The organism is Streptomyces sp. WAC 06738 (genome assembly GCF_003945505.1).
Classification (GTDB): domain Bacteria; phylum Actinomycetota; class Actinomycetes; order Streptomycetales; family Streptomycetaceae; genus Streptomyces.
In genome coordinates this window covers 860,868-974,282 of the sequence record NZ_CP029618.1, presented here as the reverse complement: position 1 = coordinate 974,282, position 113,415 = coordinate 860,868, and the positions used below count along the sequence as shown (strand labels likewise).

The window sequence follows — 113,415 nt, the reverse complement described above, 5'->3', positions numbered from 1 at the left end:
CCATGAAGAACGAGGGCAAGACGGACGAGGCTGCTCCGGCGGACCCGCCGCAGCCCGCGCCCAAGACCATCCAGGCCGCCCCCGGCGACGTGACCAGCTCCCGTCCGGTGAGCGAGCCGCAGGTGAACGATCAGCAGCCGCAGGCTCAGACGCAGCAGCAGTCGCAGCGCTGACCGATCCGCAGGGGCACACCGCGGCCGGAGACGGCCTCGCGGCACGAGATGAGGACGTGGGTTGCTAAGCGTTGCCCGCCGTAAGGAGCGCAAGGAGCGCCAGGAGAGGGACCCCGAGGGGCGCATGCCGCTCGCGGAGCACCTGAGGGAGCTTCGCGACCGGCTCGTCAAGGCCGTCGGGGCCATCCTCGTCGTCACGATCGTCTCGCTCTTCTTCTACCGGGACATCATCGACTTCCTGATGGCGCCGGTACTCGACTCCGTGGGCTGTCCCAACACGACGCTCTCCGAGCTGAGCAAGGGCGCGGAAGACGAGAAGGAGATCTGCGGCGAGTTCGTCGTGAGCGGCCTCATCTCGCCGTTCACCATCATGCTCAAGGTCTCCTTCATGACCGGGCTGGTGGTCTCCACGCCGATCTGGCTCTACCAGTTGTGGGCCTTCCTGGCGCCCGGGCTGCACCGGAACGAGAAGAAGTACTCGCTGGGCTTCGTCGCCGCCGGCGTGCCGCTCTTCGTCGGCGGTGCGTTCTTCGCGTACAGCATCCTGCCGGTGACCGCCGAGGTGCTGCTGGAGTTCACACCCGAGAACACCAGGAACCTCCTGCCGATCCCCGACTACATCGACCTGCTGACCCGCATGGTCGTGGTCTTCGGGCTCTCCTTCGAGCTGCCGCTCATCCTCGTCATGCTGAACATGGGCGGTGCCGTCACCGGGCGCCGGATGCTGAGCTGGTGGCGCTGGATGATCATGGGCATCGTCGCCTTCGGCGCGATCGCCACGCCGAGCACCGACCCGATCGGCATGTTCGCCCTCGCGGGACCGGTCATCACCCTGTATTTCCTGGCCACCGGGTTCTCCCTGCTCAACGACCGCCGCCGGGCCCGTATCGCGGCCCGTGGCCCGGCGGACGACGAGGCGTCCGACCTCGACCTCACCCCGGAGGACGTGGGCGACGTGGAGCCCGTGAGCGCCTCGGCGACGCTGCCCGAGCAGTCCACCGGCGAGGCCGACAGCGCCGGCGGGACCGGGAGCGGGGACGGTACGCCCCGCAGAAATGGTTACGACGACGCCACCTGACCGCTAGGGTCACGCGGGTGACCAGCGATATCACCGTGTTCGTCAACCCCACCGCGGGCCGCGGCCGGGGTGCCAAGGCCGCCCCCGTCGTCACCGAGGCGCTGCGCGATGCCGGCTACGAGGTGGCCACCGTCCAGGGCAGCGACGCCGCCACCGCGCTCGCGGGCGCCCGCGAGGCGGTGGCCGCGGGCACCGGGGCGCTCATATCGGTCGGCGGTGACGGGATGGCCGCCCTCGCGCTGCAGGCCGTGGCGGGCACCGAGGTGCCCGTCGGTATCGTGGCCGTGGGCACCGGCAACGACTTCGCCCGCGCCACCGGGCTGCCCGTACGGGACCCGGCCGCCGCGGCGGAGGTCGTCGTGGGGGCGCTGGAGTCCGGCAGCACCCGGGCGATCGACCTGGGCAAAGCCGGGGACACGTACTTCGGGACCGTGCTGGCCTCCGGCTTCGACTCGCGCGTCAACGACCGCGGCAACCGGATGGCCTGGCCGCCCGGCCGGTTCAAGTACGACGTGGCGATGGTCGCCGAGCTGGCGTCCTTCCGCCCGATCCCGTACAGGATGCGGCTCGACGACGGCCCCGAGACCGAGATCGAGGCGACCCTCGTCGCCGTCGGCAACGGCCCGTCGTACGGCGGCGGCATGCGGATCTGCCACGAGGCGCGGATGGACGACGGGCTCTTCGACATCACCGTCGTCGGCCGGTGCAGCCGGCGCACGCTGCTGCGGGTCTTCCCGCGGGTCTACAAGGGCACGCACCTGACCCATCCGGCGGTCACCGTGCACCGGGCCGCGCGGGTGTCACTGAGTGCCGCCGATGTCACCGGGTACGCGGACGGGGAGCCGCTGGGGCCGCTGCCGCTGACCGCGGAGGTCGTGCCGGGCGCGGCCCGGGTGCTGGTGCGCTGAGCCGCCCGGCCGGCGTGGACGCCGCAGGTCGCGGCCGTCGCCGTCCGGCTGACCTGGGGCGGTCCGCAAAGATCGGGTGCGCTGTCGGTGCTGCCCGGTAGGCTCGTACTCACGATGACCGACGAGCACATCCCTCCCGCCGAGGCGTACGCGGCGCACCGCCGCCGGGCAGCCGAGGAAGCCACCGCACTCGGCTCGTTCCGCGGGCTCTACGACTTCGCGCTCGACCCCTTCCAGCTCGACGCCTGCCGGGCCCTGGAGGACGGCCGCGGCGTGCTGGTCGCGGCGCCGACCGGCTCCGGCAAGACGGTCGTCGGCGAGTTCGCCGTCCACCTGGCGCTGGAGCAGGGCCGCAAGTGCTTCTACACCACGCCGATCAAGGCGCTGTCGAACCAGAAGTACGGCGACCTCGTCCGGCGCTACGGCGCCGCGAACGTCGGCCTGCTGACCGGCGACAACACCATCAACTCCGACGCCCCGGTGATCGTCATGACCACCGAGGTCCTGCGGAACATGCTGTACGCGGGCTCCCAGACCCTCCTCGGCCTCGGTTACGTGGTGATGGACGAGGTGCACTACCTCTCCGACCGCTTCCGCGGCGCCGTCTGGGAAGAGGTGATCATCCACCTCCCGGAGTCCGTCACCCTGGTCTCCCTGTCGGCGACGGTCTCCAACGCCGAGGAGTTCGGCTCCTGGCTCGACACCGTGCGCGGCGACACCGCCGTCATCGTCTCCGAGCACCGCCCCGTGCCGCTCTGGCAGCACGTGATGGCCGGCCGCCGGATGTACGACCTGTTCGAGGAGCGCACCGCCGCCGGCGGCCGGCAGGAGCCCGCCAAGGCGGTCAACCCCGACCTGCTCCGGCTGGCCCGGCAGGAGTACTCGCGCCCCTCGGGACCGCGCGACCGCCGCCGCGGCCGGGGCCGCGAGGCCGACCGCGAGCGCGAGCGCCGCTCCCGCTCCCGGGTCTGGACGCCCAGCCGCGTCGAGGTCATCGAGCGGCTGGACGCCGAGGCGCTGCTGCCGGCGATCACGTTCATCTTCAGCCGCGCCGGCTGCGAGGGCGCCGTACAGCAGTGCCTCTACGCGGGCCTCCGGCTCAACGACGAGGAGGAACGCGCCGCGGTCCGCGAGATCGCCGAGCTGCGCACGGCCGCGATCCCCCGCGAAGACCTGCACGTGCTGGGCTACTTCGACTGGCTGGAGGCCCTGGAGCGGGGCATCGCCGCGCACCACGCGGGGATGCTGCCGACGTTCAAGGAGGTCGTCGAGGAGCTGTTCGCCAAGGGCCTGGTCAAGGCGGTGTTCGCGACCGAGACGCTGGCCCTGGGCATCAACATGCCGGCTCGCTCCGTGGTGCTGGAGAAGCTGGTGAAGTGGAACGGCGAGACCCACGCCGACGTCACCCCGGGCGAGTTCACGCAGTTGACGGGACGCGCGGGGCGCCGGGGCATCGACATCGAGGGCCACGCGGTGGTGCTGTGGCAGCGCGGCATGAGCCCGGAGTACGTCGCGGGCCTGGCCGGCACCCGGACGTATCCGCTGCGCTCCTCCTTCCGCCCGTCGTACAACATGGCGGTCAACCTCGTCGCCCAGTTCGGCCGGCACCGCACGCGCGAGCTGCTGGAGATGTCCTTCGCGCAGTTCCAGGCGGACAAATCGGTCGTCGGCATCTCCCGCCAGGTGCAGAAGAACGAGGAGGGTCTCTCCGGCTACCGCGAGGCGATGACCTGCCACCTCGGCGACTTCGAGGAGTACGCGCGGCTGCGCCGCGACCTCAAGGACCGCGAGACGGAGCTGGCCCGCCAGGGCGCCGCGCAGCGCCGGGCCGCCGCCGCGGGCTCGCTGGAGAAGCTGCGCCCCGGGGACGTGATCCACGTGCCCACCGGCAAGTTCGCCGGCCTCGCCCTCGTCCTCGACCCCGGCACGCCCGCGGGCCGCACCAACGGCCACCGCGGGTTCGAGCAGCACGACGGCCCGCGCCCGCTGGTGCTCACCGCCGCCCGGCAGGTCAAGCGGCTGGCCGCGATGGACTTCCCGGTGCCGGTGGAGGCGCTGGAGCGGATGCGCATCCCCAAGTCGTTCAACCCCAAGAGCCCGCAGTCGCGCCGCGATCTGGCCTCCGCGCTGCGTACCAAGGCCGGTCACCTGGAGCCGCGGCGGCACCGCAAGGAGCGCGCCCCCGCAGCCGACGACGCCGAGATCGCCCGGCTGCGCAAGGCGATCCGCGCCCACCCCTGCCACGGCTGCGACGAGCGCGAGGACCACGCCCGCTGGGCCGAGCGGTACCACCGGCTGCTCCGCGACACCCACCAGTTGGAGCGCCGCATCGAAGGCCGGACGAACACCATCGCCCGCACCTTCGACCGGGTGTACGCGCTCCTCACCGAGCTGGGCTACATCGCCGAGCAGCACGGCGGCGAGAAGGTCACCGAGGACGGCCGCCGGCTCGCCCGGCTCTACGGCGAGCTGGACCTGCTGGCCTCCGAGTGCCTGCGCGAGGGCGTCTGGGAGGGCCTGGGCCCCGCCGAGCTGGCCGCCTGCGCCTCCGCGCTGGTCTACGAGGCCCGCCAGTCCGACGACGCGATGGCGCCGAAGCTCCCGGGCGGCGGCGCCAAGCGGGCCCTGGGCGACATGGTGCGCATCTGGGGCCGGCTCGACGCCCTGGAGGAGGACCACGGCATCCGCCAGACCGAGGGCGTCGGCCAGCGCGAGCCGGACCTCGGCTTCGCCTGGGCCGCGTACCAGTGGGCGTCCGGGCGGAGCCTCGACGAGGTGCTGCGCGAGGCGGACATGCCGCCGGGCGACTTCGTGCGCTGGTGCAAGCAGTTGATCGACGTGCTGGGGCAGTTGTCCGCCGCCGCCGACCCGGAGAGCACGGTCGCGGGCAGCGCCCGCAAGGCGGTCGACAAGGTGCTGCGCGGCGTCGTGGCGTACAGCTCCGTGGGCTGAGGCCGCCCGCGGCACTACCCTTCCCGGGTGATCACCTACGACGATCTGACGCCCCCGGAGCGGGAGTTGTGGGCCGCGTTCCCCGAAGGCCGCCCGGTGGACCTGCGCGTCGGCGACGCGGCCCTGGACGACCCCGCAGGCGGCGCGGCCTGGGGCCCGGAGCGTACGGTACGGGCCGCCGTCCTCGCCGCGCTGCTGCTCGGCGCGCACCCGGCAGAGCCCGGCGCCATTCCGGCGCTGCGGCTGGCCGGGGCGCGGATCACCGGAGGGCTGGACCTGACCGGGGCCGAGACCACCCACCGGCTGCGGCTGGAGCACTGCTACCTGCACGAGGAGGTCGTGCTCACCTCGGCGACCACCGCGAGCGTGCACCTCGACGACAGCGTGCTGCCGCGCATCGACGCCCGGCTCGCCCGGATCGAGGGCGTGCTGTCGGTGCGGCGCAGCCGGGTCGCCGGTGCCCTGCTCGCCACCAACGCCCGGATCAGCGGCGAACTCCTCCTGCACGGCGCCCGGTTGACCGGCGAGAACGGCTGGTCGCTCTTCGCCGGCGGGCTGGAGGTCGACGGGGCGGTCTTCTGCACCCACGGCTTCACCGGCGGCGGGGGGATACGGCTCATCGGCGCCCGGCTGTCCGGCGGGCTCTTCCTCGACGGCGCCCGGATCGGCGCCGCGGACGGCCTCGCGCTCGTCCTCGACCACGCCGAGATCACCACCGTCCGGCTCGCCGACGGCTTCGGTGCCGCGGGCCGTCTGGAGCTGCGCGGCACGCACATAGCCGACCTGCTCAGCCTCGACGGGGCGCGGCTCGGCGACTGCACCGGCATCGACTGCGCCCGGATGCAGGCCACCGACTTCCGCTTCACGCCCGCCGTCCGCCCCGCCGGGCCGGTCTCGCTCGACGGCACGCAGGTGACCACGCTCCACGACGACCTGGAGAGCTGGCCCGCGACCGTCCTCCTCGACGGCTTCGCGTACGGCTCCATCCAGTCGGCGGGCGCCGCGGGGAAGGACTCCGTGCCCCGCCGGCTCGACTGGATCCGCCGCGGCACCGGCTACGCCCCGCAGCCGTACGAGCGGCTCGCGGCCTGGTACCGGCAGATCGGCCACGTCGACGACGCCCGCCGCGTCCTGCTCGCCAAGCAGCGTGCCCGCCGCCGCACGCTGCGCCCCGCGGGGCGCGCCTGGAGCCTGCTGCTCGACGGCACCGTCGGCTTCGGCTACCGGCCGTGGCTGGCCGGGCTGTGGCTGGCGGCGCTCACGCTGCTCGGCAGCCTGGTCTTCGCCGCGGGCGACGGCCGGCCCGTGCGCGAGGGCGAGGGGCCGGACTTCCACCCCGTCGTCTACGCCCTCGACCTGCTGATCCCGGTCGGGGGTCTCGGCCAGCGCGACTTCTGGTACATGTCAGGCGGGGCGGCGCAGATCCTCTCGTACGTGCTGGTCGCCACCGGCTGGCTGCTGACCACGGCACTGGTGGCCGGGATGACGCGGACCCTGGAGCGCACCTAGGACCCGGCCGCGGCGGTCTCCGCCGCGGCCCTGTCCGTCCTCGTGGCCGCGCCGGCCTGCGCCGGCCGGCCCCGCTTCTGTATTCGCGATACATCTCGTCTTGACGGGCTCGCGATACTCGCGATATGTTCGGCCACGAGTATACGGTGCCGGGCAAAGGGGGGAGAGGTCGTGCCCGCGAAGCGGCGGAAGCTGAGCAACCCACTGGCCCTGGCCGTGCTGGCCCTCCTCGCCGAGCGGTCGATGCACCCGTACGAGATCGCCCAACTGCTGCGGCAGCGCGGCAAAGAGGAGAGCATCAAGATCAACTTCGGCTCCCTCTACACCGTGGTGCAGAACCTGGAGAAGCACGGCTTCGTCACCGCCGCGGGGGTGCAGAAGCAGGGGAACCGGCCGGAGCGCACGGTCTACGCCATCACCGACGCAGGCCGCACGGAGATGCACGACTGGCTCACCGAGATCGTCGCCGCCCCCCGCCGGGAGTTCACGCACTTCGAGGCCGCCCTCTCCCTGATCGGCGTGCTGCCGCCGGACGAGGCGGTCGAGGCGCTGCAGACGCGGCTGGCCCGGCAGGAGGTCCTGGCGGCGGGACTGCGCGGCGCGCTGGCGAAGCTGTACGAGACGCTGCCGCGCGTCTTCGTCGTCGAGACCGAGTACCAGGCGCACATGCTGGAGGCCGAGGCCGCCTGGCTGCGCGGCCTGCTGGCGGAGCTGGCCGACGGCTCCCTCAGCGGCGTGGCCGAGTGGCACGCCTGGCACGAGACCGGCGAGATGCCGGCCGAATGGCGGGATCTGGAGGAGGAGTTGCCCGGCGGCGCGGGCGGGACGCCCGGCGCCGCACAGGAGACGCAGGACGCGAGGAAGGGCCCGTAGCGGCCCGGAAGAATGCGTCCCGGCGGGCTGCGCCAACAGCCCGCCGGGACGGACCCCGAACATCCGGACCCGTACGGAAGCAGGCGCCGGGCGCCGAGGTGCGGCACACCCCAGGATAGCCAGGCTCCGCTTTCGCCGATCGTCCGGCAGCACCCACGCACACCGTGCGAGAGCGGAGTTCACCATGCCCGGAAGAGGGACGCTCGCCGTCGAGGCGCGCGAGCTGACCAAGAGCTATCCCCACGGCATCACGGCCCTGGACGGCATGTCCCTGGCCGTCGCGGCCGGTACGGTCTGCGGGCTGCTCGGCCCGAACGGCGCCGGCAAGTCCACCACCGTCAAGATCCTCACCACCCTGGCCAGGCCGGACGGCGGCACCGCCGCCGTCGCGGGACACGACGTGCTGCGCCGCCCGGAACGGGTCCGGCGCGCGATCGGCGTCGTGGCGCAGAAGTCGGGCGCCGACCCGATGGCCACCGGACGCGAGAACCTGCTGCTGCAGGGCCGGTTGTACGGGCTGCGCGGTGCCCCGCTCGGCCGCCGCGCCGACGAACTGCTGGCGCGCTTCGACCTGGCCGGTGCCGCGGACCGCCTCGTGCGCGGCTATTCCGGCGGCATGCAGCGGCGCCTCGACGTGGCGCTGGGCCTGGTGCACCGGCCCGAGGTGCTGTTCCTGGACGAGCCCACGACGGGCCTGGACCCCGAGGCCCGTACCGCACTATGGGAGGAGATCGCCCGGCTCGCCGGCGGCGAGGGGCTGACCATCGTGCTGACCACGCACTACCTGGAGGAGGCCGACCGGCTCGCCGAGCGCGTCGCCATCGTCGACCGCGGGCGCGTGGTCGCCGAGGGGACGCCCGACGGGCTGAAGGGCGAGCTGCGCGGCGACGCCGTGCACGTCGAACTCGTCCGCGCGCCGGGGGAGAGGGAGGCGGAGCCGCTGCGGGCGGCGCTCACCGGGTTCGCGGGGGTACGCGACGTGGTGCTCGACGGGCGCCGGCTGAGCGCGCGGGCGGCCGACGGCGCGGCCGCCGTGCCGCTGGTGCTGGCCGCGCTGGAGCGCGAGGGCGCCGAGGCGGCCGCGGTCACCGTCGCCCGGCCCTCGCTGGACGACGTGTATCTGCGGTACGCGGGCCGCCGGTTCGCCGACGCGGACAGCGCGGGACCGGCGGGCGACGCGCCGGCCGCGGCCGCCGCGGCCGCCGCGGGAGGTGCGCGATGAGCGCGCTCGCCGCCCACACCTGGTACATGACGCAGCGTCAACTGACCGCGTTCCTGCGGCAGCCGGCGTATCTGCTGATCACCCTCGTCCAGCCGGTGATCTGGCTCTTCCTCTTCGGCAACCTGTTCCGCGAGATCACCGAACTGCCGGGCTTCGGCACCGGCTCGTACCTGGACTACCTGGTTCCCGGCGTGGTGGTGATGACCGCGCTCAGCTCCAGCATGTGGGCGGGCATGGGCACGCTGGAGGAGATCGAACGCGGCACGCTCAACCGGTTCCTCACCACCCCGGTCAGCCGTGGGGCGCTGATGAACGCCAACGTGGTCAACAACGGCCTCAGCGTCTTCGTCCAGTCGGTCGTGATCGTCCTGCTCGGGCTGCTCGCCGGCGCGGACTACGCGGGCGGGGCCGCCGGGCTGCTGGTGCTGGTGGCCGCGGCGATCCTCCTGGGCACCGTGTTCGGCGCGATGTCCAACGCGATCGGCATGGTGGTGCGGCAGCGTGAGTCGATCATCGGGATCAACACGTTCCTGCTGCTGCCGCTGACGTTCCTCTCCTCGGCGTTCATGGCGCCGGCGCTGATGCCCGCGTGGATGCGGCACATCGCCGACGCCAACCCCGTCGACTGGGCGGTGGTGGCCGGCCGGGGCGCGCTGTCGGCGGACCCCGACTGGGGCGAGGTGCTGCTGCGCTGCGGCGGGCTGCTGGCGGTGGCGGTGGCGGCGGTGTGGCTGTCGACCCGCACGTTCCGCACGTACCAGCGGTCGGTCTGAGCCGTCCGCCCCGCGGGCCTCAGGGTGCGGAGCCGGCGGCCGGCTCCGCACCCTCCTGCTCGCGTTCGACGGCCTCGTTCCACTGCTTCTTCGAGGACTGCCAGCCGTCCTCGTCGTGGCCGAGCCGCCAGTAGCCGGAGATCGACAACTGCTCGCGCGGCACCCCCCGTTCCAGCCGCAGGTGCCGGCGCAGCTCCTTGACCATCCCCGCCTCGCCGTGCACGAAGACCTGTGCCCGGCCCGGCGGGAACTCCAGCGCCCGGACGGCCTCGACGAGGGCCCGGCCCACCGGCCTGCCGTCGCGGCAGAGCCAGGTGACCGCGCCCTCGGGGGCCGCGAGCGGCTGCCGCTCGGCGGCGTCGGCGACCTCGATCAGCACGTGCGCGACGGCCCCGTCGGGTACGCGCTCCAGCGAGGCGGCGATGGCCGGCAGCGCGCTCTCGTCGCCCGCCAGCAGATGCCAGTCGGCGGCCGGGCTGGGCGCGTACGCGCCGCCGGGGCCGAGGAAGCGCACCACCTCGCCCGGCCGGGCGCGCAGCGCCCAGGGGCCGGCCACGCCGGCCGCGCCGTGCACGACGAAGTCCAGCGTCAGCTCCCGGGCCTTGGCGTCCCAGTCGCGCACGGTGTACGTGCGCATCAGGGGCCAGCGGTCGCGGGGCAGGTCGCGGCGGATGGCGTCCAGGTCGTACGGCTCGGGGTACTCCGCGCCCGGCGCGGGGAAGAGGAGCTTGACGTAGTGGTCGGTCCACTCGCCCGCGGTGAAGCCGGCCAGTTCGTCGCCGCCGAGGACCACGCGCACCATGTGCGGGGTGAGTTGCTCGGTGCGCACCACGCGGGCGGTGTGGACCTGGCGCTTCCGGCCGGCGGGGCGGTCTGCCACGTGAACCTCCGGGACGAGGGGAAGTTAGGGTTACCTAACCTAACACCCCGGCGGCCGGACCGCGGCCGGGAACAGCGGCGCCCGGCCCGTGCCGCGGCCCCCATCAGCCGCGCAGCGTCGTCAGCAGCCGCTCCAGCGAGCCGCCGAGCCCCCACTGCTTCCCGAGCGCCGCCAGCCGCTCCGGGTCCCGCGGCGCCCGCGGCAGCTCCGGGTCGTACGCGGGCAGCGGCACGTCGGCCGCGACCCGTACCACCTTCGGCGCCACCTCGACGTACGGCCGCGCCTCGGCCAGCCGGCGCCGCTGCGCCGGGGTGAGGCGCGAGGAGGGGTCGTCGACGGCGGCCATGATGCCGGCGAGGTCACCGTACGCGTCGAGGAGCTTGGCCGCGGTCTTCTCGCCGATGCCCGGCACGCCCGGCAGGCCGTCGCTGGGGTCGCCGCGCAGCAGGGCGAGGTCGGCGTAGCCGGAGCCGTCGACGCCGTACTTCTCGCGCAGGGCCGTGCCGTCCATGACGGTGGCGTTGCCGACGCCCTTGACCGGGTACACCACCCGCACCCCCCGGGCGTCGTCGACGAGTTGGAAGAGATCGCGGTCGCCGGTGACGATGTCCACGGGCCCGGCCGCCCGCGCGGCCAGGGTGCCGATCACGTCGTCCGCCTCGTACGGGGCCACGCCCACCCGCGCGATGCCGAGGGCGTCCAGCACCTCTTCGATGACCGGCACCTGCGGCGACAGCGTGTCCGGCACCACCTCCTCGTCGGCCTCCTCCCCGGGGTGCTCCTCGGCGACCCGGTGCGCCTTGTACGACGGAATGAGATCCACTCGCCACTGCGGCCGCCAGTCGGCGTCCATGCAGGCCACGAGGTCGTCGGGGCGGTAGTCGGCGACGAGCCGGGAGACGAAGTCGAGCAGCCCCCGCACGGCGTTCACGGGGGTGCCGTCGGGGGCCGTGACCGATTCCGGTACGCCGAAGTACGCGCGGAAGTAGAGGCTGGCCGAGTCGAGCAGCATCAGGCGTCGGGTCATCCCCTGATGATGCCGTATGCACCGCGACCAAACGCGATCGAGATGTGAACTGGATCACGCAATGGTTTGGACATCGTGATCCTGGGCAGCGGCCGAAGTGGAGTGAACCGATGGTCTATACACGGACAATTCGGGAAGCAACCGGGCAGAACCCGCGTCACTCCACGACCTGCCGACGGGGGAGGCAGGTCGATTTTTCCGTTCGAAGCGTGAGGTGTATGTGAGCAGGCTCCAGGCGGAGCACCTGTACAAGGTGTTCGGCAAACGGCCAGAAGACGCGGTCGCCCGGCTAGAGGCAGGGGAAGACCGCGAGAAACTTCGCAAGAAGGGTACGACCGCGGCGGTGGTGGACGCCTCCTTCACCGTCGAGTCGGGCGAGATATTCGTGGTCATGGGCCTCTCCGGGTCCGGCAAGTCCACGTTGCTGCGCATGCTCAACGGGCTGCTCGACGCGACATCGGGCCGGGTGCTCTTCGACGGCCAGGACCTGACGTCGCTGACCGACCGCGAGTTGCGCGAGGTGCGTTCCACGAAGATCAGCATGGTCTTCCAGCACTTCGCGCTCTTCCCGCACCGCAGCGTCCTGGAGAACGCCGCGTACGGCCTCGAAGTCCAGGGGATACCCCGGGAGGAGCGCGAGAAGCGCGCCACCGAGGCGCTGGAGCTGACCGGCCTGAAGGGCTGGGAGCACCACTGGCCCGACGAGCTGTCCGGCGGGATGAAGCAGCGCGTGGGCCTGGCCCGCGCCCTGGCCACCGACGCCGACCTGCTGCTCATGGACGAGTCCTTCAGCGCGCTCGACCCGCTGATCCGGCGGGACATGCAGGACCAGCTCATCGAGCTGCAGGCCAAGCTGAAGAAGACCATCGTCTTCATCACCCACGACCTCAACGAGGCCATGCGCCTGGGCGACCGCATCGCCGTCATGCGCGACGGCCGCATCGTCCAGATAGGCACCCCCGAGGACATCCTCGTCCGGCCCGCGGACGACTACGTACGCCGTTTCGTCGAGGACGTCGACCGCACCCGGGTGCTCACCGCCGGATCCATCATGGAGGAGCCGCAGGACGGCCTCTCCCCGAAGGAACTGCGCGCCGCGGCGCCCGTCAGCGTCACCGAGGACACGCCCGTCGCCGAGCTCTTCGGCCCGTTCGCGACCGGCGACGACGCCGTGGGCGTCACCGACGCCGACGGCGACCTCGTCGGCCTGGTGGAGCGCGGCCGGCTGCTGTCCATCCTGGGCGACCAGGCAGGCGACGACGAGGGCGAGAAGGTGACCGCGGGTGCCTGAGATCGACTTCGGGTCCCGGGTCGAGTCGGTCGTCGACTGGCTCAAGGATCACCTCGGCTGGCTCTTCGACTTCATCGACACGGTCCTCTCCGGCATGTACGACGGCGTCAACGCCGTCCTCGACGCGCCGGAACCGCTCGTCATGGCGGGCATCTTCGCCGTGATCGCCTTCTGGCTGCGCGGCCCGCTGCCCGCGGTGCTCACGTTCGCCGGATTCGCCGTCGTGGACTCGGTGCAACTGTGGCCCGAGGCCATGGAAACCCTGTCGATGGTGCTGGTCGCCACGGCGATCACCGTGGTGATCGCCGTGCCGCTGGGCATCTGGGCGGCCCGTAACAAGGTCGTCAGCACCGCCGTCAGGCCGATGCTCGACTTCATGCAGACGATGCCCGCCTTCGTCTACCTGATCCCGGGCGTCATCTTCTTCTCCATCGGCATCACCCCGGGCATCATCGCGACCATCGTGTTCGCCATGCCGCCCGGCGTGCGCATGACCGAGCTGGGCATCCGGCAGGTCGACGCCGAACTGGTCGAGGCCGCCGAGGCGTTCGGCACCAAGCCCGCCGACACGCTGCGCCGTGTGCAACTGCCGCTGGCGCTGCCGACGATCATGGCGGGCGTCAACCAGGTCATCATGCTCGCGCTGTCCATGGTCGTCATCGCCGGCATGGTCGGCGGCGGCGGCCTCGGCGAGGTCGTCTACAACGCCGTCACCCGCGTCGCCATCGGCACCGGCTTCGAGAGCGGTCTCGTCGTCGTCATCCTCGCCATGTACCTGGACCGGATGACCAGCGCGCTCAACCAGCGCGTCTCGCCGCTCGGCCGGCGCGCGCTCGCCAAGACCGCCGCCGCCGTCGACCGGTGGAAGTTCCTGCACTACAAGCCCACCACCGCGATCGCCACCGTCGGCATCGTCGTGCTGGCGCTGCTCGCCGGCGGCCTGAACCTGGCCGAGTCCGACGACGAGGGCACCCAGCAGGCCGCCGCCGCGTCCACCGACGTCGGCGAGGGCCGGAAGATCGACATCGGCTACATCCCCTGGGACGAGGGCATCGCCTCCACCTTCCTCTGGAAGGAGGTGCTGGAGCAGCGCGGCTTCGAGGCCGAGGCCAAGCAGCTCGACCCCGGCCCGCTCTTCACCGCCGTCTCCGAGGGCCAGGTCGACTTCCAGACCGACGCCTGGCTGCCCGTGACCCACGAGCAGTACTGGGAGAAGTTCGGCGACAAGATGGAGGACATGGGCTCCTGGTACGGGCCCACGACGCTGGAGCTGTCCGTCCCGTCGTACATGAAGGACGTCAAGTCCCTGGAGGATCTGAAGGATCACAAGGGCGAGTTCGACGGGAAGATCATCGGCATCGAGGCCAGCGCCGGCATGATGGGGATCCTGAAGGACAAGGTCGTCAATGAGTACGGGCTGGAGGACTGGGAGGTCGTCTCCTCGTCCACCTCCTCGATGCTCGCGGAGCTGGAGCGCGCGTACCAGGCCGAGGAGCCGGTGGTCGTCACGCTCTGGTCGCCGCACTGGGCGTACAGCAAGTACGACATGACCAAGCTGGAGGACCCGAAGAAGGCCTGGGGCTCCGGTGATGACGTGCACACCACCGCGCGCAAGGGCTTCGCGAAGGACGAGCCCGTCGTCGCCGAGTGGCTGCGCGACTTCACCATGAAGGAGAAGGAGCTCACCAGCCTGGAGGAGATGATCGTCGACGCCGGGGAGGGCAACGAGCAGCAGGCCGTCCGCGACTGGCTGGAGCAGAACGAGGGTTACGTCGACAAGATGGCCCCGCTCCCCGACGGCGGCAACGGCGGCGGCACCCAGGGCAAGGACGCGGGCAAGACCGTGAACCTCGGCTACTTCCCGTGGGACGAGGCCATCGCGTCCACGTACCTGTGGCAGAACGTGCTGGAGGACCGCGGCTACAAGACCAACGTCAAGCAGCTCGACCCCGGCCCGCTCTACACCGCGCTCGCCGAGGGCCAGATGGACGTGCAGTTCGACGCCTGGCTGCCGGTGACGCACGAGCAGTACTGGGAGAGATTCGGCGACAACCTCACCGACGTCGGCTCCTGGTACGGGCCGACCACCCTGGAGCTGTCCGTCCCGTCGTACATGAAGGACATCAAGTCCCTGGAGGATCTGAAGGATCACAAGGGCGAGTTCGACGGGAAGATCATCGGCATCGAGGCCAGCGCCGGCATGATGGGCATCCTCCAGGACAAGGTCGTCAACGAATACGGGCTGGAGGACTGGGAGGTCGTCTCCTCGTCCACCTCCTCGATGCTGGCCGAGCTGGAGCGGGCGTACGACAAGAAGGAGCCCATCGTCGTCACCCTCTGGTCGCCGCACTGGGCCTACGGCAAGTGGGACCTGACCAAGCTGGACGACCCGAGGAAGGCCTGGGGCGAGGGCGACGACATCCACACCGTGGCCAAGAAGGACTTCGCCGAGGACTTCCCGGAGTTCCACGAGTGGCTGAAGGACTTCACGCTCTCCGAGGAGGAGCTGTCCTCGCTGGAGGTCGAGATCCAGAACGGCGGTGACGGCAAGGAGAAGGAGTCCGCCCGCAAGTGGATGGACGACAACCCCGAGGTCATCGACAGGATCGCCCCGGTCTCCTGACCGGCGGTCACGCTCCGGGCGCCTCGTCGTCCCCCCTGCGCGGGGGCGGCGGGGCGCCCGCCTTCTGCGCCTGCCGTCGCCGTCCTACACCGCGCGCAGCGCCGCGCCCAGCACCCCGGGCGCTTCCGCCAGCGACGGCCCGTACCACGTCAGATGCCGCCCGCTCACCGGCGCCGCCGCCAGCGCGGGGAACGCCTCCGGGCCGTCGTCCGCCCCGAACGCGTACGGCTCGTCGGGGAACACCACCAGCTCCGCGCCGCTCCCGTGCAGCTCCGCGAGCGGCACCCGCGGATACCGCTCCGCGTGTCCCGCGTACACGTTCGCCACTCCCAGCCGCGCCAGCAGGTCCCCGGCGAAGGTCTCCCGGCCCAGCACCATCCATGGCCGCCGCCACACGGGCACCACCGCCCGCCGCGTCCGCCCCGGCGGCCGTACGTCCCGCCAGGCCGCCTCCGCGGCGATCAGCCACGCCGGCCGCGACGCGGCCCCGCACGCCGTCAGCACCCGCGCCAGCTCCGCGAACGCCTGCTCCAGCGTGCGGACTTCGGTGACCAGCACCTGAAGGCCCGCCGCCCGCAGCGCGGCGAGGTCCGGCTCGCGGTTCTCCTCCTCGTTCGCGACGACCAGGTCGGGCGCCAGCGCGACGATCCGCTCGACGTCCGGGTTCTTCGTCCCCCGCACCCGTACGACGTCGAGCCCCGCCGGGTGGGTGCACCAGTCGGTGGCGCCGACGAGGGCGCCGGGCGCCGAGACGGCGACCGCCTCGGTGAGCGACGGGACGAGGGACACCACACGCCTGCCTGCCATGCACTCAGGCTACGGCGGCGGTCGTCAGCGGGCCGGGGCCGCGAGGAGGCCGCCGCGGGCCACCGCCGCCGCCGTACGGACCGCGGCCGTCAGCCAGGCCGCGACCAGCAGCCCGTACAGCAGCACCGCAAGCCCGCGGAACGCCGCGAGCCCGGTGTGCTCCGCCAGGCTCGCCGCGCCCGTCACGCACGTGCCCACCGGGAAGGTGAACGCCCACCACGTCAGCGCGAACGGCATGCCGTGCCGCACGGCCCGTACGACCAGCGCCCCCGCCACCGCCAGCCACAGCAGCGCGAAGCCCAGCACCGGCACCCCGTACAGCGCGGCGAACGCCCCCGGCACCGCCGCCGAGCCGTCCGCCAGCGCCCCCGCGGCCGTCGTCGACTGCCCGAGCGGGCCCAGCACCAGGAACAGCGCCGGGGTGAGCGCGAGCGGCAGCGGGCCCCGCTCCACCAGCCGGGCGAAGACCAGCGGCAGCATCAGCAGCGTCGCCAGCAGGCTCATCCCGAACATCCCGAAGCAGCCCATCACCAGCGACTCCCGCCACTGCCCCGCGGGCAGCCGCGGCGCCAGCGCCGGGCCGGTCGCGGCCGACACCATCGGGGCCACCACCGGCAGCAGCCACACGGGCGAGGCGTCGCCGGGCCGCACCCGGTGGCGTACGACCATCAGGTACGGCACGGCCACGGCCGCCGCCAGCCCCACCGCGGTACCCGCCACCCACAGCGCGGCGTGCACGGCGAACGCCGCGTCGCCGCCCGTCACGCGCGCCCCCACGGCGGTCGTCGCGGCGCCGACCGCGAGCAGGGCCATCGACAGGCACCCGTAGAACGGCGCGACCGCCGGATCGGCGAGGTGCTCGCGGGCGCGGTCTGCGTGCCGTGTCCAGTGAACGGCGCGGGCGGCGAGCAGCGCGGCGAGGAGGACGGTGCCCAGGGCCCAGACGGGGACCAGCGCGGCGGACGGCAGGCCGACCGCCGCGCCGGCGGTGGCGACGATGGCGGTCCCCATGACGCCGGCGTACCAGTGGGGGCCGAGCTCGCGGACGGAGAGCCGGTGGCGTGCGCGGGCGGCGGGGCGGGGGCGTACGAGGGCGGTGGCGGCCATGCCAGCAGCCTCGCCCGGGTGGCGGGCGCCCGGTAGGGACCGATCTTCTCTCAGCTCATAAGCTGGGGTTATGAGCGCGTACGAGGCCGCGGGCGAACCGGAGTCGCTGGCCCGCCGGGTGCCGGACCTGGCGGCGCTGGAACTGCTGCTCGCCGTGGCCCGGCTGGGCAGCCTCGGGCGGGCGGCGAAGGCCGTCGGCGTGAGCCAGCCCGCGGCCAGCGCGCGCATCCGGTCCATGGAACGGCAGCTCGGTGTCGCGCTCGTGCACCGCTCGCCCGCCGGCTCGCGGCTCACCGAGGCCGGGGGCGTGGTGACGGAGTGGGCCCGGCGGGTCGTGGAGGCGGCGGAGGCGTTCGACGCGGGCGCGGCGGCGCTGCGCACGCGGCGGGACTCGCGGCTGCGGGTGGCGGCGAGCCTCACGGTCGCGGAGTACCTGCTGCCGGGGTGGCTGGTCGCGCTCCGCGCGGCGCGGCCGGAGACGGCGGTGTCGCTGCAGGCGGGGAACTCGGTGGCGGTGGCGGCGCAGGTACGGTCCGGGGCGGCCGACCTGGGGTTCGTGGAGGGCCCGGGGGTGCCGTCGGGGCTGGACGGGGCGGTCATCGGGCACGACCGGCTGCTGGTGGTCGTGGCGCCGTCGCATCCGTGGGCGCGGCGCCGGCGGGGGCTGCCGCCGGGGGAGCTCGCGGGGGCGGCGCTGGTGCTGCGGGAGCAGGGCTCGGGTACGCGGCAGGTGCTGGACGAGGCGCTGCGCCCGTACGGCGGGCTGGGGACGCCGCTGCTGGAACTGGCGTCGACGACGGCGGTGAAGTCGGCGGCCGTGACGGGTGCGGGACCGGCGGTGCTCTCGGAGCTGGCGGTGGCGGACGAGGTGGCGACCCGGCGCCTGGTGGCGGTCGCGGTCACGGGCCTGCCCCTGACCAGAGCCCTCCGCGCGGTCTGGCCCCGCGGCCAGCGCCCCACGGGCCCGGCCCGTGACCTCCTGTCCCTGACGAGAAGGGGTGAGCGGGCGGGATGAGGGCCGGCCGGGTGCGTGGTGGGGTCGCCCCGTCCCCGCCCCTTCCCGCTTCCTCAGAGGCTCCGCCCCCGAGCCCCCCGCCGGGGCTGCGCCCCGGATCCCTGCGGCGCTGCGCCGCCGCACCCCGTCGCGCCCACGGTCCCGACATCCGCCCTCCTCAGCAGGGGCTCCGTACCCCCCTGCGGAGGGGGGATTTCCGCGTTACCCTCGTTCCAACCTGTCTTGATCTTCGAGGCGTCCACCGGACGCGGGGAGCGCGTGGTGTCAGCAGAGGACCAGTCCTTCATACCCGGCGTCTCCGTCGAGCAGCCCACGTCCGCCCGCGTCTACGGCTGGCTTCTCGGTGGCAAGGACAACTACGCCGTCGACCGGGAGTTCGCGCTCAAGCAGCTCAAGGAGTTCCCCGCCGGGCTCGACATCACCCGTGAGAACCGGCTGTTCCTCTTCCGGGCCGTGCGGTGGCTCGTCGAGGAAGCCGGGATCCGGCAGTTCCTCGACATGGGCTGCGGGCTGCCCACGGACAACAACGTCCACCAGGTCGCCCAGCGCTTCGCCCCCGACGCCCGCGTCGTCTACGTCGACAACGACCCCATCGTCCTCGCCCACGGCCGCGCCCTGCTCGCCGAGGACGCCTCCACCATCGTCGTCGACGGCGACCTGCGCGACCCCGCCACGATCCTCGACGACCCGCTCGTCACCCGGCTCATCGACTTCGACGAACCGCTCGCCGTGCTCTACCTGTCGGTCATGCACCACGTACCCGACGCCGACGACCCCGTCGGCGTCCTCGGCGCCGTGCTCGACCGCGCGCGGCCCGGCAGTTGCGTGTGTCTGTCGCAGGTGGTCACCGACGATCCCGCCACCAGCGCCGCGATGACCGAGAGCGTCCGGGCCAAGGGCATCCCGTGGCAGACGAGGACGCCCGCCGAGGTCGACGCCCTCGTCCGGGGGCTGGAGCCCGTCGAGCCCGGGCTGGTGGATCTCGTCGACTGGCGGCCCGACCCGTTCCAGCCGCCGCTGGCCCCCGTCGACCCGGCCCTCCGGCCGTACCTCGGCACCACCAAGCACGCCAAGCCCGTCTACGAGTACGGCGGCATCGTCCAAAAGCCCGCGGGCTGAGGCGCCGGGGTCGTCAGCCCGCCGCCTCCACCAGGCCCCGCAGCACCCGCGCGTCCTCGCCCATCTCCGGGTGCCACTGCACCCCCAGCGCGAAGCCGCCCGCGTCCGGCAGCTCCAGCGCCTCCACCACGCCGTCCGCCGCGTACGCCGACGCGATCACGCCGGTGCCCAGCTCCGCCACCGCCTGGTGGTGGTACGCCGGGACCGTCACCGCCTCCGGCAGCAGCGCGGCGAGGCGCGTGCCCGGGACCGGTTTGATCTCGTGGGCGCCGAAGACGCCCGGGCGCTCGCGGTGGCCCTCCATGTGCTGGCGCAGCGTGCCGCCGCGGACGACGTTCAGCAACTGCGCGCCGCGGCAGATCCCCAACAGCGGCAGCTCCGCCGCCAGGGCCGCCTCGATCAGGGCCAGTTCCCACTCGTCGCGCTCGCGTGACGTCGGGGTGACGGGGTCCGTGCGGGCGTCCGCCTCGGCGCCGTAGCGGGCCGGGTCCAGGTCGGGGCCGCCCGCGATGATCAGGCCGTCCAGGCGGCGCAGGGTCTCCGCCGCGCGGCCCGGGTCGTCCGGGGGGAGCAGCGCGGCGAGGCCGCCGGCACGCTGGGTGAGGCGGTGGTAACCGGCGGGCAGCAGAGCGGCGGGCAGGTGCCACTGGCCCCATACGGCCTCGTCGACGAGGTAGGTGGAAATGCCGATCAGGGGCCGGGTCCTGCTCATCACTTCTCCCTCGTCGCCGGGCGTTCGAGTTCCGCTTCCGCCTCCGCCAGCGCCGCGAACTCCTCCTCGGGCGCCGCCGCCACCAGACGGTGCCGACTGTAGAGCGCGAAATATCCGAGGGCCACCGCGTACACGCAGCCCGCGATCATCGCCGCCCACTTGTCCACCAGGAACGTCGCCACCAGCGCCGACAGCGCGAGCACGAACGCCACCGAGGACGTCACCGCCCCGCCCGGTGTGCGGTACGGGCGGTGCAGCCCCGGTTCGCGGCGGCGCAGGACGATGTGCGAGAGCGCCATCAGCGCGTACGAGATGGTGGCCCCGAACACCGCGACGTTCAGCATCCGCGCCCCGTTCCCGCTCCCGGCCGCCAGCGCGAAGCCGATCGCGCCGGGCACCAGCAGGCCCAGGAACGGGGCCTTGCGGCGGGAGGTGAGGGAGAGGACGCGGGGCAGGTAGCCGGCCCGGGAGAGCGCGAAGAGCTGGCGCGAGCCGGCGTAGATGAGGGAGAAGAACGAGGCGACGAGCCCGGCGAGGCCCGCGTAGTTGACGAACCGGCTGAGCGCGGTCGCCTCGCCGTCCGGCTGCAGCGCCTCCACCAGCGGATTGCCCGCGTCCTGTACGGCGGCGGAGCCGCGGGCGCCGGCCGCGGCGATGAAGGTGACGACGGCGAGCAGCAGCAGCACGCCCATCGCCCAGGCCATCGCGCGCGGCAGCGTACGGGACGGGTCCTTGGTCTCCTCCGCGGCCAGCGGCACGCCCTCGACGCCCAGGAAGAACCACATCCCGAACGGGAACGCCGCCCAGATGCCCAGGATCCCGAACGGCAGCCAGGAGTTGGCGCCCAGCGCGCCGTGGTCGACCGGGATGTCGTTCAGCGAGCCGGCGCTGAACTCCGTGAGGGCGCCGACGGCGAAGATCAGCAGCGCGGCGACCGCGACGGCGGTCACGACGAGGCTGAAGCGCAGCGCCTCGCCGACGCCCCACAGGTGGATGCCGAGGAAGAGGACGAAGCAGGCGAGGTAGACGGGCCAGCCCGAGGTGAGCCCGAACAGCTCCAGCGACTCGACGTAGTCGCCGATGAAGATGACGATCGCGGCCGGCGCCAGGACGTACTCGATGAGGATCGCCGTGCCGGTCATGAACCCGCCCCAGGGGCCCAGCGCCTTGCGCGCGAAGCCGTAGCCGCCGCCGGCCGTGGGCAGCACGGCGGCCAGCTCGGCGAGGGCGAAGACCAGGCACGTGTACATCACGCCCATGAGCAGCGCGGCGATGGCCAGGCCGCCGAAACCGCCCTCCGCCAGGCCGAAGTTCCAGCCGGAGAAGTCGCCGGAGACGACGTACGCCACGCCCAGGCCGGTGAGCAGCAGCGGCCCGGCGCTGCCGGCGCGCAGCGCGCGGCGCCGGAGGTACGCGTCGTCCGCGGCGTCGTGCGCGGCGGGGCCCGGGCCGGCAGGGCCGGGGGCGCCGGGACCGCCGTCGGGGGCGGCGCGGGGGCCGGGCGGTGCGGTGCGGGACTCGGTGCCTTCGCTCATGGTGCCGCTCCTGCCTCAACGGACGGTGGAACCCAGCAATGGTGTGGCCCCATACCTTTGCGGCGCCGAGGTCACGAGCGCAAGCCCCGTGCATGAAGGTCCTGTTACGCGGCGGTGTGCCGGACGGACCTAGCCGAGGAAGCCGCGCAGCAGCGCCGCGGTGCCGGCGCAGTGCTCGCGCATCATCTCGCGGGCGGCGTCCGGATCGCCGTCGAGCACCGCGCCGACGAGCGCGGCGTGCTGCGCCTGGCTGTGCTCCAGGTTCCGCACCAGCAGCGGGATGCAGTCCAGCAGGTCGTTGACGGTGGCCCGGACGGCGGCGTACTGCGCCGCGAGCCGCGGCGAGCCCGCGAGTTCCGCGAGGGTGAGGTGGAGCAGGGTGTCCAGCCGCCGGTAGTCGCCCAGCGGTGCGTCCTGGGTGGCCTCCAGGGCGGCGCGCAGCCGCGTCCGCTGCCCGGGCGCCATCCCGGTGCCGGCGCACAGCTCGGCGGCGCCCGTCTCCAGCACCTCGCGGAAGCGCAGCACGTCCTCCAGGTCCGTACGCTCCGTGCGCCGGCGCAACTCCTCCTGCGCATCCCGGCGGGCGGGGGTGCGCTCCCGTACGAAGGTGCCTCCGTAGCGCCCCCGGCGGCTCTCCACCAGCCCCTCGTCCGCCAGCACCTTCAGCACGTCCCGCAGCGTCACCCGGCTGATCCGCAGCCGCTCGGCCAACTCCCGCTCCGCGGGCAGCCGCTCGCCGGGCGGCACCAGACCCAGGCGCAGGACCTGAAGTATCTGCTCCAGCGCCTCCTCGAAGCCGTTGCCCGCGCGCACCGGGCGCAGTACGGTCCGCAGCCCGTCGCCGGCCGCCGCGTTGCTGAACGCCCTCATCCCGACCCCGCCCTCCCGACCCGGTGCCTCCGCCTACTTCCCAACCAAAGGTATCCACGCATACCTTAAGACGTCCGCAGAAGAGGAGACCGATCCGTGACCGACTCCGCACGCACCCCCGCGCTGCCCGTGCCCGAGCTGCGCCGGCTCGTCGAGGCCGGTGAGCTCGACACCGTAGTCCTGGCCTTCACGGACATGCAGGGCAGGCTTCAGGGCAAGCGCTTCGCCGCCCCCTTCTTCCTCGACGAGGTGCTGGCGCACGGCACCGAGGGCTGCAACTACCTGCTGGCCGTGGACGCCGACATGAACACCGTCGAGGGCTACGAGATGTCGTCCTGGGAGCGCGGCTACGGCGACTTCGCCATGCACCCCGACCTCGCCACCCTGCGCCGCATCCCCTGGCACCCCGGCACCGCCATGGTCACCGCCGACCTCGCCTGGCACGACGGCGCGCCCGTCACCGCCTCGCCGCGGCAGGTGCTGCGGCGCCAGCTCGACCGGCTCGCCGAGCGCGGCTGGACCGCGTACGCGGGCACGGAGCTGGAGTTCATGGTCTTCAAGGACACCTACGAGCAGGCGTGGAACAGCGCGTACCGGGACCTGACCCCCGCCAACCAGTACAACGTCGACTACTCCGTCCTCGGCACCGGCCGCGTCGAGCCCCTGCTGCGCCGCATCCGCAACGAGATGGCCGCCGCCGGCATGACCGTGGAGTCCGCCAAGGGCGAGTGCAACCTCGGCCAGCACGAGATCGCCTTCCGCTACGACGACGCGCTGACCACCTGCGACCAGCACAGCATCTACAAGACCGGCGCCAAGGAGATCGCCGCCCAGGAGGGCACGGCGCTGACCTTCATGGCCAAGTACGACGAGCGCGAGGGCAACTCCTGCCACATCCACCTGTCCGTGCGCGACGCCGACGGCGCCCCCGTCTTCGCCGCCCCCGGCGGTCCTGACGACGAGGACGCCCCGTACGGGATGTCCGAGACCATGCGGCACTTCGTCGCGGGGCAGCTCGCCTGCCTGCCGGAACTGACGCTCCTCTACGCCCCGAACATCAACTCCTACAAGCGCTTCCGCCCCGGCTCCTTCGCCCCCACCGCCGTCGCCTGGGGCCCCGACAACCGCACCTGCGCCATCCGCGTCGTCGGCCACGGCGGCTCGCTGCGGCTGGAGAACCGGCTGCCGGGCGGCGACGTGAACCCCTACCTCGCCGTCGCCGGGATGATCGCCGCCGGGCTGCACGGCGTCGAGCGGAAGCTCGAACTCCCCGAAGCCTGCACCGGCAACGCCTACACCGGCGACGCCGCGCACGTCCCCGCCACCCTCCGGGACGCCGCCGAGCTGTGGAGCGGCAGCACGCTGGCCCGGGAGGCATTCGGCGAGGACGTCGTACGCCACTACCGCAACATGGCGCGGGTCGAGCAGGAGGCGTACGACACCGCCGTCACCGACTGGGAACGCTTCCGGTCCTTCGAGCGCATGTGAGGTCGACACCCTTGGCAGCATCAGCACCCGCAGCACCGGCACCCCCCGCCGCGCCGCACGAGCACACCGTCGTCAACCCCGCGACCGAGGAGGCCGTCGCCACCGTCCCGGCCGCGGGCCCCGAGGAGGTCGCCGCCGCCGTCGCCCGCGCCGCCGGGGCCCAGCGGGGCTGGGCCGCCCTCGCCCCCGGCGACCGCGCCCGGCTGCTGCGCCGCTTCGCCGCCGAGGTCGACGCCCGGATCGAGGAACTGGCCCGGCTGGAGGTCACCGAGGCCGGGCACCCGGTGGCCGCCGCCCGCTGGGAGGCGGGCAACGTACGCGACCTCCTCGACTACGCCGCCGGGGGAGTGGAACGCCTCACCGGCAGCCAGATCCCGGTGGCCGGCGGACTCAACGTCACCTTCGCCGAGCCGCTCGGCGTCGTCGGGGTCATCGCCCCGTGGAACTTCCCCATGCCCATCGCCGCCTGGGGCACCGCCCCCGCGCTCGCCGCCGGCAACGCCGTCGTGCTCAAACCGGCCGAGGCCACCCCGCTGACCGCGCTGCGGCTCGCCGAGCTGGCGCTCGAAGCGGGCCTGCCGGAGGGGCTCTTCCAGGTCGTGCCCGGCGCGGGACCGGTCGCCGGCGCCGCCCTCGTCGACCACCCGGACGTGGCGAAGGTCGTCTTCACCGGCTCCACCGCCGTCGGCAAGCGGATCGCGGCGCGCTGCGCGGAGCAGGTCAAGCGCGTCACGCTCGAACTCGGCGGCAAGAGCCCGAACATCGTCTTCGCCGACGCCGACCTGGAGCGCGCCGCGGCCGCCGCCCCCGCCTCGTTCCTCGACAACACCGGCCAGGACTGCTGCGCCCGCAGCCGCATCCTCGTCCAGCGCAGCGTGTACGACCGCTTCCTCGCCCTGCTGGAGCCCGCCGTCCTCGCCTTCACCGCCGGCGACCCGGCCGACTCCGGTACCCGGATGGGCCCGCTGATCTCCGCCGCCCACCGCGAGCGGGTCCGCGGCCACGTCCCCGAGTCCCGCCCCGCCGCCATCCGCGGCACCGTCCCGGAAGGCCCCGGGTACTGGTACCCGGCCACGGTCCTCACCGACGCGCCGCCCGATGACCCGGTCAGCCGCGAGGAGGTCTTCGGCCCCGTCGCCGTCGTCCACCCCTTCGACGACGAGGCCGACGCCGTACGCCTCGCCAACGCCGGCCCGTACGGGCTGTCCGGCTCGCTGTGGACCCGCGACACCGCCCGCGCCGTCCGCGTCTCGCGCGCCGTCGCCGCCGGGAACCTCTCGGTCAACTCGCACAGCAGCGTGCGCTACTGGACCCCCTTCGGCGGCTTCAAGCAGTCCGGCCTCGGCCGCGAGCTGGGCCCGGACGCGCTCGCGTCGTTCACCGAGACCAAGAACGTCTTCATCAGCACCGAGGAGTGAGCACGTTGACCGACCAGACCCCCGTCTGCCGCCGGCTGCCCGGCCGCACCGCCGTCGTCACCGGAGCCGGCAGCGGCATCGGCCTGGCCACCGCCCGCAGGCTCGCGGCGGAGGGCGCGCACGTCGTCTGCGCCGACGTCGACGAGACCGCGGGCAAGGCGGCGGCCGAGGCCACCGGCGGGCTGTTCGTACGCACCGACGTCACCGTCCAGGAGGACGTCGAGGCGCTGTTCAAGGCCGCGTACGACACGTACGGCTCGGTCGACGTCGCCTTCAACAACGCGGGCATCTCGCCGCCCGAGGACGACTCCATCCTGCTCACCGGCATCGACGCGTGGCGCCGGGTGCAGGAGGTGAACCTGACCTCCGTCTACCTGTGCTGCAAGGCCGCCATCCCGTACATGCAGCGCCAGCGCCGCGGCTCGATCGTCAACACCGCCTCGTTCGTGGCCGTCATGGGCGCCGCCACCTCCCAGATCAGCTACACCGCCTCCAAGGGCGGCGTGCTGGCCATGTCCCGCGAGCTGGGCGTGCAGTTCGCCCGCGAAGGCATCCGGGTCAACGCGCTGTGCCCGGGGCCGGTGAACACACCGCTCCTCCAGGAGCTGTTCGCCAAGGACCCGGAGCGTGCGGCGCGGCGGCTGGTGCACATCCCGGCGGGCCGCTTCGCGGAGGCGGAGGAGATCGCCGCCGCGGTGGCGTTCCTGGCGAGCGACGACGCGTCGTTCGTCAACGCCGCGGAGTTCCTGGTCGACGGCGGCATCGCGGGCGCGTACGTCACGCCGCTGTAGCCGCGGGCGGCTTGGGCGGTCCGCTCCGGCGGGCCGTCCGGGCGCTCCCGCCTAGAGGAACGTACGGCCCTCGCCGCGATACGTCGGGACCGTCTCCGTGACGCGCTCGCCCTCGATCAGGTGCAGCGCGCCGAACCGCTCGCACAGCTCGCCCGCCTTGGCGTGCCGGAACCACACCCGGTCGCCGACCAGCAGGTCGTCGGCGGGCGGGCCGAGCAGCGGGGTCTGCACCTCGCCCGCGCCCTCCTGCTTGTCGTAGCGCAGTCCCCGCGGCAGGTACGGCACGGGCGGCCGGTCCGGTCCTGCGGGCCCGGAGGCGGGGTAGCCGCCGCCGAGGACGGTGACGACGCCGACGCCGGGGCGGCGGACGACGGGCAGCGCGAAGACGGCGGCGGGGCGGCCCGTGAACGCGGTGTAGTTGTCGAAGAGCCGCGGCTGGTAGAGCCCCGAGCCGGCGGCGATCTCGGTGACCGCGTCCTCGGCGGCGGTGTGCTGCACGCTGCCCGTACCGCCGCCGTTGACGAACTCCAGGTCCGCCAGCCGCCGCACCGCCGCCACCGCCTCCGCCCGGCGCTCGGCGAGCTGCCGCCTGGCCACCGCCTGCATCAGCCGTATCCCGCGCGACCTGAGCGGCCACCCGGGGATGTCGTCCCCGACGCCGGCCACGTGCCCCTCGTACGCCATCAGCCCCACCAGCCGGAAGCCCGGCCGCCGCACCACCTCGCGGGCCACCGCCGCCAGCGCCGCCGCGTCGGACAGCGGGGAGCGGCGGGCGCCGACGCGCAGCCGGCCGCCCAGCATCCGCAGCGAAGTGTCCAGCTCCAGGCAGACGCGGACCTCCTCGCGCCCGCGCCCCCGGGCCGCGTCGACGAGGTCCAACTGCGCCGGATCGTCCACCATCACCGTCACCGCGGCGGCGAGCTTCGGATCGCCGGTCAGCTCGGCGAAGCCGGCACGGTCCGCGGACGGATACGCCAGCAGCACGTCCGCGAAGCCGGAGCGCGCCAGCCACAGCGACTCGGCGAGCGTGAAGGACATGATCCCGGCGAACCCCGGCGCGGCGAGCACCCGCTCCAGCAGCGCCCGGCAGCGCACCGACTTGCTCGCCACCCGCACCGGCTTGCCCGCGGCCCTGCGCACCAGATCCGCGGCGTTGGCGTCGAACGCCTCGGTGTCGACGGCGGCGAAGGGGGCGTCGCGGTGGACGGTGGCGCGGTCGTAGCGGGCGCGCAGGGCCGCATGGTCCGGGACGGGGGCGGTGTGGGCCGGCATGGGGGAAGCCTGCCACCGCGTGCCCGGCAGGCGGTAGTGGGTACGGACAGGATGAGGCGTTCGGGCGGCGCACCGTCCGTCGCGGGAGCCCAGTAGAGTGTCGCGAGCGCCTGTCCGGCAGGCCATCCGGGGGCTACTCACAGGAGGGGAGTGAGGGGGCTGTTGAGCACTGACGCAGAGCAGACTCCCGCGGCCCCGCCGTCGCCGGATTCCCCGCCCGCGGCGAAGCCGCGCGAGAGCGCGCAGCCGGAGAGCGCGGAGCCCGTACGGCCCGTGCGGCCGCGGCCGGAGGCGAAGCCGCAGCGACCGGACGGCCCCGCGGACGGCTCCGGCACCGCGGCACGGGCCGCAGGGCCCGCGCCGACCGGCGGTCCCGTACGGCCGAAGCGCCCGCAGGCGGCCGAACCCCCACGACCCGCCGCCGAGTCCGCCGGTACCGCGACGTCCGGCGGCACCGCGCCCCCGGCCGGGTCCGAGTCCGCCGGGTCCACGCCGCCGCGGCTCCCGCCGCGGCCGTACGCCCCGCCCGTGCCCGCCGTCCCTCCCAAGCCCGTAGGCGCCCCGCTGCACATGGCATCCGTGCTCCCCTCCGACATCCCCCGCCCCGAGCCGGAGCCGCCCGCACAACGGCGCAGCGTCGCGCGCACCGTGGCCGCCGCCGTCGCGCTCGTCACCGGCGTCGGCCTCGTCGTGGGCGCCGCCACCGGCAGCCTGCTCAGCGACGGGCCGAGCGCGCAGGCCACGCCCGGGGCGTACGAGGTGGCCCGCGGCCTCTGGCACGCCACCCCCGTCGACACCCTCTTCCCGCCCCGGCTCGAAGGCGACGGCGCGGGCCCCGGCGGCGCCGACCGCGTCTGGGTGCGCGTCGCCGTCGCCCCGCCCGCGGACTGCAAGGAGGGCCTCGACGCGGCGCTGGCACGGGAGTTGCGCCGCGTCGGCTGCGAGAAGCTGCTGCGCGCCACGTACACCGACGCCACCCGCAGCAGCGTCACCACCGTCGGCATGGTCTTCACCGCGGCGGGCGCCGCCAAGATGGGCCGGTTCGAGGACCGCTTCGAGGAGCGGGAGCTGGCCGCGCGGACGGACATGCTGCCGCGCGCGTACGGCACGGAGACGGGACCCGCCGCCGGCTTCGGCGCCGAGCAGCGCGCGACCTGGACCGTGCGCGTCCTCTCCGACGCCCCCGTCGTCCTCTACGCCGTCACCGGCTTCGCCGACGGCCGCGCCGTGACGGAACCGCAGCCCGCCAACGAGGCCGTCCATCCCGACGCCACCACCGCGCCCGCCCAGGCGGGGCTCGGCCACGACGCCGAGGGCATCGCCGACCGCGTCGAGCGCGGCCTGCGCAAGACCTCCGCCAAGGCCACGGAGTCCCCGCGGTGACCCGCCCGTTCCGCGTACGCCGCCGCGCCGCCGCGCTCCTCGCCGCGCTGGCCGCCGCCGCCCTGCTCGGCGCCACCGCCGCCCCCGCGCACGCGGACGGCCTCCAGGAGCTGCAGTGGGGCCTGGACGACGTCCGCGCCCCCGAGGCGTGGAACACCACCCGCGGCGAGGGCGTCACCGTCGCCGTACTCGACACCGGCGTCGACGCCGGCCACCCCGACCTCACCGGACAGGTGCTGGACGGCAAGGACTTCGTCGGCTTCGGCGCCCGCCGCGGCGACGACTCCTGGGCCCGGCACGGCACCGCCATGGCCGGCATCATCGCCGCGCACGGCCACGGCCCCGGCGCCGCGGAAGGCGTCACGGGCGTCGCGCCGGACGCGAAGATCCTGCCGGTACGGGTCATCCTGGAGGACGGCGACGCGCAGCGCGGCAAGGCCCGCGAGACCCGCGGCAGCGCGCTCGCCGACGGCATCCGCTGGGCCGTCGACAACGGCGCCGACGTCATCAACCTCTCCCTCGGCGACGACAGCAAGTCCGCCCACCCCGAGCCCGGCGAGGACGCCGCCGTGCAGTACGCGCTCCGCAAGGGCGTGACCGTGGTGTCGTCCGCGGGCAACAGCGGGGAGAAGGGCGACCGCATCTCGTACCCCGCGGCCTACCCCGGCGTCATCGCCGTCACCGCCGTCGACCGGACGGGGGCGCGCGCCGACTTCTCCACCCGGCACTGGTACGCCACCGTCGCCGCCCCCGGCGTCGACGTCGCCATCGCCGACCCCGACCGCACCTACTACGAGGGCTGGGGCACCAGCGCCGCCGCCGCGTTCGTCTCCGGCGTCACCGCCCTGGTCCGCGCCGCCAACCCGGACCTCACCCCCTGGCAGATCCGCGACCTGCTGCGGGAGACCGCGCAGGACCCGCCGGAAGGCGGCCGCGACGACGAGCTGGGCGCCGGCCGGGTGGACGCGGCGGCGGCGGTCGCCGCGGCCCGGGAGCTGGAGGCCGCGCCGCAGGAGCCGAAGTCGGCCGCGTACGACGAGAAGCGCTTCGGCTCGGCGCCCGCGCTCGTCGCCACCGAGGACGACGGGCCCAACGGCCTGGCGCTCGCCGCGGGCGTCATAGGCGTGGGGCTGATCGCGGGCGCGTGGTTCCTGTGGCGCGGTCCGCGGTCGCGTGCGGCCGGCGTCTGGCGCGGCCCCGAGCCCCCGCCCTTCGCGCCGCCGCCGGCCGGGCCACCGCGGTCGGCGTCCCCGCCCGGTGCCGCAGGACCGCGCCCGCAGGGCGACGACGGGCCACCGCTAGGCTCGTCGGGTGTCGCTGAAGAACATCCCTGACCCCGGCTTCGCCGCCGACGACGGCTCGGCGGACCCCGGCCTCGCCGCCGCCCTCGCCGCGTACGCGGAGGCCCCCGACGACCCCGCGGCCGGGCCCCGGGTGCTCGCGGCCCTCGCCGGCACGCGGGTGCTGGTCCCCGTCGTCGCGCTCCTCGGCGAAGCGGAGGAAGGAGCGGACGGGCTGCGCCGTGAGAAGACCAGCGACATGGCGGTGCCCACCCTCGAAGTCCCCGGCGGCCGGCGCGCCCTGCCCGCCTTCACCTCCACCGCCGCCCTCGCCCGCTGGGACCCCGCGGCCCGCCCCGTGGCCGTGGCCCTGCCGCAGGCCGTACGGGCCGCCGTCGCCGAGCGCGCCGACACCGTCGTCCTGGACGTCGCGGGCCCCGTGCCGTACGAGCTGACCGGGCCGGCCCTGCTCGCCGCCGCCGAGGGCCGCGGCAGCACCGACCCCCTGGCCGACCCGGGCGTCGTCGCGGCCGTGACCGCCGTGGTCTCCACAGTCGCCGGGATACGTGCCGCGTCCCTGGCCCGCGCCGGCGAGGCGGACGGCACCCTGGCCCTCGTCCCCGCCGCCGGCACCGCCCCCGCCGCCGTCGCCCGCGCCGTCGCCGAGGCGCTGGCCGCCGACGCCACCCTGCGGGCCCGGCTGGTCCGCGGTCTGGACCTGGCGCTGCTGCCGCCGGACACCCCGCTCCCCGGCGCACCGCTGCCGCTGCGGCCCGCCGGGTAGCGCCCGTACCCGGCCCCGGGCCGCGGCCCCGGCGCTGGTTAGGGTGGCCTCCGGTCCCGTACGAGGAAGTGAGCCCCCATGAGCGACACCGGCCCCGGCGCCGACGCAGGACCCGACTTCGACGCGCTCACCCGCGACATCGCCGAGGTCCCCGCCGTGGAGGTGATCACGACGGTGGCGGTGCACCTGATGAGCGCCGCCGCGGTCAAGCTCGGGCTCGCCGAGGACGGCGCCGCGCACAAGGACCTCGACGAGGCCCGCAAGCTCATCACCGCACTGGCCGGGCTGGTCACCGCGGGTGCCGCGGAGGTCGGCTCGTACCACGCGGCACCGCTGCGCGACGGGCTGAAGTCGCTCCAGCTCGCCTTCCGCGAGGCGTCCGAGCACCCGGACGAGCCGGGCCAGGGTCCCGGCGAGGCGTACACGGGCCCCGTCTTCGGCTGACCCCCGCCGCGGGCGCGGCACGGATGTGCGGGGTCTCTCCGCGCACTGGTATGCTGGACAGCGACCGGCCGGACGCGCCATGCAGGAAAGAGGAGCGACCGGCCCGCAAGTGGAGGCTCCGATCTCCCACCTTCCGGCCCCCGGTCGGCGGGTCACCGGTCCCAAGCGCCCCGCGGCTGGCTCTGCGGCGGTGCTCCCCGGCAGGAGCCGCATTTGCGTCCCGTCCGGGGATTTTTTCGTGCCCGCGTCGGATGGTCGGCAGACAGAACGTGACGCGGTTGCCCGCCAGGCAGTCGCGTGGTGGAAATGAGGAGGCCACATCAGCGCCGAGCCCCGCATCAACGACCGGATTCGCGTCCCCGAGGTGCGACTTGTCGGCCCCAGCGGCGAGCAGGTGGGCATCGTCCCGCTCGCCAAGGCTCTGGAGCTTGCCCAGGAGTACGACCTCGACCTGGTCGAGGTGGCGGCCAACGCCCGTCCTCCGGTGTGCAAGCTGATGGACTACGGGAAGTTCAAGTACGAGTCGGCCATGAAGGCCCGTGAGGCGCGCAAGAACCAGGCGCACACGGTCATCAAGGAGATGAAGCTCCGGCCGAAGATCGACCCGCACGACTACGACACCAAGAAGGGTCACGTCGAGCGGTTTCTCAAGCAGGGTGACAAGGTCAAGATCACGATCATGTTCCGCGGTCGTGAGCAGTCCCGTCCCGAGCTGGGCCGGCGGCTGCTGCAGCGGCTCGCGGAGGACGTGCAGGAGCTGGGCTTCGTGGAGTCCAACCCCAAGCAGGACGGCCGCAACATGATCATGGTCCTCGGTCCGCACAAGAAGAAGACCGAGGCGATGGCCGAAGCCCGGGAGGCCCAGGCCGCCCGCAAGGCGGAGCGCAGGGGCGACGACAACGCTCCGGCGGAGCGCGCCGAGGCCTGATCGCGGACCCGGCCCCGGGTCCGGAGACGTACGAAGTCAGTCTGACGCTTCCGCATGCCCTTTTACGGGGTGGTGGGAGGCGCCGAAGACGAGGAGTGAACGGCGAGATGCCGAAGAACAAGACCCACAGTGGTTCCAAGAAGCGCTTCCGCGTGACCGGCTCCGGCAAGGTGCTGCGTCAGCGTGCCAACCGGCGCCACTACCTGGAGCACAAGCCGTCGACTCTCACCCGGCGCCTCGCCGGCACGGTCGAGCTGTCCAAGGCCGACGCCAAGAAGGTCAAGAAGCTTCTCGGCAGGTGAGTCGCCGCCCTGCACCGGCAGGGCGCAGGACTCAAGAGACCGGGACCCAGCCGTTCCGGGTCGCGCAGCCGACGCGACCCAGCCCCAAGGAGTGAACAAGTGGCACGCGTCAAGCGGGCAATCAACGCCCAGAAGAAGCGCCGGGCGATCCTCGAGCAGGCCAGCGGTTACCGCGGCCAGCGCTCCCGCCTCTACCGCAAGGCGAAGGAGCAGGTCACCCACTCCCTCGTCTACAACTACAACGACCGCAAGAAGCGCAAGGGCGACTTCCGGCAGCTCTGGATCCAGCGGATCAACGCCGCTGCCCGCGCCAACGGCATCACCTACAACCGCTTCATCCAGGGCCTGAAGGCCGCGGGCGTCGAGGTGGACCGCAAGATGCTGGCCGAGCTGGCCGTGAACGACGCGGGCGCGTTCGCCGCGCTCGTCGAGGTGGCGCAGAAGGCGCTGCCCAGCGACGTCAACGCGCCGAAGTCCGCCGCCTGAGCCACCGCGCTCGCACGGTACGTACCAAGGACCCGCAGGCCCCGCCGGCCTGCGGGTTCTGTCTTCGGCGCGGGTCGTCCCGCCGCCCGCACCCCGCACCCGCCGTACGAAAGGTCTCCCCGCCGCCCATGGGCACCCCCGAGCCGATCTCGCCGCGCTCCGCCCGCGTCACCGCCGCCCGCAAGCTGCTCAGGCGCGCGGGGCGGGCCAAGGAGCGCAGGTTCCTCGCCGAGGGGCCGCAGGCCGTGCGGGAGGCGGTGGCGTACGGGGCCGGAGCGGCCGGCGGCGCCGGTCCCGTGCTGGCCGAGCTCTTCGTCACCGCGGAGGCCGCGGAGCGGCACGCGGAGATCGTCGGGGCGGCCCGGAGCGCGGGGGTACGGGTGCACGCCGCCGCCGAGGAGGTCGTCGCCGGGCTCTCGCAGACCGTGACCCCGCAGGGTCTCGTGGGCGTCTGCCGGTTCCTCGACGTGCCCCTCGCCGACGTCGTCGCCGCCCGCCCCCGGCTCGTGGCCGTCCTGGCGCACGTCCGCGACCCCGGCAACGCCGGCACCGTGCTGCGCTGCGCCGACGCCGCGGGGGCCGACGCCGTGGTGCTGACCGACGCCTCCGTGGACCCGTACAATCCCAAGGCCGTACGGGCCTCCGCCGGCAGCCTCTTCCACCTCCCCGTCGTCACCGGCGTGCCCGCCGAGCGCGCCGCCGCCGAGCTGCGCGCCGCCGGCGTGCGGCTGCTGGCCGCGGACGGGGCGGGGGAGCGGGACCTCGACGACGAGCTGGACGACGGCGGCCTCGCCGCCCCCACCGGCTGGATCTTCGGCAACGAGGCGTGGGGGCTGCCCGCGGAGACCAGGGCGCTCGCCGACGCCGTCGTGCGGGTGCCGATCCACGGCCGCGCCGAGAGCCTGAACCTCGCCACCGCCGCCGCCGTGTGCCTCTACGCCTCGGCCCGGGCGCACCGCCCGATCGGCGGGTGCCGTCCCGTCAGCTCCGCCCGGTAAGGTGACCGCTCTAGGTCCGCGAGTCGACCGTACGGGCAGGCCAACGCCCGGTCCGCGGGAGGGGGTTCATGGGGTGGAGAGTGCAGATGACGGGCCCGGGGTGAGGGACCTCGGCTGTGCGCCCGACGATCTGCCGGACGGCCTCGTCGTGGCCGACGAGCACGGCCTCGTGGTGCGCTTCAACGCCGCCGCCGCGCGGATCACCGCCCTGGAGCCGGCCGCCGTCCTCGGCCGTCCGCTGGCCGAGGCGCTGCCCCTGGAGGATCTGAAGGGCCGCCGCTGGTGGCGGCTGACGGACCCGTACGGCGGCCTCGCCATCCGCACCGGGCACCCGGAGCGCAACCTGCTGCTGCCCGGCAACCGCGAGGTGCTGGTCGCCGCCCGGTACGTGCGCGACGGGCGCACGGGCCCGGTGCGCAAGCTCGTCGTCACCCTCCGCGGTACGGAGGCCCGGCGGCGCAGCGAGCGCAGCCACGCGGAGCTCATCGCCACCGTCGCGCACGAGCTGCGCTCGCCGCTGACCTCCGTGAAGGGCTTCACCGCCACGCTGCTGGCGAAGTGGGAGCGGTTCACCGACGACCAGAAGCGGCTGATGCTGGAGACGGTGCACGCCGACGCCAACCGCGTCACCCGGCTCATCGCCGAACTGCTGGACATCTCCCGGATCGACTCCGGCCGGCTGGAGGTGCGCAAGCAGCGCGTCGACGTGGTCGCCGCGGTGCACCGGCACGTGGAGGCGCAGACCACCGCGGGCCAGGACCCGGCGCGGTTCCGCACGCTGGTGCCGGGGGAGCTGCCCGAGCTGTGGGCCGACCCGGACAAGGTCGACCAGGTGCTGGGCAACCTGCTGGAAAATGCCGTGCGCCACGGCGAGGGACTTGTCACCATCGAGGTGGCACCCGCCATCCTCAACCACGGCAGGGAAGGCACCCAGGTCACCGTGAGCGACGAAGGCCCCGGCATCCCGGAGGAGTCGATGAGCCGCGTCTTCACCCGCTTCTGGCGGGGCAGCAAGCGCGGCGGCACGGGCCTGGGGCTGTACATCGTCAAGGGCATCGTGGAGGCCCACGGCGGGATCATCACGGTCGGCCGCGCCCCCGGCGGCGGCGCCCGCTTCCGATTTACCCTGCCCGTCGGCGCCCCGGCCCACCTCGCCTGAGCAGCGGCCGCCCGCCCACGGGCTTCACCCACGTCCACGCGCCCGTAGACTCGACCCCCGGCCCCTCGGCGACCTCGCTCGCCGACACCGCCGCGGCCGCCGGGTCGGGGCGCAGCCAGCCAATCGGAAGTACGGGAAGAGATGTCGGCACCGAACAAGTCGTACGACCCTGTCGAGGTCGAGGCACTGAAACCGGAAGAGATCGACCGGGTGCGCGACGAGGCGCTGGCCGCCATCGCCGCGGCCGGCGAACTCGCAGAGCTCCGCGAGGTGAAGATCGCCCACGCCGGCGACCGCTCCCCGCTGGCGCTGGCCAACCGCGAGATCGGCGCCCTGCCGCCGCACGCCAAGGCGGACGCGGGCAAGCGCGTGGGCCGGGCCCGCGGCGAGGTGGGCCAGGCGCTCAAGCGGCGGCAGGAGGAGCTGGAGGCGGAGCGCGACGCCCGGGTGCTGGTCGAGGAGGCGGTGGACGTCACGCTGCCGTACGACCGCTCGCCCGCCGGCGCCCGCCACCCGCTGACCACGCTCTCCGAGCGCATCGAGGACATCTTCACGGCGATGAGCTGGGAGGTGGCCGAGGGCCCCGAGGTCGAGGCGGAGTGGTTCAACTTCGACGCCCTCAACATCGCGCCCGACCACCCCGCGCGCAGCGAGCAGGACACCTTCTTCGTACGCGGTCCGCAGGGCGACGGCGCGGGGGAGCGGCAGGGCGACGGCGAGTCCGGCGTCGTGCTGCGTACCCACACCTCGCCCGTGCAGATCCGCACCATGCTCGACCGCGAGCCGCCGGTCTACGTGATCTGCCCCGGTCGCGTCTACCGCACCGACGAGCTGGACGCCACCCACACCCCCGTCTTCATGCAGGTCGAGGGGCTGGCCGTGGACGAGGGCCTGACGATGGCCGACCTCAAGGGCACCCTCGACCACATGGTCTCCTCGCTCTTCGGCGAGGGCATGCGGACCCGGCTGCGCCCGGACCACTTCCCCTTCACCGAGCCGTCCGCCGAGATGGACATGGTCTGCTTCGTCTGCCGCGGCGAGTCCGTCGGCAACCCGGACCGGCCCTGCCGCACCTGCGGCTCCGAGGGCTGGATCGAGCTGGGCGGCTGCGGCATGGTCAACCCGAAGGTGCTGGTCGCCTGCGGCGTCGACCCGGAGCGCTACAGCGGGTTCGCGTTCGGGTTCGGGATCGAGCGGATGCTGATGTTCCGCCACAACGTCGAGGACATGCGAGACATGGTCGAGGGTGACGTGCGCTTCACCAGGCCGTTCGGGATGGAGATCTGATGCGAGTCCCGCTTTCGTGGCTGCGGGAGTACGTCGACCTGCCGGCCGGCGAGACCGGCCGTGCCGTCCAGGCCCGGCTGATCAGCGCCGGCCTGGAGGTCGAGACCGTCGAGCGGCTCGGTGCGGGCCTGACGGGCCCGCTGGTCGTCGGCCGGGTGCTGGCGATCGAGGAGCTGACGGAGTTCAAGAAGCCGATCCGCTACTGCCAGGTCGACGTCGGCAGCGCCAACAGCACGGGTGAGCCGCAGAACATCATCTGCGGCGCGAGTAACTTCGCCGTCGGCGACAAGGTCGTCGTCATCCTGCCCGGCGGCGAGCTGCCCGGCGGCTTCAAGATCGGTGCCCGCAAGACGTACGGCAAGGTCTCCGAGGGCATGATCTGCTCGGTGCGCGAGCTGGGCATCGGCGACGACCACGACGGCATCCTCGTGCTGCCGCCGGAGTACGAGCCGGGCACCGACGCGATCGAGCTGCTGGAGCTGAACGACGAGGTCCTGGACATCGCCGTCAACCCCGACCGCGGCTACGCGCTGTCCCTGCGCGGCGTCGCCCGCGAGACCGCCATCGCCTACGGCCTGCCGCTGCGCGACCCGGCGCTGCTCGACGTGCCCCCGCCGAACGACTACGGCTACCCGGTCGAGGTCGACGACCTGCGCGGCTGCGACCGGTTCACCGCCCGCGTCGTCACCGGCGTCGACCCCGAGGCCCGCTCGCCGATCTGGCTCCAGCGCCGGCTGCAGAAGGCCGGCATGCGCCCGATCTCGCTCGCCGTGGACGTCACCAACTACGTGATGCTGGAGATCGGCCAGCCGCTGCACGCCTACGACCGCGACCGGCTCGACGGCCCGCTCGGCGTCCGCCGCGCAGCCCCGGGCGAGAAGCTCACCACCCTCGACGGCGTCGAGCGCACCCTCGATCCCGAGGACCTGCTGATCACCGACAACCGCGGTCCGATCGGGCTGGCCGGGGTGATGGGCGGCGCCGACACCGAGATCGCCGAGGCCGGGGTACGCGACCACCTGCTCGGCACGGTGGAGGGCACCACCGACATCGTGATCGAGGCCGCGCACTTCGACCCCGTCTCCATCGCCCGCACCTCGCGCCGCCACCGCCTCACCTCCGAGGCGTCGCGCCGCTTCGAGCGCGGCGTCGACCCGGAGGCGGGACCGGCCGCGGCGCAGCGCACCGTGGACCTGCTGGTGCTGCTCGCCGGCGGCTCCGCCGAGGCCGGCGTGACCGGGGTCACCGCGCCCCGCGGGCCGCGTACGGTGCGCTTGAAGGCCGACCACCCGGACCTGGTGGCGGGCGTGACGTACGGGCGCGAGACCGTGGTGCGCCGGCTCCAGGAGGTCGGCTGCGACGTCTACGGCGCCGACGAGCTGACCGTCACCGTGCCGTCCTGGCGCCCCGACCTGGACTCGCCGAACGACCTCGCCGAGGAGGTCATCCGGCTCGAGGGCTACGAGAACCTGCCGTCGACGCTGCCCCGGCCGCCCGCGGGCCGCGGTCTGACCGGCCGGCAGCGGCTGCACCGCAGGGCCGGCCGGGCGCTGGCCGGCGCCGGCTACGTCGAGGTGCTGAACTACCCGTTCCTGGGCGAGGCGGCGCTCGACGCCCTCGGCCTGGAGCCGGACGACGCCCGCCGCCGTACGGTCACCCTCGTCAACCCGCTGAGCGACGAGGAGCCCGCGCTGCGCACCACGCTGCTGCCGGGGCTGCTCGCCGCCCTGCGCCGCAACCACGGCCGCGGGGCCGCGGACCTGGCGCTCTTCGAGACCGGCCTGGTCTTCCGGCCCTCCGGCTACGAGACCGCGCCGGTGCGGCTGCCCGTCGACCGGCGGCCCACGGACGAGGAGATCGCCCGGCTCGACACCGCCCTGCCCAAGCAGCCGCGCCGCGCCGCCGTCGTCCTCGCCGGCGCCCGCGAGCGGGCCGGCTGGTGGGGCCGGGGCCGCCCGGCGGACTGGGCGGACGCGGTGGAGGCGGCCCGTACCGTGGCCCGCGAGGCGGGCGTGGAGCTGGCCGCGGAGCCGGACCGGCACGCGCCGTGGCACCCCGGCAGGTGCGCCGCGCTCTTCGCGGTCGTGGACGGCGAGCGGCGGGTCGTCGGCCACGCGGGTGAGCTGCACCCGCGGGTGGTCAAGGCGATGCAGTTGCCGGAGCGCACCTGCGCGATGGAGGTCTCGCTCGACCTGCTGGAGATCGCCGGCGGCGGCCCGCTCCAGGCGCCGCGGATCTCCACGTACCCGGTGGCGACGCAGGACGTGGCGCTGGTCGTGGCCGCGGACGTGCCGGCGGCGAAGGTCGCCGAGGCGCTGCGCGCCGGGGCCGGGGAGCTGCTGGAGTCGGTGCGGCTGTTCGACGTCTTCACCGGCGAGCAGGTGGGCGAGGGCCGCAAGTCGCTCGCCTACGCGCTGCGCTTCCGCGCCGCCGACCGCACGCTGACCGCCGAGGAGGCGGGCGCCGCCCGGGACGCCGCGGTGGCCAGGGCCGCCGAGGAGGCGGGCGCGGTGCTGCGCGGGGCGTGAGCCCGCACGACGGTACGGGGCCGGCCGCGGGCCCCGTACCGTGCCGGCCGGGACGCCTCAGTACGTGTAGAACCCGGCGCCCGACTTCCGGCCCAGCCGCCCGGCCTCGACCATCCGCGCCAGCAGCGGCGGCGTCGCGTACGACGGCTCCTTGTACTCGGCGTACATCGAGTCGGCCACCGAGGCGACGATGTCGAGGCCGATGAGGTCCGAGAGCTTCAGCGGGCCCATCGGGTGGGCGCAGCCCAGCTCCATCCCGTTGTCGATGTCCTCGCGCGTCGCGATGCCGGACTCGAACATCCGGACCGCGGAGAGCAGATACGGGATCAGGAGCGCGTTGACGACGAACCCGGAGCGGTCCTGGGCCCGGATGGCGTGCTTGCCGAGCACGTCGCGGGCCAGCGCCTCGGTCCGCTTGAGCGTGTCGTCGCTGGTCGTCAGCGCCGGGATCAGCTCGATGAGGCGCTGCACGGGCGCGGGGTTGAAGAAGTGCATCCCGATGACCTGCTCCGGCCGCGTGGTGGCGACGGCGAGCTTGACCAGCGGGATGGAGGAGGTGTTGGAGGCGAGGATGGCGTCCTGGCGGGCGACGACCTGATCAAGGACCTGGAAGATTTCGGTCTTGACCTGTTCGTTTTCCACCACCGCCTCGATCACGAGATCGCTCTCCGCAAGCTCTCCGAGATCGGTCGTGAAGCTCAGCGCGCCCAGCGCCGCGTCCCGTTCCTCCTTGCTCATCTTGCCGCGGTCGGCCGCCTTGGCGAGGGAGCTGATGACGCGGGTACGGCCCAGTTCGAGGGCATCGCCGGTGGTCTCGGCGACGACGACCTGAAGGCCGGAGCGGGCACACACCTCGGCGATGCCCGAGCCCATCTGGCCGGATCCGACCACTCCGACGCGTTCGATGTCGGTCAATGTCTCTCCTCGTCCCTCGTCCTGCCGTGTGGGCAACCCTTTCGGACCCCTGACGTTACCCGCGTAGCGCATGGCTCTTGTCCCCGGGTGAGGCAGGACGCGAGGATGTGCCGCAACTGACGAGTGGTTCAGACCACTTGGCGCAGTCGGATTCTTGTTCTCGGCGATTCGGAGGATCCAGATGGGGAGCAGCACTCCCGGCAGACCGCACCACCTCAGCCGGCGCCGGTTCGGCGCCGCGGCGGTGGGTGCCCTGTCCGCGGTGACCGTGGCGGGCGACGCGATCGCGGCCTCGGCGGGCGCCGCGGGACGCGGCCACGGCCGACCGGCCGGGCAGATGCGCGGCTCGTGGGTGGCGACGGTGGCGAACATCGACTGGCCGGTCCAGCAGGGCCTGAGCGCGGCCGAGCAGCAGCGTCAGTTGCTGGCCCGGCTCGACGAGGCGGCGGACCGGCGGATGAACACCGTCGTCTTCCAGGCCCGGCCGACGGCGGACGCGATGTGGCCGTCGCCGTACGAGCCGTGGTCGGAGTGGCTCTCCGGTACCCAGGGCGCCGACCCGGGCTGGGACCCGCTCGGCTTCGCCGTCCGCGAGGCCCACCGGCGCGGTCTCGAACTGCACGCCTGGTTCAACCCCTACCGGGTGCGCAACGACGCGCTCGCGGAGAAGCTGGTGCCCGACCACCCGGCGAACCGGCACCCCGAGTGGGTCGTCCCGTACGGCGGCAAGATCTACTACGACCCGGGGGTGCCGGAGGTCCGCCGCTTCGTCCAGCGCTGCATCCTCGACGCCGTCCGGCGCTACGACATCGACGCCGTGCACTTCGACGACTACTTCTACCCGTACCCGGTCGCGGGCCAGGAGTTCGCCGACGAGGAGACGTACCGGAGGTACGGCGGCGCCTTCGCGGACAAGGCCGACTGGCGGCGCAACAACGTCGACCTGCTGATCGCGGAGCTGGGCCGGGCCATCAAGCGGACGAAGCGCACCGTGCAGTTCGGCGTCAGCCCGTTCGCGGTCTGGCGGAACGCGGCCACCGACCCCGAGGGCTCCGACACCCAGGCGGGCACGCAGACGTACGACAACCTCTACGCCGACACCCGCAAATGGGTGCGCGAGCGCTGGATCGACTACATCGTCCCGCAGGTGTACTGGAACATCGGCTTCGCGGTCGCCGACTACGCCAAGATCGTGCCCTGGTGGAACGACGTGGTCGCGGGCACCGGCGTCAACCTCTACATCGGCGAGGCGCTCTACAAGGTCGGCGCCGCCGGCCAGCCCGCCGCCTGGTTCGACCCGGCGGAGCTCTCCCGTCACCTGACGTTCTGCCAGGGCTACCCGGAGGTCCAGGGCAACATGTACTTCTCCGCGAAACTGCTGCCCCAGGACCCGCTGGGCGCGGTCAGCAGGCTCGTCGCCGACCACTACCGCGAGCCGGCCCGGCCGCCGCGCTGCTGACGGCGCGCCCGCCGGCCCCCGTCGTCCCGGCCGCACCGCCACCCGCGGCCGCGGACGTCAGCCCTGCCCGGACTCCCGGTCCCGATGCCGGACCACGGAGTCCGGGCCGGGTGACACCAGCGCCTCGTGGCCGTCGTCGAACCGCACCCGGTAGGGCGGTGCCCCGGCTGGGCCCATGACTTCGAGGATCTCCGCCGTCCGGTCCTCCTGACCGACGACACGGCCGTGCACACACAGCTTGTCGCCCACTTCAGCCTGCATCGGGTCGACCTCCTGTCCGGCTCGTCCCCAGATGATGGGGTCCGTGACCGCCAGTTTAAGGGCGGGCGCCGCGCTTGGCTCCCGGAGGATTCCGGTGTACTGGCCATGCACCGTGTGCCAGGCTCTGCCCATGGCTCACGTACCCGCACCGTACGAGGTCTCCACCGACCCCGTCCGGCTCGACCGCGTGCTCGTGCGGCGTGTCCCGCTGGCGACCGGCGACGCCCACGAGGTCCAGGACCCGGGCAAGGCCCGGCTTCGAGCCGCCGGCGCGGAGCCGGCCCTGTGGATGGCTCTGGGCAGAGCCTGACGGCGCTCCTACCATCACCGCATGAACGTTCGTCTCACGCTCCTCGCCGCGGCCCGCAACTCCTCGCGGCTCGCGGAGCGCTTCGACGACGACCGGCCCCTGGACGCGGACGGCTGGGTGGCGGCCGAGCGCGCCGTTCCGGTGTTCTCTCCGCTGGCCGCCGCCGAGTTGCGGTACTGCTCGCCCACCCAGCGCTCCCGCGAGACCGGCCGGGTGCTCGGCCTCGCGCCGCTGGCCCAACTCGCGCTGCGCGACTGCGACATGGGCCGGTGGCGGGGGCGCACGCTGGAGGAGGTGATGATGACCGAGCCGCGCGACGTGGACGCCTGGCTCGCGGATCCGCACGCCGCCCCGCACGGCGGCGAGGCGCTGATCGCCTTCATCCAGCGGATAGGGGGCTGGCTGGACACCCGCCCGGTGGACGACGGCACCCACGTGCTCGCCGTCACCGAGCCCTCGATCATCCGCGCCGCGCTGGTCTACGCGCTGAAGGCGCCGCCCGTCTCGTACTGGCACATCGACGTGATGCCGCTGTCGGCGATCAGCCTCACGGGGCGTCCCGGGCGGTGGAGCCTGCACATCGACAGCTGGGCGTGAGCGCCGGGGCGAGTGGACTGCGGGGGCGCGGCGGGCGGATGATGTCGGGGCCATTGCCAACTCCCTACGGGTAGGTAAGTCTACTGCCTGGTAGGTAGCCGCAGCACCGGGTGCGAGGAGCGAGACGCGATGAGCTCGTACGACGTGATCGTGATCGGTTCCGGCTTCGGCGGCTCGGTGGCCGCCCTGCGCCTCACCGAGAAGGGCTACAAGGTCGGCGTGCTGGAGGCCGGCCGCAGATTCGCCCGCGAGCAACTGCCCAAGAACTCCTGGCGGCTGCGCGACTACCTGTGGGCCCCCGCCCTCGGCCTCTACGGCATCCAGCGCATCCACCTGCTCAGCAACGTCATGGTGCTCGCCGGCGCCGGCGTGGGCGGCGGCTCCCTCAACTACGCCAACACCCTCTACGTGCCGCCGCCCGCCTTCTTCCGGGACCGGCAGTGGGGCCACATCACCGACTGGCAGGAGGAACTGGCCCCGTACTACGACCAGGCGCAGCGGATGCTCGGCGTCCGGGAGAACCCCACGACCACCGAGGCGGACACGTACCTGAAGACCACCGCCGAGCGTATGGGCGCCGGCGACTCCTACCGGCTCACCCCCGTCGGCGTCTTCTACGGCGACGGCCGCGACGCCCGCGGCGAGACCACCGCGGCCCCCGGCGAGACCGTGCCCGACCCGTACTTCGGCGGCGCGGGTCCGGAGCGCGCCGCGTGCCTGCAGTGCGGCTCGTGCATGACCGGCTGCCGCTACGGCGCGAAGAACACCCTGACGGAGAACTACCTCTACCTCGCCGAGCGGCACGGCGCCGTCATCCACCCGCTCACCACCGTCGTCGACGTGCACGAGGCCGCCGGCGGCGGCTACGAGGTGACCACCGTGGCGACGAACAAGCGCCGCCGCGGCAAGCGGGAGGTGCTGCGCTGCGACCACGTGGTGGTCGCGGCGGGCACGTACGGTACCCAGACCCTGCTGCACCGCATGAAGGCCGGCGGCCGGCTGCCGGGGCTCTCCCCGCGCCTCGGCGAGCTGACCCGCACCAACTCCGAGGCCCTGGTCGGCGCGGTGACCTTCCCGCGCACGTACCGCAAGAAGCGCGGCGCGGGTGATCTGGACTTCACCAAGGGGGTGGCCATCACCTCCTCGATCCACCCCAACGACACCACGCACATCGAGAACGTGCGCTACGGCAAGGGCTCCAACGCGATGGCCCTGCTGTGCGTCCCGCAGTTCAAGCCCACCGGGAAGCTGCCCAAGGCGCTGCGCGTGCTGGGCGCGTATCTGCGGCACCCGGTGCTGGTGGCGCGGACGGCCACGACGTACCGGTGGTCCGAGCGGACGATCATCGGTCTCGTCATGCAGACCCACGACAACTCGCTGACCACGTACCTGAAGGACAAGGGCCTCGGCAAGGGCCTGCTCACGGCCCGGCAGGGCCACGGGGCGCCCAATCCGGTGCACCTCCCCGAGGGCGCGGAGGCGGCTCGGCTGCTCGCCGAGCAGATCGGCGGCCAGCCGGGCACGAACCTCGGCGAGCTGATGGGCAAGCCGCTGACGGCGCACTTCCTGGGCGGCTGCCCCATCGGCGAGGACGCGGAGCACGGCGTCATCGACCCGTACCACCGGCTCTACGGCCACCCGGGGATCTCGGTGGTGGACGGCTCGGCGGTCTCCGCGAACCTCGGCGTGAACCCGTCGCTGACGATCACGGCCCAGGCGGAGCGGGCGATGGCGCTGTGGCCCAACAAGGGCGAGAAGGACCCCCGCCCCGCCCAGAACGATCCCTACACCCGCGTCCGCCCGGTGCCGCCGCGGCAGCCGGCGGTGCCGGCAGGCGCGTTCGGCGCGCTGCTGCTGCCGATCCCCGAGGTCCCGCCCAAGGGCTGACCGGTCATACGGACCGGGCGGGACACGCTCTCAGGAGTCCGGGAGAGTCACAGGGGCGAGAGCGCGCAGGCCGGGCCAGCGGGAGGAGCGGAGGAGGGCGGCAGCCCGTTCCATCGTCGCCTGGTCGACGGTGGCGACCGCCTTGTTGCCCGTGCCCAGGTCCTCGGCCGTGAGGTGCAGAACGTCGTTGGGATCGCAGTCGGCCGTCACCTCGATCCGCGGCACGCCGCGGGGAGCGGGCGGCAGGGCGAGTTCGAGGACCGCAAGGGTCCGGTCGCGGGCCGGGTCCTCCCCCTCGCCCTCGACGACGTGGAGCACCACCGCGCTCTGGTGGTCCGTGTGGGTGGTGAAGACCCCGGAGCGCTTCGTGGGGATCGTCGTGTTCCGCTCGATCAGCTCCGTCGTGGTCCCCTCGCCGGTTTCGATGCCGATGGAGTGAGGGGTGAGATCGAGGAGCAGCACGTCCTTCACGTCGCCGGTCATGACGCCCGCCTGAAGAGCGGCGCCGTCGGCGACAGCCCCGGGGATCAGGTGGGGCTCACGACCGCCCGTGAGCCGGCGGATCAGGTCGCCCACCGCGGGCATCCGGGCGGCACCGCCCGTCAGGACGACCTGGTCGATGTCGGCGGGCGTCCATTCGGCGTCGGCGAGGACGCGTTCGACGTGCGCTCGGCAGCGTTCCAGCAGATCCCGGGTGAGCGTCTCGAACTCCTCGCGGGTCAGCTCCTCCTCGAGGTGGACGGGGCCGTCCGGTCCGGTGGCGAGGTAGGGCAGCCGGAGGGTCGTGGTGCGCACCGCCGAGAGCTCGATCTTCGCGGCCTCGGCCGCCTCGCGCAGCCGCTGGGCCGCGGCGGCGTCGCCGGTGAGATCCACGCCGTGCCGCAGCCGTACGCGGTCGGTGAGGTGCGCGACGATCCGCCGGTCCCAGTCGTCGCCGCCGAGCCGGCTGTCGCCGGCGGTGGCCCAGGCCAGCACGGTGCCGTCGCCGAGGTCGAGGAGGGAGACGTCGAGGGTGCCCGCGCCGAGATCGAAGATCAGGACGGTGCAGTCGTCCCGGTGCAGGCCGTAGGCCATCGCCACCGCCGAGGGCTCGTTGATCAGCCGCATGACGGGGAGCCCGGCCCGTTCGCCGGCCCGGAGCAGGGCGGCCCGCTGGTCGCGACGGAAGCCGGCGGGCACCGCCAGCACCGCGGCGGTGAGCGGCCGGCCGAGGTGGGCCTCGGCGTCCTGGCGCAGGCGGGCGAGGATCAGCCCGGCGGCGTCCTCGGCGGTCAGCCGGACGTCGCCCCGCGTGACACGCCAGCCGGTACCCAGCTTCAGCTTGGCGGCGCGCGGGGTGTAAGCGGGGTTGGTGAGGGCCTGCCGCTCGGCGGCCGTGCCGACGAGGACGTCCCCCTCGGCGGTGAGGGTCACCAGGCTGGGGGTGGTCTGCGCGCCCCGGGCGTTGGGGACCGGCCGGAGCTTGCCGGCTTCCAGGACGGCCACGGCCGAGTTCCTCGTGCCGAAGTCGATGCCGACGACGGCCGGACGCGCCGCGTCCGGTTCGCCGTCCGGCGCCGTGGTCCCGGCGGCTTCGGTGTAGGGGGCGGTCGGGGGTGTGGCGCGCCTCTGGATGAGGGTGGTGACGGCGTCCGGCCAGGGTGAGACGCCGGGGAAGTCGTCCGCCGGCTCCCAGTGCGCGCCGATCCGCGCCAGCAACGCCGTGAGCGTGGGCCGTTCCCGGGGGTCCTTCGCCAGACACGCGCCGACGAGTTCGCGCAGCGGTCCCGTGAGCCCGTCCAGCCGTGGTGGCCGGTTGACGACCCGGTGGAGCACCGCCAGCGGCGGGCCCTCGCCGAAGGGCCCGGCGCCCGTGGCGGCGAAGGCGATCACCGCCCCCAGAGCGAACACGTCGCCTGCCGGGCCGACTTCACCGCCCTCTGCCTGCTCAGGCGCCATGAAGCCCGCCGTCCCCACCACGAGGCCGGTCGCCGTCAGTGCGGTGTCCTCCAGCGTGCGCGCGATCCCGAAATCGATCACCCGCGGCCCGTCCGCCGCCACCAGCACGTTCGACGGCTTCAGGTCCCGGTGCAGCACCCCCACCGCGTGAATGGCCTGCAATGCCTCCACGAGCCCGGCCGCCAGCCGCCACGCCGCGCCTTCGGGGAACGGCCCCGCCCCGCCGACCGCCGCCGCCAGATCGGGCCCCGGGATGTAGCCGGTCGCGATCCACGGCGGGTCGTCCTCAGGACCGGCGGCCAGCACCGGAGCGGTGAACGCCCCGCCCACCGCCCGCGCCGCCGCCACCTCCCGCGCGAACCGCCGCCGGAACTCCGCCTGCCGCGCCAGATGCGGATGCACCACCTTCACCGCCACCGCCCGCCCGCCCGGCGACCGGCCCAGGAACACCTCGCCCATCCCGCCGGCACCCAGCCGGCCCCGCAGCCCGAACCCGCCCACCGTCTCCGGGTCCCCGGCCCTCAGCGGCTCCACCCCGGCCCCCTTCCCCACCCCGGCTCCACGACCCGGCGCCAACGCCCGGCTTCCTCACGCAGGTTACGTTCCCCCGGCGCTCGCCGTGGCCGGCCGGCGGGCCGGGCCCCCATCCGGATGTGCCCGGCCGTGCGTGCCGAAGATGCGGACGGCGCAGCCGGTCGCCGGCGATCCGGCGACCGGGTCCCCGCCGGATATTCTTTGCATAGCTCTGCTGTCGTCCGTATAGTCATGCTGGGACGAGGAGGAGCGGATGACCGTGCGGGTGGCAGTGGCCGGGGCGAGCGGATACGTGGGCGGGGAGCTGCTGCGGGTGCTGCTGGGGCATCCCGGGGCCGAGATCGGGGCTCTCACCGCCCACACCAACGCCGGCCGGCCCCTCGGCGACATACAGCCCCACCTCGCGCCCCTCGCGGGACGGGAGCTGGCCGAGACCGCGCCCGGCGTGCTCGCCGGGCACGACGTCGTGTTCCTCGCGCTGCCGCACGGGCAGTCCGCCGCCGTGGCCGCGGAGCTCGGCGACGACGTGCTCGTCGTCGACTGCGGCGCCGACCACCGGCTCGCCGACGCCGCCGACTGGGAGCGGTTCTACGGCACGCCGCACGCCGGCACCTGGCCGTACGGGCTGCCCGAGCTGCCCGGGCACCGCGACGCGCTCCTTGGGGTCCGGCGCATCGCGGTGCCCGGGTGCTATCCGACCGCCGTCTCCCTCGGCCTCTTCCCCGCGTACGCCGCCGGGCTCGCCGAGCCGGAGGCCGTCGTCGTCGCCGCCTCCGGCACCTCCGGCGCCGGCAAGGCGCTCAAGCCGCACCTGCTGGCCAGCGAGGTGATGGGCTCCATGAGCCCGTACGGCGTCGGCGGCGGGCACCGGCACACGCCGGAGATCGGCCAGAACCTCAGCGCCGTCGCGGGGGAGCCGGTCACGGTCTCCTTCACCCCGACCCTCGCCCCGATGCCCCGCGGCATCCTCGCCACCAGCACGGCCCGGGCCCGCCCCGGCACCACGGCGGAGGCGGTGCGCGCCGCGTACGAGAAGGCGTACCAGGGCGAGCCGTTCGTCCGGCTGCTGCCGCCCGGGCAGTGGCCCGCCACCGGCGCGGTCACCGGCTCCAACACCGTGCTGCTGCAGGTCGCGTACGACGAGAGCGCCCGCCGCATCATCGCCGTCAGCGCCATCGACAACCTCACGAAGGGCACCGCGGGCGGCGCGGTGCAGAGCATGAACATCGCCCTCGGACTCCCCGAGGAGCTGGGGCTTTCTACGACAGGAGTGGCACCTTGAGCGTCACGGCAGCCAAAGGGTTCACGGCGGCGGGCATCGCCGCCGGGATCAAGGAGAACGGCAACCCGGACCTGGCCCTCGTGGTCAACGAGGGGCCGCGCCGCGCCGCCGCCGGCGTCTTCACCGCCAACCGCGTCAAGGCCGCCCCGGTCGTCTGGTCCGAGCAGGTGGTCAAGGGCGGCGAGGTGTCCGCGGTGATCCTCAACTCCGGCGGCGCCAACGCCTGCACCGGGCCCCGCGGCTTCCAGGACACCCACGCCACCGCCGAGCGCGTCGCCGAGGTGCTCGGCCACAGCGCCGCGGAGGTCGCCGTGGCGTCCACCGGGCTGATCGGCACGCTGCTGCCGATGGACAAGCTGCTGCCCGGCGTCGGCCTGGCCGCGGCGGAGCTGTCCGCGCACGGCGGCGAGAAGGCCGCCATCGCCATCAAGACCACCGACACCGTGCACAAGACCGCCGTCGTCACCGCCGGCGGCGACGACGGCGCGGCCTGGACCGTGGGCGGCATGGCCAAGGGCGCGGGCATGCTCGCGCCCGGGCTGGCGACCATGCTCGTCGTCCTCACCACCGACGCCGACGTGCCCGCCGCCGATCTCGACGCCGCGCTGCGCGCCGCGACCCGTACCACCTTCGACCGCGTCGACTCCGACGGCGCCATGTCCACCAACGACACCGTGCTGCTGCTGGCCTCCGGCGCCAGCGGGGTCCGGCCGCCGCAGGCGGAGTTCGCCGAGGCGGTACGGGCCGTCTGCGACAGCCTCGGCCGGCAGCTCATCGCCGACGCGGAGGGCGCCAGCAAGGAGATCAAGATCGAGGTCGTGGGCGCCGCCGGCGAGGACGACGCGGTGGAGGTCGGCCGTTCCATCGCCCGCAACAACCTCCTCAAGTGCGCCATCCACGGCGAGGACCCCAACTGGGGCCGGGTGCTGGCCGCCATCGGCACCACCTCCGCCGCCTTCGAGCCGGACCGGCTGAACGTCGCGATCAACGGCGTGTGGGTGTGCAAGAACGGCTCGTTCGGCGAGGACCGCGAGCTGGTCGACATGCGCTACCGCGAGGTCCACATCGTGGCGGACCTCGCCGCCGGCGACGCCGAAGCGGTCATCTGGACCAACGACCTGACCGCCGACTACGTCCACGAGAACAGCGCGTACAGCTCATGACGACGACCTCCGCGCCCGCCGCGGCACCGGCCACCCCCACCCGCAAGCACACCGCCCTGCCCAAGGCCCGCACCCTCATCGAGGCGCTGCCCTGGCTCACCCGCCACCACGGCAAGGTCGTCGTGGTCAAGTTCGGCGGCAACGCCATGGTCGACGAGGACCTGAAGCGCGCCTTCGCCCAGGACGTCGTCTTCCTGCGGCACGCCGGGCTCAGGCCCGTCGTCGTGCACGGCGGCGGGCCGCAGATCAGCGCGCAGCTCGACCGGCACGGCCTGGCCAGCGAGTTCCGCGCCGGGCTGCGGGTGACGACGCCCGAGGCGATGGCCGTCGTACGGATGGTGCTCGCCGGCCAGGTGCAGCGCGAGCTGGTCGGGCTCCTCAACGAGCACGGCCCCTTCGCCGTCGGCCTCACCGGCGAGGACGCGCACACGATCACCGCCACCCGGCACCGGCCGCTGGTCGACGGCGAGCCGGTCGACATCGGCCGGGTCGGCGAGGTCACCGACATCGACACCGGCGCGATAGAGGCGCTGCTCGCGGACGGCCGCATCCCGGTCGTCTCCTCCGTCGCCCGCTCCGCCGACGAGTCCGACGCGGCCGGCGAGGTCTTCAACGTCAACGCCGACACCGCCGCCGCCGCGCTGGCCGCCGCGCTCGGCGCGGAGACCCTGATGGTCCTCACCGACGTCGAGGGCCTGTACGAGAACTGGCCGGACAGCGACGAGGTCATCAGCCGGCTCACCGCCGGCGAGCTGGAGCGGCTGCTGCCCGACCTGGCCAGCGGCATGGTCCCGAAGATGGAGGGCTGCCTGTACGCGGTGCGCCACGGCGTGCACACCGCGCGGGTCATCGACGGCCGGGTGCCGCACTCCATCCTGCTGGAGATCTTCACGGACGAGGGCATCGGCACGATGGTCGTGCCGGACGCGGAAGGGGCTGCGGCATGAGCGGCAACGCGGAGCTGACGGAGCGCTGGCAGGGCGCGCTGATGGACAACTACGGCACCCCCCGCCTGCCCCTCGTCCGCGGCGCGGGCGCGAAGCTGTGGGACGCCGACGGCAACGAGTACCTGGACTTCGTCGGCGGCATCGCCGTCACCTCCCTCGGCACCGCCCACCCGGCGGTCGTCGAGGCCGTCTCCCGGCAGATCGCCACCCTTGGCCACGTCTCCAACCTGTACGTCGCCGAACCCCCGGTGGCGCTCGCCGAGCGGCTCCTCGAACTCGCCGGCCGGCCCGGCCGGGTGTTCTTCGCCAACTCCGGCGCGGAGGCGGTGGAGGCCGCGTTCAAGATCGGCAGGCTGACGGGCCGTACGCACATGGTGGGTACCGAGGGCGGCTTCCACGGCCGCACCATGGGCGCCCTGGCGCTCACCGGGCAGCCCGGCAAGCAGGAGGGCTTCGGCCCGCTGCCGGGCGAGGTCACGCACGTGCCGTACGGGGACGCGGAGGCGCTGCGCGCCGCGGTGACCGAGGAGACCGCGCTCGTGATCGTCGAGCCGGTGCAGGGCGAGAACGGCGTCGTCGTACCGCCGGACGGCTATCTGGCCGCGGCCCGCGAGATCACCAGGGCCGCGGGCGCGCTGCTGGTGCTGGACGAGGTGCAGACGGGCATCGGGCGTACGGGCCACTGGTTCGCGGCGCAGGCGCAGGGCGTGGAGGCGGACGTCGTCACCCTCGCCAAGGGGCTCGGCGGCGGCCTGCCGATCGGCGCCACGCTGGCCTTCGGGCCCGCCGCCGGCCTCTTCACCCCCGGAAGGCACGGCTCCACCTTCGGCGGCAACCCGGTCGCCTGCGCCGCCGCGCTGGCGGTGCTGGACGTGATCGCGGCAGACGGGCTGCTGGCGCAGGTCAAGCGGGTGGGGGAGCGGCTTCGGGACGGAATCGGCCGACTCGGGCACCCGCTGGTCGACCATGTGCGAGGCGCGGGCCTGCTGCTCGGTATGGTGCTCACCGAGGCCGTCGCGCCGCAGGTGCAACAGACGGCCCAGGCAGCGGGATTCCTGGTCAACGCGGTGGCGCCGGACGTGATCCGGCTCGCCCCGCCGTTGATCCTCGGTGAGGCGGAGGCGGACGCCCTCCTCGCCGCGCTGCCGGCCGTGCTCGATGCGGCGGGTCCCGCAGCCTAGGGCCCTGGACGGCGCTGTTTGCCAGACAGGGCCCAGCCCCGACGAGCCGGAGAGTGACATGTCCGAGGAGCACAACGGTCCCGCCGTGCCGCACACGCGCACGGCACGCCACCGCAGGATCGTCGACATCCTGAACCGGCAGCCGGTCCGCTCGCAGAGCCAACTGGCCAAGCTCCTCGCCGACGACGGCCTGACGGTGACGCAGGCGACGCTCTCCCGGGACCTCGACGAGCTGGGCGCGGTGAAGATCCGCAACACGGGCGGCGAACTGATCTACGCGGTCCCCTCGGAGGGCGGCTTCCGCACCCCGCAGGTGCCGCTGGGCGAGTCGGCGAAGGAGGAGCGGATGGCCCGGCTCGCGGGCGAACTGCTCATCTCGGCGGAGGCGTCGGCGAACATCGTGGTGCTCCGCACGCCGCCGGGCGCGGCGCAGTTCCTCGCCTCGGCGATCGACGCGGCGGAGCTGACGCCGATCCTCGGCACGATTGCGGGGGACGACACCCTGATGGTGATCAGCCGCGACCCCTCGGGCGGCCAGTCCCTCGCCGACCACCTCCTGAAACTCGCCGAACGCGAACGGTGACCCCTGCGGGGGGCGCGGCGGTGTGCTGTGGCGTGGGCGGCGGGGCGCTGCGCGGCGGGAAGGGGGGCGGCGCGTAGCTCGGGGGTGGTACGCGCCGGTGGCGAAGGTAGCGGGGTGTGGGGCACAGCCCCGCGGGGGTACGGGTGCTGAGCCCGGGGCGTTCCGTGGGTCCGCGGCTCTGGTGCGCGGGCCCCGGCGGGCAGGAACGAAGCCCGAGATCGTCCGCGCAGGTCGCGTATAGCGGGATGTGTCGGGCGCCTCCTGCCGGACAGCGGTGGTGCTTCAGTCGGTTGCGCGGGCAGTGGGGTTCGGGGCGGAGCCCCGCGCGGGGTTCGGGGTCGCAGCCCCCAGTGGGGCGGGGGACCCGGGGGCGTAGCCTCCGGCGGGTCGCGCCGTGGGCGCGGTGGGGGCCGGGGCGCCGCCCCGGGTTCGGGAAGGGGCGGGGCCGGGGGACACCCCCTCCCCGCCGCCGCCCCCGGCTCCCGTACACTCGAAAACCTGGACAGATGTCCAGCTAGTTTCCCCCGCGTACGGAAGGCGGACGATGACCTACGTGCTGCTGATCGGTGCCATCCTCAGTGAGGTGACGGCAACCGTCTCGCTGCGGCTCTCCGAGGGCTTCTCGAAGATCCTCCCGTCGATCATCGTGGTCGTCGGCTACATCACCGCCTTCACCCTCCTCAGCCTGGTGCTCAAACGCGGCATGTCCATCGGCATCGCCTACGGCATCTGGGCCGCCGCCGGCGTGGCCCTGGTGGCGCTCATCGGCGCCGCCTTCCTCGGCGACGGCCTCACCGGCGTCCAGATCGGCGGGCTCGTCCTCGTCGCCGCGGGCGTCGTCGCGCTGGAGGCCGGCGGTGCGCACTGAGACCGGCGCCGCCGACGGGCGCGTGCAGCGCGGGCAGGAGCGGCGGCGGCTGCTCCTCGCCGCCACCGTCCGCGTCATCGGCCGCGGCGGCGTCGCCGCCGTGACGCACCGGGCCGTCGCCGCCGAGGCGGGCGTGCCCAAGTCGGTGGCCACGTACCACTTCCCGGCCGTCGCCGATCTGCTGGCGGCAGCGCTCAGCGACAGCGTCGACGCCTACGCCACCGCGCTCGCCGGCGCGCTGCCGGAGACGTACGACACCGCCGATCTCGGCCGGCACCTGGCCGCGTACCTGGACGAGCACGGCGCGCGCTGCGCCGCGGAGTTCGACCTGTACCTCTACGCCGCCCGCCACCCGGAACTGCGCCCCGTCCTGGGCCGCTGGCACGACCTGCTGGCCGACATCGCCGGCCGGTTCACCAGCGATCCGGTCGCCATCACCGCGTTCTCGGCCGCGCTCGACGGGCTCAGCCTGCAGTCGCTGCTGCGGGACGAGCCGCTCACCGCCGCCGAGATCCAGCAGGTCGTCGACCACGTCCTGCACCCGCCGCTGAGCCGCTGAGCCGCTGAGCCGCTGCCGCCGCCGAGCCGCGGCGGCCCGGCGGCTCGCGCCGGGATCAACTGCCCCGCGCCTCCCGCCACTCGTGGCTCAGCAGCGACCAGACCTCCAGGTCGTGCCGCTTGCCCGCCATCTCGAACCGGCTGCGCAGCGTGCCCTCGTGGCTCATGCCCAGGCGCCTGGCGACCGCGATGCTTGCCTTGTTCGCCGGGTCGACCAGCCACTCCACACGGGACAGGCCGCGTACGTCCACCGCCCACTCGATCATCCGCCGGGAAGCCTCGGTGACCAGTCCGCGCCCCTGCGCCTCGGGCGCCAGCCAGGCGCCCAGCTCGCAGGAGCCCTCCGCGGTGTCGAAGAGCCGGTAGATCATGCCGCCGACCAGTTCGCCGTGGAGCCGGATGGCGAACATCCGGCCGGCGTCGCGGGCCTGCTTGTCGGCGTACGCCTGGAGGAAGCGGCGGGCGCCCGCCTCGTCGGTGACGGCATGCGCCCAGGGCAGCCACGGCTCCAGGTGCGCCCGGTTCCGGTCGGTGAACGCGGTGAGCTCCGCGGCCTGCCACGGCTCCAGCGTGGTCAGTTCCGCGCCTTCGGCCAGGGGTGTGCTCAGCATCGGTGCGGCTCTTTTCTCGGTTACGGGGTGGGTGGCAGCGGCAGCGGAAGCCCGGGCAGCCCGTCGATGCTGGCCGCGATGTGCTCTTTCTTGCGGAAGTACGCGTCCAGCCCGGCGTCGTCCTCCCGCGCGAAGCGCCGGGCGTGCAGGTCGCGGTCGGCTTCGTAGGTCATGAAAGGCACAGCGTAGCCGCAGGTGTCGCGAATCAGTTCGGCGGTCACGACGACGATCGCCCGCAGCCCGTGCAGGGACGGGTCGATGGCGGGGAAGTGCCCGAGCAGGGCGGGGAAGCGGGGGTCGTCGCGGAAGACGGCCTCACCGCTGCCGTGCACCCGCACGATGTTCGGCGGGCCGTCGAAGGCGCACCACATCAGTGTGATCCTGCCGTTCTCCCGCAGGTGCGCGATGGTCTCGGCGTTGCTGCCGGCGAAGTCGAGGTAGGCCACGGTGCGCTCGTCGAGGACGGCGAACGAGCCCGTCAGCCCCTTCGGTGAGAGGTTCACGGTGCCGTCCGCCGCCAGCGGCGCGGTCGCCGTGAAGAACATGTGCTGCGCCTCGATGAAGGCGCGCAGCCGGCCGTCGATGCGTTCGTACGTTTTCCCCATGCGCCAAGTGTGCGGCGCGGTACGGCCGCGGCGCGCGGAGTTTCGCGGTGCGAGACCGCGTGCCGCGCCCCGCGGCGTCACCGTGCCGCCGCGCCGCCCGCCGTCACAGCCGGGCGATCACGGTACGGGTGAACTCCTCCGTGCTCGCCGAGCCGCCCAGGTCCGGGGTGCGGACGTCGGTGGCGGCGAGCGTCGCGGCGATGGCCTCGACCACCTCCGCACCGGCCCGCTCGTGGCCGAGGTGGTCGAGCATCAGCGCCGCCGACCAGATGGCGCCGATCGGATCGGCGATCCCGCGGCCCGCGATGTCCGGCGCCGAGCCGTGCACCGGCTCGAACATCGAGGGGTACGTGCCCTCGGGGTTGAGGTTCGCCGACGGCGCGATGCCGATGGAGCCCGCGACGGCGGCGGTGAGGTCGCTGAGGATGTCGCCGAAGAGGTTGGAGGCGACGATCACGTCGAACCGCCCGGGGTCGAGGACGACCTTGGCGCAGAGCGCGTCGATGTGCTCCTGGTCCCACGCCACCTTCGGGTGCTCCGCGGCCCGTTCGCGTACCAGCTCGTCCCAGAACGGCATGGTGTGCACGATGCCGTTGGACTTGGTCGCCGAGGTGAGCCGGCCGGTGCGGCGGCCGGCGAGGCCGAAGGCGTAGTCGAGGACGCGGGTGACGCCGGCCCGGGTGAAGACCGCCTCCTGCACGGCCATCTCCTCCGGGAAGCCGCGGTGCAGCCTGCCGCCGATCTCGCTGTACTCGCCCTCGGTGTTCTCGCGCACCACGACCAGGTCGACGTCGCCGGGGCCCGCGGCCCGCAGGGGGCTCTCCATGCCCTCGAAGACCCGCACGGGCCGGAGGTTCACGTACTGCCGGAAGGCCCGGCGGATGGGGATGAGCAGCCCCCACAGCGAGATGTGGTCCGGCACGCCCGGCGCGCCCACGGCGCCCAGGAACACCGCGTCGTACGCGCGCAGCCGCTCGATGCCGTCCTCCGGCATCATCGCGCCCTCGCGCTGGTAGCGGGCGCAGGACCAGTCGAGGTGCGTGTACGCGAACTCCACCCCGTGCCGCCGCCCGACGGCGTCCAGCACCTCCAGTGCGGCGGGCGTGACCTCCTGCCCGATGCCGTCCCCGGGGATGACCGCGATCCGATGTGTTGTCATGACCCCTTCCCCTCAGCCGAGTTGTGCCCCACCTTACGGAGCAGCCCTGAATGTAAGCCAGGCCGCACGGTTATCCGGAGGGACGATGAAGTCCGACGCCACGGCGCCACGTACCAAGACCGACGTCGAGCAGGCACTGCTCGGCCATGCCACCTACCGCAGTCTCGGCGAGCAGAAACTCTCGCCGCAGGAGGAGAAGTTCGAACGGGGGCGGCGGACCACCGGGTTCTGGCTGGCCCCGCTCGTCGCCCTCATCTTTCTCGCGCTCCCGCTGGACATGGCGCCGAGCCAGCAGACGCTGGCCGGCATCCTGCTCGGCGTCATCGTGCTGTGGGTCACCGAGCCCGTGCCGATCCCGGTGGGCGGGCTCATCGGCGTCGGCGCGATCGTCGTCCTCGGCGTGGTGCCGCCGGACGACGCGCTGGCGCCCTTCGGCTCCTCCACGATCTTCACCTTCATCGGCGCGTTCATCCTCGCCCAGGCCATGCTCAAGCACGGCGTGGCCCGCAGGTTCGCGTTCTGGATCCTGGGCCTGCCGGGGGTCGGCCGCTCGACGTTCCGGCTGATCGCCGCCTTCGGCGTGATCACCTGCGCGCTGTCGGCGTTCGTCTCCAACACCGCCACCGTTGCCATGCTGCTGCCCACCGCGCTCGGCATCCTCACCGTGATCGCCAAGATGCTCCAGGACCGCGGCCTGGTGGAGCAGGACTTCGACCCCACGCGGCTGCGCATCGGCGCCGCGCTGGTGCTCATGCTCGCGTACGGCGCCAGCGTCGGCGGCCTGCTCACCCCGGTCGGCAGCCCGCCGAACCTCATCGGCCGCGGCCTCATCGAGGAGGCCACCGGAGAGAAGATCTCCTTCGCCGAGTGGACGGCCACCGCGCTGCCGCTGTGCGCCTGCATGTTCGTGGTCCTCGTCATCGTCCTGCTGCTGCTCAACAAGCCGGAGATCCGGCGGATCGAGGGCGTGGAGGAGTACGTGCGCGAACAGCGCGCCGCGCTCGGCAGGTTCTCGCGGGCGGAGTGGAACACGCTCATCGCCTTCGGTATCACCGTGGCGCTGTGGATCACGCCGGGTATCGTCGCGCTCGCCGTGGGCACCGAGGCGTCCGCGTACACCACCGTCAGCGACCGGCTGGACGAGGGCATCGTCGCCGTGCTCGGTGCCGCGCTGCTGTTCATCCTGCCGACGAACTGGGCCCGCCGCGAGGCGACCCTCAACTGGAGCGACGCGGCCCGTATCGACTGGGGCACGATCCTGCTCTTCGGCACCGGCATCATCTTCGGCTCGCTGCTCGCCGACACCGGGCTGGCCGAGACGATCGGCAAGGAGTCCAACGACCTCCTCGGCTTCTCCAGCGTCTTCACCATCACGATCTTCGCGGCCGTGCTGGCGGTGATCGTCTCCGAGACGACGAGCAACACGGCCTCCGCGGCGGTGGTGGTGCCCATCATCATCCCGATCGCCATGGCCGCCGAGGTCGATCCGTTCGTCCCCGCGCTGGCCGCGACCTTCGCCGCGTCCTTCGGCTTCATGCTGCCGGTCTCGACGCCGCAGAACGCCATCGCCTACGGCTCCGGGGTCGTGCCGATCACCACGATGATCCGCTCCGGCGCGGGCTTCGACGTCCTCGGTGTCATCCTGATCATCCTGGGGCTGCCGCTGATGGTCGCGGTCACCGGCATCGGCTAGCGGGGCTCCCCGGGCCCGTAGAACCGTCCGGCCGGAGCGTGCCGCTCCGGCCGGGCGGCCCGCCGTGCGCGCGGCGTTTTGACGAACCATACGGAGTGCTGCATACTTATTCCGGTCAGCGTATGCATCCTAAGGAGACTCCCGTGACCGAGCGCGTCGTACTCGCCTACTCGGGCGGCCTGGACACCTCCGTCGCCATCGGCTGGATCGCCGCGGAGACGGGTGCCGAGGTCATCGCCGTCGCCGTGGACGTCGGCCAGGGCGGCGAGGACCTCGACGTGATCCGCAAGCGCGCGCTGGCCTGCGGCGCCGTGGAGGCCGAGGTCGCCGACGCCAAGGAGGAATTCGCCGACGAGTACTGCCTCCCGGCGATCCAGGCCAACGCGCTGTACATGGACCGCTACCCGCTGGTCTCCGCGCTCTCCCGGCCCACCATCGTCAAGCACCTCGTCGCCGCCGCCCAGAAGCACGGCGCGGGCACCGTCGCCCACGGCTGCACCGGCAAGGGCAACGACCAGGTCCGCTTCGAGGCCGGCATCTCCTCCCTGGCCCCGGGCCTGAAGTGCATCGCCCCCGTCCGGGACTACGCCATGACCCGGGACAAGGCCATCGCCTTCTGCGAGGAGAAGGGCCTGCCCATCGCGACCACCAAGAAGTCGCCGTACTCCATCGACCAGAACGTCTTCGGCCGGGCCGTCGAGACCGGCTTCCTGGAGGACATCTGGAACGCCCCGATCGAGGATGTCTACGAGTACACGCAGAACCCCGCCGTGGCCCGCGAGGCCGACGAGGTCGTCATCACCTTCGAGCGCGGCGTGCCCGTGGCCCTCGACGGCCGCCCCGTCACCGTGCTCCAGGCCGTCCAGCAGCTCAACGAGCGGGCCGGGGCGCAGGGCGTGGGCCGGATCGACATGGTCGAGGACCGGCTCGTGGGCATCAAGTCCCGGGAGGTCTACGAGGCGCCCGGCGCCATCGCGCTGATCACCGCCCACCAGGAGCTGGAGAACGTCACCGTCGAGCGGGAGCTGGCGCGCTACAAGCGGCAGGTCGAGCAGCGCTGGGGCGAGCTGGTCTACGACGGCCTGTGGTTCTCGCCGCTCAAGCGGGCCCTCGACGGCTTCATCCAGGAGGCGAACGAGCACGTCACCGGCGAGATCCGGATGACGCTGCACGGCGGCAGGGCCGTCGTCACCGGCCGGCGCTCGCCCGCCTCGCTCTACGACTTCAACCTCGCGACGTACGACACGGGCGACACCTTCGACCAGTCGATGTCCAAGGGCTTCATCGAGATCTTCGGCCTCTCCTCGAAGATCGCGGCCGGGCGGGACCTCGCCCAGTGAGCGACGGCACCGAGGGCGCGGCGCCCCAGGACGTGAAGCTCTGGGGCGGCCGGTTCGCCGACGGCCCCGCCGCGGCGCTGGAGCGGCTCTCCGCGTCCGTCCACTTCGACATGCGGCTCGCCCCGTACGACATCGCCGGCTCCCGCGCGCACGCGCGGGTGCTGGCCAGGGCCGGACTGCTGACGGCCGACGAGCTGAACCGGATGCTCGCCGGGCTCGACCATCTGGAGACGGACGTCGCGACCGGGGTGTTCACCGCCACCATCGCCGACGAGGACGTGCACACCGCGCTCGAACGCGGCCTGCTGGAGCGGCTCGGCCCCGAGCTCGGCGGCAAGCTGCGCGCCGGCCGGTCCCGCAACGACCAGGTCGCCACCCTCTTCCGGATGTACCTGCGCGACCACGCCCGCACCCTCGGCGGCCTCCTCGCCGAGCTGCAGGAGGCCCTGGTCGGCCTCGCCGAGGCGCACCCGGACGTCGCCATGCCGGGCCGGACGCACCTCCAGCACGCCCAGCCCGTGCTCTTCGCCCACCACGTGCTCGCGCACGCCCAGGCGCTCTCCCGGGACGCCGAGCGGCTGCGGCAGTGGGACGAGCGCACGGCCGTCTCGCCGTACGGGTCCGGGGCGCTCGCGGGCTCCTCGCTCGGCCTGGACCCGGAGGCCGTCGCCGCCGAGCTGGGCTTCGAGCGCGGCTCGTCCGGCAACTCCATCGACGGCACGGCCGCGCGGGACTTCGCCGCGGAGTTCGCGTTCGTCACCGCGATGATCGGCGTCGACGTCTCCCGCATCGCGGAAGAGGTCATCCTGTGGGCCACGAAGGAATTCTCCTTCGTCACCCTGCACGACTCCTTCTCCACCGGCAGCTCGATCATGCCGCAGAAGAAGAACCCGGACATCGCCGAGCTGGCACGCGGCAAGGCGGGCCGGCTGATCGGCAACCTCACCGGGCTGATGGCGACGCTGAAGGCACTCCCGCTCGCGTACAACCGCGATCTGCAGGAGGACAAGGAGCCGGTCTTCGACTCGATCGACACCCTGGAGGTCCTGCTGCCCGCGTTCACCGGCATGATGGCCACGCTCACGGTCAACCGGGAGCGGCTGGAGGAGCTGGCCCCGGCCGGCTTCTCGCTGGCCACCGACATCGCCGAGTGGCTGGTCAAGCAGGGCGTGCCGTTCCGCGTCGCGCACGAGAGCGCGGGGGAGTGCGTCAAGGTCTGCGAGGCCGAGGGCATCGAGCTCGACCAGCTCACGGACGAGCAGTTCGCGAAGGTCTCCCCGCATCTGACGCCCGAGGTACGGACCGTGCTCACCGTCCCCGGCGCGCTCGCCGCGCGCGACGCCCGCGGCGGCACCGCACCGGCGGCGGTCGCGGTGCAGCTCGCGGAGGTCAAGGAGGACGTGGCGGCGCAGGTGCGCTGGGCGGCGGCGACGCGGCAGGCGGGCCCCGCGGCGTAGCGGAGCGGACGCGGCGGTGGGGCGGCGCGGCAGAAAGCCGTGTCGGGCGCTGCGGGCGGCGGGGCCCGTCTTCTACGGTGGACGGGCCTGACAGCCGCACCGAGGACGTAGGAGCCCGCGATGGCGTTCGACCGACTGACCGAAGTGACGACGCCCGCCGCCCACATCGGCTTCGGGCTGGCCGCCGTGGGCCGCCCCGCGTACCTCACCACGGGACGCGCCGAAGACCTCCCCGCCGGGCGGGGCGTCGAGGAGATGCGCGCCCGCACCCACGAGCTGCTGGACGCCGCCTACGCCCAGGGCGTGCGGTACTTCGACGCCGCCCGCTCCTACGGCCGGGCCGAGGAGTTCCTCGCCGACTGGCTGAAGCAGCACCCGGACGCCCGGGACGCGGTCATCGGCAGCAAGTGGGGCTACGCGTACGTCGGCGACTGGCGCGCGGACGCCGAGGTGCACGAGGTCAAGGACCACGGCGTCGACGCCTACGACCGGCAGCGCGAGGAGTCCGCCGAACTCCTCGGCGACCGCCTCGACCTCTACCAGATCCACTCCCTCACCCCCGACAGCCCGGCGCTCACCGACACCGACCTGCACCGGCGCCTCGCCGCCCTGGCGGCGAACGGCGTCACGGTCGGCTTCTCCACCAGCGGCCCGGAGCAGGCCGCGGCGGTACGGGCCGCGCTGGAGGTCACCGTCGAGGGCAAGCGGCTCTTCGACACCGTGCAGAGCACGTACAACGTGCTGGAGCCGGCGGTCGGCGAGGCGCTGGCCGAGGCGCACGACGCCGGGCTGACGGTGATCGTCAAGGAGGGCCTGGCGAACGGCCGGCTCGCCGGCGCCGACGCGCCCGCGGAACTGCGCGCCGTCGCCGCCGAGTGCGGCGCGGAGCCCGACGCCGTGGCGCTCGCCGCCGTGCTGCGCCAGCCGTGGGCCGGCGTCGTGCTCTCCGGCGCCGCCACCGCCGCGCAACTGCACTCCAACCTCGCCGCCGCGGCGGTCGACCTCGACCCCGCGCAGTACGACCGTCTTGCCGCCCTCGCCGAGCCCGCCGCCGACTACTGGCAGCGGCGCGCGGCGACCCCCTGGTCGTAGGCGCGGTGATCGGCGCGGCCCGTGCGACGGGCCCCGCGCGCGGCGGGCTTTAAGGGGATTTTCGCCTCCCGGTGATGACATGCGGTAACGCACTCGTCTGACGGAGGAGACCCCGATGTCCCGTCGTATACGCAGGCTCTCGGTCGCCGGTGCCGCCGTGTTCGCCGTCGCCGGCCTGGCCACCGGCGCGTCCGCCGCGCTCGACCGCGACGACGACAAGCCCGAGGTCCGGCTGGTGGTCAACGAGGACCGCGAGCAGACCGGCGCTCAAAGCGCCGACCACGAGGACTGCCCGGACAAGGGCGGTTCCGGGGCGCCCTCGGGCGCCGCCGAGAACGCGGGCGACCTGTGACCACCACCGCCCCCGCGGGACCGGGGCCCGGCGCCGCGCCGGGCCCCGGGACGGCGCTCCTGGAACAGGCGCTCTTCGAGGTGAAGCGGGTGATCGTCGGCCAGGACCGGATGGTCGAGCGGCTGCTGACCGCCGTGCTCGCCCGCGGGCACTGCCTGCTCCAGGGCGTGCCGGGCGTCGCCAAGACACTGGCGGCGGCCACCCTGGCGACCGTCTCGGGCGGCACGTTCCACCGCATCCAGTTCACCCCCGACCTGGTGCCCTCCGACATCACCGGCACCCGCATCTACCGGCCCTCCAGCGAGACGTTCAGCGTCGAACCCGGGCCGGTCGCCGCCAACTTCGTGCTCGCCGACGAGATCAACCGGGCCCCCGCCAAGGTCCAGTCCGCGCTCCTCGAAGTCATGGCCGAGCGGCAGGTCAGCATCGGCGGCCGGACCATCCCCATGCCCGAGCCGTTCCTCGTCCTGGCCACCCAGAACCCCATCGAGTCCGAGGGCGTCTACCAGTTGCCCGAGGCCCAGCGCGACCGCTTCCTGCTCAAGGTCGACGTCGCCGCGCCCACCGAGGACGAGGAGCTGGCGATCCTCTACCGGATGAGCGTCGATCCGCCCGCCGCCCGCCGGGTGCTCGCGCCGCACACCCTCGCGGCCCTCCAGCGCCGCGCCGACGACGTGTTCGTCCACCACGCCCTCGCGCAGTACGCGGTACGCCTCGTCCTCGCCACCCGCGACCTCGCCGCCCGCGGCGACACCGCCGGCGGCGGCCGGCTCGCGTACGGCGCGGGGCCGCGGGCCACCCTCGGCCTGGTGGCGGCGGCGCGGGCGCTGGCGCTGCTGCGCGGGCGCGAGTACGTGCTGCCCGCCGACATCACCGCGCTCGCCCACGAGGTCATCGCCCACCGGCTGGTGCTCTCCTTCGACGCGCTGGCCGACGGCGTCACGCCCGAGTCGGTCGTCGACGAGGTGCTGGCCGCCGTGGAGCAGCCCCGGGTCACGCCGCACCAGGCCGAGGACGCCGCGGCCGGCGGCCTGGCCGAGGCCGGGAGTGCCGCGGGCGTCGGGAAGGCCGGGAGGGCGGCATGAGCGCGACCCGCAGAGCGGCGGGTGCGACGGCCCGGGGCGTGCCCGGCTCGCCGTCGCTGGGCGAACTCACCCCGGAACAGGCGCTCCGGCATCTGCGGCTCCTCTTCACCCGCCGCCCCGACGGCCTCCTCCAGGGCGACCTCACCGCCCTCGTCCCCGGCCCCGGCGGCGAGCCGGACGAGAGCCGCCCGTACGCCCCGGGCGTCGACGACGTACGCCGCATGGACTGGAACGCCACCGCCCGCACCACCGTGCCGCACGTGCGGATGACCCTCGCGGACCGCGAGCTGACCACCTGGATCGTCCTCGACGCCAGCGCCAGCATGGACTTCGGCACCGGCCGGATGGAGAAGCGCGACCTCGCCGTCGGCGCCGCCGCGGCCGTCGCGTTCCTCACCGAGCGCGCGGGCAACCGCCTCGGCGCCCAGCTCGTCCGCCCCGACGGCATCCAGCGCATCCCCGCCCGCGGAGGGCGGCGGCACCTGATGCGGGTGCTGCGCACCGCGCTCGAACGCCCCCGCGTGCCCGCGGGCCCGCAGACCCACACCCTCGCCGAGGCGGTGGCCGCGCTGCAGCGCGCGGAGCGCCGCCGCGGACTGGTCGCCGTCGTCTCCGACTTCCTCGAACCGGGCTGGGAGCAGCCGCTGCGGGCCCTCGCCCGGCGGCACCAGGTCCTGGCCGTCGAAATCGTCGACCCCCGCGAGCTGGAGCTGCCCCCGGTGGGGCTGCTCACCGTCGTGGACCCGGAGTCGGGCCGGCGCCGGGAGATCCCGACGTACTCGAAGCGGCTGCGGGAGCGGTACGCCGCCGCCGCGGCCGAGCAGCGCGCGGCGATCGCCCGGGCGCTGCGGGCCGCGGGCGCGGCACGGCTGCCGCTGCGCACCGACCGCGACTGGGTCCGGGACATCGCCCGCTACGCGGCGGCACAGCGCCGCGGGACGGGCGGTGCGGCATGACCCCCGGCCGTCACGGTTCCGCCGTGGCGCCGGTCCCGGCGGCCCGGTCGTCCCGGGCGGGGCGGGGGCCGTACCCCCGCCGTCCGCCGGGCCGCGAGGACAGCAGGCACCCCGCGGGTCACCGCCGCGCCCTCCCGGCAACCGCCGCCCCCGCCCCCCGGGTTCGCCTGCCCGGCCCACGCCCGTACGGCACACGGGGGAGGGCCCCCGGTCTCCGCCCACGGCGGCACACCGGCGCCCCCGCGGCTCCCACGGGCGCCGCCCACACCGGCGGCGGCCCCGCGTCCGGCGCGTACGCCCCCGGCCGCACCCGCCCACTCCCGCCCCGTACCCGCGTCCGCACACCCCGCCGACTCCCGGAGGGCCCCGCATGAGTCTCGCCTCGCCCGGGTGGCTCCTGCTGCTCGTGCCGCTCGCCGCCCTCGTCGTCGCGTACGTCGTCATGCAGGCCCGGCGCAGCCGCTACGCCGTGCGGTTCACCAACGTCGACCTGCTCGACAAGGTCATGCCCCGCCGCCCCGGCTGGCGCCGCCACGTGCCGGCCACCGCGTTCTGCGCCATGGCCGGGCTGCTCGTCGTCGGCTTCGCCCGGCCCACCACCGAGACCGAAGTGCCGCGGGAGCGGGCGACCATCATGGTCGCGCTGGACGTCTCCGCCTCGATGCGGGCCACCGACGTGCAGCCGTCGCGGTTCACCGCCGCGCAGGAAGCCGCCCAGGCGTTCGTGACCGAACTGCCCGAGCGGTTCAACGTCGGGCTCGTCACCTTCAGCGGCACCTCGGCCGTCGCGCTGCCGCCGACCACCGACCGCGAGGCCATGCGCCGCGCGCTCGACCGGCTGGACACCCGGCAGGGCACGGCGATCGGCGAGGCGGTGTTCTCCTCCGCCGAGGCGATCCGCACGCTCGACGAACAGGCCGAGCGCGAACCGCCGCCCGCGCACGTCGTGCTGCTCTCCGACGGACAGAACACCACGGGCCGCGCCACCTCCGCCGCCGCCGAGGAGGCGGCCGCGGCCGGGATCCCGGTGTCGACGATCGCGTACGGCACCGAGGGCGGCACCATCGACCTGGCCAGCGGGCAGAGCGTGCCGGTGCCGGTCGACGCGCCCGCGCTGGAGGAACTGGCCACCGCGACCGGCGGCGCGTTCCACGAGGCCGCCTCCGGCGAGGAGCTGCAGGCCGTGTACGAGGACATCGGCAGTTCCGTCGGCTACCGCACCGAGGAGCGCGAGATCTGGCAGTGGTTCGTCGCCGCCGCGCTGATCGCCGCGCTGCTGGCCGCGGCCACGTCCCTGCTGTGGTTCTCGCGCCTACCGTGAGGAGAACGACCGTGACCCACGCCCGTCCCGGCCTCGGCGAGCCCCGCGGCCCCGCGTTCACCGCGGGCGACCGCGCCGGCACCGCCGCCCCGCGTCCCGCAGGCGGGCCCCCGCAGGCCGGGCCCGTGCCGCCGGCCTCCCCGTACCGCGTCCCCCCGGCACCCACCCCGACCCCGACCCCGCCCCCGGCGCCCCGCCGCGCGGCGAACCGGGCCCTGGCCGTCGCCGTCGTCGCCGCAGTCCTCGCCGGCGGCGCGGCCGGGTTCGCCGCCGGCGAGATACGCGGCCCCGGGGCGGTGAGGAGGCGGCGGCCGGAGCCCTCCCACCGGCCGCCGCCGGACGGAACCCCGGCGACCTCGACAGCGTCGCCGCCCGGGTGCTGCCCAGCGTGGTCTCCGTACAGGCCGGCGAACGGCAGGGCTCCGGCTTCGTCTTCGACGACCGCGGCCGCATCCTCACCAACGCCCACGTCGTCGGCACCGCCACCGACGCCACCGTGGTGCTGCACAGCGGCCGCCGGGTGGACGCCGAGGTGCTGGGCCGCGACACCGGACGGGACGTGGCGGTGCTGGAGGTGGCGGGCCCGTACGCCCCGCGCGCGCTGCCCATGGGCCGTGCCGCGGACCTGTCCGTCGCCGACTCGGTGCTGGCCATCGGCTCGCCGCTGGGCCTGACCGGCACCGTCACCTCCGGCATCGTCAGCGCCGTCGACCGCGAGGTCTCGCTCGGCGGCGGCGCGCAGCAGCGGGCGGTGCAGACGGACGCCTCCATCAACCCCGGCAACTCCGGCGGCCCGCTGGTCGACGCCGCCGGCAGGGTCGTCGGCATCAACACCGCCATCGCCTCGCTGGACCGGGGCAGCGGCGGCTCGATCGGCATCGGCTTCGCCGTACCCGTGGAGGACGCGGTCCGGGCGGCGGACTCGATCATCGACGGGGATTAGGTTCTTGGCATGCGGATACTCGTGGTCGAGGACGAAGAGGACCTGGTGGGCGCGCTCCGGGTCGGGCTGGTGCGCTCCGGGTACGCGGTCGACACCGCCGCCGACGTGGACGGCGCGCTGGAGAAGCTCGGGGTCAACGAGTACGACCTCGTGCTGCTCGACCTCACCCTGCCCGACGGCGACGGCCTCGCCGTCTGCCGGGAGATACGCGCGGCCCCCGGCGGGCCGCGGATCCTGATGCTCACCGCCCGCGACCGCCTCGCCGACCGGGTGCGCGGCCTCGACGCGGGCGCCGACGACTATCTCGTCAAGCCGTTCGCGCTGCCGGAGCTGCTGGCGCGGATACGGGCCCTGCTCCGCCGCGACGAGGGCGGCACGTCCGTCGTGGAGGTCGGCGAACTGCGGCTGGACACCGCCAGGTTCGAGGCGTACCGCGGCAGCCGCCCGCTGCGGCTCACGCCCAAGGAGTTCGGCGTGCTGCACTACCTGATGACCCGGCCCGGCCGGGTCGTCTCCGCGGAAGAACTCCTGGAGCACGTCTGGGACGAGAACGCCGACCCGTTCACCAACACCGTGCGCGTCACCGTCGGCTCGCTGCGCCGCAAGGTCACCGGCCAGGAGGAGCCCCTGATCGAGACCGTCATCCGGCACGGCTACCGGCTGAAGGAGGAGACGCCGTGAGGCGGCCCCGGCTGCCGCTCCCGGCCTTCGCCCACACCATCCGCTTCCGGCTCACCGTGCTCTACTCGGTGCTCGTGTTCTGCCTGACCGCGCTCGTGCTCGGCGGCGCGTACGTCGCGGTGCAGCGCAGCGGCGACGCCCATCCGGTCAGCAAGGAGCTGCAGGCCGAGAAGCGGGTCGACGGCGTACGGGTCGGGGACATCGACGTCGTCAAGGCCGAGGACGTCGAGGCCGCCGTCAACTACGAGACGCTGGGCAACCTGCGCACCTTCTCCTTCGCCGTCCTCGGCGGCGTGGCCGTCGCCAGCCTCGGTACCGGCTGGGTGCTCTCCGGCCGGGCGCTGCGCCCCGTACGCGCCATCGCCCGCACCGCCGAGGAGATCCAGGCCGGCAGCGACCTCTCCCGCCGGATCCGGCTCGAAGGACCGCGCGACGAGCTGCGCATGGTCGCCGACACCGTCGACTCGATGCTCGACCGGCTCGACGGCGCCTTCGCCGCGCAGCGCCAGCTTGTGGACGACGCCTCGCACGAGCTGCGCACCCCGCTGGCCATCATCCGGGCCAACCTCGACGCGGTGCTCTCCGTCGAGGAGTCGGAGCCGGAGGAGCGGCGGCGGGCCGTCGCCGTGGTCGACCGGGCCACCACGCGGATGACGCGGCTGGTCGAGGACCTGCTCGCGACCGCGCGGCGGTCCGCCGCCGCGTTCGCCGACGCGGACGTGGACCTGGCCGACGTGGCGGACGAGGCGTGCGAGGAGTTCGCGCCGCTGGCGACGGAACGGGGCCTGGTGATCCGGCGCCGGCTGGACGAGGGCCTGGTACTGATCGGCGACCCGTACGCGCTGCGCCGGGCCGTCGGCAACCTGCTCTCCAACGCGGTACGCCTCGCGCCCGCCGGCACCCGCATCACGGTCGCGGCCGGCCGCGCGGAGGGCTGGCTGTGGATCGCCGTGCAGGACGCGGGCCCCGGCATCGGCGAGGGCGAGCAGGCCCGGGTCTTCGACCGGTTCTGGCGCGGCGAGGCGGGCCAGGAGGGGCGGCCCAGGGACCGGCACGCGGGTCTCGGGCTGGCGATCGTGCGGCAGATCGTGGAGTCGCACGGCGGGCAGCCGCGGCTGTTCTCCCGGGTGGGCGCGGGCAGCACGTTCGTGCTGTGGCTGCCCGACGCGGGCGCGGCGGCCGGCGCGCGCGGTGCGGGCGGGCCGCCGGACGGGCTGCCCGCGGAGATGCGCGGCGGGGAGGACGACGGGCCGGTGGAGCTGCTGGAGAAGTAGCCGCCGCGGACGGGCGGTTCGTACCGTACGGCTCAGGCCGCCGACTTCACCTTCGTGGCGTACACGTCGACGTACTCCTGCCCGGACAGCCGCATGACCTCGCTCATCACCTCGTCGGCCACCGCCCGCAGCACGTACCGGTCGCGGTCCATGCCCTCGTAGCGGGAGAAGTCCAGCGGCTCCCCGAAACGCACCGTGAACCGGGCGATCCGCGGCCGGCCCGCGCCACCCGGCTGGATCTTCTCGGTGCCGACCATCGCGAACGGCACCACGGGCGCGCCGGTCATCAGCGTCAGCCGCGCCACGCCCGTACGCGCCCGGTACAGCCGGCCGTCGGGGGAGCGGGTGCCCTCCGGGTAGATGGCGAAGACCCGGCCCTCCTCCAGGATCCGGCGCCCCGTCATCAGTGCCGCGACGCCGCCGCGGCCGCCGTCCCGGTCCACCGGGATCATCCCGACCGAGGTGAAGAACCAGGCCATCAGGCGGCCCTTGACGCCCTTGCCCGTGACGTACTCGTCCTTGCCGATGAAGAACACCGGCCGCTTCACGACCAGGCCGAGGAACATCGAGTCGACGAACGTGAGGTGGTTGCCGGCGAGGACGACCGGGCCCGTGCCGGGAATGTGCTCGTGGCCCTCCACCCGGGGACGGTACAGGACACGCATGAGCAAGCCGAGAAACGCCTTGATCAGGATGCGGAACAAGGAAGGATCCTCCGGTCGGGACGGGTGACGCCTGCGACCATACTCGCCTGACCGGGCGGTTCCCACTCCGGCTTCAACCGACCGATACGCAGTGTTGCCGCCGATTTCACAAGCGCGCCGCCGCAAGTCTCCCGCACCCGCGCCGCTGCCGCCTAACATCGGGCCGTCTTTTGTCGAGGCGCCGTCAATGGCGCGGGTACGACGGAGAGGTAGCTGACATGAGCGACGGCGGTACGGAGCGGCAGCGGCCCGGCAGACGGGCGGTGCTCGGCGCGGCGGCGCTGGGCGGTGCGGCGGCCGCGGTGGGCCTGCCGGGTACGGCGCGGGCCGCGGGCGGGTCCGGCGGCAGCGGCGGTTCGGGCCCGGGCGGGACGCTGCCGAACCCGGCGGTGATCGCGCACCGCGGGGCCAGCGGCTACCGGCCCGAGCACACCCTGGGCGCGTACCAGTTCGCCCTCGACATGGGCGCGGACGTCATCGAGCAGGACCTCGTGCCGACCAAGGACGGCCACCTCGTCTGCCGGCACGAGAACGAGATCGGCGGCACCACCGACGTCGCGGACCACCCGGAGTTCGCCGCCCGCAGGACCACCAAGACGGTCGACGGCGCGCAGATCACCGGCTGGTTCACCGAGGACTTCACCCTCGCCGAGCTGAAGACGCTGCGGGCCACGGAGCGCATCCCCGCCGTGCGGCAACGCAACACCCTCTACAACGGCCGCTGGGAGGTGCCCACCTTCGAAGAGGTGCTGCAGTGGGCGGAGCGGCAGCGGCGCGGCACCGGCAGGACCGTGTGGCTGCACGTCGAGACCAAGCACCCCACGTACTTCCGCTCCCTCGGCCTCGAACTGGAGAAGCCACTGGCGCGGCTGGTGCGCCGCTACGGCCGGGACAAGAGCAACTCGCCCATCTTCCTGCAGTCGTTCGAGCCCACCAGCGTCGAGCGGCTCGCCGGGCTCGTCGACTCGCCGGGTGTCGTGCTGCTCGGCGCGGCGTCCTCGCGGCCGTGGGACTTCGTCGAGGCCGGGGACCCGCGCACCGTCGCCGACCTGGTCACGCCCGAGGGGCTGGCGTGGATCGCGGGCTTCGCCAAGGGCCTCGGCCCGACGCTCGACCTGATCATCCCGAAGGACGCCACCGGCAAGCTGCTGGAGCCCACCGCCCTCGTCCGCGACGCGCACGACGCCGGGCTGGTGCTGCACCCGTACACGATGCGCAACGAGAACACCTTCCTGCCGGCGGACTTCCGCAGGGGGACGGACACGACGCACTACGGCGACGCGTTCGGCGCCTTCCAGGTCTACTTCGAGACGGGCATCGACGGGATCTTCACCGACAACCCCGACACCGGGCTGCTCGCCCGGGACGCGTTCCTCGCGCGGGGCTGACCCCGGGGGGCCGCCGGGCAACCGGCGGCCCCCGTCCGCCCGTTGCCTCCCGCGGGTCCGTTCCCGGCGGCGGACGGCGGGCGCACCCCGCGCCCCGTACCCGGACATCTCAGGCGAGTTGGCAATATCACAGGGATGCCGGGGCCTCGTCCGTAGCCACGGCACGATCGCGCCGCGCAGAATGCTCACGGCGGAGGTTGCGCCGGGTGAAGTGCGGGGAAACACGCGGTAGGCCGCAGGTTTTGCGGCCTGTCTACGGGTGCACAGAGGAGGCGGGCGCGGCATGGGCAAGAGTGTGACGATTACGCCGGCGACGAACGACGACGCCGAGCAAGTCCTGAAACTCCAGTACCTCTGCTACCAGGCCGAGGCCGCGCTGTACGGGGACTACCGCATACCCCCGCTCACCGAGACCCTGGACGAGCTGCGCGCGGAGTTCGACCGCGGCGCCGCCGTCGTCGCCCGCCTCGGCGACGAGGTGGTCGGGGCCGTCCGCGGCACGGTGGGGGCCGACGGCACCGCCGTCATCGGGCGGCTCATCGTGCACCCCCGGATGCAGGGCCACGGCCTCGGCGCCCGGCTGCTGCTCGCCATGGAGGTCAGGCTCGTCGAGGGCGGCGCACCCGTCGAGCGGTTCCAGCTCCTCACCGGACACCGCAACGAGGCGAACCTGCGGCTGTACCGGCGGCTGGGCTACGAGCCGGTGGGCACGGAGAAGATCAGCCCGCGGCTGAGCCTGGTCACTCTGGAGAAGGCGCCGCAGGGCGCGCCCGCGACGACTGCTTCCTCAGCCACCACAGCCCGATGACCGGCAGGATCACGGGCAGGAAGAGGTAGCCGCGGCCGTAGTCGGACCACACGGTCTGGTCCGGGAACTCGGACGGCTGCACCTCCGTCCAGGTGCCGATCGCCAGCACGCCGATCAGCTCGGCGGTGATGCACACCAGCGCGAGCCGCCGTGCCGTCTCACCGCCGCGCGCGAGGGCGACGGTGATGAAGACGTAGACGACGGCGGCGAGCGCGGAGAGCACGTACGCGAGCGGCGCCTCGTCGAACTCAGTGCTGAGCTGGTAGACCGCCCGCGAGGTGGCGCCGACCGCGAAGACCCCGTACAGCGCGAGGATCAGCCGCCCCGGCCCGCTGGACAGCTCCGTGTGCCCGCTCTCGCGCGGCTCCCCGGCCGCCTGCCGCTGCTCAGCCACCGGAGCCCGCCCAGATGTCGTGCAGCCGCACCTGGAGCACGGCCAGGACGAACCCCCCGACGGCCACCGTCGCCGAACCCCAGCGGCTGCGCTCCGACAGCGACAGCAGGCCGGTGGCGGGGACGGCGAAGCCCGCGGCGAGCAGATAGGCGACGAAGACCGCCGTGCCCTCGTCCGCCTCCTCGCCGCGGCCGAGCTGCACCAGGCCGACGACGACCTGGGCCAGCGCGAGGACCGTCACCACGGCCATGCCGGCGAAGTGCCAGTCCTTCGTGGGCTCATCCTTGACCGCGGCGTACCCGCACCAGGCCGCGAGGGCGAGCGCGGCGACCGCGACCGCGATGGTCAAGGGGAGGAACATGACTCGACCTTACTGCGTCGCCCCGGGCCCGCAGAGCCGGGTCCCGGCACGGTCCGCACGCTTCCGGCCACGCGCCCGCCGCCGTGGCGTTGGCCACAGCGCCCACCCCTCCGCGCCCCTTCCGCTTCCCCGCCCGGCACCGTATCCATGCAGGTCACAGCGGTGTACGGGGACGCCGGTGCCACCGGGCCCCGGGTTGTCCGCAATGCGGACAGCCGTCCCGGTCCGTGGCACCCATCTGTTTTACTGATCCGCATGACCACGACGAGCAGCCGCACCTGTGCGACCGAGGCGAGCAGCATGACGCCCGGTGCTCGTTGTATGTGTCGAATGCACCGCTGAGGGCCCCCGCCACGAGACTCGCGCCCCGAAGCGAGTCCGCGGGCCGCTCCGCCGCCGTGGACCGCACGGCCGCGCCCCGAGCCGAGCCCGTGTGTACCGAGGCCGCGCCGCGCCCCCGCGCACCGCTGCCCGGAGCCACCCCCCCGAGACCCGAGCCGCGCGCCCCGCCGTGGGCGCGCCGTGCCCGCCCGCGCCCCCGCGGCCGGGCACCCGAGAGCGATGGAACCCACGTGATCACAGTCAAGGACCTGAAGAAGGTCTACCGCTCCCGCGGCCGCGAGACCGCCGCGCTCGACGGCGTCGACCTGCGCGTACGCGAGGGCGAGGTCTTCGGCGTCGTCGGCCGCAGCGGCGCCGGCAAGTCCACCCTCATCCGCTGCATCAACCTCCTGGAGCGCCCCGACTCCGGCACCGTCACGGTCGCGGGCCAGGACCTCACGGCCCTGACCGGCCGCGAGCTGCGCGCCGCCCGTACCCGTATCGGCATGATCTTCCAGCACTTCAACCTGCTGAGCGCCCGTACCGTGCAGGACAACGTCGAACTGCCGCTGGAGATCCTGGGCCTGTCGGGGCAGGAGCGCGCCCGCAAGGCGCTCGACCTCCTCGACCTCGTCGGCCTCGCCGACCGCGCCAGGGCGTATCCCGCGCAGTTGTCCGGCGGCCAGAAGCAGCGCGTCGGCATCGCCCGCGCGCTCGCCGGGGACCCGCAGGTGCTCCTCTCCGACGAGGCCACCTCCGCGCTCGACCCCGAGACCACCCGCTCCGTCCTGGAGCTGCTGCGCGAACTCAACCGCGAACTCGGCCTGACCGTCCTGCTCATCACCCACGAGATGGACGTCGTCAAGGCCGTCTGCGACTCCGCCGCGCTGATGCGCGCCGGCCGCATCACCGAGTCCGGCACCCTCGACGAGCTGCTGGCCACCCCCGGCTCCGAGATCGCCGCCCAGCTCTTCCCCGTGGGCGGCGAGGCATACGGCAGCGAGAGCACCATCGTGGACATCACCTTCCACGGCGACGCTCGCGGCCGGCCGGTGATCTCCCACCTGTCCCGCACCTACAACCTCGACGTGTCGATCCTCGGCGCCGCCATGGACACCGTCGGCGGCCGGCAGGTCGGGCGGATGCGCATCGAGCTGCCCGGTCCGTACGAGGAGAACGTCGTCGCCCTGGGCTTCCTGCGCGAGCAGGGCCTGCAGATCGACCCGGTCGGCGTCGACGCCGCCGACCTGCCCGCCCTGGAGAGTGCCAAGTGAGCTGGACCGAGATACGCCCCGAGCTGCTGACCGGGCTCTGGGAGACGCTGGCCATGGTCGGCTGGGCGGCGCTCGTCGCCGTCGTCGTCGGCACCCCGCTGGGCGTGCTGCTGGTCCTCACCGACCGCGGCCGGCCGCTGCAGAACGTCCTCGTCAACCGGGTCATCGGGCTCGTCGTGAACGTCGGCCGCTCGCTGCCGTTCATCATCCTGCTGCTGGCGCTGACCGCGTTCACCCGCGCGCTGGTCGGCACGTCCATCGGCCTCAAGGGCGCCATCGTGCCCCTGGCGATCAGCGCCATCCCGTTCTTCGCCCGGCTGGTCGAGACCGCGGTACGGGAGGTCGACGCCGGCCTCGCCGAAGCCGTGCAGTCGATGGGCGGCAGCACCTGGACCGTGGTCGTCAAGGCCCTGCTGCCGCAGGCGCTGCCGTCCCTGGTCGCGGGCCTGACCACCACCGTCATCGCCCTCGTCGGCTACTCCGCCATGGCCGGCGCCGTCGGCGGCGGCGGCCTCGGCGACGTCGCCATCCGCTACGGCTACCAGCGCTACGAGGGCGACGTCATGCTCGCCACCGTCGTGCTGCTCGTCGTCCTCGTCAACGCCGTCCAGCTCATCGGCGACTTCTTCGTCCGCAGCCTCGCCGACCGCAGCACCCGCAGCGCCGCCTACCTGCGCATCTCCCGCCCCGCGCGGGCCGGGGTGACCGCGGTCGCCGGCATCGCGCTCGTCGGCTCGCTCACCGTGGGCACCGTCAACCTCACCTCGGAAGGCGGCGACGGCGGCGCGAACACCGTCACCGTGGCCGCGACGCCCGCGCCGCACGGCGAGATCCTCACCTTCGTCAAGGACAACCTCGCCGCGGACGCCGGGATCGACCTGCGCATCCGCGAGTTCACCGACTACGTCAAGCCCAACGAGGCCGTCGCCAACGGCGAGGTCGACGCCAACTTCTTCCAGCACACCCCGTTCCTGGACGACTACAACGACAAGAACGGCACCGACATCGTCCCGACCGTCGGCGTGCTGGTCGAACCGCTCGGCCTCTACTCCGAGCAGGCGGACGACGTCTCGGGCATCGGCGGCGGCGACACCGTGGCCGTACCGAACGACACCACCAACATGGGCCGCGCCCTCCACCTCCTCGACGCCGAAGGTCTCGTCGAGCTGAAGGATGGCACGGGACTCAACGCCACCCTCGCCGACATCGCCGACGACCGCGGCCTGGACATCCGGGAGCTGGAAGCGGCCCAGACGCCGCGGGCGCTCCAGGACGTCGACGCCGCCGTGATCAACGGCAACTACGCCATCGACTCCGGCCTCGACCCCCGGTCCGACGCCATCGCGCTGGAGGAGGCCGAGGGCAACCCGTACGTCAACATCCTCGCCGTACGGGCCGGCGACGCGGACGACCCGGAGATCGAGAAGCTCGGCGAGCTGCTCAACTCCCCCGAGACCAAGGCGTTCATGGAGAAGGAGTTCCCCTCGTCCGTACCGGTGTTCGGCCCCGTGGGCTGAGGCCGTGGCATATCCGCCGTCGGATGCTGCATGCTGTCCGGGTCAGCTCGTCATCGGTCCACGCACTCGGAGAAGCGCATGTCATCCACCTTCCCGGACGTCTCCCTCAGCACGGACCGGCTGGTGCTCCGCCCGTTCGACGAGGAGGACGTGCCCGCGCTGACGGAGATGATGAACGACGAGGCGGTCACCGCGTGGACGCAGGCGCCCCATCCGTACACCGGGGACGACGCCTACGACTGGGTGACGCGCGTAGCCCCGGCCGAGCGCACCGGCGGCCGGGGCATCGTCTTCGCGGTCTCGGAGTTCCTCACCCAGCGCCTCGTCGGCAACGTCCACCTGAGACGGACCGACTGGCGCACGCTGGCCACCGAGGCCAGGTTCGTCGTCGCCCCCTGGGCGCGCGGCGAGGGGTACGCCGCGGAGTCGGTGCTCGCCGTCGCGCGCTGGCTCTTCGACGTGCAGAAGTTCGAGCGCCTGGAACTCCGCACCGCCGCGGACAACACCGCGGCGCAGCAGGTCGCGCAGAAGCTCGGCGGCATCAGCGAGGGCGTCCTGCGCAACGCCTGGATAGCGCGTACCCGCACCGAGGACGGCGGCTGGACGGACATCCGCACCGACCTCATCGTCTGGAGCCTGCTGCCGGAAGACCTGGATCCGGACGGCGGGAGCAGTGTGCTCTGACGCTCCCTTACCTCCGGCCCCCACCTCCGGCGCGCCTTCGCGCGGACGGGCACGTACGCTACGGGCGTGCCCTTCGCGGGGCCGGGAGCGGCCGCCGGCGGGCCGGCGCACCCCGCAGTCGACGACCAGGAGAAGAGTGAGCGATGGCGGACCGGGTCACCGTGATCGGGTGGGACGGTTCACCGCTGACCGAGGCGGCGCTCGGCGCGCTCGGCGCGGCCAGTCTCGTGGCCGGGGCGGCGCACCACCTCGCCCTGCCCGAGGTGCCGCCCGGCGCCGAGCGGATCCGGCTGGGCAGCGTGGGCCTCGCGGCCCGCAGGATCGCCCGGCACCGCGGCACGGCGGTGGTCATCGCCGACGGCGACCCGGGCTTCTTCGGCGTCGTACGCACCCTGCGCGCCCCTGAACACGGCCTGGAGGTCGAGGTGCTGCCGGCGGTCTCGTCCGTCGCCGCCGCCTTCGCCCGCGCCGGGATGCCCTGGGACGACGCGCGGGTCGTCGTCGCGCACGAGCGCAACCTGCGCCGGGCCGTGAACGTCTGCCGGGCGCACCCCAAGGTCGCCGTCCTCACCTCGCCGGGCGCGGGACCCGCGGAACTCGCCCTGCTGCTGCGGGACGTCCACCGGACGTTCGTCATCTGCGAGGAGCTGGGCGGGGCGCACGAGCGTGTGACGGTGCTCACGTCCGACAAGGTGGCCGAGCACGTGTGGCGCGACCCGAACGTGACGCTGGTCATCGGCGGCGGCATCGGGGCCGGCGCCGGGCCGGCGACCGCGGGGGGCGCCGCCGCGCCCGCGGCCGGCGGCTGGCTCGCCGGCCACGACGCGGGCTACCCGCCCCCGGTGCGCGGCTGGAGCCTGGCCCCCGCGGAGTACGGCGCCGCCCCCGACGAGGGCGAGGCGCCGCAACTGCGCGCCGTCCAACTCGCCCGGCTCGGGCCCCGGCAGGGCGACCTGGTGTGGGACATCGGCGCGGGCAGCGGCGCGGCCGCGGTCGAGGCCGCCCGCTTCGGCGCCGCGGTCATCGCCGTCGACCGCGACCCCGACGCCTGCGCCCGCGCCTCGGCCGCGGCCCGCCGCTTCGGGGTGCTGCTGCAGACCGTCCACGGCACCGCACCCGGGGTCCTCAACGACCTGCCGGAGCCGGACGTCGTCCGGGTCGGCGGCGGGGGCGCGGCGGTCGTCGCGGAGTGCGCGGCCCGGCGGCCGGAGCGGATCGTCGCCCACGCCCGTACCCGGGACGGCGCGGAGGAGATCGTGCGGGCCCTCACGGACGCCGGATACGCCGTGGAGTGCTCGCTGCTGCAGTCCGTCGACCTCGACCCGCAGGGCCCCGCGGACGCGGGTGCGGGCGCGGGGTGGCGGGAGCGGGAGCGCACGGTGGTGTTCCTCATCGCGGGGAGCCGCGCGGGCTGAGCCGGGGGTGCGCCACGGGGTGCGCGCGGTGCGTACGACGCGCTCCGGGCGCGCGGGAGGCATGCGCCGGATGCTCCCCGCGATGCACCGGACGGCACCCACGGGGCCCGACCCCAGCCGGACTCGCGTGCGGATTACGGGTAGGCTGGCCGACTGTTGTGCCGTGACCTGGCATTCGTTGCAGCGTTGCCGAATGCCGGTAATGTCCGGGGGTCTTGTCGCAGTTGTCGGGAACGTAAACCGCGCGGGTGGTCGTGCCGCCGGGCGGGGTGTGCTCGTTCTAGCTATGGGCGGCCGGTCTGTCCCGCGGGGGGCTGCTGCCGGACGGACGGTCGGAGAAGGAGCTGGAGCGATGGGCGAGGGGTACGGACGCATGACTGACACCGGCAAGCTCCCGGAAGGGCACCAGCCGGAGCCGGACGACGCCGCCGGAGGCCACCACCCCGCCCCCGCCGCGACTCCCGACACCGCCCCTGCGGTCGAAGGCGCGGCGGACGACGACGACTTCCTCTTCCTGCCCGGCGCGCAGGGCGCCTGGACGGACCCGAGGGTCCCGGCCCCCGCGGCCGCGGCGGGCGGCGCGGAGCCGGCCACGGGCGGGCAGCGGCGTCCGCTGCACATGGGCCCGCCGGTGCCGGAGCAGGCCGGGGGAGTGGTGCGCTCGCTCGCGGACCGGGGCCCGGCGAGCGATTCCGCCGACACCCGGGAGGCGGTCGCCGCCGCGGACGCGGCGAACGCGGCGGTGAACGCGGGCGGCACGGGCGCCGGTTCGGCGGCACAGGGCGCGGGCGCTACTCCGCAGCCGGCCGCGGCCTCCGCGCAAACCGAACGGACGAACCAGACCGCACCGGCCGAACAGGCTGGACAGCCCGCAGAGAACACCGTCGCGGGACCGGGCATCGCAGCGGTGGCCGAGCAGGATGCGCCCGCCGGACCGGCGGCCGCACCGGGGGCCGTGGCGGACCAGGGCGCTCCGGCGCCGGGCGGTGACGCCGCCGGACAGACCGCGGCCGCGCCGGGGGAGTCGGTGCCGACCGCGGCGGGTTCCGTACCGCCGCAGGCGGCGGGGGCGCCCGGGCAGGCGCCGCAGCAGCCGGTACGTACGCCGGGGCCGGCGACGGTCGGTCCGGAGTACCTGGACGTCACCCGGGTCGGCGCAACTCACCTGCCGGGCCCGCAGCTCGGTGAGATCCCGCCCGCACCGGCGGGCTGGACCGCGGTCTCGCAGGCCAACGGCGAGACGCTCGCCCAGGCCCAGCCCCGGGAGGTCGGCGGAGAGGCCCCGGCCCCCGGCGCGGAGGCGGCCCCCGCGCAGAACGCGCCGGCTCCGAACGGCGAACCGGCCGCGGCGGCGCAGGCCGCGGGCGGTGCGCCCGCACCGGCCCCGGTGGACGCGGCGCAGGCCGCCGTCCGCAGGGCGGCGGCCTCCGCGGGCGCGTCGCTGGGCCGCGGCATCTCCGCCAACGGCGCCGTCACGAACGGCCGTCACGAGGCCACCGGGGCGCAGCCCGCGGACGCCACCCACGTGCGGCAGCCCGCCGACGGCACCGCGGACGCGGCCGCCGCCGCGGGGCAGACGAATCAGCCGGCCCTCGACGGGCAGTCCGGCGCGGCGGCGGCGACCGGGGGTGACCCGCAGACGGAAAGCGGTCAACCCGCGGCGGGTGCCGCCCAGCCCGCCGAAGGCGCCGCAGGCCGGACGCCGGGCGGTCACGCCGCGGACGGGTCCGCGGCGCCCGCGGGGGAGAACGGCCGACCGGCCGCCGATACGGCCGGGTCGAGCGGGCCGGAGGGCGCCGCCGCGGCCCAGGCGCCGAGCGGTCATGCCGTGAACGAGTCCGCGCCGCACGCGGTAACGGCCGACGGGACGGCCGTCGCCGTATCGGGTGTCCCCGAGGGCTCCGCCGCGCCCCAGGCGCAACCCGCGAACGGGACCGTGCCGCAGGCCGTCCCCGCAGCCCAGTCCCCCAGCGGTGCCGCGGCCCAGCCCGGTGCTGCCGCCGCCGTACCCGGCGGAACGGAAGGGGCTGCGGCCGGCAACCCCGCGGCCGCGGCGGCGCCGCAGGCCGGGGAGAACTCCCAGGCACCGGCCGGCGGTCAGGACGATTCCGCCACCGGGGACCGGCCCGCGGACGGAGCCGTCCTCCATGCCGTACCCGGCGACGACACCGCGGCCCAGGCCGCGGACACCGCGGTCCGTACCGCCGAGCAGGTGGCCGGGGACCGGCCGGCCGCCGCCGCGCAGGCGAACGAGCAGACCGGCGGCGACTCCGCCGCCCGGCAGGACCGTCAGGGCGACGCCGGGCAGCAACTCGCGGACGCGGCCGTGCTCCACGCCGTGGCCAACGGGCAGCCCGTCAACGGCGCCAAGGCGCGGGCGGCGAACGGCCAGGCGGTGCCCGGTGGGCAGCCCTCCGTGCCCGCCGCGCGGGCGGCGAGCGACGAGGCCGCCACCGCCGTTGCCGTCCACGCAGCCGCCGCCGGGCGGCGCGGCGTGTCGCTGGGGGTCCAGAACGGCGCCCAGGCCCCCGCCTCCGGCACCGCGGGGGAAGCCGCGGCCGGGTCCGCGTCCGAGGTCCAGTCCGCGGGCGACGCCGCGCAGCGCACCGGTGCACCCGTGACGCAGATCCGCACCCGGCGGCGGCGCGGCACGGCCGTGAGCGCCCCGGTCACCGCCGCCGCCCCGGCCGGCGACGCGCAGGCGGCGCAGGACACCGCGGCGGCGCCCGGCGCCTCCGTACCGGCGCAGGCCGCCGCGGGCCGACCCGCCCCCGCGGAGGAGGCATCGGCCACCCCGGCGCCTGCTGCCGCCGAGGCCGCACCCGCGGCGGACGCACCGGCTGCCGCCGCCGACGCAGCGCCTCCGGTCGCCGACGCACCGGAAGCCCCCGCCGCCGACGCGCCCGCCGCTCCCGCGGACGAGCCCGCCGCCCCCGGCTTCGCCGACGCCGAGCGGGCCGCCGTCCACCGGGTGATGCGCGAACGCCGCGACATCCGCAACGGCTTCCGCTCCGACCCCGTGCCGCACGAGGTGCTGCTCCGCGTCCTGGAGGCCGCCCACACCGCCCCCAGCGTCGGCCACTCCCAGCCCTGGGACTTCGTCGTCATCCGCTCCGAGGAGACCCGGCACCGGATGCACGAGCTGGCCGCCCGCCAGCGCGAGGCGTACGCGAAGAGCCTGCCCAAGGGCCGCGCGAAGCAGTTCAAGGAGCTGAAGGTCGAGGCCATCCGGGACACCCCGGTGAACATCGTCGTCACCGCCGACCCCACCCGCGGCGGCCGGCACACCCTCGGGCGGCACACCCAGCCGCAGATGGCCCCGTACTCCTCCGCGCTCGCCGTCGAGAACCTCTGGCTCGCCGCCCGCGCCGAGGGCCTCGGCGTCGGCTGGGTCAGCTTCTTCGACGAGCGCGAGCTGGTCCGCGAGCTGGACCTGCCGGAGCACCTGGACGTCGTCGCGTACCTCTGCATCGGCTACGTCGACGAGTTCCCCGACGAGCCGGAGCTGGTGCAGGCCGGCTGGTCCAAGCGCCGCCCGCTCTCCTGGGTCGTCCACGAGGAGAGCTACGGCCGCCGCGCGCTGCCCGGCGCGGACCCGCACGACCTGCTCGCCGAGACCCTGGAGGGTATCCGCCCGCTGGACGCCAAGGCGCTCGGCGAGGCGTGGGAGCGGCAGAAGCGGATGACGAAGCCGGCCGGCTCGCTCGGCATGCTGGAGATCATCTCGGCGCAGCTCTGCGGCCTGTCCCGCAAGTGCCCGCCGCCGGTGCCCGAGCCCGCGGCCGTCGCCGTCTTCGCCGGCGACCACGGCGTGCACGCGCAGGGCGTCACGCCCTGGCCGCAGGAGGTCACCGGCCAGATGGTCGCCAACTTCCTCGGCGGCGGCGCCGTCTGCAACGCCTTCGCCACCCAGGTCGGCGCCGAGGTGTGCGTCGTGGACGCCGGGGTGGCGGCGGAACTGCCCGCCACCGCGGGCCTCGTACCGCGGAAGGTGCGCAAGGGGACCGCGGACATGACCGCGGGCCCCGCGATGACCCGCGAGGAGGCGCTGCGGGCCGTCGAGGTCGGCATCGAGACCGCACGGGACCTGGTCGCGGCGGGCAACAAGGCGCTGCTCACCGGCGAGATGGGCATCGCGAACACGACCGCGTCCGCCGCGATCATCGCCGTCTTCACCGACTCCGAGCCCGCCGACGTGACCGGCCGCGGCACCGGCATCGACGACGAGACGTACGACCGCAAGGTCGACGCCGTCCGCCGCGCGATCGAGGCCAACCGCCCCGACCCGGCCGACCCGATCGGCGTGCTGGCCGCGGTCGGCGGCCTAGAGCACGCCGCGCTCGTCGGCTACATCCTCGCCGGGGCCTCGCTGCGCACGCCCGTCGTGCTGGACGGGGTGAGCGCGGGCGCGGCGGCGCTGGTCGCCCGCGCGGTGGCGCCGGAGGCGCTGGCCGCGTGCATCGCGGGCCACCGCAGCCCCGAGCCGGGGCACGCGGCGGCGCTGACGAAGCTGGGACTGCGCCCGCTGATCGACCTCGACCTGCGCCTCGGCGAGGGCACCGGCGCGCTGCTGGCGCTGCCGCTGGTGCAGAGCGCGGCGCGGGCGATGCACGAGGTGGCGACGTTCGACGCGGCGGGCGTGACGGAAAAGGGCTGACCCGGCCGCGCCGGGGGCGTCCGCACGCGCGCGTCGACGTGCCGCGTACGCCCCGGGCGCACCCGCGGTCCGCGCCGGGCGGCTTTCCGCGTACGTCGCGGGCGGACCGGGCCCGTCGCGCGGGCGTCCGCCGCGGCGGGGCGTCCGCGCAGGCCATAGGGTTGGCGGTGCGGGCCCGCGCGCCGCGCCCGTCCCGACCGCAGTCCGCGACGAACCGCCGCTCCAGCGCCGCAGCGGCCGGCACACCGTACGAGGAGCCGCTTCGCCATGTCCCGTCCCCCCGCCCACTCCGCCTCCGGTTCCGAGGCGTTCGCCTACCCCGTCGGGCTGCGCCTCGCGGGCCGGCGCGTCGTCGTCCTCGGCGGCGGCCAGGTCGCCCAGCGCCGGCTGCCCGCGCTGCTCGCCGCCGGCGCCCGGGTCACGCTCGTCTCGCCGTCGGCCACCCCCTCCGTGGAGGCGATGGCCGACGCCGGGGAGCTGACCTGGGAGCGGCGGCCGTACGCGGACGGGGATCTGGAGGGCGCCTGGTACGCGGTCGTGGCCACCCGCGACCCCGCCGCCAACGCCGCCGCCTCCGCCGAGGCCGAGCGGCGCCGGGTCTGGTGCGTACGCAGCGACGACGCCTCCGCCGCGACCGCCTGGACCCCCGCCACCGGGCGCAGCGAGGGCGTCACCGTCGCCGTGCTCATCGGCAGCGACCCGCGCCGCTCCGCCGCCGTGCGCGACGCCGTCGTGGAGGGCCTGCGCGACGGCACCCTCAGCGCCCCCCACCACCGCACGCGCGTCCCAGGCGTCGCCCTCGTCGGCGGCGGCCCCGGCGACCCGGACCTCATCACCGTCCGCGGCCGCCGGCTGCTCGCCGAGGCCGACGTCGTCATCGCCGACCGCCTCGGCCCCCGCGACCTCCTCGACGAACTGCCGCCGCACGTCGAGGTGATCGACGCCGCGAAGATTCCGTACGGCCGGGCCATGGCCCAGGAGGCGATCAACGACGCGCTGATCCGGCACGCCAGGGCGGGCAAGGCGGTCGTCCGGCTGAAGGGCGGCGACCCGTTCGTCTTCGGCCGCGGCATGGAGGAGGCGGAGGCGCTGGCGCAGGCGGGCGTGGCGTGCACGGTGGTGCCGGGCGTCACCAGCGCGATCAGCGTCCCCGCGGCCGCCGGCATCCCGGTGACGCACCGCGGGGTGGCGCACGAGTTCACCGTCATCAGTGGCCACGTCGCGCCCGGCGACGAGCGCTCGCTCGTGGACTGGCCGGCGCTCGCCCGGCTGCGCGGCACGCTGGTCCTGCTCATGGCCGTGGAGCGCATCGGGGCCATCGCGGAGACGCTGGTACGCGAGGGGCGCGACCCCGCGACGCCGGTCGCGATCGTGCAGGAGGGCACGACGGCGGCGCAGCGGCGGGTGGACGCCACGCTCGCCACCGCCGCGGCGGCGGTGGAGCGCGAGGGGGTGCGGCCGCCGGCGGTGATCGTCGTCGGCGAGGTGGCGGCCAGGTCGCCCGGCTGACGGAGGGGCGGGCGGCGCGGGGCGGCGCACGTCACGTACCCCCGGCGTCGGAATCCGGCCCGCGGCACGGCAGGATCGTCCCGTGGCAGAACTCCTCACCGTCGACGACCCCGCCGACCCGCGCCTGTCCGACTACGCGAGCCTTACCGACGTCGAGCTGCGCCGCCGCCGCGAGCCGGCGGAAGGGCTGTTCATCGCCGAGGGCGAGAAGGTCATCAGGCGCGCGATCGAGACCGGCTACGAGACGCGCTCCATGATGCTCTCGGCCAAGTGGGTCGACGCGATGCGGGACGTCATCGACGCGCTGCCGGCCCCGGTGTACGTCGTCGACCCCGGGCTTGCCGAGCAGGTCACCGGCTACCACGTGCACCGCGGTGCGCTCGCCGCCATGCGCCGCAAGCCGCTGCCCGGCGCCGCCGCGCTGCTGGCGCGCGCCCGCCGCGTCGCGGTGCTGGAGACCGTCAACGACCACACCAACGTCGGCGCCGTCTTCCGCAGCGCCGCCGCCCTCGGCATGGACGCCGTGCTGCTCTCGCCCGACTGCGCGGACCCGCTCTACCGGCGGTCGGTGAAGGTCTCCATGGGCGCCGTCTTCCACGTCCCGTACGCGCGGCTGGCCTCCTGGCCGCAGGATCTGGAGACGGTCCGCGAGGCGGGCTTCGCCCTCGTCGCCCTCACCCCGGACCCGCGGGCGGTGCCGATCACCGAAGCGGCGCCGGGGCGGCTGCCGCGGGCCGCGCTGATGCTGGGCACGGAGGGCGCGGGGCTGTCGGCGCGGGCGCTGCGGGCGGCGGATCAATGGGTACGCATCCCGATGTCGAACGGCGTCGACTCGCTCAACGTCGGCGCCGCCGCGGCGGTCGCGTTCTACGCCGTGGCGACGGCCCCCGCCGGGGACTGAACCCGCCCCTCGGGTCCGGCGCGGCGCCGTGGCCGAAAACCGCCGCGGGCGCGGCGGATCCCCCCGGGGCGGCGCGCCCCATGTGATCCACCGGTTGTACTAGAGCGGCCCCTGGCAGCCCTGGGCCGCCGCGATACCGAGCGCGACCAGCAGCGTCACCGTCACGAACACGATCAGCCGCTGCCGCATCAGCCGCGCCCGGTCCGGCGCGGGCCTCCGCTGCGGCGCGGGCTTGCGCGGCGCCGACGCGGCACCCTCGCGCGGCCCGCTCCGCGGCGCCTGCGCGCGCTGGTCCGCCTGCCGCCCGCGGTCCGCGCCCTGCCGGCCGCGCTCCGGTGCCGGAGCCGGTGACTGCTTGCGCGCCGCACCGCCGCCCGCGCGCTGCCCCGGCCGCTGCGCCGCCCCGGGCCGCTGCGCGGATCCCGGACGCTGCGGCGCACCCGCCCGCCCGGCGCCGTGCGGTCCCGGCCGCTGCGCGGCGCCCGTACCGGGACCCGGCCGGCCCGCGCCCGTCGCCCGCGGCGACGGCGGCCGGTGCGCGGCCGTCGGGCCCGGAGCCGCACGCTCCGCGGCGGTCCTCCGCGGCGGGGCCGCCTCCGGCCCCGCGCCGTGCGCCTCGCGGGCCGCGATCTCCTTCAGCCGCAGCGACAACTGCAGCGTCGAGGGACGGTCGTCCGGGGTCTTCGCCAGACACGTGCGCAGCAGCGGCGCCAGCGCGTCCGGCACCCCGTCGAGCAGCGGCTCCTCGTGCACCACCCGGTAGAGCATCACCTCGGAACTGCCCTGCCCGAACGGCGAGTCGCCCGTCGTCGCGTACGCGAGCGTGGCGCCCAGCGAGAACACGTCGCTCGCCGGTGTCACCGGCTGCCCGCGCACCTGCTCGGGCGCCAGGAACCCGGGCGAGCCGACCGCCGTGCCGACGTGCGTCAGCGTGGAGGCGCCGGTCGCCCAGGCGATGCCGAAGTCGATGATCCGCGGGCCCTTGGGGGAGAGCAGGATGTTCGACGGCTTCAGGTCGCGGTGCACCACGCCCGCCTCGTGCACGGCGACCAGGCCCTCGGAGAGCGCCGCGCCGATCGCCGCGACCCGCGCCGCGATCAGCGGCCCCTCGTCGCCGACCTTGTCGTGCAGGGAGGGCCCCGGCACGTACTGCGTGGCGAACCACGGCCGGTCCGCGTCCAGATCGGCCGCCACCAGCCTCGCCGTACAGCCGCCGCGGATCCGCCGGGCGGCGGAGACCTCGCGGGCGAACCGCGACCGGAACTCCTGATCCTCCGCCAGATCCGGCCGGATCACCTTGAGGGCGACCCGCTGGCCGCGCCGGTCCGAGCCCAGGTAGACCACGCCCATGCCGCCCGCGCCGAGCCGCCGGTGGATCCGGAACGAGCCGACGACACGCGGATCCTCCCGGCGGAGCCGCATCATCGCCATGCCGTAACCATCCCCGCTGCCCGGTCTGTCTGCCGTGCACAGCTTACGGACTTGACCGCCGCTCGCGCTGGCAGGGCGCCGTGCGGCGGGCCGAATTGTCAGTCCCAGGTGGGATCCTGGAGATATGGCCGGGCCCAAGTGCGGCCCCTACGAAGGGGGATGCGGGACAGGTGAAGGGCGATCGAGTGGAGATAGTCGTGGACGCGGGGGACACGACGCGGACGTACCAGGTGGTGGCCTCGCGCGCCGGCCGGAGGGTCGAGACGTCGGTGCGCCGGGGCGTGGTCGAGGTGAGCGAGGTGACGCGCAGCGGCTCGGTGGTGCGCACGGCGCGGTTCATGGCCACCAGGGTGCTCGCCCTGGTGGAGCATCCCGTGCCGCGTACGGACGGCGAGGTCCCTCTCGGGGAAGACCCTGGGACGTAGTACCCGGTCTCCACCCATGGGAGTAGCGACTTCGCGCCGCAGTCATCCTCCGGGAGGCCAGGCAATCGATACGCGGGCATGACGACCCGTGCCGATCATTTCCCTAATGTTGTCGTCAAGCGGCGGGCGCAGCACTCGTCCCCCGAGGTCGGACGCCCGCCGCCCCAACACAGGAGAGGCAGCCATGGAGAGAACAGCGGAGCACACCGCACGGCCCAAGGCCGTCGCAGGGGCGCTCGCCGCGTTCGGCGCACAGCCGTCGGAGCGCAGGCACCCGCTGGTCGCTCTCGCGATGGTGCTGCCCCTGGCGATCGTGCTCACCGTCCTCTTCGGCGGGTGGGAAGCGGTCATCACACATGCGTCGTCCGTGGCCGGAATGATGGGGCACTAGCCCCGTCAGGCCCGGGAGAGCGGCCCGGGCCGGGGACAGCCGGCTCAGCCCCGTGGGGACGGGGGTGCGGCGGACGGACGTGTACGCCCGGGCGTCTGGGGAGACGCCCGGGCTACGCGTTTTCCGGGGCGGTACGCGGCCGGCCATGCCTGCGCCGCCGCCCGCGGCGAGGCACCTCGCGGCCGATGCCGCCGGTACCGGTCCTGTCACGTTCGTGCAGGCCGTCGCGGTACGGGGCCTAGGATGAGCCGGTGCGCGCACGCCTCGTCGACCGGCTGGCGGAGCTGAGCCGGGAGACCGGCGAGCCCGCGGTGATCGTCGACCGCCCTGACGTGACCGTCGTACGCGGCGGGGGCACCGTACTCAAGGCGCACGCCCCGCGGCTCGACCCCGCCGCTCTCGCCGTCCGGCTGCGGGTGGCCGCGCATCCGCTGCTCGCGGGCATCCTGCTGGCGCCGCTCGGCGGGCTGACAGGGCCCGTCGAGGGCCGGTCCGTGAGCCGCTGGCCGTACGGGGCCCCGGTGGCACCGGACGCCCCGGAGGCGGCGCCGTGGCGGGAGGCGGGGCACCTGATCGCCCGGCTGCACGCGGTGCCGGCGGACCGGCTGCCGGGCCCCCTGCCGCCGATGTCGGGACCGGCGAACGCGGCCCGCGCCATCGCGGCCCTGCGCGCGACCCCGGCCACCCCCGCGCCCCGTACCCCCGCGGACTCCACCCCGCCGCGGGACGGTACCCGCGCGACCGTCCCGGCGCCGCCCGCACCGGAGCGCGTCCCCGCACCGGCCCGGGCTCCGTACCCCGCCCCCGCCCCGGGCCGTACCGCCGCCGCGGTCGTGCTCCGGGCCTGGGCGCGGCTGCCCGCCTGGGCCCGGGACGACGAGCCCCGCGCGCAGCCCCGCTCGCTCCTCTGCCACGGCGACCTCCACCTCGGCCAACTCGTGCGCCACCCCGCCCCCGACGGCCCCTGGCACCTCATCGACGTCGACGACCTCGGCCTCGGCGAGCCCGCCTGGGACCTCGCCCGACCCGCCGCCGGCTACGCCACCGGCCTCATCCCCGCCGCCGACTGGGCCGCCTTCCTCGCCGGCTACCGCGCCGCCCGCGGCCCCGCCGTCGCCCCCGGCGACGACCTCTGGCCGCCCGAGGTCGACGTGCCGGCGCGCACCCTCACCGTCCAGCTCGCCGCCCGCGCCCTCGTGGACGCCGCGACGGGCACGAGGCCCCTGGACGGCACCGACCACGACCTGCTCGCCGCCTGCGCGCGTATCGCCGCGATGGAGGACGGGACGGAGCCGGGCGGCGCATCGTAGGCTGTGCAGCCATGGCCGCCGTCCGTCATCCGTGGCGGCGGAAGAGTTCGAGGAGTTGAGGGCGACCATGCAGTGTCCCAAGTGCCGTGCGCCGATGCAGACGTACAACCGCAACGGCGTGCAGATCGAGCAGTGCAGCGGGTGCCGGGGGATCTTTCTCGACTACGGCGAGCTGGAGACCCTGACCCGGCTCGAGGCCCAGTGGGCACAGCAGGCCCCGCCGCCCCCGCCGCCGCCCGCCCAGGGCGGCTACCCGCAGCAGGCCCCGGGCTGGGGCGGTGGCCACCACGGCGGCGGCCACGGTCACTACGGCCACCGCAAGGGCGGCTTCTCCCGCATGCTGTTCTCGTCCTGACCGGCGGTCCGACAGCGGCCGTACGGCCCCCGCCCGCGGGGGCCGTACGCGCGACCACACGGCGAAGGGCCGGAGCACCGGCTCCGGCCCTTCTGCTGTGCGCGGTACTGGGATTGAACCAGTGACCTCTTCCGTGTCAGGGAAGCGCTCTCCCGCTGAGCTAACCGCGCGGGCTTGCTGCGGCTAGATACTTCCACGCGCCGACCGCCACCGCAAGTCCATGATCATCGCGTGGCCGTACGGCCCGTGCCACCCGCCCGGCGGGCGAGCGGCACGGGCCTGCGGTCACCGGCGAGGGGCCGGTGCCACGGGGATCGCGCCGCCCTACGCGGTGTGCAGCGTCAGCCCGTAGCGGCCGAGGATCTCGTTCACCGGCTGGTACCAGGTCTCGCCGCCGCCGCTGCAGTTGCCCCATCCGCCGGACGTGACGCCCTGCGCCTGGTCGCCGCTGATGAACGAGCCGCCCGAGTCGCCGGGTTCCGCGCAGACGCTCGTCTTGGTGAGCTGGCGCACGACCGCGCCGCCGCTGTAGTTGACCGTCTCGTTCTTGGCCAGCAGCGTGCCGCAGTGCCAGCGGGTGGTGGAGCCGGAGCGGCAGATGGAGGCGCCCACCGGGGCCTCCGCGGAGCCGCGGACGAGCTGGTCGGGCACGGTGCCCCAGCCGAGGACCACGGGGACGGTCCACCAGCCGCTGCCGACGTTCACCCAGGCGTAGTCGTTGTCGGGGAAGGACGAGCCCTGGAAGTTGCCGATGTACGAGCGATCCCAGCCGCTGACCGCCTGGCCCGCGCCGCCGCAGTGGCCCGCGGTGACGAAGCCGCCGTGCACCGAGAAGCCGATGGAGCAGCGGACGTTGCCCGTGTAGTACGGGTCGCCGCCGACGGTGCCGGCGGCGAAGGTGCTCGGCGCCTCGGCGACCGTACCGACCTCGACGGGACCGGCGGCGCGGGCCCGTTCGAGGAAGGCGCGGACCGGTGCGTCACCGCGGTGGCCGGCGACGACGTCGACCCGGACGCTGTTGGCGCGCGCGTCCACGCGCCAACTGGCCACCCCGGCGGGGGCGGAGAGCGTGTCCAGGCGCTTCATCGTCGCGTCCAGCCGCGCGGCGGTGTGCTCGACGACGCGCACGTCGGCGCCCGTCGCCCGGACCGCGTCCGCGCGCCGGGTGTCCGTGAGGGCGACGGTGAGCCGGCCGCTGTCCGCGTCGAACCAGGAGCCGCCGTAGGCGGCACCGGCCGCGCGCTCGGCCTTCTTCTCGGTCTCGCCCGCCCGGCGTTCGTCCGCCAGCCGCTCCCGCGCCTGGTCGGCCGTGAGGCCCAGGTCCCGCTGGAGTGCGCGGGCCAGGCCCGGCGAGAGCTCCCGGGCGGAGTCCGCGCCGGCGGCGGGGGCGAGGGCGGCGGCGCCGCCCCAGGTGCTGAGGAGCAGGAGTGCGGACAGGCCGAGCCTTAATCCGAAGGTGCGTCTCACGATGATGACCTTTCTGCTGTTCCCTCATGTCGAGTGGGGGTGGAACACAGATGGTTGAGAGCGCTCTCAATCGGCGCGCTGTCACCACAGCATGGGCCCGCATGTTTGTCCAGACCTTTCGCAGGCGCGAAAGGCGGCCGCCCGGCCCCGCGGGGGACCGGGCGACCGCCGTGCAACCGCCTTGCGGCGTACGCCTCTTCGGGCGCGCCGGCTAGAACTCCTCGACCGTGTGCGGCAGCAGCGGCGTGCGCAGCGCCGCGTCGAGCGCGTCGGCGGCGCCCGCGGTGTGCTCGGTCGCCAGGCCCGCGCGGACGGCGGCGGCGAGGGGGGTGCCGCCGAGGTAGGCGGCGGACAGGTCGCGGATGTCGACGGTGAGGTCCGGCGCCGCGTCGGTGCTCTCGTACGCGGCCGGGGCGCCGGGCGCGACGGTGAGCCGGTACGTGCCCTCGTTGGCCGGCACCGCCGCGTCGGTCACCGCCAGCACGACGTCCGCCGCGGCGGCCCAGGAGCGGCGCCGCAGGGCCGTGCCGACGTCGAGCAGCCGCACCCACAGCGCGGGGAACGTGCTCGTGACCCGCACCTGGTCCCGGTCGGCGGCGAAGAGCAGCAGCGGGTCGTCGAGCGGGCGGCCCCAGGCGCGTACCGTGCCGGTCAGGTCCAGGGAGGCGAGATAGCGCCACAGGGCCGCGGCCACGGCGGGGGTGTCCGCCTCCAGCTCGTCCAGCCGCACCAGACCCGAGGTCTCCGGGCGGTCGCTGTCGCCGTCCTTCGTGCGGTAGACGGCGTAGCCGGCGAGCGGCTCGCCGAGGGCCACGACGCGCGGCCGGGAGAAGTCCTCGTCGTCCGGGTCCTGTTCGGCCATCCACTCCTTGGTCCACCACTCCTCGCTGCGGGCGGGGCGGCCGGCGCGCACGGCGCGGGTGCGGTCGTAGTACGGGCCGAGCAGCGCGGGCGCCGCGGCCGGGTCGACCAGCCGCAGGGGCCGCTCGTCGGGGGCGATCCGCAGCCGCAGCGCCTCCCGGGAGTCGATCTCGACGGTCGCGCCGTACGTGCCGGGGCCGAAGCCGAACCGCCCGTAGATCGCGGTCTCCGACGCCCACAGCGCCGCCATCGGCCAGCCCTCGGCCGGGCAGCGCGCGAAGAGCTCGGCGATCATCCCGGAGAGCACCCCGCGGCGCCGGTGCGTCGGCGCCACGGAGACGAACGTCAGGCTGGGACAGGGGAGTTCGGCGCCGGGGACGGCCATCGTGAACGGCAGCGCGGCGACCATGCCGACCAGCGTCTCCGCGTCGTACGCGCCGATGCGCAGGCACCCCGCCAGGAGTTCGTGATGGCGTTTGCGAAGTTCGTTCTCGGGCTTTTCGTGGAAGACCAGATAGGCCAGCTCCTGCGCCCGGTCGATGTCACTTTCGGGTATTTCACGGAACACAATGGCAGCACGGTCGTTCATATTCTGACACTATCTGTCATGACCGATGCCTGCACATCGCTTTCGTGCCAGGTCCCGGGACGGGTGCGCCACGGCCGGGCGGCAACGACGAAGGCGGCCCATGCGCGCGCCGGGCGCGGGCATGGGCCGCCGTCGGAGTGGTGGACGATACTGGGATTGAACCAGTGACCTCTTCCGTGTCAGGGAAGCGCTCTCCCGCTGAGCTAATCGTCCGAGGTGGAGACGGGATTTGAACCCGTGTAGACGGCTTTGCAGGCCGTTGCCTCGCCTCTCGGCCACTCCACCAGCGGGGGCCCGGGAGACCCCCATCGAGCGGACGACGAGATTCGAACTCGCGACCCTCACCTTGGCAAGGTGATGCTCTACCAACTGAGCTACGTCCGCCGGTCGTGCTCCGAAGGCGCCGGTGAGGCGCTTCCGGTAGTCATGAACCTTAGCGGATTCCGGGGCCAGCTCAAATTCGGTTTCGCGCGCGCCCGGCCCGCGCCCCGGCCCGCGGACGCGCCCGTGCCGGGGCCGCACCCGCCCCGGGCCCGGTGTCCGCCGGCCGCCATAGACTCGCGGCGTGCCCCGCCTCGCCCCGCTCGCCCGCTTCGGCGGTCTCGTCGCCTCCGACCTGCGCGACGTGACCGACGACCCGGCCGCGCTCGACTCCGCGGGCTGGTGGGCCGTCGTCGCCGGGTACGAGGGCCGGACGGTGTGCGCGCGCTTCGGCGACGTACGCGCAGAGCCGCACCCACCCGCCGCCCGCGCGCACCGCTGGCGCGGCCCCGGCGCCGCGCGCTGGACGACCTCCCTCGACCGCGCCGGATACGTGGCCGGGGTGCACCGCATAAGGGAGCGCATCGCCGCCGGCGACGTCTACCAGGTCAACCTCTGCCGCGTCCTCACCGCCCCGCTCCCGGGGCCGGACCGGGACGCCGCCGACGTCGACGCACTCGCCGCCGTCCTCGCGCGCGGCAACCCCGCCCCGTACGCCGGCGTCGTCCGGCTGCCCGCGCACGGCGTCGAGGTCGCCACCGCCTCGCCCGAGCTGTACCTGCGCCGGGCCGGCCGCGCCGTCGAGTCCGGCCCGATCAAGGGCACCGGCCGCACCGCCGCCGACCTGACCGCCAAGGACCGCGCCGAGAACGTCATGATCGTCGACCTCGTGCGCAACGACCTCGGCCGCGTCTGCACCACCGGCTCCGTCACCGTGCCCGCCCTCTGCGCCGTCGAGGAGCACCCCGGCCTCGTCCACCTCGTCTCCACCGTCCGCGGCGAGCTGGCCCCCGGCGCCGGCTGGGCGGAGCTGATCGGCGCCACCTTCCCGGCGGGATCCGTCACCGGCGCGCCGAAGAGCAGCGCGCTGCGGATCATCGACGAGCTGGAGAACGCCCCCCGCGGCCCGTACTGCGGCGGCGTCGGCTGGGTCGACGCCGACCGCGGCACCGGCGAACTGGCCGTCGGCATCCGCACGTTCTGGATCGACCGGGCCGCGCCCCGCGGCCCCGCGCTGCGCTTCGGCACCGGCGCGGGCATCACCTGGGGCTCCGACCCGGAGCGCGAGTGGCGGGAGACCGAATTGAAGGCATCCCGGCTGCTCGCGGTAGCGTCGGAGGCGGAAGTCACGAGTGAAGGGACCGTACGCCCATGAAGGTCTGGCTCGACGGCGGGCTGCGCGAGGTGGCCGACGCCCGGGTCTCCGTTTTCGACCACGGCATCACCGTGGGCGACGGCGTCTTCGAGACGCTGAAGGCCACCGGTGGCACCGCCTTCGCCCTCACCCGGCACCTGGAGCGGCTGGCCCGCTCCGCCCGCGGCCTCGGCCTGCCCGAGCCCGACCTCGACGAGGTGCGCCGGGCCTGCGCCGAGGTGCTGGCCGCGGAGCCCGTGGCGCACGGCCGGCTGCGCATCACGTACACCGGCGGCGCCGCGCCGCTGTCCTCCCATCGCAGTGACCCGGACGACAGCCGCCCCACCCTGGCCGTCGCCCTGGCCGCCGCCGAGCCGCGGCCGGACGAGACGGACGCCGTCACCGTCCCCTGGACGCGCAACGAGCGCGGGGCCGTCGCGGGGCTGAAGACCACCTCGTACGCGGAGAACGTCGTCGCGCTCGCCCGCGCGCACGAGGCCGGCGCCAGCGAAGCGCTCTTCGCGAACACCCGGGACCGGCTCTGCGAGGGCACCGGCTCCAACGTCTTCGTCGTCCTCGGAGGCGAGCTGCACACCCCGCCGCTCGCCTCCGGCTGCCTGGCCGGGATCACCCGGCAGTTGCTGCTGGAGTGGACCGGCGCCCGGGAGACGGACCTGCCGTTCTCGGTGCTCGCGGAGGGCGGCGAGGTGGAGGAGGTCTTCCTCACGTCCTCGCTCCGCGACGTCCAGGCCGTACGGCACCTCGACGGCCGCGAACTGCCCGGTGCCCGCGGTCCGGTCACGGCGAAGGCCATGCAGGTGTTCGCGGAGCGCTCCGCGGGGGACATCGACCCGTAGCAGGACCGCGCCACCGGCGGACTCCGCGCGTCCGAGGACGAAGGGGAAGCGATGACGACCCATCTGCGCCCGGCCGGAGCCGAGCGGCGTGAGCCGGACGGCGGCCGCACGCGCGCGTTCGCCGTGTGCGTCAACGGCCGCCCGGTCGGCGAGGTCGAGCTGGCCACCGCCCCGCGCCTCGGCTCCGCCACCGGGCGCGTCCGCACGCTGCGGATCCAGCGGTCCGAGCGCGGCCGCGGCCGGGGCACGGTCGCGGCGCTGGCGGCCGAGGAGGTGCTGCGCGGCTGGGGCTGCCGGGAGATCCTGCTCAGCCTGGACCCGCGCGCGGAGGTCGGGCTGCGGCTGGCCGCGGCGCTCGGCTACACCGAGACGGGCCGGACGATGGCCAAGGAACTGGCCGCGGTGCCGAAGCTGCCGCCCGGCTCCGCGGTGCGGCCGATGGCGGCGGGCGAGTACCCGGGCTGGCGGACGGCGGAGGTGGAGGCGTACGCGCGCCACTGGCTGGACCAGGGGACGCCGCCGGACGAGGCGCGGAGCCGGGCCGGCGCCGCCCACGACGCCCTGCTGCCGGCGGGCGCCGCCACCCCGGACATGGCGCTGCGCGTGCTGGAGCACGAGGGGGCGGGGGTGGGCACGGTCTGGATCGCACTGAAGCCCGAGATCGCCACCGGGGGGTACGTCTACGCCGTGACCGTCGCTCCCGAGCACCGGGGGAGGGGCCACGGCCGGACGCTGATGCTCGCCGCCGAGCGCGAGTGCCTGGCGGCGGGGCTGCCCACGCTGGGGCTGCACGTCTTCGCGTGGAACGAGGTGGCGCGGCGGCTGTACGAGTCCCTGGACTACGCACCCACGGCGTACCACCTGCGCAAGCCGCTGATCTGAAGGCCGGCGCCGGTCCACGGTGCCCCGGCCGGGGGAGAGGGCCGGGGAACAGGGCCGGGGCGCCGCCCGGCCCGTAGACCCCGGCCTCAGCGCGGGGGTTCCGCAGGCCCGGGCCCCGCGTCAGTCCGCCGCGGCCAGCAGCCGGTCCGCGATCTCCTCGATCCGCTCGCGCAGCCCCTCCTGGCTCTTGCCGCCGTCCAGGCGCTCGCCCCCGATGACGTACGTCGGCGTCCCCGTCACGCCGATCGCCTTGCCCTCCGCGACGTCCGCGTCCACGATCAGGAAGTGCCGCCCGTCCACGAGGGCCGTCTCCACCTCCGCGGCGTTCAGGTCCAGCTCGCGCGCCGTCTCGACCAGCAGCGGCTCGCCCCGCTTGCCGAACGTCTCCGCCACGGCCAGCACGGCCTCCGCATACTCCCAGCCCTTCCCCTGTGCGAACGCCTCCTCGGCGGCCTGGGCGCCCGCCATCGCGTGCTGGTGCTTGTCCAGCGGGAAGTGGCGCAGCCGGATGTCGAGCCGGTCCCCGTAGCGCTCCCGCAGCGCGCGCAGGTCGGCGAGCGCCGTCCGGCAGTCCGGGCACTGCAGCTCGCACCAGACGTCGAGGACGGGCGCACGGTTCACATCGTTCTCCATGGACGTCAGTCTTCCAGGCCCCGGGGGGCGGCGCCGTCTCGGTCCTGCGGACGACCCGGACCCGGAGATGTCCCCCATGACGTGCCGCACCATGGCAATCGCGGCGCGTTCCGGTGCACGATGGAGACATGTTCACCACCACGGTCTGCGCCGCGCTCTCCGCGGCGGGGCTCGCGATCGCGCTGTTGACCGCATACCGGCGAAGGTTCCGGCGGGCGACGAAGATCGCTGCCCTGTCGCTGGTGCCCGTCGGCCTGGCCATGGCGGGGCTGGTCAAGCTCGGCGGCAAGGTAGGCAAGGCCACGGGGGACTGGGCCACGGATCTCGTCTTCAAGCCCTCCGTCTGGGGCGGCTTCGGTGTGCTCGCGGTCGCGGTCGTGCTGTGGGTCGCCCAGCGCTTCGCCGGCGAGCGCGCCAAGCGCAAGGCCGGCGGGGGCGCCGCGGCGCCCGCGGCGGCGCCCGCGGCGTCGCAGCCCGCGCTGGGCGCCGGGCGGGGCGGCAAGTCGCGCGGCTCCGCCGCGGCGACGACGGGGCGGCGGGGCTCCGGCTCCGGGGACGAGGACTTCTCGGACATCGAGGCGATCCTGAAGAAGCACGGAATCTGACGCTACGGGCCCGCCGAACTACCCTGCGCAGCCGCGAAGTCGATCTCTGTCGACAAGAATTGATCATGCACGGCCGATCTTCGTGAACAGGCCGGGTTTTCCTGGCGTGTTGCCCACTTGGGCATGCGTGCCTGCGCAATTATCTGCGCGAGATGAACGACCACACGCCCGCACCGCGGCCTCCCGCCCCCGCCGAGACCCGCGGCTGCCTCTTCGCCCTGTCCCAGCCGCCGTTGATGCTCTTCCTCACCGTCGTGGGCGTGCTGATCTTCGGCACTTCGGTCTACGACCTCATCGGCTGGTGAGCGCCGCCCCGCCGGCGGCCCCGGCCGCCGCCTTCCCGTTCCCGTTCCCCGTCCCGTTCTCCGCCGCCGCCTCGCGCTGCCGGGCGCGGTACGCCGCCACGTGCAGCCGGTTGCCGCAGGTGCGGCTGGAGCAGTAGCGGCGGGAGCGGTTGCGCGAGTAGTCGACGAAGGCCCGGCCGCAGTCCGGCGCCTCGCAGCGGCGCAGCCGCTCGCGTTCGCCGGCGACGACGAGGAACGCCAGCGCCATCCCGCCGTCCGCGGCCAGATGTTCCGCGACGGAGGCGCCGGGCGCGAAGTAGTGCACGTGCCACTCGTAGCCGTCGTGGTCCGTGAGCTGCGGCGTGGTGCCGGCGGCGGCGACGATCGCGTTGAGCCGCTCCGCGGCCGTGCGGTCGTCAGGCGCGGCGAAGACGGCCGAGAGATCCCTCCGTACGGCCCTGACCGCGTCCAGGTCGGAGCGGCAGAGCGCTTCCAGCCCGCTGATCTCGTGCTCGTCGACGAAACTCTGGAGCGCCCTCACGTCCACGAGCACGTCCGCTTCCTCGCCCCCGTCCCCGGCGTCCGTGTTCAGCAGCGCCACGACGATGTCTAGCGCGCACCGGGTGTCGTGATTGATCAGCACCGTTCCGCTCCCCTGGTCGGGCCGCGCGTTCCCCTGGTCGGTCTGACGCCGACTCTAGCCAACGCGTGACACCGCCGTCGCCCAGAGTGGAACGACGGCGGTGCGGTGATGCGGTTGTCCGGTGGGGTGTCCGGCCGTCTCCCCGAGGCGGACGGCTACGGACGGTGAGGTCGCAGGGGTTCAGCTCTCCGCGAGGATGTGCGAGAGCTCGGTGTCGAGGTCGAAGTGGCGTGGCTCCGTCCCGGGCGGCACGGCGGCGTCCGTGCGCTTCAGGAAGGACTCCAGCGCCCGCGCGGGGGCTTCGAGCAGTGCCTCGCCCTCGGGCGAGCTGAGGGCGATGCAGACGACGCCCTGGCCGTGGCTTCTGGATGGCCAGACGCGGACGTCGCCGGTGCCGGTCGGGCGGTGGAGCCCTTCGGCGAGCAGATCGCGGGCGAACACCCATTCGACCGTCTCTTCTGCGCCCGTGTGGAAGGTGGCGTGCACGGCGTAAGGATCCGCGGTGTCGTACCGCAGACCTGCGGGGACAGGCAGGGAAGACTCGCTCGACACAACGAGGCGCAGGTGCAGCTCGCAGCTGACCGTGTGGTTCATAAGCGCCAGGGCCTTTCGCTCAGTGTGCGCTCGGGGATTCGCACGTCGGCGAAGTCGACATGCCACCTACCGGGGCGTTGTAAACCCCTCTGACTGTTTTGCGATGTTTTTCGTAGTTCGTACGGCCTAGTGAGGGTTCTCGGAGCAGGGCCGTTCCGGTGAACTCTCCGGCACGCATAGTTTGCGCTCTCTGGATGCGGAGAGTAACGAGGATTGGGCGCAGTGTGACGGAGGCGCGCGGAGGGTGCGTCGGCGATGGCCGGTAAGGGGCATACGGGGATGCTCACGCCGGGTGACGTCGCGGGCATCGTCACCGTGCGGCCGCGTCGCGCGGAATTGACCCTCTGCTGCCCCGCCGCGGCAACGGGTTTGAACGCCGGCCCCGCCGCCCTGTATGGTTCTGACCGCGCCACCACGGCGCTCCGGGGCGATTAGCTCAGGGGGAGAGCGCTTCGTTCACACCGAAGAGGTCACTGGTTCGATCCCAGTATCGCCCACAAAGACGAAGGCGATCTGCGTCCGCAAGAAGCACGGACGCAGATCGCCTTCGTCGTTAGTGCGCGGCTCCGCCGCGGGGGTGCGGGGGCTTCGCCCCCGCACCCCCGCTTCCCGGCAACGGGGTACACCGCAACGCCAATCGAGTCAGGCCACCGTCGCCAGGCCGGACGTGCGCAAGGGCCAGGCCGGGTCGCAGCGTTCGTCCGAGCCCGTGCGTGCGAACCACGCCGTCAGGCCGCGCGCCTGCGCGCCGTGCCAGGCAGCCTGCCGCTCGTGCAGCTCCGGTGCGGTCAACTCGCCCAGCCGGTCCGCGTACCGCTGTCCGATCGCCCGTACGAGACGCAGCGCCGCCGTCGCGTCCGCGCCCGCCTCGTGGGCGCCGGCCAGCTCCACGCCGTAGTGCTCGCACAGCGCCGTGAGCGTGCGGCTGCCCTTGCGGTAGCGGTCGAGGTGCCGGTCCAGCACCAGCGGGTCCAGCACGTACAGCGGCGCGCCGCCGAGGTACTTCGGCAGGGAGGAGGCGCGGTGCCGGCGTAACTCGCGGTCCAGCAGCGTCAGATCGAACGGTGCGTTCATCACCACCAGCGGTACGTGGCTCGCGCACTGCGCCGCCAGGGCCTTGCCGACCTCCTCCATCACCGGCGCCGGCCAGCGGCCCAGCCGCTGCAGATGCGCCAGCGTCAACCCGTGGACCGCCGTGGCCGCAGCCGGGATCTCCACGTCGGGGGAGACGAGCCACGACGTACAGCGGGGCGGCGAAGTGATGTGGGGCTGGACGACGACGGCTGCGGAGAGTATCCGGTCGCGTTCCACGTCCACGCCGGTCGTCTCGGTGTCGAAGGCGGCCAGCGGCCCCTCGTACCAGAGCGTCATCAGCCCAACTCCCTGGAGTTTTATGGTGGGTGGGGTCGTTCCCACCCGACCGGGTGATACCCCCAACACCCCTCGTTCGAACAATGGTTGTTTGGCGGAGAGCCCGTGCGGTGACAACAGAGAGTGAGGGCCGGGCGCACCTCGGCCGCCCGTGGCGGGGCCGGCCCCCGTCAGCTACCGACAGCGCGTGGAAGGCAGTTGGGCCATGGCCCTCACCCGGCCGGAACCGCGCGGTCCGCTCCTCGGGCGGACCGCGCCGCGGCGCGGCGTTCTCGCCGCGACGGCGTGCACGGAGACGCCGCGGACCGGCTGTCCGCACGCGGTCGTTGCCGCTGCCCGCTGCACCCCGGTGCAGCCCTTCCCCGGCAGCGGCACCGACCGGCACGTCCGGGTGAGGGCCGGCTACGACCGGGCCGGCCGCGCGCGCCACCTGCCCACCGCCCGGGGCGGCAGGGGAGGGAGACCCTGATGTACCGGCAGCCTCCGGAGCCCGACCCCGCCCATACGGACCCCGCCGTGCTCGGCGCCCTCCTCGCCCGCCATGGCTGGCGCCGGCACGGCGGTTCCACCGGCCGGTACGCGCGCTTCACCCCGCCCGGCGACGCACCGGGCGGCGCCGGCGTCCTCGTACCGGCCGACCGCGCCTTCCCCGACTGCACCGCCCTCCTCGCCGAAGCGCTCGGCGCGCTGGCCCGCAGCCCCGAGCCGTCCGCCCCGCTCGTGCTCACCGCGGTGGCCGTGCCCAGCGACGAGGTGAGCTGGGAGTACGGTGCCGAGCGGCGCGCCGGGCCGGCCCGGTGGGCCGACGCCGAGCGGCTGTCCGCCGCCGCCCGCGCCATGCTGCTGGCCGGTGCGCTCGCGGCCCGCCGCCCCGCGGGCTTCCACGGCGCCCGGCTGCGCCCGCACGCCGCGCGGGACGTCGAGCAGACCCTGCTCGGCCCCGGTGCCCACGCCGCCCGGCTCACCGCCTTCGTCCCCGCGCCGGAGAGCCGCGCGGTCACCACCACGCTGCTCCGCGCCCTGCGCGCCACCCGCGAAGCGGTGGACCGCCATCACACCACCGGGGCCATGGACGCCTTCGACCACGCCGTCGGACTCGGCGTCTGCCACGAGCTGGCCGAGGCCCTGACCGCCCTCGTGCGCGGCACGGACGGCGTGCGCATCGCGCTGGCCTGGGCGCCCGCGTACCCGCCGCCGGAGGGCTTCGCCGCCGCCCCCGAACCGGTGGAGTTCACCCCCGGCGACATCCCGGCCCTGCAACGGGCCGCCGTGCGCTACCGGAGCCGGGAGCCCTCCCTCCCGGTCCGGCTCACCGCAGCCGTCACCCGGCTCAGCCGGACGGCAGCCACCGGCCCGGGCCGGGTGCGGCTGCGGGTACTCGCGGGCGCGGACGTCACCGAGGTGCGCACGTCGCTCGGCGAGGAGGCGTACCGCGTCGCCGGCCAGGCACACCTGGCCGGCGTCCCGGTGCGGCTCAGCGGCATGCTGGAGAGCCGCGGCGGCTTCCGGCGGCTGACCGGGGCGTCGGGGGTGCGGCCCGTACCGGTGACGGACGCCGAGGCGGAGCGGCTGCCGAAGGCCCACGAGCACCTGGACTTCTTCGACGAGGCGTACGGCGACGGCTGAGAGCACCGGTCCGCGCACGCGACGCCCGATTTCGCCGTGCGCCCCCCCGGCTCGGTACGATTCACGCCGTGCCGCCGCCGCGTGCGGCACCCCGTTCCCGTGAAGGAGACCCCGTGTCCGACGTCCGTGTGATCATCAGCCGCGATGCCGCCGAGCGGGAAGAGCGCGTGGTCACGACGGGCACGACGGCCGGCGACCTCTTCCCCGGCGAGCGCACCGTGATCGCCGCCCGCGTCGCAGGCGCGCTGAAGGACCTCGCGTACGAGGTCGCCGACGGCGACGAGGTCGAGCCGGTGGAGATCGACAGCCCCGACGGGCTGGACATCCTGCGGCACTCCACGGCCCACGTCATGGCCCAGGCCGTGCAGGAGCTCTTCCCCGAGGCCAAGCTCGGCATCGGCCCGCCCATCAAGGACGGCTTCTACTACGACTTCGACGTCCCCGAGCCCTTCCACCCCGACGACCTCAAGCGCGTCGAGAAGAAGATGCAGGAGATCGTCAAGCGCGGCCAGCGCTTCTCCCGCCGCGTCACCACCGACGCCGACGCCCGCGAGGAGCTGGCCGCCGAGCCGTACAAGCTGGAGCTGATCGGCCTCAAGGGCAACGCCGCCGACGCCGCGGAGGGCGCGTCGGCGGAGGTCGGCGCCGGCGAGCTGACGATCTACGACAACCTCGACGCCAAGACCGGCGAGCTGTGCTGGAAGGACCTCTGCCGCGGCCCCCACCTGCCGACGACGCGGCTCATCCCCGCCTTCAAGCTGATGCGCTCCGCCGCCGCGTACTGGCGCGGCAGCGAGAAGAACCCGCAGCTCCAGCGGATCTACGGCACGGCCTGGCCGTCGCGGGACGAGCTGAAGGCGCATCTGGAGTTCCTGGCCGAGGCCGAGAAGCGCGACCACCGCAAGCTCGGCACCGAGCTGGACCTCTTCTCCATCCCCGAGGACATCGGCTCCGGCCTGGCGGTCTTCCACCCCAAGGGCGGCGTCGTGCGCCGCGTGATGGAGGACTACTCGCGCCGGCGGCACGAGGAGTCGGGCTATGAGTTCGTCTACACCCCGCACGCGACGAAGGGGAAGCTCTTCGAGAAGTCGGGCCACCTGGACTGGTACGCCGACGGCATGTACCCGCCCATGCAGCTCGACGAGGGCCAGGACTACTACCTCAAGCCCATGAACTGCCCGATGCACAACCTGATCTTCGACGCCCGCGGCCGCTCGTACCGCGAGCTGCCGCTGCGCCTCTTCGAGTTCGGGACCGTCTACCGGTACGAGAAGTCCGGCGTCGTGCACGGCCTCACCCGGGCCCGGGGCTTCACCCAGGACGACGCGCACATCTACTGCACCAAGGAGCAGATGGCAGGCGAGCTGGACTCGCTGCTGACCTTCGTGCTGAACCTGCTGCGCGACTACGGCCTGGAGGACTTCTACCTGGAGCTGTCCACCAAGGACCCGGAGAAGTCCATCGGCTCCGACGAGGTCTGGGAGGAGGCCACCGAGATCCTGCGCCGGGCCGCGGAGAAGCAGGGGCTGCAACTGGTCATGGACCCGGGCGGGGCGGCGTTCTACGGGCCGAAGATCTCGGTGCAGGCCAAGGACGCCATCGGCAGGACGTGGCAGATGTCCACGATCCAGGTGGACTTCAACCTCCCCGAGCGCTTCGACCTGGAGTACACCGCCGCGGACGGCTCGCGGCAGCGGCCCGTGATGATCCACCGCGCCCTCTTCGGCTCCATCGAGCGGTTCTTCGCCGTCCTGCTGGAGCACTACGCGGGCGCCTTCCCGGCGTGGCTGGCGCCGGTGCAGGTCGTCGGCATCCCGATCGGCGACGACCACGTGCCGTACCTCCAGGAGGTCGCGGCGAAGATGCGGGCCCGCGGGCTGCGGGTCGAGGTCGACTCCTCCTCCGACCGGATGCAGAAGAAGATCCGCAACGCCCAGAAGGCCAAGGTCCCGTACATGCTCATCGCGGGCGACGACGACATGGCCAAGGGCGCCGTCTCCTTCCGCTACCGCAGCGGCGAGCAGAACAACGGCGTGCCGATCGACGACGCGATCGACGAGGTGGCCCGCGCGGTCGCGGAGCGCGCCGGGTCGTGATCCGGCGCGGCCGGGGGCGCCGGGCCGGGCCCGGCGCCCGGGCGGCGGGCCCGCACGCCATATGCTGCTGAGCATGACCAGTGAGCCGGAGCAGCAGCTCGGGGTCGGCACCCCGGATCAGTTCCAGCGGCTGTGGACCCCGCACCGCATGGCGTACATCCAGGGGGAGAACAAGCCCACCGGCACCGCCGCCGGCGACGGCTGCCCGTTCTGCGCGATCCCGGAGAAGTCCGACGAGGACGGGCTGATCCTCGCCCGCGGCGCACAGGTCTACGCGGTGCTGAACCTGTACCCGTACAACGGCGGCCACCTGATGGTCGTCCCGTACCGGCACGTCGCGGACTACACCGAGCTGACCGGCGAGGAGACCGCGGAGCTGGCGGTCTTCACCAAGCGCGCGATGACCGCCCTGCGCACCGCGTCCGGGGCCCAGGGGTTCAACCTCGGCATGAACCAGGGCCCGGTCGCGGGCGCGGGTATCGCCGCGCACCTGCACCAGCACGTGGTGCCGCGGTGGGGCGGGGACACGAACTTCATGCCGGTCGTCAGCCACACCAAGGTGCTGCCCCAACTCCTGGCGGACACCCGCGCGATGCTCGCCGCCGCCTGGCCCGCGGAGTAGCCGCCGCCCGTACCGGCCCGCGCAGGCCCGTGGTGTCCGACCGGGGTCGGATTTCCGGGGTTTCGTGCACACTGGATCGGAAAGCGGGGGGTTCGGCCCCGCGTGCGCGGCGGTGTGCAGGGGGGCACAGATGTCGGGTAACGAGACGGTCGTCTACGCGGAGAGATCGTGGAACCCGCTGGCGGCGAAGGTGCGGCTGACGGCGGACGGGTTGTCCCTGGCGCGGGGCTCGTACGTGCGGGCCGGGGACATGAACCTGACGGCCATGGCCGAGGCGTATCTGCGGGGGAAGTGGCTCGGCGGGCGCGGGCTGGAGCGCGAGCTGGCGCGGATCAGGAACGGGCCCGGTGCCGTGCCGCTGATCCGCGTGACCGGTTCCGCCCAGGTGATCCGGGTGCGGCAGGCGGCGGCGTTCGCCCGGGCCCTCGGCGAGCTGGCCGTGGAGCTGAGCGGCGGGCCCGCGGAGGTCGCCGCGGCGGGGCGGCGGGCCGAGGAGGAGGGCGTGCCGCTGTGGATGGCACGGCGGTCCGCAGCGGGGCCGCACGGCGGCCTGGTGACGGTGGCCCTCGACCGGCGGCTGGTGCGGGCGGACGTGTGGGCCGCGGGGGTGCCGGGGACGCCCGCGGTACGGCTGCGCGGAGAGGCCGGCCTCACCATGGAGGAGGTGCGGACGAGGAATCCGCCGCTGACGGTCACCGTGGCCGGGCGCCCGGCCGTCCTCACCGTTCTCGACTCCTCGGCCCGGGGGTTGGTCGCCCGCCTCCGGACGGTGAAGACGCAGTGGGAGCTGGAAGGGCGGGACGTGGAGTCGTCCCGCCTGCTGCGGGGCGGGCGCCCGGTGGCCCTTCTCACCCGGCGCCGCGACTTCGAGGTGCGGTACGCGGCGGTGGAGCCGCTGACGGACGTGCGGTACGAGACCGGCGACCCGCTGGACGCGGTGGTGGCCCACTTCTTCGGCGCGGTGTGCGGTGTGGGAGACGAGAACGCGCTCATCCGCCTCGGCACGGTGGAGCCGGTGCAGGACCCGTACGGGGCGGGCGGGGCGGACGGTGCGCGACACGGCTGGGACACCCCGTACTCCACCGACCTGGGCCACTCGCCTTCCGGCGGCGCCGCCGGGGGCTGGTTCGACGGCGGCGGCTACGACGGCGGCGGTGGCGGAGGAGGCGACGGCGGCGGCGGGTGAGCCGGAGGCGCCCCGGGCCGGCGGCGCCCGGGCCGCCCCAGCCGCTCAGCCCGCCGACTTCTCCAGCGCCTGCGCCAGGTCCGCCCACAGGTCGTCCGGGTGCTCGATGCCCACCGACACCCGCACCGTGCCCTCGCCGATGTCCATCGCCGCCAGCGCCGCCGCGTCGAGCTGCCGGTGCGACGTGCTCGCCGGGTGCATCACCAGCGTCTTGACGTCCCCGAGCGACGGGCTCAGCAGCGCCAGCCGCAGCGACTCCACGCACCTGCGCCCCGCGTCCCGGCCGCCCGCCAGGTCGAACGCCAGCACCCCGCCGCCCGCGGCCAGCAGTCGGGCGGCCGTCGCGCGGTCCGGGTGGTCCGGCAGCCCCGGGTGGCGGACCCGGGCGACCGCCGGGTGGGCGGCGAGCCGTTCGGCCAGCGTCAGGGCGGTCGCGGACTGCCGCTCGACGCGCAGCGCCAGGGTCGCCATGCCCCGCAGCGTCAGCCACGCCGCGAACGGGTCCGCCGCCGCGCCCTGTTCGACGGCGTGCGCCCAGACCCGGCGGCGCAGCTCCGCGTCGCGGAAGACGGCCACGCCGCCCAGGACGTCGGCGTGGCCGCCGAGGTACTTGGTCGCCGAGTGCACGACGACGTCGGCGCCGTGCTCGACCGGGCGGCAGAGCAGCGGGGTCGCGAAGGTGTTGTCGACGACGCCGGTGACCCCGGCCTTAGCGGCGGCGGCCAGGAGCGCGGGCAGGTCCGTGACGGCGGTGGTGGGGTTGGCGATGGTCTCCAGGTAGAGCACCCGGGTACGGGGCGTGCACGCGGCCCGTACCTCGTCGGCGTCCCGGCCGGAGACGTACGTGACCGACACCTCCCAGCGCTCCGCCAGATCGGTCAGCGTCGCGTACGTGCCGCCGTAGAGGGAGCGCTGCGCGATGACGTGGTCGCCCGCGGAGAGGAGGCTGAGCAGCACGGCGTTGATCGCGCCCATGCCGGACGCGAACGCCAGCCCGCCCGCGCCCCCTTCGAGGTCGCTGACGGCCTCCTCCAGCGCGCGGACGGTCGGGTTGCCGAAGCGGCTGTAGAGGTACGCGCCGTCCGGGTCGTGGAAGGCGGCGGCCATCGCGTCCGCGGAGCCGAACGAGAAGACGTGCCCCTGGTGGATCGGCACGGTCACCGGGCGGCTGCCCTCCGGGACCGGCATGGGCGGGTGGGCGGTACGGGTCGAGGGGTGCAGGTCGGCGCTCATGGCGAAAGTCTCCGCGGTGAATGGGTTGCCGGAACAGGGCCAATTCCGGGAGATTGGTCCGCCATGGACACCGACGACGTGCGGGCCTCGGAACTGGTGGCCGCCCTGGGCCGCTGGTCGGCCGGGCGCGGCCCGCTGTACGTGCTGCTCGCCGCCCGGCTCCGGCGGCTGGTCGACGAGGGCCGGCTGCGCCCGGGCGCCGCGCTGCCGCCGGAGCGGGCGCTCGCGGCGGCGCTGGCCGTGGGGCGCACGACGGTGGTCGCGGCGTACGGCGTGCTGCGGCAGGAGGGCCGCGTCGTCCGGCGGCAGGGGAGCGGCACCCGCGTCGCCGAGGCGGCGCTCGTGCCGGGCCGTACGGCGGAGACGGCGAACCCGCTCTTCCTCAACCTGCTGGAGCCGGCCGACGGCGTGATCCTGCTGAGCTGCGCCGCCCCGGACGGCCCGCCGCCCGAACTGGCCCGCGCCTACCGGGACCTGGCGCTGCCAGCGACCGGCCTCGGCTACCACCCCGCCGGGCTGCCCGCCCTGCGCGCCGCCGTCGCCGCCCGCTACGCCGCCCGCGGCATCCCCACGGACCCGGCGCAGATCCTCATCACCACCGGCGGCCAGCAGGCGCTGGCACTGCTGACCCGGCTCTTCGTCGCCCCCGGCGACCCGGTGCTGGTCGAGGCGCCCGCCTACCCCGGCGCGCTGGACCTCTTCCGGGAGGCGGGCGCCGTGCTGCGGCCCGTGGCGGTGGGGCCGCACGGGATCGACGTGGACGCCGCCGTGCGGACGCTGGCGGAGCACCGGCCGGCGCTCGCGTACGTCGGCTCGGTGCACCAGAACCCGACCGCCGCCGTGCTGCCCCCGCTGCGCGGGCGGCGGCTCGCGGAGGCGGCGGGGCACTTCGGCGTACCGCTGGTGGACGACGAGGTGGTGGCGGACCTCGCGTTCGAGGGCGCCGCGCCGCCGGCGCTCGCCGCGGGCGCGGACGGCGCCGAGGTCATCAGCGTCGGGTCGCTGAGCAAGGTGGTCTGGGGCGGCCTGCGCATCGGCTGGGTACGGGCCCCCGCGGGCGTCGTCACCCGGCTCGCCCGGCTGAAGGCCGTCCACGACCTCGGCACCGACGTGCCGGCGCAGCTCGTCGCCGTCTCCCTGCTGGCGGCGTACGAACCGCTCCTCGCCCGCCGCCGCGCCGAACTGCGCGCCGCCCACGGCCATCTGCGCGCCGAGCTGGCCCGGCTGCTGCCCTCCTGGGACTGCCCGCCGGTGCCCGGCGGGCAGACGGTGTGGCTGCGGCTGCCGTACGGGGACGGGGTGTCCTTCGCGCAGGTCGCGCTCCGGCACGGGGTCGCCGTCCTCCCCGGTGCCTGCGTGGACGCCGCCGGGGGCAGCGGCCCGTACCTGCGGCTGCACTTCTGCTCCCCGCGGGACGTGCTCACCGAGGCCGTCGAGCGGCTGGCCGCGGCCTGGACGGCGTACGACGGGAGCTGCCGGCCGGCGACGCCCGCGGCCCTCGGCGGCGTGACGGTGTGAGCGGGGCGGAACCCCCGCCCGCGTGCGCCGTGCGCGCCGTCAGCCGTCGTACACGTCCGCGCGCCGCGGCTCCGCGCTCTGCACTATCCCGCTGAGCGCCATTGACCGGCCGGCGAAGTTCGTGGTGTCCACGTTGTTCTCCTCCAGCACCCGCAGCGCGGCCTGGTGCACCACCCGCAGCACCGGCGTCGCCGCGCGCAGCGCGTCGTCCGCCATGAAGCGGTGCCGCCACGGCTTGTCCGCCCAGACGTGCCGCAGCCCGAAGGGCTCGGGGAGCTTCAGCTTGCCGCCGAGGTAGTCGAGGAGCGGCGGGTACCAGGTGAACGGCGCCCGCGCGGCCAGCCGCACCACCTCGCGGGTGCGGACCAGGGGGAGCGGCTTCTCCTTGGTCTCCCAGAACTTCATGCCGCTCACGGTCTTCGTCTCGCGGCTGGGCTTGCTGGTGAAGAGCGGGTGCACCGGGCCCAGCGCGTGCCCCGTGACCTCGATGCGCAGCGTCTGGTGCAGCACGGTCACCGAGACCAGCAGCGTGATGACCAACTGGCCGTCCCAGAGCGTGAACTGCACGCCCAGATAGTGCCGGTTGCCGGCGCCGAACTGCTGCTCGTTGCAGATCCGCTGGACCTCGAAGTCCCGTACGGAATAGCCGTCGACGATCGTGCCGCCGGGCCGGGCGACCTCGCCGGCGCCCTCGCCTATCGGCGAGACGATCCAGTGCTTTATCGCCGGCGCCGGGAAGCCGCCGGTGTGCAGAGGGGTGCGCTCCAGCATGCGCAACTGGTCGTGCACCGCCTTGACGATGTCCCAGCTCCGGAAGGGGTTGATCTCGCCGCCGGACTCCTTCGGCTTGAGGTCCTCGGCCAGGTGCCAGGCGCCCCAGCGGGTGCCCATGCCGAGTATCCCCTTGGGGCCCGCGTAGAAGACGACGTTGCTGTGCTGCTCCGCCGACAGCTTCGCCAGGCCCAGCCGCAGCCGCTCCGCGCTGGCCTCGCCGGGGTTGCTCGGCACCGCCTCGGGGATCTTGGCGCCGAGGCCGCCGCCGGACAGCAGCGCCGTCCAGTGCTCGCGCAGGCCCTTGGCGTACTTCTCGCAGATCCGGTTCGCCCAGAACCAGCCTATGATCGGCGCGACCAGCAGGCCGCGCAGATAGATGGAGAGCAGGCCGTCGAGCGGCATCGTGAGGAAGAGATAGATGGCCGCGACGCCGATGAGGCCCAGCAGCACGTACCCCACCGCGCCGACGCGCTTGTCCGACGCGCCGGCCAGGGTGCGGCGGAGCTGGAAGACGCCGAGCCAGAGCAGCACCCCGGGCAGGAAGAGCAGCCCGAAGACGCCCATCACCACGGTGAGCCGGGTGTCGCGCTCCTTGCGGTAGCGGTTGGCCGCCAGGCAGTGCTCCAGCACCGCCTGCGGCTCCGTGCCGAACGACTGGATGAGCGGCTTGCGGCCGTCGGCGAGCATGCGCACCGTGACGGCGCGCGCGAACGCCTCGCCCAGGTTCGGCTCGAAGAGCGAGAGCCGGCCCTTCTTGAATTCCGACTTGCTCCAGTCGTTGTTGGCGTCGAGGAGTTTGGTGACGGCGCTGTCGCGGTACGCCGTGGAGGCGAGCGCGTGCGTCGCCGCCGTCTGACCCTGGGCGCCGGAGAGCGGCACCTGTGCGCGCGGGGCGAAGTCGAACTCCAGCCCCTCAGAACCTGCCACTGCCGCCCCCAACGCCGCGCGTCCGCCCCGGTGATGGGGCCAGGCCCGCGGGCAGCGGGCCCGACCACCAATGTGCCCCAGCCTAGCCGCGGTCAACCGTCGCGGGCCTGCCGATCACGGATCTTGGCCGCCAACTGCTGCGGCATCGGCTCGTGTCTGGCGTAGGAGCGGTCGAACCGGCCGGTGCCGTGCGACAGGGAGCGCAGATCCACCGCGTACCTGCCGATCTCGAACTCCGGCACCTCCGCGCGCACCAGCGTCCGGCCGCCGCCCGCCTGCTCGGTGCCGACCACCCGGCCGCGCCGCCCGGACAGGTCGCTCATCACCGGGCCCACGTACTCGTCGGCGACCAGCACGCCGATCTCGGCGACCGGCTCCAGCAGATGGATCTGCACCTGCGCCGCGGCCTCCCGCAGCGCCAGCGCGCCCGCCGTCTGGAACGCGGCGTCGGACGAGTCCACCGAGTGCGCCTTGCCGTCGACGAGCGTGATCCGCACGTCGACCAGCGGATAGCCGGTGGCCACGCCCTTGACCGCCTGGCCGCGTACGCCCTTCTCCACCGACGGGATGAACTGCCGCGGCACCGCGCCGCCGACCACCTTGTCCACGAACTCGATGCCCGAGCCCTCCGGCAGCGGCTCGACCTCGATCTCGCAGATGGCGTACTGCCCGTGGCCGCCGGACTGCTTGACGTGCCGCCCGCGCGCCGCCGATCTGCCCGAGAACGTCTCGCGCAGCGACACCTTGTGGTCCACCGAGTCGACCTGCACGCCGTACCGCGTGCGCAGCCGCTCCAGCGCGACGTCGCGGTGCGCCTCGCCCAGGCACCAGAGCACCAACTGCCGGGTCGACGCGTTCTGTTCCAGCCGCATCGTCGGATCCTCGGCGCACAGCCGCGCCAGGCCCTGCGACAGCTTGTCCTCGTCCTGCTTGGTGTGCGCCTCGATGGCCACCGGCAGCAGCGGGTCGGGCATCACCCACGGCGCCATCAGCAGCGGCTCGTCCTTGGCCGACACCGTGTCGCCGGTCTCGGCGCCGTTCAGCTTGCCGACGCAGGCGATGTCGCCGGCGATCGCCGCGTCCAGCGGGCGCTGGAGCTTGCCGAACGGGGCGGTCAGCGAGCCGATCCGCTCGTCGGTGTCGTGGTCCTCGTGGCCGCGGTCCTCCATGCCGTGCCCCGAGACGTGCACCGTCTGGTCGGGGCGCAGCGTGCCGGAGAAGACGCGCAGCAGCGACAGTCTGCCGATGTACGGGTCCGAGGACGTCCTGACCACCTCGGCGGCCAGCGGCCCGGCCGGGTCGCAGGTCAGCCCCGGGCGCTTCTCGCCGCGCACGGTGGTCACATCGGGGATCGGGCGCTCCAGCGGGGTGGGGAAGCCGCCGGTGATCAGCTCGAGCAGCTCGACCGTGCCGAGCCCCTGGGTGCCGCCGTCCGCGGCGGGCGCGGCGGCCAGCACCGGGTGGAACACCCCGCGCGCGACGGCCTTCTCCAGGTCCTGCACGAGCGTCTTGACCTCGACGTCCTCGCCGCCGAGGTAGCGCTCCATGAGGGACTCGTCCTCGCTCTCGGAGATGATCCCCTCGATGAGCCGGTTGCGCGCCTCCTCGATCAGCGGCAGCTCCTCCTCGCGAGGCGGTCTCTCCTCGCGGGCGCCGGAGGTGTAGTCGAAGACGCGCTGCGTGAGCAGGCCGATCAGCCCGTGCACGGGCGCGTGGCCGTCCGCCGCCTGCTCGCCGAGCAGCGGCAGGTACAGCGGCAGCACGGCGTCGGGGTCGTCGCCGCCGAACGCCTCCCGGCAGGTCTCCGTCATCTGGTCGAAGTCGGCTCTGGCGGCGTCCAGGTGCGTGACGACGATCGCCCGCGGCATCCCTACCGCCGCGCACTCGTCCCACAGCATCCGGGTCGCGCCGTCCACGCCGTCCGCGGCCGAGACGACGAAGAGGGCCGCGTCCGCGGCGCGCAGACCGGCCCGTAGCTCCCCGACGAAGTCCGCGTAGCCGGGGGTGTCCAGCAGATTGATCTTGATCCCGTCCCATTCCACCGGGACCAGCGAGAGCTGCACCGAGCGTTGCTGGCGCTGTTCGATCTCGTCGTAGTCGGATACGCAGCCGCCGTCCTCGACCCGGCCGGCCCGGGTGAGCGCCTTCGTGGTGAACGCCAGCGCCTCCACCAGCGTCGTCTTACCGGATCCGCTATGGCCGACCAGCGCCACGTTCCGAATGTCGGAGGGCCGGGCGGCCGCCGCTGCCCTGCCGGCGGCTCCGGGGTGTGCGTTTGCCTTGTCACCCATGTGTCTCGCCTCCGTCTGACACGTGCGGTGCATTCGAGCTTTGCACCGCGGTCAGACCCCGTCCATAGCACGGACGGCTTCGGAAACGGCGACCGGCCGGACGTGCGTACGGCCCGGCCGGTCAGGGGCGTACGGCCCGCGCGGCCCCTGCGGGGCGCTGGCTACGATGGCTGCGCTACGTTGAGCGACTTCCACCGACGAGCCCCCCGGCCACCCGCGGGGGCCCGCCGACCGGCGACCCTGGGACGGCCATGCTGAACAAGTACGCGCGTGCGATCTTCACGCGTGTCTTCGCACCGATCGCCGCGATGCTGCTGCGTCGTGGCGTGAGCCCCGACACCGTCACCTTCGTGGGCACCCTCGGGGTGATGGCGGGGGCCTTGGCCTTCTTCCCGCGCGGGGAGTTCTTCTGGGGCACGGTGATCATCACCCTCTTCGTCTTCTCCGACCTGATCGACGGCACCATGGCCCGCCAGTCCGGCCGCTCCAGCCGCTGGGGCGCGTTCCTGGACTCGACGCTCGACCGGGCCGCGGACTCCGCCGTCTTCGGCGGCATCGCGCTCTGGTACGCGGGCGACGGCGACGACCTCATGATGTGCGCGGTGGCGATCTTCTGCCTCGCCGGCGGCCAGGTCGTCTCGTACACGAAGGCCCGCGGCGAGAGCATCGGGCTGCCGGTGAAGGTGAACGGGCTGATGGAGCGCGCCGACCGGCTGGTGATCACCCTGGTGCTCGCCGGCTTCGCGGGCATGGAGCGCACCTTCGGCATCCCGCACATCGACCTCCTGCTGCCCATCGCGCTGTGGGTGGTTGCCGCGGGCAGCGCCGTCACGCTCTTCCAGCGGATGGTGACCGTGCACCGGGAGGCGGCGGAGAAGGACGCGGAGGACCCGCTGCCGCCGCCCGCGCCGCGCGGCGGCCCGCGCCCCGACGCCGAGGCCGCGCCGGCGGACCAGGAGAGCGCGTGAGGGAGCGCCTGACCGACGGGGTGTACGGCCTGGGCTGGGCAGCCGTGAAACGGCTGCCCGAGCCCGCCGCCGCCGCCCTCGGCAGGCGCATCGCCGACACCGCCTGGCGCCGCGACGGCAAGGGCGTACGGCGGCTGACGTCGAACCTCGCCCGCGTCGTCCCCGACGCCGGGCCCGAGCGGCTGGCGGAACTCAGCCGGGCCGGCATGCGCTCGTACATGCGCTACTGGATGGAGTCCTTCCGGCTGCCGGCCTGGAGCGAGCAGCGCATCCGCGACGGCTTCGACCCCCAGGACGTGCACTGGCTCAAGGACGGCCTCGCCGGTGACACGGGCGTGATCCTCGCACTGCCGCACATGGGCAACTGGGACCTGGCGGGCGCCTGGGTCACCACCGAGCTGGGGGTGCCCTTCACCACCGTGCAGGAGCGGCTGAAGCCGGAGTCGCTGTACGACCGCTTCGTCGCGTACCGCGAGAGCCTGGGCATGGAGGTGCTGGCGCACGGCGGCGCGAGCGCCTTCGGCACCCTCGCCCGGCGGCTGCGCGGGGGCGGTCTCGTCTGCCTGGTCGCCGACCGCGACCTGTCGGCCACCGGCGTCGAGGTGGACTTCTTCGGCTCCGCCGCCCGGATGCCCGCCGGGCCCGCGCTGCTCGCCCAGCAGACCGGCGCGCTGCTGCTGCCCGTCACGCTCTGGTACGACGACTCCCCCGTCCTGCAGGGGAAGGTGCACGCGCCCGTCGAGGTGCCCGCGACCGGTACCCGCGCCGAGAAGACCGCCGCGATGACGCAGGCGATGGCCGACGACTTCGCCGCCGGGATCGCCGGGCACCCGGAGGACTGGCACATGCTCCAGCGCTTCTGGCTGGACGACCTCAGGGGCGGGGCGTCGCGGTGAGGGTCGGGATCGTCTGCCCGTACTCCTGGGAGGCGCCCGGCGGGGTGCAGTTCCACGTCCGGGACCTGGCGGAGCACCTGCGCGCCGCCGGCCACGAGGTCTCCGTCCTCGCGCCCGCGGACGACGACACCCCGCTGCCCGAGTACGTCGTCTGGGCCGGCCGCGCCGTCCCCGTGCCGTACAACGGATCCGTGGCGCGCATCAACTTCGGCTTCCTCTCCGCCGCCCGGGTGCGCCGCTGGGTGCGCGACGGCGACTTCGACGTGCTGCACATCCACGAGCCGGCCGCCCCGTCGCTCGCCCTGCTGGCCTGCTGGGCGGCGAAGGGGCCGATCGTGGCCACGTTCCACATGTCGAGCCCGCGCTCCCGCGGCATGATCGCCGCGTACCCGATCCTGCAGTCGGCGCTGGAGAAGATCAGCGCGCGCATCGCGGTGAGCGAGTACGCGCGCCGCACCCTGGTCGAGCACCTGGGCGGTGACGCCGTCGTCATCCCCAACGGCGTCGACGTCTCCTTCTTCGCCGGGGCCGGGCCCAAGGCCGAGTGGCAGGGCCGCACGCTGGGCTTCATCGGCCGGATCGACGAGCCGCGCAAGGGACTGCCGGTGCTGATGGAGGCGTTCCCGCGGATCCTGGAGCGGGTGCCGGACGCCCGCCTGCTGGTCGCCGGGCGCGGCGATCCGGCCGAGGTCGCCGGGCACCTGGCCCCCGGGGTGCGCGAGCGGGTGCAGTTCCTCGGCATGGTCAGCGACGAGGACAAGGCGCGACTGCTGCGCAGCGTCGACCTGTACGTCGCGCCGAACACCGGGGGCGAGTCGTTCGGCATCATCCTCGTCGAGGCGATGTCCGCGGGCGCACCCGTGCTCGCCGCCGACCTCGACGCCTTCGTACAGGTGCTGGACGGCGGCACGGCGGGCGAGGTGTTCGCCCGCGGGGACGCCGGGGACCTGGCCGAGCG

General features: G+C 74.2%; 101 protein-coding genes, 5 tRNA genes and 1 pseudogene (2 of these 107 running past the window's edge). 76 read left to right on the top strand and 31 right to left on the bottom strand.

What is annotated here, in order from left to right:
- The 8 genes from tatA to DMB38_RS03895 all read left to right on the top strand — a co-directional run.
- Window positions 1–173 carry the 3' portion of a Sec-independent protein translocase subunit TatA gene (gene tatA, locus DMB38_RS03930; protein ID WP_047014839.1) on the top strand. 136 nt of this gene lie to the left of the window's left edge, so 173 of the gene's 309 nt are visible here — the last part of the coding sequence; its start codon lies off the left edge, out of view; the stop codon is at window positions 171–173.
- A gap of 124 nt (window positions 174–297) precedes the next feature.
- Entirely contained in the window at window positions 298–1,251 is a 954-nt protein-coding gene (tatC, locus tag DMB38_RS03925; protein ID WP_125938796.1) for a twin-arginine translocase subunit TatC, read from the top strand.
- A 17-nt stretch (window positions 1,252–1,268) separates the two neighbouring features.
- Window positions 1,269–2,159, top strand: coding sequence for a diacylglycerol kinase (locus tag DMB38_RS03920; RefSeq protein ID WP_125933965.1), 891 nt, complete (start codon window positions 1,269–1,271; stop codon window positions 2,157–2,159).
- A gap of 114 nt (window positions 2,160–2,273) precedes the next feature.
- Window positions 2,274–5,111, top strand: a complete 2,838-nt coding sequence (locus DMB38_RS03915; protein WP_125933964.1) for a DEAD/DEAH box helicase — start codon at window positions 2,274–2,276, stop codon at window positions 5,109–5,111.
- 27 nt (window positions 5,112–5,138) lie between these two features.
- Window positions 5,139–6,620 (top strand): oxidoreductase, encoded by a 1,482-nt coding sequence (locus tag DMB38_RS03910; RefSeq protein WP_125933963.1) that lies wholly within the window; start codon window positions 5,139–5,141, stop codon window positions 6,618–6,620.
- A gap of 171 nt (window positions 6,621–6,791) precedes the next feature.
- Entirely contained in the window at window positions 6,792–7,493 is a 702-nt protein-coding gene (locus DMB38_RS03905; RefSeq protein ID WP_125933962.1) for a PadR family transcriptional regulator, read from the top strand.
- 184 nt (window positions 7,494–7,677) lie between these two features.
- Window positions 7,678–8,715: an ATP-binding cassette domain-containing protein gene (locus DMB38_RS03900; RefSeq protein WP_125933961.1), complete on the top strand. Its 1,038-nt coding sequence runs from the start codon at window positions 7,678–7,680 to the stop codon at window positions 8,713–8,715.
- Window positions 8,712–9,488: an ABC transporter permease gene (locus DMB38_RS03895; protein WP_125933960.1), complete on the top strand. Its 777-nt coding sequence runs from the start codon at window positions 8,712–8,714 to the stop codon at window positions 9,486–9,488. Before DMB38_RS03900 ends, DMB38_RS03895 begins: the two co-directional genes overlap by 4 nt.
- A gap of 19 nt (window positions 9,489–9,507) precedes the next feature.
- On the opposite strand, the gene DMB38_RS03890 is transcribed toward DMB38_RS03895, so the two are convergent.
- Window positions 9,508–10,368, bottom strand: coding sequence for a siderophore-interacting protein (locus DMB38_RS03890; protein ID WP_125933959.1), 861 nt, complete (start codon window positions 10,366–10,368; stop codon window positions 9,508–9,510).
- 103 nt (window positions 10,369–10,471) lie between these two features.
- Window positions 10,472–11,380: a 5'-3' exonuclease gene (locus DMB38_RS03885; protein ID WP_125938795.1), complete on the bottom strand. Its 909-nt coding sequence runs from the start codon at window positions 11,378–11,380 to the stop codon at window positions 10,472–10,474.
- Between the two features lie 235 nt (window positions 11,381–11,615).
- Here DMB38_RS03885 and DMB38_RS03880 point away from each other — a divergent pair, with 235 nt between their 5' ends.
- Both DMB38_RS03880 and DMB38_RS03875 read left to right on the top strand, forming a co-directional pair.
- Window positions 11,616–12,686, top strand: coding sequence for a betaine/proline/choline family ABC transporter ATP-binding protein (locus DMB38_RS03880; protein WP_125933958.1), 1,071 nt, complete (start codon window positions 11,616–11,618; stop codon window positions 12,684–12,686).
- On the top strand, window positions 12,679–15,309 hold the full coding sequence (locus DMB38_RS03875) for an ABC transporter permease/substrate binding protein (protein WP_125933957.1): 2,631 nt from the start codon (window positions 12,679–12,681) through the stop codon (window positions 15,307–15,309). Before DMB38_RS03880 ends, DMB38_RS03875 begins: the two co-directional genes overlap by 8 nt.
- Before the next feature lie 84 nt (window positions 15,310–15,393).
- Here DMB38_RS03875 and DMB38_RS03870 read toward each other — a convergent pair whose 3' ends face one another.
- Window positions 15,394–16,116, bottom strand: coding sequence for a helical backbone metal receptor (locus tag DMB38_RS03870; RefSeq protein ID WP_125933956.1), 723 nt, complete (start codon window positions 16,114–16,116; stop codon window positions 15,394–15,396).
- A gap of 24 nt (window positions 16,117–16,140) precedes the next feature.
- Entirely contained in the window at window positions 16,141–17,223 is a 1,083-nt protein-coding gene (locus tag DMB38_RS03865; protein WP_125933955.1) for a TDT family transporter, read from the bottom strand.
- Window positions 17,224–17,293: 70 nt separating this feature from the next.
- Between DMB38_RS03865 and DMB38_RS03860 the strand changes: the two genes are divergently transcribed.
- On the top strand, window positions 17,294–18,238 hold the full coding sequence (locus DMB38_RS03860; protein WP_125933954.1) for a LysR family transcriptional regulator: 945 nt from the start codon (window positions 17,294–17,296) through the stop codon (window positions 18,236–18,238).
- A 261-nt stretch (window positions 18,239–18,499) separates the two neighbouring features.
- The gene (locus DMB38_RS03855; protein WP_125933953.1) at window positions 18,500–19,357 is read left to right on the top strand and encodes an SAM-dependent methyltransferase; all 858 of its coding nucleotides are present in this window, start codon (window positions 18,500–18,502) and stop codon (window positions 19,355–19,357) included.
- Window positions 19,358–19,370: 13 nt separating this feature from the next.
- Here the strand turns inward: DMB38_RS03855 and DMB38_RS03850 are convergent, their stop codons facing one another.
- From DMB38_RS03850 to DMB38_RS03840, 3 genes are all read right to left on the bottom strand, one after another.
- Entirely contained in the window at window positions 19,371–20,069 is a 699-nt protein-coding gene (locus tag DMB38_RS03850; RefSeq protein ID WP_125933952.1) for a gamma-glutamyl-gamma-aminobutyrate hydrolase family protein, read from the bottom strand.
- Window positions 20,069–21,604: an ethanolamine permease gene (eat, locus tag DMB38_RS03845; protein ID WP_125933951.1), complete on the bottom strand. Its 1,536-nt coding sequence runs from the start codon at window positions 21,602–21,604 to the stop codon at window positions 20,069–20,071. Before eat ends, DMB38_RS03850 begins: the two co-directional genes overlap by 1 nt.
- A 129-nt stretch (window positions 21,605–21,733) precedes the next feature.
- Complete coding sequence (locus DMB38_RS03840; protein WP_125933950.1) at window positions 21,734–22,474, bottom strand: FCD domain-containing protein; 741 nt, start codon at window positions 22,472–22,474, stop codon at window positions 21,734–21,736.
- A 96-nt stretch (window positions 22,475–22,570) separates the two neighbouring features.
- Between DMB38_RS03840 and DMB38_RS03835 the strand changes: the two genes are divergently transcribed.
- From DMB38_RS03835 to DMB38_RS03825, 3 genes are read left to right on the top strand one after another with little or no spacing between them, the layout of a single operon-like run.
- Window positions 22,571–23,962, top strand: a complete 1,392-nt coding sequence (locus tag DMB38_RS03835) for a glutamine synthetase family protein (protein WP_125933949.1) — start codon at window positions 22,571–22,573, stop codon at window positions 23,960–23,962.
- Window positions 23,963–23,973: 11 nt separating this feature from the next.
- Window positions 23,974–25,380 (top strand): aldehyde dehydrogenase family protein, encoded by a 1,407-nt coding sequence (locus DMB38_RS03830; protein WP_125933948.1) that lies wholly within the window; start codon window positions 23,974–23,976, stop codon window positions 25,378–25,380.
- 5 nt (window positions 25,381–25,385) lie between these two features.
- Window positions 25,386–26,171, top strand: coding sequence for a 3-oxoacyl-ACP reductase (locus DMB38_RS03825; protein ID WP_101425448.1), 786 nt, complete (start codon window positions 25,386–25,388; stop codon window positions 26,169–26,171).
- Between the two features lie 51 nt (window positions 26,172–26,222).
- Here the strand turns inward: DMB38_RS03825 and DMB38_RS03820 are convergent, their stop codons facing one another.
- Entirely contained in the window at window positions 26,223–27,443 is a 1,221-nt protein-coding gene (locus DMB38_RS03820) for an alanine racemase (protein WP_125933947.1), read from the bottom strand.
- A 162-nt stretch (window positions 27,444–27,605) separates the two neighbouring features.
- Here DMB38_RS03820 and DMB38_RS03810 point away from each other — a divergent pair, with 162 nt between their 5' ends.
- The 11 genes from DMB38_RS03810 to pheT all read left to right on the top strand — a co-directional run bounded on the left by DMB38_RS03810 (window position 27,606) and on the right by pheT (window position 39,022).
- Window positions 27,606–28,826 carry a hypothetical protein gene (locus tag DMB38_RS03810; protein WP_240661963.1) on the top strand — a complete coding sequence of 407 codons (1,221 nt, stop codon included), beginning with the start codon at window positions 27,606–27,608 and terminating at the stop codon, window positions 28,824–28,826.
- Window positions 28,823–30,160 (top strand): type VII secretion-associated serine protease mycosin, encoded by a 1,338-nt coding sequence (gene mycP, locus DMB38_RS03805; protein WP_125933944.1) that lies wholly within the window; start codon window positions 28,823–28,825, stop codon window positions 30,158–30,160. The genes DMB38_RS03810 and mycP overlap by 4 nt, the downstream gene beginning before the upstream one ends.
- On the top strand, window positions 30,138–30,890 hold the full coding sequence (locus tag DMB38_RS03800) for an SseB family protein (RefSeq protein ID WP_125933943.1): 753 nt from the start codon (window positions 30,138–30,140) through the stop codon (window positions 30,888–30,890). Before mycP ends, DMB38_RS03800 begins: the two co-directional genes overlap by 23 nt.
- Window positions 30,891–30,968: 78 nt before the next feature.
- The gene (locus DMB38_RS03795; RefSeq protein WP_125933942.1) at window positions 30,969–31,334 is read left to right on the top strand and encodes a DUF1844 domain-containing protein; all 366 of its coding nucleotides are present in this window, start codon (window positions 30,969–30,971) and stop codon (window positions 31,332–31,334) included.
- A 364-nt stretch (window positions 31,335–31,698) separates the two neighbouring features.
- The gene (gene infC / locus DMB38_RS03790) at window positions 31,699–32,262 is read left to right on the top strand and encodes a translation initiation factor IF-3 (RefSeq protein WP_027773538.1); all 564 of its coding nucleotides are present in this window, start codon (window positions 31,699–31,701) and stop codon (window positions 32,260–32,262) included.
- A 107-nt stretch (window positions 32,263–32,369) separates the two neighbouring features.
- Window positions 32,370–32,564 carry a 50S ribosomal protein L35 gene (rpmI, locus tag DMB38_RS03785; RefSeq protein ID WP_018852864.1) on the top strand — a complete coding sequence of 65 codons (195 nt, stop codon included), beginning with the start codon at window positions 32,370–32,372 and terminating at the stop codon, window positions 32,562–32,564.
- A 99-nt stretch (window positions 32,565–32,663) separates the two neighbouring features.
- On the top strand, window positions 32,664–33,050 hold the full coding sequence (gene rplT, locus DMB38_RS03780; RefSeq protein ID WP_018836831.1) for a 50S ribosomal protein L20: 387 nt from the start codon (window positions 32,664–32,666) through the stop codon (window positions 33,048–33,050).
- A 128-nt stretch (window positions 33,051–33,178) separates the two neighbouring features.
- Entirely contained in the window at window positions 33,179–34,048 is an 870-nt protein-coding gene (locus DMB38_RS03775; protein ID WP_125933941.1) for an RNA methyltransferase, read from the top strand.
- Window positions 34,049–34,121: 73 nt separating this feature from the next.
- Window positions 34,122–35,207, top strand: a complete 1,086-nt coding sequence (locus DMB38_RS03770) for an ATP-binding protein (protein WP_125933940.1) — start codon at window positions 34,122–34,124, stop codon at window positions 35,205–35,207.
- A gap of 141 nt (window positions 35,208–35,348) precedes the next feature.
- Window positions 35,349–36,494, top strand: coding sequence for a phenylalanine--tRNA ligase subunit alpha (gene pheS / locus DMB38_RS03765; protein ID WP_125933939.1), 1,146 nt, complete (start codon window positions 35,349–35,351; stop codon window positions 36,492–36,494).
- Entirely contained in the window at window positions 36,494–39,022 is a 2,529-nt protein-coding gene (pheT, locus tag DMB38_RS03760; protein ID WP_125933938.1) for a phenylalanine--tRNA ligase subunit beta, read from the top strand. Before pheS ends, pheT begins: the two co-directional genes overlap by 1 nt.
- 57 nt (window positions 39,023–39,079) lie before the next feature.
- Here pheT and DMB38_RS03755 read toward each other — a convergent pair whose 3' ends face one another.
- Window positions 39,080–39,937 (bottom strand): 3-hydroxybutyryl-CoA dehydrogenase, encoded by an 858-nt coding sequence (locus tag DMB38_RS03755; RefSeq protein WP_125933937.1) that lies wholly within the window; start codon window positions 39,935–39,937, stop codon window positions 39,080–39,082.
- A gap of 244 nt (window positions 39,938–40,181) precedes the next feature.
- Between DMB38_RS03755 and DMB38_RS03750 the strand changes: the two genes are divergently transcribed.
- A complete protein-coding gene (locus DMB38_RS03750; protein ID WP_125938794.1) occupies window positions 40,182–41,396 on the top strand; it encodes a family 10 glycosylhydrolase in 1,215 nt (404 codons plus the stop codon).
- A 57-nt stretch (window positions 41,397–41,453) separates the two neighbouring features.
- Here DMB38_RS03750 and DMB38_RS03745 read toward each other — a convergent pair whose 3' ends face one another.
- Window positions 41,454–41,657 carry a DUF1918 domain-containing protein gene (locus DMB38_RS03745; protein WP_047014793.1) on the bottom strand — a complete coding sequence of 68 codons (204 nt, stop codon included), beginning with the start codon at window positions 41,655–41,657 and terminating at the stop codon, window positions 41,454–41,456.
- Between the two features lie 130 nt (window positions 41,658–41,787).
- Here DMB38_RS03745 and DMB38_RS36590 point away from each other — a divergent pair, with 130 nt between their 5' ends.
- The 3 genes from DMB38_RS36590 to DMB38_RS03730 all read left to right on the top strand — a co-directional run bounded on the left by DMB38_RS36590 (window position 41,788) and on the right by DMB38_RS03730 (window position 44,451).
- Window positions 41,788–41,967 (top strand): hypothetical protein, encoded by a 180-nt coding sequence (locus DMB38_RS36590; protein WP_240661961.1) that lies wholly within the window; start codon window positions 41,788–41,790, stop codon window positions 41,965–41,967.
- Between the two features lie 21 nt (window positions 41,968–41,988).
- Window positions 41,989–42,564 carry a histidine phosphatase family protein gene (locus tag DMB38_RS03735; protein ID WP_047014791.1) on the top strand — a complete coding sequence of 192 codons (576 nt, stop codon included), beginning with the start codon at window positions 41,989–41,991 and terminating at the stop codon, window positions 42,562–42,564.
- Between the two features lie 129 nt (window positions 42,565–42,693).
- Complete coding sequence (locus tag DMB38_RS03730) at window positions 42,694–44,451, top strand: GMC family oxidoreductase (RefSeq protein ID WP_125933936.1); 1,758 nt, start codon at window positions 42,694–42,696, stop codon at window positions 44,449–44,451.
- Window positions 44,452–44,481: 30 nt separating this feature from the next.
- Here the strand turns inward: DMB38_RS03730 and DMB38_RS03725 are convergent, their stop codons facing one another.
- Window positions 44,482–46,923 carry an Hsp70 family protein gene (locus tag DMB38_RS03725; RefSeq protein ID WP_125933935.1) on the bottom strand — a complete coding sequence of 814 codons (2,442 nt, stop codon included), beginning with the start codon at window positions 46,921–46,923 and terminating at the stop codon, window positions 44,482–44,484.
- A 253-nt stretch (window positions 46,924–47,176) separates the two neighbouring features.
- On the opposite strand from DMB38_RS03725, the gene argC reads away from it, so the two are divergent.
- From argC to DMB38_RS03690, 7 genes are all read left to right on the top strand, one after another.
- On the top strand, window positions 47,177–48,205 hold the full coding sequence (gene argC, locus DMB38_RS03720) for an N-acetyl-gamma-glutamyl-phosphate reductase (protein ID WP_125933934.1): 1,029 nt from the start codon (window positions 47,177–47,179) through the stop codon (window positions 48,203–48,205).
- Window positions 48,202–49,368 carry a bifunctional glutamate N-acetyltransferase/amino-acid acetyltransferase ArgJ gene (argJ, locus tag DMB38_RS03715; protein WP_125933933.1) on the top strand — a complete coding sequence of 389 codons (1,167 nt, stop codon included), beginning with the start codon at window positions 48,202–48,204 and terminating at the stop codon, window positions 49,366–49,368. Before argC ends, argJ begins: the two co-directional genes overlap by 4 nt.
- Window positions 49,365–50,315: an acetylglutamate kinase gene (gene argB / locus DMB38_RS03710; protein WP_125933932.1), complete on the top strand. Its 951-nt coding sequence runs from the start codon at window positions 49,365–49,367 to the stop codon at window positions 50,313–50,315. The genes argJ and argB overlap by 4 nt, the downstream gene beginning before the upstream one ends.
- Window positions 50,312–51,496: an acetylornithine transaminase gene (locus tag DMB38_RS03705; RefSeq protein ID WP_125933931.1), complete on the top strand. Its 1,185-nt coding sequence runs from the start codon at window positions 50,312–50,314 to the stop codon at window positions 51,494–51,496. The genes argB and DMB38_RS03705 overlap by 4 nt, the downstream gene beginning before the upstream one ends.
- 58 nt (window positions 51,497–51,554) lie before the next feature.
- Window positions 51,555–52,079 carry an arginine repressor gene (locus DMB38_RS03700; RefSeq protein ID WP_101425469.1) on the top strand — a complete coding sequence of 175 codons (525 nt, stop codon included), beginning with the start codon at window positions 51,555–51,557 and terminating at the stop codon, window positions 52,077–52,079.
- 544 nt (window positions 52,080–52,623) lie between these two features.
- On the top strand, window positions 52,624–52,947 hold the full coding sequence (locus DMB38_RS03695; protein ID WP_125933930.1) for an SMR family transporter: 324 nt from the start codon (window positions 52,624–52,626) through the stop codon (window positions 52,945–52,947).
- Window positions 52,937–53,506, top strand: coding sequence for a TetR family transcriptional regulator (locus DMB38_RS03690; RefSeq protein ID WP_125933929.1), 570 nt, complete (start codon window positions 52,937–52,939; stop codon window positions 53,504–53,506). Before DMB38_RS03695 ends, DMB38_RS03690 begins: the two co-directional genes overlap by 11 nt.
- A gap of 55 nt (window positions 53,507–53,561) precedes the next feature.
- Here the strand turns inward: DMB38_RS03690 and DMB38_RS03685 are convergent, their stop codons facing one another.
- The 3 genes from DMB38_RS03685 to DMB38_RS03675 form a co-directional block, all read right to left on the bottom strand.
- Entirely contained in the window at window positions 53,562–54,116 is a 555-nt protein-coding gene (locus tag DMB38_RS03685) for a GNAT family protein (RefSeq protein WP_125933928.1), read from the bottom strand.
- A 20-nt stretch (window positions 54,117–54,136) separates the two neighbouring features.
- Entirely contained in the window at window positions 54,137–54,721 is a 585-nt protein-coding gene (locus DMB38_RS03680) for a pyridoxamine 5'-phosphate oxidase family protein (RefSeq protein WP_125933927.1), read from the bottom strand.
- A gap of 103 nt (window positions 54,722–54,824) precedes the next feature.
- Window positions 54,825–55,880 (bottom strand): tartrate dehydrogenase, encoded by a 1,056-nt coding sequence (locus DMB38_RS03675; protein WP_125933926.1) that lies wholly within the window; start codon window positions 55,878–55,880, stop codon window positions 54,825–54,827.
- A gap of 85 nt (window positions 55,881–55,965) precedes the next feature.
- Here DMB38_RS03675 and DMB38_RS03670 point away from each other — a divergent pair, with 85 nt between their 5' ends.
- The 11 genes from DMB38_RS03670 to DMB38_RS03620 all read left to right on the top strand — a co-directional run bounded on the left by DMB38_RS03670 (window position 55,966) and on the right by DMB38_RS03620 (window position 68,074).
- Window positions 55,966–57,573, top strand: coding sequence for a DASS family sodium-coupled anion symporter (locus tag DMB38_RS03670; protein ID WP_125933925.1), 1,608 nt, complete (start codon window positions 55,966–55,968; stop codon window positions 57,571–57,573).
- A gap of 143 nt (window positions 57,574–57,716) precedes the next feature.
- Window positions 57,717–58,913 (top strand): argininosuccinate synthase, encoded by a 1,197-nt coding sequence (locus DMB38_RS03665; protein WP_125933924.1) that lies wholly within the window; start codon window positions 57,717–57,719, stop codon window positions 58,911–58,913.
- On the top strand, window positions 58,910–60,370 hold the full coding sequence (gene argH, locus DMB38_RS03660) for an argininosuccinate lyase (RefSeq protein ID WP_047014777.1): 1,461 nt from the start codon (window positions 58,910–58,912) through the stop codon (window positions 60,368–60,370). The genes DMB38_RS03665 and argH overlap by 4 nt, the downstream gene beginning before the upstream one ends.
- Before the next feature lie 120 nt (window positions 60,371–60,490).
- Window positions 60,491–61,462 carry an aldo/keto reductase gene (locus tag DMB38_RS03655; protein ID WP_125933923.1) on the top strand — a complete coding sequence of 324 codons (972 nt, stop codon included), beginning with the start codon at window positions 60,491–60,493 and terminating at the stop codon, window positions 61,460–61,462.
- 115 nt (window positions 61,463–61,577) lie between these two features.
- Window positions 61,578–61,814 (top strand): hypothetical protein, encoded by a 237-nt coding sequence (locus DMB38_RS03650; protein ID WP_125933922.1) that lies wholly within the window; start codon window positions 61,578–61,580, stop codon window positions 61,812–61,814.
- Between the two features lie 59 nt (window positions 61,815–61,873).
- Window positions 61,874–62,899 (top strand): AAA family ATPase, encoded by a 1,026-nt coding sequence (locus tag DMB38_RS03645; protein ID WP_346429536.1) that lies wholly within the window; start codon window positions 61,874–61,876, stop codon window positions 62,897–62,899.
- Complete coding sequence (locus tag DMB38_RS03640; RefSeq protein ID WP_125933920.1) at window positions 62,896–63,855, top strand: DUF58 domain-containing protein; 960 nt, start codon at window positions 62,896–62,898, stop codon at window positions 63,853–63,855. The genes DMB38_RS03645 and DMB38_RS03640 overlap by 4 nt, the downstream gene beginning before the upstream one ends.
- A gap of 370 nt (window positions 63,856–64,225) precedes the next feature.
- Window positions 64,226–65,176, top strand: a complete 951-nt coding sequence (locus DMB38_RS03635) for a VWA domain-containing protein (protein WP_125933919.1) — start codon at window positions 64,226–64,228, stop codon at window positions 65,174–65,176.
- Between the two features lie 388 nt (window positions 65,177–65,564).
- The gene (locus DMB38_RS36585) at window positions 65,565–66,119 is read left to right on the top strand and encodes a trypsin-like peptidase domain-containing protein (RefSeq protein WP_240661958.1); all 555 of its coding nucleotides are present in this window, start codon (window positions 65,565–65,567) and stop codon (window positions 66,117–66,119) included.
- 9 nt (window positions 66,120–66,128) lie between these two features.
- Window positions 66,129–66,800, top strand: a complete 672-nt coding sequence (locus DMB38_RS03625) for a response regulator transcription factor (RefSeq protein WP_164715918.1) — start codon at window positions 66,129–66,131, stop codon at window positions 66,798–66,800.
- Window positions 66,797–68,074: a HAMP domain-containing sensor histidine kinase gene (locus DMB38_RS03620; protein ID WP_125933918.1), complete on the top strand. Its 1,278-nt coding sequence runs from the start codon at window positions 66,797–66,799 to the stop codon at window positions 68,072–68,074. The genes DMB38_RS03625 and DMB38_RS03620 overlap by 4 nt, the downstream gene beginning before the upstream one ends.
- 32 nt (window positions 68,075–68,106) lie before the next feature.
- On the opposite strand, the gene DMB38_RS03615 is transcribed toward DMB38_RS03620, so the two are convergent.
- Window positions 68,107–68,778, bottom strand: coding sequence for a lysophospholipid acyltransferase family protein (locus DMB38_RS03615; RefSeq protein WP_047014768.1), 672 nt, complete (start codon window positions 68,776–68,778; stop codon window positions 68,107–68,109).
- A gap of 218 nt (window positions 68,779–68,996) precedes the next feature.
- Between DMB38_RS03615 and DMB38_RS03610 the strand changes: the two genes are divergently transcribed.
- Both DMB38_RS03610 and DMB38_RS03605 read left to right on the top strand, forming a co-directional pair.
- Window positions 68,997–70,166: a glycerophosphodiester phosphodiesterase gene (locus DMB38_RS03610; RefSeq protein ID WP_125933917.1), complete on the top strand. Its 1,170-nt coding sequence runs from the start codon at window positions 68,997–68,999 to the stop codon at window positions 70,164–70,166.
- A 283-nt stretch (window positions 70,167–70,449) separates the two neighbouring features.
- Window positions 70,450–70,974 (top strand): GNAT family N-acetyltransferase, encoded by a 525-nt coding sequence (locus DMB38_RS03605; RefSeq protein ID WP_125933916.1) that lies wholly within the window; start codon window positions 70,450–70,452, stop codon window positions 70,972–70,974.
- Here DMB38_RS03605 and DMB38_RS03600 read toward each other — a convergent pair.
- On the bottom strand, window positions 70,907–71,368 hold the full coding sequence (locus DMB38_RS03600; RefSeq protein WP_164715917.1) for a hypothetical protein: 462 nt from the start codon (window positions 71,366–71,368) through the stop codon (window positions 70,907–70,909). The genes DMB38_RS03605 and DMB38_RS03600 overlap by 68 nt on opposite strands.
- A complete protein-coding gene (locus DMB38_RS03595) occupies window positions 71,361–71,729 on the bottom strand; it encodes a hypothetical protein (RefSeq protein ID WP_125933915.1) in 369 nt (122 codons plus the stop codon). The genes DMB38_RS03600 and DMB38_RS03595 overlap by 8 nt, the downstream gene beginning before the upstream one ends.
- 572 nt (window positions 71,730–72,301) lie before the next feature.
- Between DMB38_RS03595 and DMB38_RS03590 the strand changes: the two genes are divergently transcribed.
- From DMB38_RS03590 to DMB38_RS03560, 8 genes and pseudogenes are all read left to right on the top strand, one after another.
- Window positions 72,302–73,324, top strand: coding sequence for an ATP-binding cassette domain-containing protein (locus DMB38_RS03590; RefSeq protein ID WP_125933914.1), 1,023 nt, complete (start codon window positions 72,302–72,304; stop codon window positions 73,322–73,324).
- Window positions 73,321–73,965, top strand: a pseudogene (locus tag DMB38_RS37635) (methionine ABC transporter permease); the annotation flags it as partial. The gene DMB38_RS03590 and the pseudogene DMB38_RS37635, both read left to right, overlap by 4 nt.
- Before the next feature lie 60 nt (window positions 73,966–74,025).
- On the top strand, window positions 74,026–74,841 hold the full coding sequence (locus DMB38_RS37630) for a MetQ/NlpA family ABC transporter substrate-binding protein (protein WP_346429535.1): 816 nt from the start codon (window positions 74,026–74,028) through the stop codon (window positions 74,839–74,841).
- Window positions 74,842–74,919: 78 nt separating this feature from the next.
- Window positions 74,920–75,525 carry a GNAT family N-acetyltransferase gene (locus DMB38_RS03580; RefSeq protein WP_047014761.1) on the top strand — a complete coding sequence of 202 codons (606 nt, stop codon included), beginning with the start codon at window positions 74,920–74,922 and terminating at the stop codon, window positions 75,523–75,525.
- 143 nt (window positions 75,526–75,668) lie between these two features.
- Window positions 75,669–76,940: a precorrin-6y C5,15-methyltransferase (decarboxylating) subunit CbiE gene (gene cbiE, locus DMB38_RS03575; RefSeq protein WP_125933912.1), complete on the top strand. Its 1,272-nt coding sequence runs from the start codon at window positions 75,669–75,671 to the stop codon at window positions 76,938–76,940.
- A 373-nt stretch (window positions 76,941–77,313) separates the two neighbouring features.
- A complete protein-coding gene (gene cobT, locus DMB38_RS03570) occupies window positions 77,314–81,597 on the top strand; it encodes a nicotinate-nucleotide--dimethylbenzimidazole phosphoribosyltransferase (RefSeq protein WP_240661956.1) in 4,284 nt (1,427 codons plus the stop codon).
- 267 nt (window positions 81,598–81,864) lie between these two features.
- Entirely contained in the window at window positions 81,865–83,106 is a 1,242-nt protein-coding gene (gene cobA, locus DMB38_RS03565) for a uroporphyrinogen-III C-methyltransferase (RefSeq protein ID WP_125933910.1), read from the top strand.
- Between the two features lie 82 nt (window positions 83,107–83,188).
- Window positions 83,189–84,007, top strand: a complete 819-nt coding sequence (locus DMB38_RS03560) for an RNA methyltransferase (RefSeq protein WP_125933909.1) — start codon at window positions 83,189–83,191, stop codon at window positions 84,005–84,007.
- A gap of 99 nt (window positions 84,008–84,106) precedes the next feature.
- Here the strand turns inward: DMB38_RS03560 and DMB38_RS03555 are convergent, their stop codons facing one another.
- Window positions 84,107–85,438, bottom strand: coding sequence for a serine/threonine-protein kinase (locus DMB38_RS03555; RefSeq protein WP_125933908.1), 1,332 nt, complete (start codon window positions 85,436–85,438; stop codon window positions 84,107–84,109).
- A 170-nt stretch (window positions 85,439–85,608) separates the two neighbouring features.
- Here DMB38_RS03555 and DMB38_RS03550 point away from each other — a divergent pair, with 170 nt between their 5' ends.
- The 4 genes from DMB38_RS03550 (at window position 85,609) to DMB38_RS03535 (ending at window position 87,919) form a co-directional block, all read left to right on the top strand.
- Complete coding sequence (locus DMB38_RS03550) at window positions 85,609–85,863, top strand: hypothetical protein (RefSeq protein WP_047014755.1); 255 nt, start codon at window positions 85,609–85,611, stop codon at window positions 85,861–85,863.
- A gap of 184 nt (window positions 85,864–86,047) precedes the next feature.
- Window positions 86,048–86,254 carry a hypothetical protein gene (locus tag DMB38_RS03545; protein ID WP_047014754.1) on the top strand — a complete coding sequence of 69 codons (207 nt, stop codon included), beginning with the start codon at window positions 86,048–86,050 and terminating at the stop codon, window positions 86,252–86,254.
- 251 nt (window positions 86,255–86,505) lie between these two features.
- The gene (locus tag DMB38_RS03540; RefSeq protein WP_125933907.1) at window positions 86,506–87,564 is read left to right on the top strand and encodes a phosphotransferase; all 1,059 of its coding nucleotides are present in this window, start codon (window positions 86,506–86,508) and stop codon (window positions 87,562–87,564) included.
- A 67-nt stretch (window positions 87,565–87,631) separates the two neighbouring features.
- Complete coding sequence (locus DMB38_RS03535) at window positions 87,632–87,919, top strand: zf-TFIIB domain-containing protein (RefSeq protein WP_047014752.1); 288 nt, start codon at window positions 87,632–87,634, stop codon at window positions 87,917–87,919.
- Window positions 87,920–88,017: 98 nt separating this feature from the next.
- Here the strand turns inward: DMB38_RS03535 and DMB38_RS03530 are convergent.
- From DMB38_RS03530 to DMB38_RS03505, 6 genes are all read right to left on the bottom strand, one after another.
- Window positions 88,018–88,089 (bottom strand) — tRNA-Val (locus DMB38_RS03530).
- A gap of 154 nt (window positions 88,090–88,243) precedes the next feature.
- Complete coding sequence (locus DMB38_RS03525) at window positions 88,244–89,386, bottom strand: S1 family peptidase (RefSeq protein WP_125933906.1); 1,143 nt, start codon at window positions 89,384–89,386, stop codon at window positions 88,244–88,246.
- A gap of 211 nt (window positions 89,387–89,597) precedes the next feature.
- Window positions 89,598–90,815, bottom strand: a complete 1,218-nt coding sequence (locus DMB38_RS03520) for a GNAT family N-acetyltransferase (RefSeq protein ID WP_125938791.1) — start codon at window positions 90,813–90,815, stop codon at window positions 89,598–89,600.
- 159 nt (window positions 90,816–90,974) lie between these two features.
- A tRNA-Val gene (locus tag DMB38_RS03515) sits at window positions 90,975–91,049 on the bottom strand.
- Between the two features lies 1 nt (window position 91,050).
- Window positions 91,051–91,121: transfer RNA gene (locus DMB38_RS03510), tRNA-Cys, on the bottom strand.
- A gap of 26 nt (window positions 91,122–91,147) precedes the next feature.
- A tRNA-Gly gene (locus tag DMB38_RS03505) sits at window positions 91,148–91,220 on the bottom strand.
- A 181-nt stretch (window positions 91,221–91,401) separates the two neighbouring features.
- On the opposite strand from DMB38_RS03505, the gene DMB38_RS03500 reads away from it, so the two are divergent.
- Genes DMB38_RS03500 through DMB38_RS03490 form a run of 3 tightly spaced genes read left to right on the top strand, consistent with a single transcriptional unit; the run spans window position 91,402 to window position 94,190 of the window.
- Window positions 91,402–92,472, top strand: coding sequence for a chorismate-binding protein (locus DMB38_RS03500; protein ID WP_125933905.1), 1,071 nt, complete (start codon window positions 91,402–91,404; stop codon window positions 92,470–92,472).
- Window positions 92,469–93,308 (top strand): aminodeoxychorismate lyase, encoded by an 840-nt coding sequence (locus DMB38_RS03495; RefSeq protein ID WP_125933904.1) that lies wholly within the window; start codon window positions 92,469–92,471, stop codon window positions 93,306–93,308. The genes DMB38_RS03500 and DMB38_RS03495 overlap by 4 nt, the downstream gene beginning before the upstream one ends.
- A gap of 51 nt (window positions 93,309–93,359) precedes the next feature.
- Window positions 93,360–94,190, top strand: coding sequence for a GNAT family N-acetyltransferase (locus DMB38_RS03490; protein ID WP_125933903.1), 831 nt, complete (start codon window positions 93,360–93,362; stop codon window positions 94,188–94,190).
- 120 nt (window positions 94,191–94,310) lie between these two features.
- On the opposite strand, the gene DMB38_RS03485 is transcribed toward DMB38_RS03490, so the two are convergent.
- Window positions 94,311–94,823 (bottom strand): DsbA family protein, encoded by a 513-nt coding sequence (locus DMB38_RS03485; RefSeq protein ID WP_125933902.1) that lies wholly within the window; start codon window positions 94,821–94,823, stop codon window positions 94,311–94,313.
- Between the two features lie 128 nt (window positions 94,824–94,951).
- Between DMB38_RS03485 and DMB38_RS03480 the strand changes: the two genes are divergently transcribed.
- Together DMB38_RS03480 and DMB38_RS36025 are read left to right on the top strand one after the other, a co-directional pair.
- The gene (locus tag DMB38_RS03480) at window positions 94,952–95,428 is read left to right on the top strand and encodes a hypothetical protein (RefSeq protein ID WP_125933901.1); all 477 of its coding nucleotides are present in this window, start codon (window positions 94,952–94,954) and stop codon (window positions 95,426–95,428) included.
- Between the two features lie 152 nt (window positions 95,429–95,580).
- Complete coding sequence (locus DMB38_RS36025; protein WP_164492506.1) at window positions 95,581–95,733, top strand: hypothetical protein; 153 nt, start codon at window positions 95,581–95,583, stop codon at window positions 95,731–95,733.
- On the opposite strand, the gene DMB38_RS03475 is transcribed toward DMB38_RS36025, so the two are convergent.
- Both DMB38_RS03475 and DMB38_RS03470 read right to left on the bottom strand, forming a co-directional pair.
- Window positions 95,720–96,355, bottom strand: coding sequence for a CGNR zinc finger domain-containing protein (locus DMB38_RS03475; RefSeq protein WP_047014744.1), 636 nt, complete (start codon window positions 96,353–96,355; stop codon window positions 95,720–95,722). The genes DMB38_RS36025 and DMB38_RS03475 overlap by 14 nt on opposite strands.
- A 180-nt stretch (window positions 96,356–96,535) precedes the next feature.
- Entirely contained in the window at window positions 96,536–96,949 is a 414-nt protein-coding gene (locus tag DMB38_RS03470; protein WP_018836768.1) for an SsgA family sporulation/cell division regulator, read from the bottom strand.
- A 425-nt stretch (window positions 96,950–97,374) separates the two neighbouring features.
- Here DMB38_RS03470 and DMB38_RS03465 point away from each other — a divergent pair.
- Window positions 97,375–97,446: transfer RNA gene (locus tag DMB38_RS03465), tRNA-Val, on the top strand.
- A gap of 145 nt (window positions 97,447–97,591) precedes the next feature.
- On the opposite strand, the gene DMB38_RS03460 is transcribed toward DMB38_RS03465, so the two are convergent.
- Window positions 97,592–98,320, bottom strand: a complete 729-nt coding sequence (locus DMB38_RS03460; protein ID WP_125933900.1) for a 3'-5' exonuclease — start codon at window positions 98,318–98,320, stop codon at window positions 97,592–97,594.
- Window positions 98,321–98,788: 468 nt separating this feature from the next.
- On the opposite strand from DMB38_RS03460, the gene DMB38_RS03455 reads away from it, so the two are divergent.
- From DMB38_RS03455 to DMB38_RS03440, 4 genes are all read left to right on the top strand, one after another.
- The gene (locus tag DMB38_RS03455; protein ID WP_125933899.1) at window positions 98,789–99,946 is read left to right on the top strand and encodes a hypothetical protein; all 1,158 of its coding nucleotides are present in this window, start codon (window positions 98,789–98,791) and stop codon (window positions 99,944–99,946) included.
- Window positions 99,947–100,059: 113 nt separating this feature from the next.
- Complete coding sequence (gene thrS, locus DMB38_RS03450; RefSeq protein ID WP_125933898.1) at window positions 100,060–102,042, top strand: threonine--tRNA ligase; 1,983 nt, start codon at window positions 100,060–100,062, stop codon at window positions 102,040–102,042.
- 61 nt (window positions 102,043–102,103) lie between these two features.
- Complete coding sequence (locus DMB38_RS03445) at window positions 102,104–102,664, top strand: HIT domain-containing protein (protein ID WP_125933897.1); 561 nt, start codon at window positions 102,104–102,106, stop codon at window positions 102,662–102,664.
- 130 nt (window positions 102,665–102,794) lie between these two features.
- Window positions 102,795–103,850 (top strand): hypothetical protein, encoded by a 1,056-nt coding sequence (locus DMB38_RS03440; RefSeq protein ID WP_125933896.1) that lies wholly within the window; start codon window positions 102,795–102,797, stop codon window positions 103,848–103,850.
- Window positions 103,851–103,895: 45 nt separating this feature from the next.
- Here DMB38_RS03440 and DMB38_RS03435 read toward each other — a convergent pair whose 3' ends face one another.
- Window positions 103,896–105,083 carry an aminotransferase class I/II-fold pyridoxal phosphate-dependent enzyme gene (locus DMB38_RS03435; protein WP_125933895.1) on the bottom strand — a complete coding sequence of 396 codons (1,188 nt, stop codon included), beginning with the start codon at window positions 105,081–105,083 and terminating at the stop codon, window positions 103,896–103,898.
- A 63-nt stretch (window positions 105,084–105,146) separates the two neighbouring features.
- On the opposite strand from DMB38_RS03435, the gene DMB38_RS03430 reads away from it, so the two are divergent.
- Window positions 105,147–106,601, top strand: a complete 1,455-nt coding sequence (locus tag DMB38_RS03430; RefSeq protein WP_125933894.1) for a PLP-dependent aminotransferase family protein — start codon at window positions 105,147–105,149, stop codon at window positions 106,599–106,601.
- Window positions 106,602–106,640: 39 nt separating this feature from the next.
- Here DMB38_RS03430 and DMB38_RS03425 read toward each other — a convergent pair whose 3' ends face one another.
- Entirely contained in the window at window positions 106,641–108,254 is a 1,614-nt protein-coding gene (locus DMB38_RS03425) for a hypothetical protein (protein WP_125938790.1), read from the bottom strand.
- Window positions 108,255–108,394: 140 nt separating this feature from the next.
- Window positions 108,395–110,593 carry an elongation factor G-like protein EF-G2 gene (locus DMB38_RS03420; RefSeq protein WP_125933893.1) on the bottom strand — a complete coding sequence of 733 codons (2,199 nt, stop codon included), beginning with the start codon at window positions 110,591–110,593 and terminating at the stop codon, window positions 108,395–108,397.
- A 251-nt stretch (window positions 110,594–110,844) separates the two neighbouring features.
- Here DMB38_RS03420 and pgsA point away from each other — a divergent pair, with 251 nt between their 5' ends.
- The 3 genes in view from pgsA to DMB38_RS03405 are tightly spaced (each overlapping or abutting the next) and all read left to right on the top strand, a layout consistent with a single transcriptional unit that may run on beyond the window.
- Entirely contained in the window at window positions 110,845–111,561 is a 717-nt protein-coding gene (pgsA, locus tag DMB38_RS03415; protein ID WP_125933892.1) for a phosphatidylinositol phosphate synthase, read from the top strand.
- Window positions 111,558–112,457: a phosphatidylinositol mannoside acyltransferase gene (locus DMB38_RS03410; protein WP_125933891.1), complete on the top strand. Its 900-nt coding sequence runs from the start codon at window positions 111,558–111,560 to the stop codon at window positions 112,455–112,457. Before pgsA ends, DMB38_RS03410 begins: the two co-directional genes overlap by 4 nt.
- On the top strand, window positions 112,454–113,415 hold the 5' portion of the coding sequence (locus DMB38_RS03405; RefSeq protein WP_125933890.1) for a glycosyltransferase family 4 protein. Its footprint extends 211 nt past the window's final position; only the first 962 of its 1,173 coding nucleotides appear in the window; the start codon lies at window positions 112,454–112,456; the stop codon falls past the right edge of the window. The genes DMB38_RS03410 and DMB38_RS03405 overlap by 4 nt, the downstream gene beginning before the upstream one ends.

Excerpts from the sequence above, each read along its gene's own strand:
- eat (WP_125933951.1), bottom strand. The coding sequence starts at position 21,604 with ATGAGCGAAGGCACCGAGTCCCGCACCGCACCGCCCGGCCCCCGCGCC.
- DMB38_RS03840 (WP_125933950.1), bottom strand. The coding sequence starts at position 22,474 with ATGAGGGCGTTCAGCAACGCGGCGGCCGGCGACGGGCTGCGGACCGTA.
- pheT (WP_125933938.1), top strand. The coding sequence starts at position 36,494 with ATGCGAGTCCCGCTTTCGTGGCTGCGGGAGTACGTCGACCTGCCGGCC.
- DMB38_RS03795 (WP_125933942.1), top strand. The coding sequence starts at position 30,969 with ATGAGCGACACCGGCCCCGGCGCCGACGCAGGACCCGACTTCGACGCG.
- DMB38_RS03480 (WP_125933901.1), top strand. The coding sequence starts at position 94,952 with ATGTTCACCACCACGGTCTGCGCCGCGCTCTCCGCGGCGGGGCTCGCG.
- DMB38_RS03580 (WP_047014761.1), top strand. The coding sequence starts at position 74,920 with ATGTCATCCACCTTCCCGGACGTCTCCCTCAGCACGGACCGGCTGGTG.
- DMB38_RS03435 (WP_125933895.1), bottom strand. The coding sequence starts at position 105,083 with ATGAGCGCCGACCTGCACCCCTCGACCCGTACCGCCCACCCGCCCATG.
- DMB38_RS03745 (WP_047014793.1), bottom strand. The coding sequence starts at position 41,657 with ATGCAGGCTGAAGTGGGCGACAAGCTGTGTGTGCACGGCCGTGTCGTC.
- DMB38_RS03495 (WP_125933904.1), top strand. The coding sequence starts at position 92,469 with ATGAAGGTCTGGCTCGACGGCGGGCTGCGCGAGGTGGCCGACGCCCGG.
- DMB38_RS03445 (WP_125933897.1), top strand. The coding sequence starts at position 102,104 with ATGCTGCTGAGCATGACCAGTGAGCCGGAGCAGCAGCTCGGGGTCGGC.
- DMB38_RS03735 (WP_047014791.1), top strand. The coding sequence starts at position 41,989 with ATGAACGTTCGTCTCACGCTCCTCGCCGCGGCCCGCAACTCCTCGCGG.
- DMB38_RS03605 (WP_125933916.1), top strand. The coding sequence starts at position 70,450 with ATGGGCAAGAGTGTGACGATTACGCCGGCGACGAACGACGACGCCGAG.
- DMB38_RS03700 (WP_101425469.1), top strand. The coding sequence starts at position 51,555 with ATGTCCGAGGAGCACAACGGTCCCGCCGTGCCGCACACGCGCACGGCA.
- DMB38_RS03470 (WP_018836768.1), bottom strand. The coding sequence starts at position 96,949 with ATGAACCACACGGTCAGCTGCGAGCTGCACCTGCGCCTCGTTGTGTCG.
- DMB38_RS03730 (WP_125933936.1), top strand. The coding sequence starts at position 42,694 with ATGAGCTCGTACGACGTGATCGTGATCGGTTCCGGCTTCGGCGGCTCG.
- tatC (WP_125938796.1), top strand. The coding sequence starts at position 298 with ATGCCGCTCGCGGAGCACCTGAGGGAGCTTCGCGACCGGCTCGTCAAG.
- DMB38_RS03430 (WP_125933894.1), top strand. The coding sequence starts at position 105,147 with ATGGACACCGACGACGTGCGGGCCTCGGAACTGGTGGCCGCCCTGGGC.
- DMB38_RS03865 (WP_125933955.1), bottom strand. The coding sequence starts at position 17,223 with ATGGCCGCCACCGCCCTCGTACGCCCCCGCCCCGCCGCCCGCGCACGC.
- DMB38_RS03420 (WP_125933893.1), bottom strand. The coding sequence starts at position 110,593 with ATGGGTGACAAGGCAAACGCACACCCCGGAGCCGCCGGCAGGGCAGCG.
- rpmI (WP_018852864.1), top strand. The coding sequence starts at position 32,370 with ATGCCGAAGAACAAGACCCACAGTGGTTCCAAGAAGCGCTTCCGCGTG.
- cobA (WP_125933910.1), top strand. The coding sequence starts at position 81,865 with ATGTCCCGTCCCCCCGCCCACTCCGCCTCCGGTTCCGAGGCGTTCGCC.
- DMB38_RS03850 (WP_125933952.1), bottom strand. The coding sequence starts at position 20,069 with ATGAGCAGGACCCGGCCCCTGATCGGCATTTCCACCTACCTCGTCGAC.
- DMB38_RS03610 (WP_125933917.1), top strand. The coding sequence starts at position 68,997 with ATGAGCGACGGCGGTACGGAGCGGCAGCGGCCCGGCAGACGGGCGGTG.
- DMB38_RS03440 (WP_125933896.1), top strand. The coding sequence starts at position 102,795 with ATGTCGGGTAACGAGACGGTCGTCTACGCGGAGAGATCGTGGAACCCG.
- DMB38_RS03685 (WP_125933928.1), bottom strand. The coding sequence starts at position 54,116 with ATGCTGAGCACACCCCTGGCCGAAGGCGCGGAACTGACCACGCTGGAG.
- DMB38_RS03705 (WP_125933931.1), top strand. The coding sequence starts at position 50,312 with ATGAGCGGCAACGCGGAGCTGACGGAGCGCTGGCAGGGCGCGCTGATG.
- DMB38_RS03455 (WP_125933899.1), top strand. The coding sequence starts at position 98,789 with ATGTACCGGCAGCCTCCGGAGCCCGACCCCGCCCATACGGACCCCGCC.
- DMB38_RS03900 (WP_125933961.1), top strand. The coding sequence starts at position 7,678 with ATGCCCGGAAGAGGGACGCTCGCCGTCGAGGCGCGCGAGCTGACCAAG.
- DMB38_RS03870 (WP_125933956.1), bottom strand. The coding sequence starts at position 16,116 with ATGGCAGGCAGGCGTGTGGTGTCCCTCGTCCCGTCGCTCACCGAGGCG.
- pheS (WP_125933939.1), top strand. The coding sequence starts at position 35,349 with ATGTCGGCACCGAACAAGTCGTACGACCCTGTCGAGGTCGAGGCACTG.
- DMB38_RS03555 (WP_125933908.1), bottom strand. The coding sequence starts at position 85,438 with ATGGCGATGATGCGGCTCCGCCGGGAGGATCCGCGTGTCGTCGGCTCG.
- DMB38_RS03895 (WP_125933960.1), top strand. The coding sequence starts at position 8,712 with ATGAGCGCGCTCGCCGCCCACACCTGGTACATGACGCAGCGTCAACTG.
- DMB38_RS03860 (WP_125933954.1), top strand. The coding sequence starts at position 17,294 with ATGAGCGCGTACGAGGCCGCGGGCGAACCGGAGTCGCTGGCCCGCCGG.
- DMB38_RS03675 (WP_125933926.1), bottom strand. The coding sequence starts at position 55,880 with ATGACAACACATCGGATCGCGGTCATCCCCGGGGACGGCATCGGGCAG.
- argB (WP_125933932.1), top strand. The coding sequence starts at position 49,365 with ATGACGACGACCTCCGCGCCCGCCGCGGCACCGGCCACCCCCACCCGC.
- DMB38_RS03680 (WP_125933927.1), bottom strand. The coding sequence starts at position 54,721 with ATGGGGAAAACGTACGAACGCATCGACGGCCGGCTGCGCGCCTTCATC.
- DMB38_RS03460 (WP_125933900.1), bottom strand. The coding sequence starts at position 98,320 with ATGACGCTCTGGTACGAGGGGCCGCTGGCCGCCTTCGACACCGAGACG.
- argC (WP_125933934.1), top strand. The coding sequence starts at position 47,177 with ATGACCGTGCGGGTGGCAGTGGCCGGGGCGAGCGGATACGTGGGCGGG.
- DMB38_RS03655 (WP_125933923.1), top strand. The coding sequence starts at position 60,491 with ATGGCGTTCGACCGACTGACCGAAGTGACGACGCCCGCCGCCCACATC.
- DMB38_RS03625 (WP_164715918.1), top strand. The coding sequence starts at position 66,129 with ATGCGGATACTCGTGGTCGAGGACGAAGAGGACCTGGTGGGCGCGCTC.
- DMB38_RS03485 (WP_125933902.1), bottom strand. The coding sequence starts at position 94,823 with ATGGAGAACGATGTGAACCGTGCGCCCGTCCTCGACGTCTGGTGCGAG.
- DMB38_RS03820 (WP_125933947.1), bottom strand. The coding sequence starts at position 27,443 with ATGCCGGCCCACACCGCCCCCGTCCCGGACCATGCGGCCCTGCGCGCC.
- DMB38_RS03885 (WP_125938795.1), bottom strand. The coding sequence starts at position 11,380 with ATGCTGCTCGACTCGGCCAGCCTCTACTTCCGCGCGTACTTCGGCGTA.
- DMB38_RS03670 (WP_125933925.1), top strand. The coding sequence starts at position 55,966 with ATGAAGTCCGACGCCACGGCGCCACGTACCAAGACCGACGTCGAGCAG.
- cobT (WP_240661956.1), top strand. The coding sequence starts at position 77,314 with ATGACTGACACCGGCAAGCTCCCGGAAGGGCACCAGCCGGAGCCGGAC.
- DMB38_RS03775 (WP_125933941.1), top strand. The coding sequence starts at position 33,179 with ATGGGCACCCCCGAGCCGATCTCGCCGCGCTCCGCCCGCGTCACCGCC.
- DMB38_RS36025 (WP_164492506.1), top strand. The coding sequence starts at position 95,581 with ATGAACGACCACACGCCCGCACCGCGGCCTCCCGCCCCCGCCGAGACC.
- DMB38_RS36590 (WP_240661961.1), top strand. The coding sequence starts at position 41,788 with ATGGCTCACGTACCCGCACCGTACGAGGTCTCCACCGACCCCGTCCGG.
- DMB38_RS03915 (WP_125933964.1), top strand. The coding sequence starts at position 2,274 with ATGACCGACGAGCACATCCCTCCCGCCGAGGCGTACGCGGCGCACCGC.
- cbiE (WP_125933912.1), top strand. The coding sequence starts at position 75,669 with ATGGCGGACCGGGTCACCGTGATCGGGTGGGACGGTTCACCGCTGACC.
- DMB38_RS03650 (WP_125933922.1), top strand. The coding sequence starts at position 61,578 with ATGTCCCGTCGTATACGCAGGCTCTCGGTCGCCGGTGCCGCCGTGTTC.
- DMB38_RS03535 (WP_047014752.1), top strand. The coding sequence starts at position 87,632 with ATGCAGTGTCCCAAGTGCCGTGCGCCGATGCAGACGTACAACCGCAAC.
- DMB38_RS03490 (WP_125933903.1), top strand. The coding sequence starts at position 93,360 with ATGACGACCCATCTGCGCCCGGCCGGAGCCGAGCGGCGTGAGCCGGAC.
- pgsA (WP_125933892.1), top strand. The coding sequence starts at position 110,845 with ATGCTGAACAAGTACGCGCGTGCGATCTTCACGCGTGTCTTCGCACCG.
- DMB38_RS03640 (WP_125933920.1), top strand. The coding sequence starts at position 62,896 with ATGAGCGCGACCCGCAGAGCGGCGGGTGCGACGGCCCGGGGCGTGCCC.
- DMB38_RS03545 (WP_047014754.1), top strand. The coding sequence starts at position 86,048 with ATGGAGAGAACAGCGGAGCACACCGCACGGCCCAAGGCCGTCGCAGGG.
- DMB38_RS03635 (WP_125933919.1), top strand. The coding sequence starts at position 64,226 with ATGAGTCTCGCCTCGCCCGGGTGGCTCCTGCTGCTCGTGCCGCTCGCC.
- DMB38_RS03595 (WP_125933915.1), bottom strand. The coding sequence starts at position 71,729 with ATGTTCCTCCCCTTGACCATCGCGGTCGCGGTCGCCGCGCTCGCCCTC.
- DMB38_RS03695 (WP_125933930.1), top strand. The coding sequence starts at position 52,624 with ATGACCTACGTGCTGCTGATCGGTGCCATCCTCAGTGAGGTGACGGCA.